The 115,343-nt window shown below is 39.8% G+C and carries 94 protein-coding genes, 3 tRNA genes and 1 riboswitch (2 of these 98 cut by a window edge); of the genes, 44 read left to right on the top strand and 53 right to left on the bottom strand.

Annotation, left to right across the window (positions count from 1 at the left end; translation table 11 throughout):
- The 15 genes from QYZ87_10080 to QYZ87_10150 form a co-directional block, all read right to left on the bottom strand.
- A protein-coding gene (locus QYZ87_10080) for a bifunctional 3,4-dihydroxy-2-butanone-4-phosphate synthase/GTP cyclohydrolase II (protein ID MDN4754857.1) crosses the window boundary here: on the bottom strand, window positions 1–848 show its 5' portion. 364 nt of this gene lie to the left of the window's left edge; 848 of the gene's 1,212 nt are visible here — the first part of the coding sequence; it begins with the start codon at window positions 846–848; its stop codon lies off the left edge, out of view.
- 19 nt (window positions 849–867) lie between these two features.
- A complete protein-coding gene (locus QYZ87_10085) occupies window positions 868–2,964 on the bottom strand; it encodes an LptF/LptG family permease (protein ID MDN4754858.1) in 2,097 nt (698 codons plus the stop codon).
- Window positions 2,965–3,535: 571 nt separating this feature from the next.
- On the bottom strand, window positions 3,536–4,270 hold the full coding sequence (locus QYZ87_10090; protein MDN4754859.1) for a hypothetical protein: 735 nt from the start codon (window positions 4,268–4,270) through the stop codon (window positions 3,536–3,538).
- 610 nt (window positions 4,271–4,880) lie between these two features.
- Complete coding sequence (locus QYZ87_10095) at window positions 4,881–5,612, bottom strand: methyltransferase (GenBank protein MDN4754860.1); 732 nt, start codon at window positions 5,610–5,612, stop codon at window positions 4,881–4,883.
- Window positions 5,609–7,162 carry a glycosyltransferase gene (locus QYZ87_10100; protein MDN4754861.1) on the bottom strand — a complete coding sequence of 518 codons (1,554 nt, stop codon included), beginning with the start codon at window positions 7,160–7,162 and terminating at the stop codon, window positions 5,609–5,611. The genes QYZ87_10095 and QYZ87_10100 overlap by 4 nt, the downstream gene beginning before the upstream one ends.
- A 2-nt stretch (window positions 7,163–7,164) precedes the next feature.
- Window positions 7,165–8,964 (bottom strand): translational GTPase TypA, encoded by a 1,800-nt coding sequence (gene typA, locus QYZ87_10105; protein ID MDN4754862.1) that lies wholly within the window; start codon window positions 8,962–8,964, stop codon window positions 7,165–7,167.
- Window positions 8,965–9,118: 154 nt separating this feature from the next.
- Window positions 9,119–10,213 carry a glycine cleavage system aminomethyltransferase GcvT gene (gcvT, locus tag QYZ87_10110; GenBank protein ID MDN4754863.1) on the bottom strand — a complete coding sequence of 365 codons (1,095 nt, stop codon included), beginning with the start codon at window positions 10,211–10,213 and terminating at the stop codon, window positions 9,119–9,121.
- A 32-nt stretch (window positions 10,214–10,245) separates the two neighbouring features.
- Window positions 10,246–11,481 (bottom strand): peptidase T, encoded by a 1,236-nt coding sequence (gene pepT, locus QYZ87_10115; protein ID MDN4754864.1) that lies wholly within the window; start codon window positions 11,479–11,481, stop codon window positions 10,246–10,248.
- A 2-nt stretch (window positions 11,482–11,483) separates the two neighbouring features.
- Entirely contained in the window at window positions 11,484–12,869 is a 1,386-nt protein-coding gene (gene glmM, locus QYZ87_10120; GenBank protein MDN4754865.1) for a phosphoglucosamine mutase, read from the bottom strand.
- Window positions 12,870–12,880: 11 nt separating this feature from the next.
- The gene (locus QYZ87_10125; protein ID MDN4754866.1) at window positions 12,881–13,471 is read right to left on the bottom strand and encodes a DUF4827 family protein; all 591 of its coding nucleotides are present in this window, start codon (window positions 13,469–13,471) and stop codon (window positions 12,881–12,883) included.
- 16 nt (window positions 13,472–13,487) lie between these two features.
- Window positions 13,488–14,885, bottom strand: a complete 1,398-nt coding sequence (gene asnS, locus QYZ87_10130; GenBank protein ID MDN4754867.1) for an asparagine--tRNA ligase — start codon at window positions 14,883–14,885, stop codon at window positions 13,488–13,490.
- Between the two features lie 34 nt (window positions 14,886–14,919).
- Window positions 14,920–16,497 carry a pseudouridine synthase gene (locus QYZ87_10135; GenBank protein MDN4754868.1) on the bottom strand — a complete coding sequence of 526 codons (1,578 nt, stop codon included), beginning with the start codon at window positions 16,495–16,497 and terminating at the stop codon, window positions 14,920–14,922.
- Window positions 16,498–16,617: 120 nt separating this feature from the next.
- Window positions 16,618–17,967 (bottom strand): adenylosuccinate lyase, encoded by a 1,350-nt coding sequence (gene purB / locus QYZ87_10140; GenBank protein ID MDN4754869.1) that lies wholly within the window; start codon window positions 17,965–17,967, stop codon window positions 16,618–16,620.
- A gap of 20 nt (window positions 17,968–17,987) precedes the next feature.
- Window positions 17,988–19,166: a PatB family C-S lyase gene (locus QYZ87_10145; GenBank protein ID MDN4754870.1), complete on the bottom strand. Its 1,179-nt coding sequence runs from the start codon at window positions 19,164–19,166 to the stop codon at window positions 17,988–17,990.
- 262 nt (window positions 19,167–19,428) lie between these two features.
- The gene (locus QYZ87_10150) at window positions 19,429–20,718 is read right to left on the bottom strand and encodes a hypothetical protein (protein MDN4754871.1); all 1,290 of its coding nucleotides are present in this window, start codon (window positions 20,716–20,718) and stop codon (window positions 19,429–19,431) included.
- Window positions 20,719–21,306: 588 nt separating this feature from the next.
- Here QYZ87_10150 and QYZ87_10155 point away from each other — a divergent pair.
- A complete protein-coding gene (locus QYZ87_10155; GenBank protein ID MDN4754872.1) occupies window positions 21,307–22,683 on the top strand; it encodes an aldehyde dehydrogenase in 1,377 nt (458 codons plus the stop codon).
- A gap of 48 nt (window positions 22,684–22,731) precedes the next feature.
- Here QYZ87_10155 and ribD read toward each other — a convergent pair whose 3' ends face one another.
- On the bottom strand, window positions 22,732–23,727 hold the full coding sequence (ribD, locus tag QYZ87_10160) for a bifunctional diaminohydroxyphosphoribosylaminopyrimidine deaminase/5-amino-6-(5-phosphoribosylamino)uracil reductase RibD (GenBank protein MDN4754873.1): 996 nt from the start codon (window positions 23,725–23,727) through the stop codon (window positions 22,732–22,734).
- A gap of 23 nt (window positions 23,728–23,750) precedes the next feature.
- Between ribD and QYZ87_10165 the strand changes: the two genes are divergently transcribed.
- Genes QYZ87_10165 through QYZ87_10175 form a run of 3 tightly spaced genes read left to right on the top strand, consistent with a single transcriptional unit; the run spans window position 23,751 to window position 25,798 of the window.
- Window positions 23,751–24,608 carry a HemK/PrmC family methyltransferase gene (locus QYZ87_10165; GenBank protein MDN4754874.1) on the top strand — a complete coding sequence of 286 codons (858 nt, stop codon included), beginning with the start codon at window positions 23,751–23,753 and terminating at the stop codon, window positions 24,606–24,608.
- Window positions 24,601–25,119 carry a regulatory protein RecX gene (locus QYZ87_10170; protein MDN4754875.1) on the top strand — a complete coding sequence of 173 codons (519 nt, stop codon included), beginning with the start codon at window positions 24,601–24,603 and terminating at the stop codon, window positions 25,117–25,119. The genes QYZ87_10165 and QYZ87_10170 overlap by 8 nt, the downstream gene beginning before the upstream one ends.
- On the top strand, window positions 25,100–25,798 hold the full coding sequence (locus tag QYZ87_10175; protein MDN4754876.1) for a phosphoribosyltransferase family protein: 699 nt from the start codon (window positions 25,100–25,102) through the stop codon (window positions 25,796–25,798). Before QYZ87_10170 ends, QYZ87_10175 begins: the two co-directional genes overlap by 20 nt.
- Here the strand turns inward: QYZ87_10175 and QYZ87_10180 are convergent.
- The 12 genes from QYZ87_10180 to QYZ87_10235 form a co-directional block, all read right to left on the bottom strand.
- Window positions 25,781–27,127, bottom strand: coding sequence for an MATE family efflux transporter (locus QYZ87_10180; protein ID MDN4754877.1), 1,347 nt, complete (start codon window positions 27,125–27,127; stop codon window positions 25,781–25,783). The two genes, QYZ87_10175 and QYZ87_10180, sit on opposite strands and share 18 nt — an antisense overlap.
- A gap of 95 nt (window positions 27,128–27,222) precedes the next feature.
- Window positions 27,223–27,296, bottom strand: a tRNA-Arg gene (locus QYZ87_10185).
- Between the two features lie 64 nt (window positions 27,297–27,360).
- Window positions 27,361–27,434, bottom strand: a tRNA-Arg gene (locus tag QYZ87_10190).
- A gap of 87 nt (window positions 27,435–27,521) precedes the next feature.
- On the bottom strand, window positions 27,522–28,379 hold the full coding sequence (gene fabD / locus QYZ87_10195; protein MDN4754878.1) for an ACP S-malonyltransferase: 858 nt from the start codon (window positions 28,377–28,379) through the stop codon (window positions 27,522–27,524).
- A 128-nt stretch (window positions 28,380–28,507) separates the two neighbouring features.
- Window positions 28,508–29,947, bottom strand: a complete 1,440-nt coding sequence (locus QYZ87_10200; GenBank protein MDN4754879.1) for an MFS transporter — start codon at window positions 29,945–29,947, stop codon at window positions 28,508–28,510.
- Window positions 29,948–30,379: 432 nt separating this feature from the next.
- A complete protein-coding gene (locus tag QYZ87_10205; GenBank protein ID MDN4754880.1) occupies window positions 30,380–30,964 on the bottom strand; it encodes a superoxide dismutase in 585 nt (194 codons plus the stop codon).
- Between the two features lie 303 nt (window positions 30,965–31,267).
- Complete coding sequence (locus QYZ87_10210) at window positions 31,268–31,867, bottom strand: thiamine phosphate synthase (GenBank protein MDN4754881.1); 600 nt, start codon at window positions 31,865–31,867, stop codon at window positions 31,268–31,270.
- An 8-nt stretch (window positions 31,868–31,875) separates the two neighbouring features.
- The gene (locus tag QYZ87_10215) at window positions 31,876–32,649 is read right to left on the bottom strand and encodes a sulfide-dependent adenosine diphosphate thiazole synthase (protein MDN4754882.1); all 774 of its coding nucleotides are present in this window, start codon (window positions 32,647–32,649) and stop codon (window positions 31,876–31,878) included.
- A gap of 36 nt (window positions 32,650–32,685) precedes the next feature.
- Window positions 32,686–34,257 (bottom strand): phosphomethylpyrimidine synthase ThiC, encoded by a 1,572-nt coding sequence (thiC, locus tag QYZ87_10220; GenBank protein MDN4754883.1) that lies wholly within the window; start codon window positions 34,255–34,257, stop codon window positions 32,686–32,688.
- 3 nt (window positions 34,258–34,260) lie between these two features.
- Window positions 34,261–34,887, bottom strand: coding sequence for a thiamine phosphate synthase (locus QYZ87_10225; GenBank protein MDN4754884.1), 627 nt, complete (start codon window positions 34,885–34,887; stop codon window positions 34,261–34,263).
- On the bottom strand, window positions 34,884–35,711 hold the full coding sequence (thiD, locus tag QYZ87_10230) for a bifunctional hydroxymethylpyrimidine kinase/phosphomethylpyrimidine kinase (GenBank protein ID MDN4754885.1): 828 nt from the start codon (window positions 35,709–35,711) through the stop codon (window positions 34,884–34,886). The genes QYZ87_10225 and thiD overlap by 4 nt, the downstream gene beginning before the upstream one ends.
- Before the next feature lie 99 nt (window positions 35,712–35,810).
- A riboswitch (TPP riboswitch) is annotated at window positions 35,811–35,910 on the bottom strand.
- A gap of 101 nt (window positions 35,911–36,011) precedes the next feature.
- Window positions 36,012–37,370 (bottom strand): TIGR00341 family protein, encoded by a 1,359-nt coding sequence (locus QYZ87_10235; GenBank protein ID MDN4754886.1) that lies wholly within the window; start codon window positions 37,368–37,370, stop codon window positions 36,012–36,014.
- Between the two features lie 862 nt (window positions 37,371–38,232).
- On the opposite strand from QYZ87_10235, the gene QYZ87_10240 reads away from it, so the two are divergent.
- From QYZ87_10240 to QYZ87_10280, 9 genes are all read left to right on the top strand, one after another.
- Entirely contained in the window at window positions 38,233–39,456 is a 1,224-nt protein-coding gene (locus tag QYZ87_10240) for an L-serine ammonia-lyase (protein ID MDN4754887.1), read from the top strand.
- A 121-nt stretch (window positions 39,457–39,577) separates the two neighbouring features.
- Window positions 39,578–41,125 carry a bifunctional phosphoribosylaminoimidazolecarboxamide formyltransferase/IMP cyclohydrolase gene (purH, locus tag QYZ87_10245; protein MDN4754888.1) on the top strand — a complete coding sequence of 516 codons (1,548 nt, stop codon included), beginning with the start codon at window positions 39,578–39,580 and terminating at the stop codon, window positions 41,123–41,125.
- A gap of 31 nt (window positions 41,126–41,156) precedes the next feature.
- Window positions 41,157–42,176 (top strand): rod shape-determining protein, encoded by a 1,020-nt coding sequence (locus QYZ87_10250; GenBank protein ID MDN4754889.1) that lies wholly within the window; start codon window positions 41,157–41,159, stop codon window positions 42,174–42,176.
- Window positions 42,177–42,194: 18 nt separating this feature from the next.
- Window positions 42,195–43,055 carry a rod shape-determining protein MreC gene (gene mreC, locus QYZ87_10255; protein MDN4754890.1) on the top strand — a complete coding sequence of 287 codons (861 nt, stop codon included), beginning with the start codon at window positions 42,195–42,197 and terminating at the stop codon, window positions 43,053–43,055.
- A gap of 6 nt (window positions 43,056–43,061) precedes the next feature.
- Window positions 43,062–43,583 carry a rod shape-determining protein MreD gene (gene mreD / locus QYZ87_10260; protein ID MDN4754891.1) on the top strand — a complete coding sequence of 174 codons (522 nt, stop codon included), beginning with the start codon at window positions 43,062–43,064 and terminating at the stop codon, window positions 43,581–43,583.
- Window positions 43,584–43,586: 3 nt separating this feature from the next.
- On the top strand, window positions 43,587–45,425 hold the full coding sequence (mrdA, locus tag QYZ87_10265; GenBank protein MDN4754892.1) for a penicillin-binding protein 2: 1,839 nt from the start codon (window positions 43,587–43,589) through the stop codon (window positions 45,423–45,425).
- Between the two features lie 23 nt (window positions 45,426–45,448).
- Window positions 45,449–46,915, top strand: coding sequence for a rod shape-determining protein RodA (gene rodA, locus QYZ87_10270; protein ID MDN4754893.1), 1,467 nt, complete (start codon window positions 45,449–45,451; stop codon window positions 46,913–46,915).
- Window positions 46,916–46,947: 32 nt separating this feature from the next.
- Window positions 46,948–47,847 carry a site-specific tyrosine recombinase XerD gene (gene xerD, locus QYZ87_10275; GenBank protein MDN4754894.1) on the top strand — a complete coding sequence of 300 codons (900 nt, stop codon included), beginning with the start codon at window positions 46,948–46,950 and terminating at the stop codon, window positions 47,845–47,847.
- Between the two features lie 238 nt (window positions 47,848–48,085).
- Window positions 48,086–48,361 carry an HU family DNA-binding protein gene (locus QYZ87_10280; GenBank protein MDN4754895.1) on the top strand — a complete coding sequence of 92 codons (276 nt, stop codon included), beginning with the start codon at window positions 48,086–48,088 and terminating at the stop codon, window positions 48,359–48,361.
- A 208-nt stretch (window positions 48,362–48,569) separates the two neighbouring features.
- Here QYZ87_10280 and QYZ87_10285 read toward each other — a convergent pair whose 3' ends face one another.
- Entirely contained in the window at window positions 48,570–48,794 is a 225-nt protein-coding gene (locus tag QYZ87_10285; protein MDN4754896.1) for a winged helix-turn-helix domain-containing protein, read from the bottom strand.
- Between the two features lie 536 nt (window positions 48,795–49,330).
- Here QYZ87_10285 and cobU point away from each other — a divergent pair.
- The 9 genes from cobU (at window position 49,331) to QYZ87_10330 (ending at window position 58,565) form a co-directional block, all read left to right on the top strand.
- Entirely contained in the window at window positions 49,331–49,846 is a 516-nt protein-coding gene (gene cobU, locus QYZ87_10290; GenBank protein ID MDN4754897.1) for a bifunctional adenosylcobinamide kinase/adenosylcobinamide-phosphate guanylyltransferase, read from the top strand.
- Between the two features lie 16 nt (window positions 49,847–49,862).
- Entirely contained in the window at window positions 49,863–50,915 is a 1,053-nt protein-coding gene (cobT, locus tag QYZ87_10295) for a nicotinate-nucleotide--dimethylbenzimidazole phosphoribosyltransferase (protein MDN4754898.1), read from the top strand.
- Between the two features lie 12 nt (window positions 50,916–50,927).
- On the top strand, window positions 50,928–51,686 hold the full coding sequence (locus QYZ87_10300) for an adenosylcobinamide-GDP ribazoletransferase (protein ID MDN4754899.1): 759 nt from the start codon (window positions 50,928–50,930) through the stop codon (window positions 51,684–51,686).
- Between the two features lie 17 nt (window positions 51,687–51,703).
- Window positions 51,704–52,234, top strand: coding sequence for an alpha-ribazole phosphatase family protein (gene cobC / locus QYZ87_10305; GenBank protein ID MDN4754900.1), 531 nt, complete (start codon window positions 51,704–51,706; stop codon window positions 52,232–52,234).
- A gap of 144 nt (window positions 52,235–52,378) precedes the next feature.
- A complete protein-coding gene (locus QYZ87_10310) occupies window positions 52,379–53,767 on the top strand; it encodes a DUF6242 domain-containing protein (protein ID MDN4754901.1) in 1,389 nt (462 codons plus the stop codon).
- A gap of 16 nt (window positions 53,768–53,783) precedes the next feature.
- Window positions 53,784–54,518, top strand: a complete 735-nt coding sequence (gene uppS / locus QYZ87_10315) for a polyprenyl diphosphate synthase (protein MDN4754902.1) — start codon at window positions 53,784–53,786, stop codon at window positions 54,516–54,518.
- 65 nt (window positions 54,519–54,583) lie between these two features.
- Entirely contained in the window at window positions 54,584–57,367 is a 2,784-nt protein-coding gene (gene bamA / locus QYZ87_10320; protein MDN4754903.1) for an outer membrane protein assembly factor BamA, read from the top strand.
- Window positions 57,368–57,403: 36 nt separating this feature from the next.
- Window positions 57,404–57,928, top strand: coding sequence for an OmpH family outer membrane protein (locus tag QYZ87_10325; protein ID MDN4754904.1), 525 nt, complete (start codon window positions 57,404–57,406; stop codon window positions 57,926–57,928).
- Window positions 57,929–58,064: 136 nt separating this feature from the next.
- A complete protein-coding gene (locus tag QYZ87_10330) occupies window positions 58,065–58,565 on the top strand; it encodes an OmpH family outer membrane protein (GenBank protein ID MDN4754905.1) in 501 nt (166 codons plus the stop codon).
- A 118-nt stretch (window positions 58,566–58,683) separates the two neighbouring features.
- On the opposite strand, the gene mnmD is transcribed toward QYZ87_10330, so the two are convergent.
- The 8 genes from mnmD to feoB form a co-directional block, all read right to left on the bottom strand.
- On the bottom strand, window positions 58,684–59,361 hold the full coding sequence (gene mnmD / locus QYZ87_10335; protein ID MDN4754906.1) for a tRNA (5-methylaminomethyl-2-thiouridine)(34)-methyltransferase MnmD: 678 nt from the start codon (window positions 59,359–59,361) through the stop codon (window positions 58,684–58,686).
- Complete coding sequence (locus QYZ87_10340; GenBank protein MDN4754907.1) at window positions 59,358–60,116, bottom strand: biotin--[acetyl-CoA-carboxylase] ligase; 759 nt, start codon at window positions 60,114–60,116, stop codon at window positions 59,358–59,360. The genes mnmD and QYZ87_10340 overlap by 4 nt, the downstream gene beginning before the upstream one ends.
- Window positions 60,113–62,587 (bottom strand): YfhO family protein, encoded by a 2,475-nt coding sequence (locus QYZ87_10345; GenBank protein ID MDN4754908.1) that lies wholly within the window; start codon window positions 62,585–62,587, stop codon window positions 60,113–60,115. The genes QYZ87_10340 and QYZ87_10345 overlap by 4 nt, the downstream gene beginning before the upstream one ends.
- Before the next feature lie 11 nt (window positions 62,588–62,598).
- Window positions 62,599–64,053, bottom strand: a complete 1,455-nt coding sequence (locus tag QYZ87_10350; GenBank protein ID MDN4754909.1) for an HD domain-containing protein — start codon at window positions 64,051–64,053, stop codon at window positions 62,599–62,601.
- A gap of 21 nt (window positions 64,054–64,074) precedes the next feature.
- Window positions 64,075–65,040 carry a glycosyltransferase family 2 protein gene (locus tag QYZ87_10355; protein ID MDN4754910.1) on the bottom strand — a complete coding sequence of 322 codons (966 nt, stop codon included), beginning with the start codon at window positions 65,038–65,040 and terminating at the stop codon, window positions 64,075–64,077.
- A complete protein-coding gene (locus QYZ87_10360) occupies window positions 65,037–65,429 on the bottom strand; it encodes a GtrA family protein (GenBank protein ID MDN4754911.1) in 393 nt (130 codons plus the stop codon). Before QYZ87_10360 ends, QYZ87_10355 begins: the two co-directional genes overlap by 4 nt.
- 314 nt (window positions 65,430–65,743) lie before the next feature.
- Window positions 65,744–65,911, bottom strand: a complete 168-nt coding sequence (locus QYZ87_10365) for a FeoB-associated Cys-rich membrane protein (protein MDN4754912.1) — start codon at window positions 65,909–65,911, stop codon at window positions 65,744–65,746.
- Window positions 65,912–65,917: 6 nt separating this feature from the next.
- Window positions 65,918–68,392, bottom strand: coding sequence for a ferrous iron transport protein B (gene feoB / locus QYZ87_10370; protein ID MDN4754913.1), 2,475 nt, complete (start codon window positions 68,390–68,392; stop codon window positions 65,918–65,920).
- 766 nt (window positions 68,393–69,158) lie between these two features.
- Between feoB and dxs the strand changes: the two genes are divergently transcribed.
- The 8 genes from dxs (at window position 69,159) to QYZ87_10410 (ending at window position 76,879) form a co-directional block, all read left to right on the top strand.
- Entirely contained in the window at window positions 69,159–71,057 is a 1,899-nt protein-coding gene (dxs, locus tag QYZ87_10375; protein ID MDN4754914.1) for a 1-deoxy-D-xylulose-5-phosphate synthase, read from the top strand.
- Between the two features lie 23 nt (window positions 71,058–71,080).
- On the top strand, window positions 71,081–72,424 hold the full coding sequence (gene trkA, locus QYZ87_10380; GenBank protein ID MDN4754915.1) for a Trk system potassium transporter TrkA: 1,344 nt from the start codon (window positions 71,081–71,083) through the stop codon (window positions 72,422–72,424).
- Window positions 72,424–73,920 carry a TrkH family potassium uptake protein gene (locus QYZ87_10385; protein ID MDN4754916.1) on the top strand — a complete coding sequence of 499 codons (1,497 nt, stop codon included), beginning with the start codon at window positions 72,424–72,426 and terminating at the stop codon, window positions 73,918–73,920. Before trkA ends, QYZ87_10385 begins: the two co-directional genes overlap by 1 nt.
- Window positions 73,921–73,932: 12 nt before the next feature.
- The gene (gene pdxH, locus QYZ87_10390; protein MDN4754917.1) at window positions 73,933–74,583 is read left to right on the top strand and encodes a pyridoxamine 5'-phosphate oxidase; all 651 of its coding nucleotides are present in this window, start codon (window positions 73,933–73,935) and stop codon (window positions 74,581–74,583) included.
- A gap of 251 nt (window positions 74,584–74,834) precedes the next feature.
- The gene (locus QYZ87_10395) at window positions 74,835–75,056 is read left to right on the top strand and encodes a DUF2795 domain-containing protein (GenBank protein MDN4754918.1); all 222 of its coding nucleotides are present in this window, start codon (window positions 74,835–74,837) and stop codon (window positions 75,054–75,056) included.
- 149 nt (window positions 75,057–75,205) lie between these two features.
- Window positions 75,206–75,289: transfer RNA gene (locus QYZ87_10400), tRNA-Leu, on the top strand.
- 85 nt (window positions 75,290–75,374) lie between these two features.
- Complete coding sequence (gene panB, locus QYZ87_10405) at window positions 75,375–76,196, top strand: 3-methyl-2-oxobutanoate hydroxymethyltransferase (GenBank protein MDN4754919.1); 822 nt, start codon at window positions 75,375–75,377, stop codon at window positions 76,194–76,196.
- A gap of 26 nt (window positions 76,197–76,222) precedes the next feature.
- Window positions 76,223–76,879: a trimeric intracellular cation channel family protein gene (locus tag QYZ87_10410; protein MDN4754920.1), complete on the top strand. Its 657-nt coding sequence runs from the start codon at window positions 76,223–76,225 to the stop codon at window positions 76,877–76,879.
- A gap of 81 nt (window positions 76,880–76,960) precedes the next feature.
- Here the strand turns inward: QYZ87_10410 and QYZ87_10415 are convergent, their stop codons facing one another.
- From QYZ87_10415 to cdd, 3 genes are read right to left on the bottom strand one after another with little or no spacing between them, the layout of a single operon-like run.
- Window positions 76,961–78,163 (bottom strand): C1 family peptidase, encoded by a 1,203-nt coding sequence (locus QYZ87_10415; protein MDN4754921.1) that lies wholly within the window; start codon window positions 78,161–78,163, stop codon window positions 76,961–76,963.
- Between the two features lie 36 nt (window positions 78,164–78,199).
- Window positions 78,200–80,005: a DNA polymerase III subunit gamma/tau gene (locus tag QYZ87_10420; GenBank protein MDN4754922.1), complete on the bottom strand. Its 1,806-nt coding sequence runs from the start codon at window positions 80,003–80,005 to the stop codon at window positions 78,200–78,202.
- 32 nt (window positions 80,006–80,037) lie between these two features.
- On the bottom strand, window positions 80,038–80,514 hold the full coding sequence (gene cdd / locus QYZ87_10425) for a cytidine deaminase (GenBank protein MDN4754923.1): 477 nt from the start codon (window positions 80,512–80,514) through the stop codon (window positions 80,038–80,040).
- A gap of 203 nt (window positions 80,515–80,717) precedes the next feature.
- Between cdd and QYZ87_10430 the strand changes: the two genes are divergently transcribed.
- Window positions 80,718–81,860 carry an IS256 family transposase gene (locus tag QYZ87_10430; GenBank protein MDN4754924.1) on the top strand — a complete coding sequence of 381 codons (1,143 nt, stop codon included), beginning with the start codon at window positions 80,718–80,720 and terminating at the stop codon, window positions 81,858–81,860.
- A 354-nt stretch (window positions 81,861–82,214) separates the two neighbouring features.
- On the opposite strand, the gene nifJ is transcribed toward QYZ87_10430, so the two are convergent.
- Both nifJ and QYZ87_10440 read right to left on the bottom strand, forming a co-directional pair.
- Entirely contained in the window at window positions 82,215–85,787 is a 3,573-nt protein-coding gene (nifJ, locus tag QYZ87_10435; GenBank protein ID MDN4754925.1) for a pyruvate:ferredoxin (flavodoxin) oxidoreductase, read from the bottom strand.
- Window positions 85,788–85,829: 42 nt separating this feature from the next.
- Window positions 85,830–87,014: an AAA family ATPase gene (locus tag QYZ87_10440; protein ID MDN4754926.1), complete on the bottom strand. Its 1,185-nt coding sequence runs from the start codon at window positions 87,012–87,014 to the stop codon at window positions 85,830–85,832.
- A 971-nt stretch (window positions 87,015–87,985) separates the two neighbouring features.
- Between QYZ87_10440 and QYZ87_10445 the strand changes: the two genes are divergently transcribed.
- From QYZ87_10445 to upp, 8 genes are all read left to right on the top strand, one after another.
- Window positions 87,986–89,356 carry a PhoH family protein gene (locus tag QYZ87_10445; protein MDN4754927.1) on the top strand — a complete coding sequence of 457 codons (1,371 nt, stop codon included), beginning with the start codon at window positions 87,986–87,988 and terminating at the stop codon, window positions 89,354–89,356.
- Window positions 89,357–89,402: 46 nt separating this feature from the next.
- Window positions 89,403–91,298, top strand: a complete 1,896-nt coding sequence (locus tag QYZ87_10450; GenBank protein ID MDN4754928.1) for a biotin/lipoyl-binding protein — start codon at window positions 89,403–89,405, stop codon at window positions 91,296–91,298.
- A gap of 99 nt (window positions 91,299–91,397) precedes the next feature.
- The gene (locus QYZ87_10455) at window positions 91,398–92,138 is read left to right on the top strand and encodes a lipopolysaccharide kinase InaA family protein (GenBank protein ID MDN4754929.1); all 741 of its coding nucleotides are present in this window, start codon (window positions 91,398–91,400) and stop codon (window positions 92,136–92,138) included.
- A 75-nt stretch (window positions 92,139–92,213) separates the two neighbouring features.
- A complete protein-coding gene (locus QYZ87_10460) occupies window positions 92,214–92,783 on the top strand; it encodes a DUF5063 domain-containing protein (protein ID MDN4754930.1) in 570 nt (189 codons plus the stop codon).
- Between the two features lie 44 nt (window positions 92,784–92,827).
- Window positions 92,828–93,538, top strand: coding sequence for a 3'-5' exonuclease (locus tag QYZ87_10465; protein ID MDN4754931.1), 711 nt, complete (start codon window positions 92,828–92,830; stop codon window positions 93,536–93,538).
- Entirely contained in the window at window positions 93,532–94,731 is a 1,200-nt protein-coding gene (locus QYZ87_10470) for a class I SAM-dependent rRNA methyltransferase (GenBank protein ID MDN4754932.1), read from the top strand. The genes QYZ87_10465 and QYZ87_10470 overlap by 7 nt, the downstream gene beginning before the upstream one ends.
- The gene (locus QYZ87_10475) at window positions 94,649–96,157 is read left to right on the top strand and encodes a transglycosylase SLT domain-containing protein (protein MDN4754933.1); all 1,509 of its coding nucleotides are present in this window, start codon (window positions 94,649–94,651) and stop codon (window positions 96,155–96,157) included. The genes QYZ87_10470 and QYZ87_10475 overlap by 83 nt, the downstream gene beginning before the upstream one ends.
- 34 nt (window positions 96,158–96,191) lie before the next feature.
- Window positions 96,192–96,848: a uracil phosphoribosyltransferase gene (upp, locus tag QYZ87_10480; protein ID MDN4754934.1), complete on the top strand. Its 657-nt coding sequence runs from the start codon at window positions 96,192–96,194 to the stop codon at window positions 96,846–96,848.
- Between the two features lie 198 nt (window positions 96,849–97,046).
- Here upp and QYZ87_10485 read toward each other — a convergent pair whose 3' ends face one another.
- The 11 genes from QYZ87_10485 to QYZ87_10535 all read right to left on the bottom strand — a co-directional run bounded on the left by QYZ87_10485 (window position 97,047) and on the right by QYZ87_10535 (window position 108,258).
- Window positions 97,047–97,601 (bottom strand): cupin domain-containing protein, encoded by a 555-nt coding sequence (locus QYZ87_10485; protein ID MDN4754935.1) that lies wholly within the window; start codon window positions 97,599–97,601, stop codon window positions 97,047–97,049.
- Between the two features lie 57 nt (window positions 97,602–97,658).
- On the bottom strand, window positions 97,659–98,666 hold the full coding sequence (locus tag QYZ87_10490; GenBank protein MDN4754936.1) for an aspartate-semialdehyde dehydrogenase: 1,008 nt from the start codon (window positions 98,664–98,666) through the stop codon (window positions 97,659–97,661).
- A 19-nt stretch (window positions 98,667–98,685) separates the two neighbouring features.
- Complete coding sequence (gene ung / locus QYZ87_10495) at window positions 98,686–99,354, bottom strand: uracil-DNA glycosylase (GenBank protein MDN4754937.1); 669 nt, start codon at window positions 99,352–99,354, stop codon at window positions 98,686–98,688.
- On the bottom strand, window positions 99,351–100,040 hold the full coding sequence (locus tag QYZ87_10500; protein MDN4754938.1) for a hypothetical protein: 690 nt from the start codon (window positions 100,038–100,040) through the stop codon (window positions 99,351–99,353). Before QYZ87_10500 ends, ung begins: the two co-directional genes overlap by 4 nt.
- A gap of 1 nt (window position 100,041) precedes the next feature.
- Window positions 100,042–101,067 (bottom strand): FAD:protein FMN transferase, encoded by a 1,026-nt coding sequence (locus tag QYZ87_10505; GenBank protein MDN4754939.1) that lies wholly within the window; start codon window positions 101,065–101,067, stop codon window positions 100,042–100,044.
- Window positions 101,057–102,016, bottom strand: a complete 960-nt coding sequence (locus QYZ87_10510) for a glycosyltransferase family 2 protein (protein ID MDN4754940.1) — start codon at window positions 102,014–102,016, stop codon at window positions 101,057–101,059. The genes QYZ87_10505 and QYZ87_10510 overlap by 11 nt, the downstream gene beginning before the upstream one ends.
- A gap of 16 nt (window positions 102,017–102,032) precedes the next feature.
- Entirely contained in the window at window positions 102,033–102,584 is a 552-nt protein-coding gene (locus QYZ87_10515) for a DUF4199 domain-containing protein (GenBank protein ID MDN4754941.1), read from the bottom strand.
- 140 nt (window positions 102,585–102,724) lie between these two features.
- Window positions 102,725–103,123, bottom strand: a complete 399-nt coding sequence (locus QYZ87_10520; GenBank protein ID MDN4754942.1) for a DUF1573 domain-containing protein — start codon at window positions 103,121–103,123, stop codon at window positions 102,725–102,727.
- A gap of 386 nt (window positions 103,124–103,509) precedes the next feature.
- Window positions 103,510–105,486 carry a M3 family metallopeptidase gene (locus QYZ87_10525; protein ID MDN4754943.1) on the bottom strand — a complete coding sequence of 659 codons (1,977 nt, stop codon included), beginning with the start codon at window positions 105,484–105,486 and terminating at the stop codon, window positions 103,510–103,512.
- 286 nt (window positions 105,487–105,772) lie between these two features.
- Window positions 105,773–106,204 (bottom strand): RpiB/LacA/LacB family sugar-phosphate isomerase, encoded by a 432-nt coding sequence (locus QYZ87_10530; GenBank protein ID MDN4754944.1) that lies wholly within the window; start codon window positions 106,202–106,204, stop codon window positions 105,773–105,775.
- Window positions 106,205–106,224: 20 nt separating this feature from the next.
- Window positions 106,225–108,258 (bottom strand): transketolase, encoded by a 2,034-nt coding sequence (locus QYZ87_10535; GenBank protein ID MDN4754945.1) that lies wholly within the window; start codon window positions 108,256–108,258, stop codon window positions 106,225–106,227.
- Window positions 108,259–109,291: 1,033 nt separating this feature from the next.
- On the opposite strand from QYZ87_10535, the gene QYZ87_10540 reads away from it, so the two are divergent.
- The 5 genes from QYZ87_10540 to QYZ87_10560 all read left to right on the top strand — a co-directional run.
- Window positions 109,292–109,921, top strand: coding sequence for a peroxiredoxin (locus tag QYZ87_10540; protein ID MDN4754946.1), 630 nt, complete (start codon window positions 109,292–109,294; stop codon window positions 109,919–109,921).
- 92 nt (window positions 109,922–110,013) lie between these two features.
- Window positions 110,014–110,574: a hypothetical protein gene (locus tag QYZ87_10545; GenBank protein ID MDN4754947.1), complete on the top strand. Its 561-nt coding sequence runs from the start codon at window positions 110,014–110,016 to the stop codon at window positions 110,572–110,574.
- A 12-nt stretch (window positions 110,575–110,586) separates the two neighbouring features.
- Complete coding sequence (locus QYZ87_10550) at window positions 110,587–111,576, top strand: GSCFA domain-containing protein (GenBank protein ID MDN4754948.1); 990 nt, start codon at window positions 110,587–110,589, stop codon at window positions 111,574–111,576.
- 4 nt (window positions 111,577–111,580) lie between these two features.
- On the top strand, window positions 111,581–114,067 hold the full coding sequence (locus tag QYZ87_10555; protein ID MDN4754949.1) for a bifunctional UDP-N-acetylmuramoyl-tripeptide:D-alanyl-D-alanine ligase/alanine racemase: 2,487 nt from the start codon (window positions 111,581–111,583) through the stop codon (window positions 114,065–114,067).
- 163 nt (window positions 114,068–114,230) lie between these two features.
- Window positions 114,231–115,343 carry the 5' portion of a tetratricopeptide repeat protein gene (locus QYZ87_10560; protein MDN4754950.1) on the top strand. Its footprint extends 240 nt past the window's final position, so 1,113 of the gene's 1,353 nt are visible here — the first part of the coding sequence; the start codon lies at window positions 114,231–114,233; the stop codon falls past the right edge of the window.

The raw sequence follows: 115,343 nt of genomic DNA on the forward strand, positions 1-115,343 counted from the left end.
TTTCGCATTGCGGTATGTAGTTGTTCCCCACATTCACAGCGATAACTAGCAAAAATATCACCTGTGGCACAACTGCTATGCATTCTTACTAAGATGGGTTCTGAGTCAGAGAGATCTCCCTTTATCAAAGCGATATGTTCTTTTCCATTGCTAGTTTGTTGAAATGGGATGACTTCGAAATCACCATAAGCAGTAGGCAGTTTAGCTCTAGTACCCATCTTAACGGTGCTCTCATATTGTAATCGATATTTGATAAGATCAGCGATGGTGATGATCTTCATATCGTACTTTTTCGCTATTTCTACCAATTGAGGCATGCGGGCCATGGTCCCATCTTCATTTATAATCTCGATAAGGCATGCAACAGGCTCAAAACCAGCTAACCGTGCTAGGTCCACTGCGGCTTCTGTATGTCCAGCTCTTCGTAGTACCCCTTTAGATCTAGCTCTTAATGGGTTGATATGACCGGGTTTCCCAAGATCTGTAGGTCTGAGTTCAGGATCCGCAAGTGCATTTATGGTAGTCGCTCTATCATACATCGAAACCCCTGTGGTTACGCCCTTACCTAGTAGATCTACCGAGATGGTGAAGGGTGTCTCATGTAAGGATGTATTTTCCTTCACCATTAATGGTAATTCAAGGGCTTCACATCGTTCCTCTACCATTGGAGCACATAATACACCCCGTCCATGACTCATCATGAAATTGACAATCTCTGGGGTTACCTTCTCTGCGGCAATGATAAAGTCACCTTCATTTTCACGATCTTCATCATCAACAACGATGACAATTTTTCCTTCTTTGAAGTCCTCTATGGCTTCTTCAATTGTATTTAACTTAAACTCCATTTTATTGTTGGTCTTAATATTACAAAGCGTTTGAAATGTTATTCTGTTTGACCCTCCAGATTTCATCCAAAATGATTTTATTCGCTTGGGAAACCTTTTTTAACTGCTCAATATACCTCTTATTTCTCAAAGCATATACAACATACACAATCAGTCCAAAGGGGAGAAAAAGCATCAGTAGGATATTACCTATTTTGCTCCTCAGTCTCATTGTCCGAGATAGGTCTCTAAGGAATGGGTAGTTGCCTAGAGCTAGCACTAAGTTGTAATCACGCGTGTTTTCAAGATTCTTGACGATCTGCTCCACGAGAGCGTTTAATTCCTCACGCTGTTCATACTGCTTATCGTTGAGAAAAAATTCCCAATAGTGCATTGTTCCCAGCTTTTCTAGATGATCTATTTTGTTATTGAGTAGTAAGATATCTTGCTCAGCTTGATCAAAGTTAGCCTCTGCCATTACAATCTCTTTATACTCAATCTTCCTGTCCGTCTTCGTCCCAAAGTATCGTTTGCTCCATGCTGCTACCACCTCAAAGTTTAATCTGGATGAGTCTTTTGTCGCTACATAGCATAGCCATAGTCCTATTGGGAATAGTACAAGATTAGGTAACCACATCCCAAACCAATTGACTAATGTGCCTTCTCTTACCATCTTCCATCCAAATGACTCAAGGATATAGAATACGATAAAAAAGAGCACTGCTGTAATGAATGGTACTCCCATACCTCCTTTTCTAATCAATGCCCCTAGAGGTGCTCCAATCAGAAAGAAGACTATGCATGCAGTTGGATAAGTGAATTTTCGCCAGTACTCAAACTCATTTTTCCTATGCAGGTTAACATTCTCGTCCATCCTCTGTACGGAAAAATAATTCTCATTCCTATCATTAGATACTATGGTACTTGCCGTCTCGTAGATAGCACTTTTTTGGGACAAACCAATGTTTGCCATTTTTTGCTCCAAGTTGTAGGCCATCTTTACCTCTTTCGGTAATTTTGAATAGCTCTCCCTTGATTGTTTTTCTTTTGGTTTAGATGGGGGAATGACTATTTTATCATTATTCGAAGTTTTTGATTCAGTTACATCAGTGTCCTTCGCCAACCCTACTTGATTCTCCTCAATAGTACTGTCGGAAACATCGGCTCTTAGTCTAGCTATTTGATCTTGCTGCGATGGTATGATATCTTTCTCATTTTCAGAGAAAAGTCTCATATACTCTGTTTGATAAACTTGCTCTCTACCTATAACAGCCAAAGAGTCAATCTCTACAGCGATAGAGTCTGTGTACTCTCTTAATTCGAATAGGTTTTTGCCCACAAATTGACTGGAAAGTATAGAAGCATCCACCATGCTGAGACTAGCATCAAATGGGATGTGTATTTCTTTGAACTTAAACTTCTCACGAAGGAAAGGCCGTTCTGCGTTATTCTCATAATAGGTGGAATTATCATCCTTTAGGTTTTGGAATGATTCCCCCTCGTATAGCTCTAGTATCAGCTCAGCCCCCTTTTTGGTTGAGTACAACTTCCCACTATCAGCCATTAATACTGTAGCGTCTTTAAAGCCATTTGTGAGGTCATAGATCATCATGCCATACATCATTTTTGCATCACGATCTTTGCGTTCTACGTAGATACTATAGTTTTCAAGGTCCTTGTAAAATACGCCCTCGGGAATCGCCAATTCGGGAGATTTATTTTTGATTGAAAAGTAATACTGCCAAAAACTTACTTGACTCTTAATCATGTAGTCATTCTGGAATATAAATAGACCAGCCGCAATACAAATCACGGTAACGAACAGTGGCTTCATGATTGTAAGCAGGGGTATTCCAGCAGCTTTCATTGCCAATAATTCGAGACGTTCGGCAAGATTACCGAATGTCATAAGCGAAGCGACAAGGATTCCCAATATAATCGCAAGTGGCATCACGGTCATTGAGGCATAGAATAAGAGCCTCATGAATGTTAGTGCATCTATACCCTTACCTATGAGGTCGCCCATAGATTGCCAGATGAGCTGAGTCACTACGACAAAAAGTGCCACTGCTGAGCTAACCAAAAGCAGTGGTAGGAAGGTCTTAATGATATATATGTATAGTTTTTTTATTCTCACTTACTTTGTTTCAATCAATTCCTCACATTTTGTAGCGACAAAGTTAATCAAAAAAGCTGTATAGGACTCATGAATATATACAGTGTTCCAAAAAGTGTAGAGGGTTTAAAAATTAATAATTTATAAAATAGTGAATAATCAAAAATCGAAGTCTAAAATTCGATCTTTTGCAGTAGCAATATAATGAAATTTTGGCTGAATGACTAGGCTTTTTGAGGAGTCGTTTGAGGAAAACTGTGTAGGCTATTTTTACTTAATTAATTTCAGAGATCTCTTTTTTAGAACGTTTCGTTTTTCTAAAATTGGTCGAGTACGGTATATGTAAACTTATACAAGTCTTGAAAAATGGGTGGCATCCAATAATGCTCTAAAAGCGTTTAGGATACTACCCTGAAATTCGCTTAAATATCTCAGAACGCACTAAAGAACAATGGGCCATGTGCAAATAGAATGAACGGTGCTATTGCTCACTCATAAGCATAAGCACCGTTCATGTTATTCCACCTCTTAGATCACTTAGAGGTAGTGGATCGGTATTTAGATACCTTCTTTCCCCATATCACTCGGACGATTATTGCTTTACTAACCTTATCCTATCCATGACATCCTCTATCCCAGTACCTTTTATAGAACATGCCATGTCCTTCTTGGAGAATCTAATGACGTCCAAAACAGTATGATTTACGTTGTTCTTTTCGTCTTTAAAGATTATAGTAATAAGATTGCCTTTTACCACATATGTCGCAGACATATTCTGGCCGTTTGACTTTGCCAAAAACATACCATTCTCGCCAAAGGTAAGCAAGGCTGTCTCCTTTATTTCGGCCAATACCAAATCTATCTTCCATGTGCCATATAGCTTTTCTATTGAAAAGTCAATAGGGTCATACTCCCTAATCCTTACTAGAGTCGCCTGTGAATCCCTTTTCTCTTCCTCATCATACCCAGTGAGAACCATTTTATTTCCATTGAAGTTAGTGACCTCACATAGCAACTCGTGCACGTCATTATCCTCATCATTCCCCTTGAAGTATATCTTTTTGCCGTCTATACGATAATTTGCAGTATGACCATAAGCATCTATTAACTTGCCCCCCTTCATAAAAGTAATCATAGATAGAGTTGATTCATTCTCTTCTATAAATGAGCTTTTATGGCCATCCACGTCTAGAGAAGTAACTTTCCAAGCTCCAAGCACAGAATGCTCGGAAAACTCATCGGGTTCCTTATTATCTTTATTACAACTTACTGAGAAAAGCATCAAAATAATAAATGATGCTATCGTTACAACATTCTTTTTCATCATTTTTCAATCTGTTTGTTAATAATTATGATACATGTATAAAAGTAATAAGAATTTCTTGATTAAGAACGTAGATACTCTTCCTTATTTAGTAAATGATGTTGTAAAACATTAATAAGATGTATTTCAAAGATGAATATAGAGAATTACTGTACAATTAGGTGGGTGTGTAGTTTTAACATTAAAAAAATCCTTTGTTTCAGAGTCGCGTACTAAACCTTTATCTAGCCGCATGAAATGGGTGAGTTTATAAATAAAAAAACTAACAGCTAAAGTGTATTGAATTATACTATAATGAGCTCTTTTTGAATAGCATATAGTGGGGGAAATTTTAGTTATATGAAAGAGAAATCGTTCTCATAAGAAAAAAAAATTTTTCATATGAGAAGAAGATCTGTTTCCTATAGGAAGAATTTCGACCATTAAATGAACCTGTGGTGTACTGAAAAAAGTTGACCTAGTTGAGGGTTATTTTACTGATTTGATTGACTCATGTGCCTGAGGATTCACTGAGTTGATTTATATTCGTGGTTTGAGTGTACTTCCTTCACTTGCAATCATACAGCTCTGTGTCCTATTATTTATAGATAATATCCGGAATAATTTTAGAGATCTACATGTCTGGAAGTATGATGAGGTATGGGCTTAGTAGTTTGGTGACTTCGGGGGTATAATCGTGTCGCCCTTTTCCATCTAGAATATCTAAATGTTCTACGACGGGGTCCACTTCATTATGCTGCCACACTGATATTATACGGTGAGTATCGGCCCCTTTATGGGGATGGATGTGTACCTGTTTTTCAGCGAAGAGAGATGCTGAATTGGCAGCTTGGATAAATCTATCTATAGCAGATGAGGCCGTGATGGTAAAGATTCGTGAGCTATCAGAGGGACTAAGCAATTTTTTGCTCTGAATGAAGAATTCTTCTGGGGGGAGAGACTGCATGTGTTTGGCGATGGTCTCCCTATCAGAATTATTGTAGTGTGTATCTGTGAAGTAAGGCGGATTACTTATGATTAATTCATAATGATTGTTGGAATCGAATCGGGTATAATCCTCCTGAAATACTGATAGTTGCTTATCCCATGGTGATAACCTAAAGTTTTCGGCAGCTTCTTCTGCTGAAAGGGTATCTATTTCAATCGCATCAATAAGAGCATAGTGATATGTCTGAGCGACCATAAGTGCAATAATACCTGTGCCAGTCCCTACGTCAAGAATACGCTGTACATTGTGAATGTCACTGTTGGCAACATAGGCACCCAGTAAGGTGCTATCTGTGCCAACTTTCAGGGCTGACTTTTCCTGTTTTACTTCAAACTGTTTGAGTCGAAAGATACTCATATCCGTTTTAATATTTCTTTGAGCTTATACCAGCCTTTAGCACATTTATTATTGGTCCTTCTGTAGTAATTTCTTAGAACTTTTCTAGCTAGCTTACTCTCTTCTGTGGGTATCGTATCTGTCTGAATAGCATATACAGGGTATGGGGAAATGCCGGTGTTGTATCTGTCGTCCCCACTACTATGAGTCCCTGATCCATCAAATCCATCATTTGAGACTAGTGGAGGATTTGAGTTAATGCTTAATCTATTATTCAGTAGTAATGATGCATGCCATCGGATCGCCCATGAGTTATTAAGACCCTTTATTTGGTGACGGAGCATACGAGTAAAGTTCATGTATCCGCCATAGTTAAAGTGCTTAATTAGATGTGGATATTCAAGCAATTGGGTAAGTAGTTTTTGTCCATCCGGCTCCCAAAGTTCCTCCCATCTATCTTTCCAAGTAGCCCATCCCCAACTGCCAGCAAAAAGAAGTGAGTGGTTGTTGGGTAAAAGCGGTGAGGTGTAGAATGTACCAGCGTGTAGATGAGCAATCTGCTTCTGATTCTTGTATTTATCGAGAGAGTCATTCATCCATCTTAGGAAGTAAGGTGATAATCTTAAGTCATCCTCAAGAACGATGACACAATCATCATGTATGTCTAATACCCTCTCAATGCCTTCTATGACATTTTTTGCCAATCCGTGGTTATATTCTTGGCACCAAAGTGTAATGTTCGGGTGCTTTTCAGCTTCTTTGATACAAATTTCTCTAACTTCATCCACCTTATTACCTCCGTCAGAGAGAATATACAGTGGTGTTTGGGGAGCCTCTGGTTGGGTCCAAAAGTCATGAAGTAGTCGTTTGGTATGTTCGGGACGATTGTAAACTAGTAGGAGTACAGGTGCTAAGTGTGTACGTTTAATAGCTCTTGATAGGCCTTCTAGATCTATCTTAGGCCTCTCTACCCAGTAGGATGATGATTTCTTGAGATTAGAGTACTCTTTGCTCATGAGAGACCTATAGATATTGTTTTTCACTCTCTTTGAGGGCTCATTTAGCGAGTTGTCGGAGAAATAACCTACTTTTAGGTCTTTACATTTAAGTCTATTGAAAAGATCATCTTTTATTCCCTGAGAATTAATAAACGGGTAGAAGATTCCTATTTCCAATAGTGCAGAGTAGGGTATGTAGATGCTATTGGAGCTTTTTTCTGGTAAAGTGATACCAATAGCCTGCTGTTCGTTAGACCAGTTGGATAGCTCTCTAATATATCCAGGCGAAAAGGGCGTGCTGAGATCCCATAAAAAAACGCCCTTGTAGCCTTCTGTGAGGGCTATTTCAAGGGCGATATTATATGCCATAGCTCTATGGATAGAGCTTGGCCTTCTGTGTAAACGAATGAAAGGGAATTGATGATCTAATCCCTTAAGTGCGTCATGAGATGAATTATTGTCAATGATAAAGAAGGTTATACCACTTTGATCATTTAGAAAAGGGGATATTACCGATTCTATGGGGTCATCTTCCTTTTCAATTACAATAATTATCAGGACCTCATTTTTCATCCTTATTTTTTCGATGCACGTCTGCGATCTAATTCACTTAGAAGAATTTTTCTGATACGCATATTTTTAGGCGTGATCTCCACCATCTCATCTTTCTTGATATACTCTAGAGCATCCTCAAGTGAGAATCGAACAGGTGGTGCTATTTGGACCTTATCATCTGATCCTGAAGCACGCATGTTGGTTAGTTTCTTACTCTTACAAACATTGACAGTTAGGTCATCTTCTCTGTTGTTTTCTCCGACCACTTGACCTTCATAGACATCCTCTTGGGGTGAAATGAAGAAGCGTCCTCTGCTCTGTAGGTTATTCAGGGCATATGCATATGCTGTACCTGTTTCAAGAGCAATGATAGACCCATTGGAGCGGCTCTCGATCTCTCCCTTCCAAGGCTCGAATGCTAAGAATCGGTGAGACATAATAGCTTCCCCACTTGAAGATGTTAGAATCTGATTATTCAGTCCAATAATACCTCTTGAGGGGATCTTGAACTTAAGGAAAGTCCTATCATTCTTCTGTTCCATCATGACCATCTCTCCTTTGCGGCGAGTAACAAGGTCTATGGCTTTGCTTGCGTTATGCTCGGGTAAGTTTATGAATAGTTCCTCTATAGGTTCGTGCTTTACTCCATCTATCTCTTTGATGATTACTTGAGGCTGTCCCACCTGTAGTTCATATCCTTCTCGTCTCATGGTCTCAATAAGAATGGAGAGGTGGAGGACACCACGCCCAAAAACATTCCATGAGTCGGCAGACTCAGTCGTTTCCACCCGAAGGGCTAAGTTTTTGTCCATTTCTTTGAGTAACCTATCGTAGATGTGGCGAGATGTTACGTACTTACCATCCTTGCCAAAGAAAGGGGAGTCGTTTATGGTGAAACGCATACTCATCGTTGGCTCGTCAATAGCAATTGTAGGAAGTGCTTCTGGTTTTTCAGTGCTTGAGATAGTTTCTCCAATCTCAAATCCTTCAAGTCCAATAACGGCACAGATGTCGCCACTGCTAACAGACTGAACCTTTCTTCTGCCTAGCCCCTCAAAGACATTCAGCTCCTTGATCCTATTTTTCTCTTGGGTTCCATCGCGTTTCATAAGGACTATTTCCTGTCCTTCCTTTAGAGTCCCACGGTGGACACGCCCCACTGCTATTCTTCCTACATAAGATGAATAGTCAAGTGATGTGATAAGCATCTGGCTAGGTCCTTCTAGTGTTTCAGGAGCGGGGATATATTCAATAATAGCATCCAGAAGGGGGGTGATATCCGTTGTTGGTTTATTCCAATCGGTAGACATCCATCCCATTTTAGCCGAACCGTACAGAGTAGGGAAGTTCAGCTGGTCTTCTGTTGCATCAAGATTATACATCAAGTCAAATACCATCTCCTGAACTTCATCAGGACGACAGTTTTCTTTATCTACCTTATTGACCACAACGATAGGTTTGAGACCCATTTCGATGGCTTTGCCTAGTACGAAGCGGGTCTGTGGCATAGGCCCTTCAAATGCATCCACTAGTAATAGGCATCCATCAGCCATATTCAAAACGCGTTCGACCTCACCTCCAAAGTCAGCGTGTCCCGGGGTGTCAATGATATTGATTTTATAATCCTTATATGTTATTGAAACATTCTTGGATAGGATCGTGATACCTCTTTCCTTTTCTAGGTCATTACTATCAAGGACTTGGGAGAGTTCCTCCTTATTATCCTTAAATAATTTCCCTGCCTGAAGCATCCGGTCTACGGTAGAAGTTTTCCCATGATCCACATGGGCTATAATAGCTATATTTCTAATGTTTTGCATTCTTTTTCCTTTCAACTATGTAATTGCGGTACAAAGGTACTTAAAAGCTATGAAAGCATTGTTTTTTTTATGTCAATGATATTAAAAAAAGAGTCATCTTGGTATTGGACACCAAGATGACTCTTATCTTATGACTTGAAATGTAAAGGAATAGTTATTTCCTAAATGGTAATTTGATCACTTCAGCTGGGATCTTTTTGTTTCTTACCTTAATAAAAATCTTGGTCCCTGGTTCTTTGAATGAAGATGGAACGTAACCAAGACCAATACCTTTACCAAGTACAGGTGATTGAGTTCCTGAAGTTACATGACCGATGACATTGTCATTCTCATCCACAATCTCGTAACCGTGGCGAGGTACACCTCTTTCGAGGAGTTCGAAGCCTACGAGGCGATTCTTAATCCCTTCTTCCTTAGTCTTGAGTAGGAGATCACGGCTAGGCATATTTTTTTTAGCATCAGTGAATTTTGTCACCCAGCCAAGTCCAGCCTCTAGTGGATTTGTGGTTTCGTCAATGTCATTACCGTAAAGGCAGAATCCCATTTCCAATCTAAGTGTATCACGAGCACCAAGACCTGCAGGCTTGATACCATATTCTTCACCTGCCTCGAATAGCTCGTCCCAAACTTTTTTGGCATCCTTTAGATCAACAAAATAAAGCTCGAAGCCACCTGCACCTGTGTAACCTGTATTAGAAATAATAACATCTAGCCCTGCAAATTTTCCTAATGCATAGTGGTAGTAAGCAATATCATCAAGATTAACATCTACTTTCTTTTGGATGGTTGCTTTGGCTTTTGGACCCTGAATAGCAAGGATGCTTACTCTTTCTGAGCGGTTTTCGAGAGTGACACCATCTTTCTCAAACTTCTTCATCCAAGCAAAGTCTTTCTCAATATTAGCTGCGTTAACGGCCAACATATACACGCCACCTTCGAACTGGTAAACAATGAAGTCGTCCACAATACCGCCTTTATCGTTAGGCATATAAGTGTACATGGCCTTGCCTACCTCTAGCTTAGCTATATCATTACTACAAATAGTCTGCATGAATGACTCTGCATTTGGCCCACTTACATAGATAGCACCCATGTGGGATACATCAAAGACCCCAACATTTTCGATAACGTTATGGTGCTCTGGATTAATGCCTTCATACTGTATAGGCATATTGTATCCAGCGAATTCAGCCATCTTAGCACCTAATCCAATATGAATGTCTGTAAAAGGAGTTTTTTTTAATTCCATAATGTTAGTTAATATTATTTTGGTTTATATATTTATTTGATATTTACTTTTGTAGAAGCGATCTTGATGATGACCTCTTTTGCTTTTACTAGCGATGGAACTGGTAGATACTCATATCTCCCATGGAAATTATGCCCTCCAGCAAAAATATTAGGACATGGAAGCCCCATAAATGAGAGCTTAGATCCATCGGTACCACCTCTAATAGGGACAATTATGGGCTTAATCCCCAGTGCCTTCATAGCGTTCTCAGCATGATCCACGATATACATTTTATGCTCTAGGATTTCACGCATATTATAGTACTGATCCTTGACCTCAGCTACACAAGTCCCTTCACCATATATCTCAGAGATACGTTTTGCTGTCTCTATGATACTACTCTTTTTTAGTTCAAAGTCTTCCTTATGATGGTCACGAAGGATATATACCAATTCAGCTTCCTCAACGGTCCCATGCATACTGATAAGGTGATAAAAACCATCATATCCATCTGTATTGTCTGGTCGGGCTGCAGGTAGGTAGCTATTGAATTCCATCGCTAAAAGCTGGGCATTAATCATCTTATCCTTAGCACTCCCAGGGTGTACATTTAAGCCTTTGAAGGTAACTTTTGCTGAAGCAGCATTGAATGTTTCATAGTTTAGCTCACCAATTTCACCACCATCTATGGTATATGCCATATCTGCTCCAAACCTTTTGACATCAAATAGGTCTGCACCTCTTCCTATCTCTTCATCAGGGGTAAAGCCAACTTTGATCTCACCATGCTTGATTTCGGGGTGGTCAATAAGGTACTGCATGGCCTCCATGATTGATGCGATCCCAGCTTTATCATCAGCAGCTAGTAGGGTATGTCCATCAGTGACAATGATTTCCTGCCCTTTATAATTCTCAAGTTCGGGAAATGTTTCAAGAGAGATACGGATATCTTCTTTTTCATCAAGGATGATATCACCACCTTCATACTGAACGAATCTGGGCTTTATATCCTTTCCAGACATATCTGGTGCGGAGTCCATATGGGAGATAAATCCAATGACGGGCTGATCGCTATAGCCATTAGCAGGCAAAGTTCCCATGAGATAGCAATGCTCGTCCAGAGAAATATCTTGTAAGCCCATCTCCTCCATCTCTTCCTTAAGGAGGTTGGCTAAATCCCATTGAATCTTAGTACTTGGAGTGGTTGTAGAACTTTCATCTGATTTAGTATCAATCGCAATGTATCTTAGAAATCTCTCTACTACAGATTCTTTATGTGCCTTCATCTTTATCTATTATTAAGAATGTTTATAATCTCGTCTGCAATAGCATCTGCATCATCCTGTGTTTCGCCCTCTGCATAAATCCGAATAATAGGTTCAGTATTGCTTTTTCGTAAGTGAACCCATCTATCAGGGAAGTCAAGTTTGACCCCATCAATAGTGCTTATATCAGCTTTGTTTTTGTATAAGGACTCCACTTGCTTTAGAAGTGCATCAACATCTATATCTGGAGTGAGCTCAGCTTTCTTCTTAACCATATAATACTTAGGGAGGTTAGAAAGCATCTGAGTAGGGGTTTGCCCTAACTTTGCCATGTGGGATAAGAAAAGTGCTATACCGACTAAAGCGTCACGACCATAGTGGGCTTTAGGGTAAATCACTCCTCCGTTACCTTCACCTCCGATGAGCGCATCAACGTCTTTCATCTGTGTTGTGACATTCACTTCTCCAACAGCAGCAGCTGTATATGCACCTCCATAACGCTGGGTGACATCTCTTAGTGCTCTAGTAGAGCTGAGATTGGATACAGTGTTACCACCCTTATGAATAGAAAGGAGATAGTCTGAGACTGCTACAAGTGTGTATTCTTCTCCAAAGGGAGAACCATCTTCACAATATATCGCTAGCCTATCGACGTCAGGATCGACAGAAAAGCCAATGCTGGCTTTTTCTTTCTTTACTAGATCCGACAGATCAGTTAGGTTTTGTGGTAGTGGTTCAGGATTATGAGCAAAAAGCCCAGTAGGTTCACAATTAACTTTATGGATTTGTTGAACACCAAGAGCTTCTAATAGCTGCGGAATAATAATCCCACCGACAGAGTTGACACAATCTATAGCTACAGAGAGGTTTGCCGCCTTTATGGCCTTTACATCAACTTCTGGCAACGCCAAAACGTCATCAATATGACGCTGTGTGTATGACTTCTGAATAACTTTTCCTAATTGATCAACCTCGCAAAAATTGAATTCTTGTTTCTGGGCTAATTCAATTACTTTATTACCTTCATCAGCATTAAGGAATTCACCAAAATGATTTAGCAGTTTCAGTGCATTCCATTGCTTGGGATTATGACTGGCTGTAATAATAATGCCACCATCAGCTTTTTCATGCACGACAGCTATTTCTGTCGTTGGTGTCGTCGCAAGATCTATGTCAATAACATCAAATCCGAGTCCTAGAAGAGTACCCGTAACTAAATGTTTTACCATTTCACCAGATAATCTGGCATCTCTTCCCACGACTATTTTACCGCTTTTAACTGGACTATTCTCCTTAATGAACATGCCGTAAGCCGCGGTGAACTGGGCAATGTTAATAGGATTCAGACCGTCATTCAAAGTCCCACCTATTGTCCCTCTTATTCCTGAGATAGATGTGATCAAGCTCATAATATATACAATTAAGGTTTTTTGTTAAAAGTCATATTATCAAAGAAGATTGCGATGCCATCATTGGTCGCAAATGTTGGTCCGTTTCTAAATGAAACAATCATCCTGACCTTACCACCTATGCCAGCGTATTCAATAGCATCCATCATCGCACTGCACAAATAGTTGCTATAGTTCTGCTCTAATATAGGCGCTTGTGGATCTTGTATTGGTTTATCAGCCCCTTTGAAATAAATAAAGGGTAGGGGGTATGGATTGTTGTTTGTATTATCAGCAGAGTTAAAATTCAGTTTAACTCGATCGCCCAGTGCAATTGCCGAAAATCGAGTTAGTATGTTTACTTTATTCTCTGTAATGATCTCTCCTTTTTTTAAAATATTGAGGTACAGACCATCTTTGATTTTTACAAATTCGTTGGGTGCTAAGGCTCTACTTGGCATATTTTTAAGGACTACAAATCCCTGCTTGTCCATAAATGCAGTGATCTCTTTATTCTCCCTCTTGATCATATCAGTATATGAGATGCGTTTCTTTTGGCATCCCATGATACTGATGATGGTGAGGATAGAAATAGCTACCCATGTGATATTAATTTTTCTCATGACTCAATCTTAATAATTAGAAGTTGGCATTATTAGGAGTACGTGGGAATGGGATGACGTCTCTGATGTTACTCATACCTGTAACAAATAATAAGAGTCTCTCAAAGCCTAGTCCGAATCCCGAGTGTGGAGCGGTACCAAATCTTCGTGTATCCATATACCAACTCATATCTTCAACTGGGACTCCCATTTCTGTACTTCTACGAACCAACTTATCATAGTCTTCTTCCCTTTGAGAGCCTCCAATAATCTCACCAATTTTAGGGAATAAAACATCCATTGCACGAACAGTCTTACCATCATCATTCTGCTTCATGTAGAAGGCCTTGATTTCTGCAGGGTAATCAGTAAGTATTACAGGTGTCTTGAAATGATTTTCCACCAAATAACGCTCATGTTCGGACGCCAAGTCCACTCCCCAATAGACAGGATATTCAAATTCGTGTCCGTTCTTAACAGCTTCTTCTAGGATCTTAATACCCTCAGTATAGGTCAGTCTAATAAAGTCTTTTGCGATGACGTGCTCTAGACGTTCGATTAAGCCTTTGTCTATCATGTTATTCAGGAACTCTAAGTCATCTCTACAGTTGTCAAGAGCCCACTTAATAAGGTACTTTATGAACTCCTCTGCTAAATCCATATTTTCCTTTATTTCGTAGAAAGCCATTTCTGGTTCGATCATCCAGAATTCTGCTAAGTGACGAGGTGTGTTAGAGTTTTCGGCTCTAAAAGTAGGACCAAATGTGTAGATTGAGCCCAGTGCCATTGCGGCTAGCTCTCCCTCAAGCTGTCCAGAAACGGTTAGGTTGGTTTTACGTCCAAAGAAGTCCTCAGAGTAATCAATGCTACCATCTTCTTTCCTTGGAGGATTATCCATATCCAGTGTGGTTACTTCAAACATTTCACCAGCACCTTCAGCATCCGATGCTGTAATTAATGGAGTATGGAAATAGTAGAATCCTCTCTCATGAAAGAAATGATGAATAGCATATGCCATATTATGACGAATACGGAATACTGCACCAAAGGTATTGGTCCTAGGGCGTAGATGTGCTATCTCACGAAGAAATTCCATACTATGTCCTTTCTTCTGAAGCGGATAGGTATTAGGGTCTGCTTCTCCGTATAGCTCTATTTCTTTACCTATAATCTCGACAGACTGTCCTTTCCCCTGTGACTCCACGAGAGTCCCAGTAATGCTGACACATGCGCCTGTAGTGATCTTTTTTAGAAGGTCATCATCAAAATTTTCATTCTCAATGACCACCTGGATGTTATGAATACATGATCCATCATTGATTGCAATAAAGCTAAGTGCTTTACTACCTCTTTTTGTTCTGACCCACCCCTTAATATTGACTTCTATTTCTGTCTGTTTTGAGATCAATAGATCTACAATTTTAGTCCTTTTCATATTTTGTAAAATTTCATTATTGCCAAAAAAATGGTTATTCAAAAGCACCCATTTTCAAGTTATCTACTTCTTCTTGGGTCAGGTATCTCCACTTTCCACGGCCCAGATTCTTTTTGGTTAGCCCTGCAAAATATACTCTATCAAGTTTGGTGACATGATAACCAAGATGCTCAAATATACGTCTTACTATTCGATTTCTACCAGAGTGGATTTCGATACCTACTTGTGTATGGTCATCCTCTACTGCATAGCTGATGGCATCCGCATGCATCTCCCCGTCTTCAAGTTCAATCCCATTAGCAATGGCTTGCATATCTTCGACAGAGACCTCCTTATCCAGCCATACATGGTAAATCTTCTTTTTCTTAAATGACGGGTGTACAAGTTTGCTGGCAAGCTCTCCATCATTAGTAAGTAGCAATACGCCTGTGGTATTCCTATCTAGACGACCTACTGGATAGATCCGCTCTTTACAAGCCTTTCTAACCAAATTAATAACTGTCAAGCGTTCTTGAGGATCATCTGTCGTGGTCACACAGTTTCTAGGCTTATTTAGGAGCACATAGACTTTATTTTCTGGCTTTATTTCTCTACCATTAATTTCTACACGATCATCAATCGTTATTTTTACTCCCATTTCAGTTACCGGTACACCATTAACGAGGACAGCTCCCGCTTTGATAAGTTCATCTGCCTCTCGACGAGAGCACACTCCAGAATTGGACAGAAACTTATTAAGTCTTATTTTCTCGTCTGCTTCAAATGGTTCCACATCATATATAGGAGCAGTACGTACTCTCTGTTGGTCACCCTTATTGTATGATGGTCTATTGTTTGGTCTTCTATTGTCGTCCCTATTACTATTTTTCTGATAGCCTCTAGACTGTTGAGGGTTACCGCCTCTACCACCTCTACCTTGAGATCCTGAGCGATCAGACTCCCAGTCTCTATTATATGGTTGGTTTCTCCTCCTATTCTGCTGATAGAGGCCTCTATTAGAGTTACTGTTCCTATCAAAGGTAGATTCCTCCCCATTCAGCTGATGAGGTCTTCTGCTTGGCTGATAATCATCTCGGCTTTGGAATTCTCTCCTATCGGATTGGTAGCCACCTCTACCAACAGGGTATCCACCTCGGTCTGAATTATTACGAGGTCTTCTCTCTTGATAGTCCGCTCTATTATCCTTATGATTATTATTGCCAAATTCATCTTGGCCCCTTTCAGGATTATTGACGTAACGACTCCTATTCGTTTCCCTTACCTGATTATACTTTTCTTTGTAGAAATTATGCTCTTCTTTGTTCCTACCATAGTCGTTATTAAATCCAGCATCACCTGGTCGGTCAAATGAAGCGTATTCATTTCTAGATAGCTTTTGGTAGTTATTACTACCATTACGGTAGTTAGACTCTTGATTATTGTTCATTTCACTAATGCGACGTCTGCGACGAGGATGTCCTTCATGACTCGCAACTTTACCGCCCTGATTTTCATCATGGCGGTTATCGCCGTTGGAAAAATCTCTGGCCTCACGGCTCGCATTATTTCCATATCCATCACGTCTACCACTCTTCTCGAGTGCATCATCTGATGGGTCTTTTTTCCATTCCATAAAACTAATTATTACTACTAAGTATAAATCTTATATTTTTTCCCTTTTGTTATTATCGTAAGATATTTTGTTATCAACAAACTTACTAAAAAGATAACAAAGAAGGGTTCGTTTATTAGCTTAATATACACCCGTGTAGTTACGTGGCGTAATTGCTTTCATTTCTTCTTTAATTTCTTGAGGCACATCGAGTTCGTCTATGAATAAATTAACCTTTTCTCGGGTTAACTTTTCATTCTTTCGAGTTAGACCTTTCAGTGCTTCGTATGGTTTAGGATAGCCCTCTCTCCGAAGAATGGTTTGCAGTGCTTCTGCAATTACAGGCAAGGCATCATCTAAATCAGATAAAATAGCCTCTTCATTCAGCAGTAGTTTGTTTATCCCTTTATTTAAACTATTAAATGCAATAACAGTGTATGAGATAGGCAAACCTATATTACGCATCACGGTACTATCTGTAAGATCACGCTGGAGCCTTGAGATAGGTAACTTATGTGCAAGATGATCACATAGTGCTATAGCCAGTCCTAAATTGCCTTCTGCATTTTCAAAGTCAATAGGATTGACTTTATGTGGCATGGCAGAAGAACCTACCTCTCCCTCTTTTATCTTCTGCTTGAAATATTCACTAGAGATATAGCTCCAGATGTCTCTGCTGAAGTCTATCAGTATAACTGAAATGCGTTTAATTGCATCTAATGTCGCCGCTAGATTATCATAATTGGAGATTTGAGTCGTATATTCCTCAAGCTCCATGCCTAAGTGTTCTTCAGCAAAGTTATGTGCAAATTCACGCCAATCAATTTCGGGGAAAGCGATGTGATGTGCGTTCATATTGCCCGTAGCTCCACCAAATTTTACACTTTGGGGGATTGCATCAAACTGCTCTAATTGTTGACGAAGTCTATATGAAAAGACTTTCATCTCTTTGCCTAAAGTGGTAGGAGATGCTGGCTGTCCATGGGTACGGGCCAACATCGGGATCTCTTTCCACTCGTTTGCTCTATCTTCAATCAATTCAATAATCTTCACAAGAAGCGGACGCCAGACATCTTGAAGACCATCGCGAAGCATCATTGGTTGTGAAGTGTTATTGATATCCTGAGAGGTTAACCCAAAGTGAACGTACTCAAGAACGGTTTCATATTTCTCGTGATTAAGTTTTTCCTTAATAAAGTACTCTACAGCTTTTACATCATGATTAGTTACTGACTCAATTTCTTTGATGCGTTCGGCATCGCTGGCAGAGAATTCTTCGTATAATGCTCTTAATTCATTTTTATTTGCTTCTTCATTGAGTACTGACAATCGGTCGGGTAATACCTCAGTTAGGGCTATAATATACTCAATCTCGACCATGACTCTGTACTTCATAAGTGCAAATTCCGAGAAGTATTGCCCCAATGAATCTACTTGTTTTCTATATCGACCATCAATAGGAGTGATGGCTGTTAGGCTACTTAGTTGCATTGCTTTTTTTATTATCTTTATTAAAGTTCATTTACCGCTTTCTCAAGCCTTTTCATGGCTTCTTTGATGACAGATCTGCTCTCTCCTACATTTAGACGCATATATTGCTCACCACCTGTGCCAAACGTAATGCCTCTATCTAGATATAGACCAGCCTTTTGGATGAAAAATTGATTAAGGTCATCAGGGTCATCAAAGCCTAATTCCTTACAATCCAAGAAGATGAGGAATGAAGCTTCAGGCATTATCATCTTAATCTTTGGGATATGCTTCTCGAGATAGTCCTTAACATAGAGTATGTTCTCTTTTACATACTCAAGACATTCTTCAAGCCATTCTCCGCATTCGCTATATGCTGCTATGATGGCATCAAAAGTGTAGCATGCTGCATGTCCTAATCCGTTAATGAACATATAGTCAAAAACTTTTGTTCTCAGTTCTTCATCGGCTATATATAGGTGCGAACCAATAACGCCAGGCATATTGAAGGCTTTAGAGGGTGCCATAAATGTAATGGTACGCTCTTTCGCTGTTTCTGAAATAGAGGGGAATGGATGATGTTGATATTCAGGGAAGGTGAGATCAGCATGGATCTCATCACTCACGATGTAAGCATTGTGTTTTTTTGCGAGTTCTGCAATACGCTTTAACTCCTCGACACTCCACACTCGTCCTCCAGGGTTATGAGGATGGCTGATGATCAACATCTTAGCTTCTGAGAGAGCTGCATCTAATCGGTCCCAATCTATCTCCATTCGATGGTCTTTGATAATCAATGGGGCTTCGATTAATTTACGGCGACTTCCATTCGTAACATTAAAGAATGGATAGTACACAGGGGGCATAATGACAATGCCATCCCCTTCGCTAGTCAGGCATTGAATTACCTTGAAAATCCCAGATACTACACCAGGAGTATAGACTAGTTCTTCAGCATTGGGCGTAAACCCATATTTTTTCTGAAACCATTTTTGGAGGGTTTCATAATATTCCTGAGGTGCCACAGTATAACCTAGGACGGGGTGTTCCAACCGTTTTTTTATTGCTTCACCAATACACGACGGAGTGGCAAAGTCCATATCTGCTATCCATAGAGGCAATATAGTATCGTAATCACTATGATGTGTACCATATCCATCGTATTTGGTACTATTTGTACCACATCTATCGATTACTTGATCGAAATCAAATTTATTCATATCGTAATAAATTGTATTAGCCAAGGCTAATATTATTATTTCAAATTGTTATTGCCAAATTTACCAAGAATATCACAATAAACATTCTTTGTGACGCTCTTAGTTGATGAACCTTTTTCGTATATAATTAGCTTTCCATGCAAATATGAGACCTGAATGGTACGGTTTTCTATGAATTGTTTATTCTCATTTGTAAAAAAGAATGGCGTGCCTATAATATTTGGCACGCCATTCTTTTTGATAATCATTTTTTAGTGGGGCTTTACGATTTAGGAATAGTTATTCTAACTGTATAGATAGCATTCTTTATCTCAGTTTCATTCGCATTTGCAAGCCTGACCTTTATGTCAAGGAAATCACCTAATTCTTTTACTTCCTCTACAACAAATTTTGGCTCTATTAAGTAGATATCTTTGTACCGTTTTTGAGCGGAATCAGGCTCTAGTACCTTTTGTTTATTTTGAGAATGAGTATATCCCCAAACTAACTCAATTTCCTCATGACCATATTTTACTGAGAATTGGAGATATTGGCTCCACTTTTCAGCATACCGATTTAATATATTCAAGTCTGCTCGTGAGCCTCGATAAAATTTGTAGAAGCTTTCAGCAAAGCCACTACCCGCTCCGATGGTAAGCTCTTTAGCCAGTTCATCTAGTGATTTAAATCCATCCAATGTGTATGCTATGGTCGCCATTTCTCCATCGAGGTTGTGTGGTAGTACCGCAACTGTCATACTAAGAGAATTTCCAACTTTCGAACAAGATTTTGGAATTAAATCGTATCGGTTTTCGTCATAGTCGAAGAGCTCTGCTACAAAGAGGCTTGGAAATTCATTAACTCCTTGCATGTAGAGGTTGATTTTTTTCTTCGGTTTAATTCTTGCCAGTAAGTACTTTTCACGAGAAAAATTAAGATTTAAATCCTTTTCAAAGTTTTGTGTTGCAAATTTTGCTTTAAAGGTGATTATACCACTATCATATTTGAAATTGGATAGTTGCAATAAATCTAGATCCTCATCTGTAAGTGTGTAAATATTTGTCCCACTAACATCTGTAGCACGAAAAGAAACATACTTAGCAAGGCTTTTGACACTAAATGAGGCATCCATCCCATTTATAAATAATGGATCTAGGTTTAATGTCATTACCTCATAAATGTCCTCAGGGCTAATCCATTGAGCATATAAGCGTCTAGCAATATCGAAATCTGAAGGTCGTTTACTATCGCCTTCATTCGGCTTGTCGTTGTCGTCCTCCTTAGGATTCTCGTTATCGCCTTCATTCGGCTTGTCGTTGTCGTCCTCCTTGGGCTTCTCGTTATCGCCTTCATTTGGTTTGTCGTTGTCATCCTCCTTAGGCTTCTCGTCATCGCCTTCATTCGGCTTGTCGTTGTCGTCCTCCTTGGGATTTTCTTTGTCGCCTTCTTTAGGCTTGTTTGAATCGTCTCGATTCTCGGTGTTATTAGGATTACTTGGGGTTTGATGTCCTGAGTGGCAAGCTGTAACGGCTATAATAGCGATACAGAAAATAATATAAACGATCTTTTTCATCAGAATAAATAAAAACTATAATTTTACTAATACCGTAAGCAAGATTTTTACGTCATATTGTCCACATCTGTAGGACAATTCGACCTATACTTGATACGTAGCTTAAATATAGAAAATACTTCTCTACATTTCAGCCTGCAAAGTTACACACGAAAAACTGATTATATACTATTGAACTTGCTCAAAAAAGGATAAAAGTGATTACCTTGATGTTAAATAACGTGTAGAAGATTAAAGGGGCTAATCCTCCTACTGGAAGCATAATTATTTCCTATGAGAAGAATACTTTTATCCTATAAGAAAAATATCTCCTTTATATGACTAAAAATTTATATCTCCTTTGCTATGTCTTCTTCTGAAAAAAGTTGACATAGTTGAGGGTGATATGTTATCAAGGTACTAATAGGTGTTGGGAGGTCTCTGCGATTAGAATAGATAGACATAAGAGAGATATAGTGCAAATTTCTTTGATGTATCAGCCTAAAAGTATCATTATGATGAACTGGGAAGATTGTATATATTTGTAATGACTACAATGTGGGACCTATTAGAACGTAGTAGGTTAATAACATCTTAGAAATTATCGGTATGGAAGATACTCTGCAACATATAATACTTAATCATATAGAAAGTCAAAGGTCTTTTTTTGCAACACAGCAGACGAAAGATATTAGCTTTCGCTTACAGCAATTACGCAAACTCAAAACGTCTGTTCTGAAAAGTAAAAGCAAGATAGAGGACGCCCTTTGGTTGGATTTGCATAAATCGCCCGAAGAGACCTATCTTACAGAGGTTAGCCTCATCATAAGTGAGTTAGACAATCATATCAAGCATCTAAAGAAATGGGCAAAGCCACAAAAGGTACACACTCCCAGCTATATGCAACCATCGTCTAGCAAAATCATTTATGAACCGCTAGGTGTCGCTCTCATTGTCGCACCTTGGAATTATCCTTTCCAGTTACTTTTTAGTTCACTTATAGGAGCTATCTCATCAGGTTGTTGTTGCGTTTTGAAGCCCTCTCCGTATAGCTCTAATACTGCAAAGGTAATGGAGGATATCATTAATGAGACTTTTGATCCGAGCTACATCACGATCGTTCAGGGAGGCCGTGAGGTAAATACCTTTTTGTTTCAGCAACGGTTTGATATAATCTTTTTTACCGGAAGTCCTTCTTTGGGAAAGGTAGTCATGAGAGCAGCTGCTGAACACCTGACACCGGTTGTGTTGGAATTAGGCGGTAAAAGTCCATGTATCGTAGATAAGGATGCCAATTTAGATATTTCGGCAAGGCGTATCACGTGGGGTAAGCTAATGAATGCGGGACAAACTTGCGTAGCACCCGATTACTTGCTAGTGCACCGTTCTGTCAAAGATGAATTGCTGATGAAGATTACCCAGTGCTTTACTGACATGTATGGGAATGATCCACGTAATAGCCGTTTTTATCCTAGAATTGTGAACGAAAAGGCTATGAATCGATTGGTGCCGTTGCTCCAGCAGGGTGATATATATACTGGTGGAGAGGTGGATGTCAAAGAGAGGTATATTGCACCAACCATAATAGATAATGTGCACCCAGAGTACGATATTATGCAGCAGGAGATCTTTGGACCGATATTACCGGTGATGACGTTTGAGGATATTGATGAAGCCATCACGTACGTCAATGCTCATGAGAAACCGCTTGCTTTTTATTACTTTGGAGAGAATAAAGAGGCGAAGAGGGTTCTCTTAGAGACTTCATCAGGTGGTGCTTGCATCAATGATACGATCATGCACATCACTAATCATAAGCTGCCATTTGGTGGAGTAGGGAATAGTGGAATGGGCAAGTATCATGGTCATGATAGTTTCTTGGCTTTTAGCAACAGGAGGTCTGTGGTGTCTACACCGACATGGATAGATGTTCCTTTGAAGTATGTACCATTCAAGCACTTTAGCCTCATTAAGAAGATTCTTTGATAATCTGAGGGTAGGGTGATTATTCAATATATACTTGTATAAGATGGCTTAGTGCTGGTAGTACTTAAGGAGTTGTTCTTGAAATTGCTCCTCATGAATTAATCTGGCATCCTCAGGTATTAAGGGTGCTGAGACTCCGTACTGAAGCTTGGTAGGGGCGATCTCTCTGCGGATTAAATCCCAGAGTCCTGCTTGTAAGAACGCTCGATGTATCGTGGCTCCGCCCTCAACCAAAAGGGTGTGAATACCATCACGGTATAGACCTTGAATGAGACTAATCAAGTCTGTATTACTCTTCATGATAATCCAATTGGGGTTCTCTAAGTATAGGCTGGGTATGGGCGTATTGACACCACTAAGAATGATAGGATGTGGGGATGGTAATCCAGGCCATAGTCTGTTGTTAAGAGAGGGTTGGTCCAAAAGGGCTGTGCGGCTGCCTATGAGGATGGCTGAGCAGTCTCCACGCAATCGATGGGTCAGGAGTTGAGAAAAAGGTGATGATAGTCGTGCGGGCGATTCAGACCGGCTAGTCCTATTATGGTCTATAAACCCATCTATGCTCTCGGCCCATTTAAGTATAATGTAGGGACGATGCTCTAGCTGGTTAGTCATAAAGACTTTAGCCACGTTACGGCATTCTTCCTCGAGCATACCGACTTCTACCTCTATACCAGCCTCACGGAGTATCTGGCAACCTTTCCCAGCCACCTTAGGGAATGGGTCGAGTGTTCCGATGACTACTTTAGAGAGCTTAAGTTTGGCTAACATCATGGCACATGAAGGAGTCAGCCCTTGATGAGCACAGGGCTCTAGAGTCACATACATGGTGCTGTGAGGGATCAGCTTTTTATCTTCAGGTCGAACACTATTGATGCAATGGACCTCTGCGTGAGCTTCTCCTCTTACTTGGTGATACCCCTCTCCGATGATTCGACGGTTGTGCACTAAGACCGCTCCTACCTTAGGATTACCCCGTGTAAGTGAGTGGTGTGCCAGGCTTGCGAGGTATATTGCTCGCTTCATGTATATATTATCCTCCATAATTTCTGTTATCTTTGTAGAGTATGAGCGAATTTCAAGTATATAAACAATCTATTTCTGAACGGCTTGCATCCTACTATACAGATGTTGAAGCTGAGCAGATGGCACGGCTCTTACTCCAAGAAGCGTATGGCATTCCGTATCCTCGATTGGTCTTCTCTGACTGCAAAGTTAGTGAAAAGTATGCAATCGTAGAGGCATGGGTGAAGCGACTGGAGGCACTAGAGCCACTTCAGTATGTGGTAGGACATACTTATTTTCATGGGATGGAGCTGTTGGTAAGAAAGGGCGTACTTATCCCCAGAGGGGAGACAGAGCAACTCTGTCAGATACTTAGGGATCGCGGGTATGTGAGTGAAGATGCCATAACCGCTGATTTATGCACAGGTAGTGCAGCGATAGCTCTATATTTAGCGACTCATGGATGTGTGGTGGAAGCGGTAGATATAAGTCCATTAGCCTTAGAGGTCGCAGGGGAGAATATTGAGAGGTTGGGCATGAAGCGTTTGGTAAATCTTAGAGCTGGTGATTTACTTTCGGAGCAATTTGAGCCTTTCTATCCTGCATATGATTTGGTTGTTAGTAATCCTCCTTATGTATTAGATAGTGAGCGAAGTGAGATAAAGCCTCATGTGCTTCAGATGGAGCCCGAGTTAGCTCTTTTTGTTCCTGATGACGATGGACTAAGATTCTATAGGGCCATCTTGGGACTCTATGGAAGTCGTTTGAAGGTTGGAGGTGTATTTGCGTTTGAGATTAATCCGCTGGTGGTTGATGAGCTTATAGAGTTATATTCAAGTGCTGGATACGATGTGAGTATCTCAGAGGATTATCTTGGACGAAAAAGATTTTTATTTGCTAAGAAAGTACGTAATGACTAAGGATGAGTTGGATAAGCTCTTGGTAAGGGCTAGTAACTATACTGCTAGATATGAGAAGTCCTCCAAGGAAGTTTCTGAAAAGCTTTATAAGTGGAGTGAAGGAGCTATCTCTCAGGATGAGCAGGAGTGGGTTATTGAGGAATTAAAAAAAGATAAATTTATTGATGAAGTTCGTTTTACCGAGCGGTTCATTAGAGATAAAATGGTTTCATATCGTAAAGGGCCTATTATGATTAGGCGAGAGCTCTTCATGAAGGGAATCCCTCAAAATCTAATTGAGGATGAGCTTTCAAAAATCGATGATGAAGAATGGGTGAATAACTTGAGGGACTATCTTATGGCTAGATTTGACAAACAGAGAAAAAAGGCGAAGAATAAGTACGACCTTAAAATGCGTTTGGGACAACTCGCTTATACTAGAGGATACCTAAGGGAGCATTCTGACCCTGTGATAGAGGAGATGATAAAGGATGTCGAGGGGCTGAATGACGATGAGTATTGGTATGATTAATGATCTTATTTCATTCTTTTTCCCGTCCTATTGCATCCATTGTGCTGAACGGCTACCTGCTGATCGAAAGCTTATATGCGAAGAATGCTTTGACCTTCTACCTAAGTATCGTGGACATGAGGCTTATTATGCTCCAGAGGAGCGAATTAATGGACTGATACCTTTTACCGAGTTACAATCTGACTTGATCTTTACAAGAACCAATACCACTAGGAAGATTATCCATAAGATAAAGTATCACAATACCCCAGATGTGGCATATCACTTATCTAGGTCATTTGCCCTTGAACATAAGAGATCTGGCCACTTTTCAGATGTTTCAGCGATCGTTCCAGTACCATTAGCACCCTATCGGATGAAAAAAAGAGGGTACAATCAATCTGAATTTATAGCGAAGGGATTAGCTGAGGTCTATGGACTTCCTATAGAAAAAGATTTCCTTAAGCGGGAGAATTCGAAGACTGGAACCCAAACTTCACGCGGAAAAGAGGAGCGATGGCGTGAGATATATGGTGCCTTTTATGTTTCTGAGGATCAAGATCTGAAGGGTAGGAGGATTTTAGTCGTTGATGATGTCTTGACAACTGGTGCTACTATAGTAAATGCTGGTAGAGCTTTATTAGGAGCTGGAGCTGAGGCTGTCTCCTTTTATACACTTGCATTAGATATTCTGCTCTAGTTTCTTAAGTACTCTCCGGTATCGATAGATGAGTAACGCTGCAAGTACGGAAAAGCCAACTGGGAAAGCACACCAAATACCTAAGACACCCCAATCAAAAACAAATCCAAATAGATAGGCGACTGAGATGGTAAGGACTATATAGCAAAAAGCAGCGGCCCATGCAGTGAACTTGACGTCTTGTAAACCTCGAAGTACATTAGAAAATAATATCTGCATCATATCGAAAAGTTGGTATGTTACCAATGGGAAAATGAGAATTGAAACAATCTCGATGACCGACTTATCTGTTGTGAAGATTTTACCAACCTCTTCTCTGAAAATAAGAAGTGTGATGACGAGTAAAATCACCATTATGAGCTGTAATATGAAGCCTGACCGGACAATCTTGCGGATTTCATCAGTTCGACGGGACTCAAAGAAGTAACCAACACGAATCATAACAGCAGCAGACATTCCATAAAACATCATGAAGCCAAGGGTGCCAGCTGTATTTACTATTTGGTGGGCAGCTAGCTCAGTACTGCCAATCCACCCGACTAGTATCACAGCAATACTAAAGGATCCAGCCTCGAATCCCATTTGGATAGCCGAGGGCGTACCTATTTGGGTTATTTTCTTCATCAGACTTCTGCTAACCTCACTTAATATAGCAGAATTATGCTCAAAAATTTTATCGAATCTTTGTGTGAAATGAACTTGCTGAATAACGATTATGAGAGTAAGTATCCTAGAGATTAGTGTGGCTATTCCCGCTCCTATAAGTCCTAGTTCTGGGAAACCCAGTTTCCCGAAAATCAGAAGATAATTCAGGAGAATATTTACCGCATTGGAGATGATAATGGCTGACATACTAACTTTCGTTTGTCCAACGCCATCTACAAACTGCTTGTACCCACTAAAAAGAATAATGGGTACGATGCTGATGAGCTGGAGGATATAGTATGGCTTGATATAGGGTAGGAGTTCTAATGGCTGTCTAAACCACTGAATCTTTATCAGAAAAAAAGTCATTACCCCTGTTAATAGTAACCCAAACAGGGTATTTGCCAGAGTACCACTCTTTAGTAACGTCTTGAGTCTTCCATCACCCTTTGCATAGGATGCAGCTACTAGAGGGGTAAGCCCATAAGTATATCCCATGGCTATCACAAAGGCAATATTGATAAAACCATTGACGAAAGATGCTGCGGCGAGTTCATGGGTGCCGTAGTGCCCAATCATGATGTTATCAATAAATCCTACTAGAATCACACCAAGCTGACCTATCATGATAGGAATCCCTAGTTTGAGGATCGCTCTAGTATGCTCATTAATTCGCAAAGTCATTATCAATCAAGAAATAAATAGGCTTAAAAAAACCATCCTAGGCTTTGGATAAAGCCGGGGATGGTCTCTTTACTGTTATTACAACAGATATATAGTGACCGTATTAGGATTCAAACCTAAAACCTTCTGATCCGTAGTCAGATGCTCTATTCAGTTGAGCTATACGGCCAATTTTGTGTCCCCAAAGGGATTTGTAAAAAATAGATGCTGACTCTATAACATCATAAAAATAGTGACCGTATTAGGATTCAAACCTAAAACCTTCTGATCCGTAGTCAGATGCTCTATTCAGTTGAGCTATACGGCCAATTACCCTCCAATTGACTTTCTGGAATGCAAAGGTAATAAAAAAAAATATTTGCTCCAAATATATTGGGGGTAAAAGTAATAAAAATTACTTTATGATACGTTTAATAAGGCCTTGAAGGACATTACCAGGTCCATATTCTGTAAACTCAGTAGCTCCATCAGCTACCATATTCCTGACAGATTGGGTCCATCGTACAGGTGAAGTAAGTTGCTTTATTAAGTTAGCTCGAATTTCTTCAGTATTGGTATGTGGTAGTGCATCTACATTTTGATAAATTGGGCAGGTTGGAGCAGAGAAGGTTACTGAGTTAATCGCTTCTTCCAACTCTATCCTAGCACTCTCCATGAATGGGCTATGGAATGCACCGCTAACGTTTAGTGGGATGGCTCTCTTAGCACCAGCCTCTTTTGCTAGCTCTATGAATTCATTCACACCTTTTACAGAGCCAGATATAACTGCTTGCCCCGGGCTATTATAGTTTGCTAGTATCACCACTTCTGGTGCTACATTAGCACAAAGTGACTCTACCAACTCATCTTCAAGACCTAGAATAGCAGCCATTGTAGATGGTGCAAGCTCACAAGCACGTTGCATGGCTTGTGCACGTCTGGAAACAAGTGTGAGGGCGTCCTCAAAACTTAAAGCTCCAGATACTGCTAATGCCGTAAACTCTCCAAGAGAATGTCCCGCCATCATGTCTGCTTTCACTCCTTCCTCACTGATGATAGCACTGATGTATGAGTGTAAAAATACGGCTGGCTGAGTGACTTTGGTCTGCTTGAGGTCTTCTTCTGTACCTTCAAATATTACCTTAGTTATGGGAAATCCAAGGATCTCATTAGCCCTATCAAATAGCTTCTTGGCTTCGTCATTTGAGTTATATAAGTCTAGGCCCATGCCTACGAATTGGGCGCCTTGTCCTGGAAAAACTGATGCTTTCATATATTGATGTAAAAATAATTATTGAATTTAATTGTCATACACAAAGATATTTTATTTTTTCTATAATACAAAAAAGAAGGGTAGTACATTATATACCACCCTTCTAATCATATTACTTAGGAGTAAAATTACTTTTGAATATTTGGTTTTTCAAGACCAAATCCCATCTTCTTGTCATAAGTCTTAAGGTAAGTACTAAGTATAAGTGCTAATACACCAAAGCTTGTGAAAATAAGCATAGAAGGGGTATAATTAAGTGCTTGTTCAGGTTCAATGCCTTTATTAGTTATGTCTAATACCTTACCAATAAGCATAGGCACAGTCATCAGACCAATATTCTGAATAAAGAAAATTGCTGAGTAAGCAGAGCCAAGTACTTTTGGGTCTATTAACTTTGGTACACTTGGCCAAAGGGCAGCTGGTACAAGAGAAAATGAGATACCAAGTAGAACTATAGCTACAATAGCAATGATATATGAACCCTGTCCTGTATCAAATGGATAGAGTGCGAATATTCCGTGACAAAGAATCATTAATATAGAACCAATGATAAGCATTGTAGCACCCTTGCCCTTTTTATCAAGAAACAGACCAAGAGGTGGTGTAATAATCATAGCTCCAATAGGAAATAAGCTAAAGATACTTGCAGCTTTTTCATTTGAAAGACCTAAGTTGCTCTCTAGCATATTGGTGGCGAATCGTTGGAAAGGGAATATAGCTGAATAATAAAGCACGCAAAGTAGTGCTACAATCCAGAAAATCTTAATCCCGAAGACTTTCTTAAGGTCTGCAAATCGGAATGGTTCTTCATCATCCTTAATCTCAAAGGATTCTTGAGTATCAAGTTTCTTATCAAGTACACCATAGATTAAGTACAAAATCAATCCAATACAGAGTAGAATGAATACAAATAAGACAGGTGCTTGAATAGCTGTTATGGCGGCCATTCCTTCTGTATTTTCGCCTAGTCTTGACATGGCCCAGTTATGAATACGTGGAGACGTTTGGAATACGGCAAATACGCCCAAGCGAGCAACAGCCATCTCAACACCCATAGCCATAGCCATCTCTTTGCCATGGAACCACTTGACTATAGCTCTCGAGACGGTCACGCCAGCCATTTCGGTTCCCATACCAAAAATGGCAAAGCCTACGCAAGATAATTTAGCAGAAGGAGGAAATCCAGATGAAAAACTTGAGAGAAGTTCGAATGGGAAAGCTCCAGCATTAAATGTTGTGCTTAAAGCATAGACTTTAATTCCTGCTCCTAAAACCATTAAGGAGCCAGAAAGAATAGCTGTAAAACGGACTCCCATCTTATCAAGGATAATACCTGCAAAGATGAGGAATAGTAAGAATACGTTGATGAAAAATTCACTCCCCGCATAGGTCCCAAAAACAGAGGAGGTCCAACCTAAGTGAATGTCTAACTGTGTTTTAAGAGGAGAAAGAACGTCCACGAACATGTACGCAAAAAGCATTGTTAATGAGATCATTAACAACACTGTCCAGCGAATCCATGCAACATCGCGAATGGTCTTACGAGGTTGTTGTGTAGTTGTAGTCATAAAGGTTATTAAAAATATTTTTTAAATTTATTTCTTAAAGAAATACAAATATAAGAATAAACCTTAGGTACACAAAAAAAATGATATAAAAACTCCCATTTCCTTTAATTGAATGGGGAACTGGGACTGTATAGATTAATAGCAGGAGTAGTGGTGAATGATATATTTGTGATTAGCATTATATATACTTATGATATCTTAGTTCCCTTTTTAATAAGACATTAATAAGTACTCTATGCAATTATTGATGTTTTTTTTTGATAGATCAATTACTATTCTCGGTTACTGCTTGCTACCTTAGTCTAGGCTTTTGAAGACTAGGATCTACTTTATTATTGGTTCTATAGCATTAAGGTAATATAAAAAAAGAGAGTGTGTCAAAAACTACTTCTGACACACTCTCTCTTTTACAATAAAATTTGATGATAGAGATTATCTACCAGCATATCTTTCGCTTACTTCCTTCCAGTTAATGATATCCCATATCTTTGCAAGGTGATCAGCACGACGGTTTTGATAATCTACATAGTAAGCGTGCTCCCATACATCAGCACCTAATAGAGGTACTAGATCCATAGTCACAGGATTTCCAGCATTCTGATGCTTTGTGATCTCTAGATTTCCATCCTTATCTGTTGTTAACCATGTCCAACCTGCACCGAATAGTCCAGCAGCTTCTTTTTCGAAGGTCTTTTTGAACTCATCAAAAGATCCGAATTTCTTCTCAATAGCCTTCATTAGATCACCAGTAGGTTCGCCACCACCATCAGGGCTGAATTGAGTGAAGTAAAGATTGTGGTTAAGAGTCTGTCCAGCATTATTGAAGATTCCACCTTCAGACTTCTTAACGATATCAACAAGTTCCATATCAGCAAACTCGGTTCCGTCGATAAGTTTATTTAGATTTGTTACATAAGCGTTCAAGTGCTTGCCATGGTGAAGCTCAATAGTTGTTTTGCTTATTACTGGCTCTAAAGCATCATTCGCATACGGTAGTTTGATTAGTTCAAATTTCATAATTTCATTTTCTTTAATTGTTGTGTTTGAATTCTTTGTTGTCTCGTCAGCTACATTTTCAATAACTGTATTGCTTTCCTTATTGTCATTAGAATTATTACATGCAGTAACGCTAAGAAGTGTTACGCTAAAAGCTAATCCTAATACTAAAGGTCTCAATTTTTTCTTCATAAATCTAATTATTTCTATTTATAAAGTTGATATTTACAATTATCATTCATCTACATTGATAACACATTGAATTGAGAATTTGTTTTTACTTCAATATGTTTTTTGATAAAAAATTTTTTTTGAACTAATATTTTAGCGAGTGTTCGATAGAAGCATTTTCCACTCATCTATATATGTTTTCCATTCTTCTGATTCAGTTCTTGCCCAGAAGTCACCAAGAATAGCAACGCCCCCAAAGGACCATTCCCTAAGACATTCTATTTTCTTTTGAGAAATACCCCCGAGAGCAAAAACCTTAGAGTCTATTATTCCAGCTTTAGAGGCATTCGTTAGGTCTTGTTCAGAAAAAGCGGAATATACACCCTTTTTAGATATGCTATTAAAGATAGGGCTAAGAAATAGGTAATCACATTCATCCTTATGATCTATCACCTCTTGAAAAGAGTGACACGATCGCGATAGAGAACCGCTAAAGTCAGATGGTGGTGTGGGGTGACGATGATTAAGGTGAAGACCTCCGATAGGAAATTCATGGGCTAGTGAGTGATGATCGTGTAACACAATGTGTGGTAAGCAATCATCCGAAAGAGAAGACAGAAAAATCCGTGCTTCATCATCACTCCATGCTGGCCGTCTAAAATGGACTCGGAAAATACCGCTTGAGATTAACTCCGAGATAATATGAACTTCCCCCGCCATAGTGACGGGGGAAGTAATAATAATAAGTTTCATCAGAAAACTTACTTCTTAAGTTTTTCGATAATCATTTCAGATACCTTCTTTCCAGACATTAGCATACCGCCAAAGATAGGGCCCATACGTGGTGTTCCAGATACAGCTGAAGAGGCCATACCGCAGACATAAAGTCCAGGATAGATCTCTTTAGTGCCAGATACAACTTCACGCTCACCTTCTACAACGTCAAGCGACCTCTCACCAATTACGTCACCTGTAGAGGTATTAAGCTTAGCACCATTTTTATTTGCGACGACTTTGCAGATTTCACTATCATGTCCTGTTCCATCGATAACGCAGCGAGCCATTATATTAAGTGGATCCACATGCATACCAGTCCGTAATACTGGAGTCCAGTTAACGACTACACCACTAACGACGTCATTCTTATAAACCACATCCTCAACAGAATAGCAGTTGAAGATATGAGCACCAGCGTGTGTTGCTTGGTAGAGTAGGGCAGCAGTGCTTTCTACAGAGTCCATAGTGAAGAGTCCATCACCATAAGCCTCATAATTAATATCAAATTCTTTGATGATTTCAAGTGCTTCTTCCTGAATAACGATCTGATTAAACATCATTGCACCTCCCCACATTCCACCGCCGGGAGCTAACTTTCTATCAAAAAGAGCAACCTTAAGCCCAGCTTTAGCTAGGTAATATGAAGCTACGATACCTGATGGTCCTCCACCTACGATGGCTACATCTAATTCCAAGCAGTCTTCTAACTTATCAAAGTAGGTGCGGATAATCCCTTGGGATATTTTTTTTTCTATCATGTTAAAAATAATTTTATATTGTTGTGAAAAAAAGTTTTATTTATCTATTTCAGTGCAATCTCCGAGCGTCTGACTGATCCTCATCGCACAAAAGTTAGGACCACACATGGTACAGAACTTACTATCCGTAGGGTTAGAAAGTTTATAATACTCTAGTGCTTTATCAGGGTCTAACGAGAGATTGAACTGATCTTTCCATCTGAATTCATATCTAGCCTTACTTAGGGCATTATCTCTAATGGTTGCGGCTGGATGTTGCTTACCTAGGTCTGCTGCGTGTGCTGCAATTTTATATGTAATGACACCAGTCCGAACATCCTCCTTGTCAGGAAGTCCTAAGTGCTCTTTCGGGGTTACATAGCAAAGCATCGCTGTACCATACCACCCTATCATTGCAGCTCCTATGGCACTAGTGATATGGTCATAGGCTGGGGCTATATCAGTTACAAGTGGTCCGAGAGTGTAGAATGGAGCTCCATGGCATTTCTCAATTTGTCTATCCATATTCTCTTTGATCTTATGCATAGGTACATGCCCAGGACCTTCAATAAAGACTTGAACATCCTTAGCCCAAGCTCTCTCTACCAATTCACCCATCGTGTCAAGTTCAGCAAATTGGGCCGCATCGTTAGCATCATGGATAGATCCAGGACGTAGTCCATCTCCTAGTGATAGGGCGACATCATATTTGCGACAAATATCACAAATGTCATCAAAATGGCTATATAGGAAGCTCTCCTCATTATGAACTCGGCACCATTTAGAGATGATACTACCGCCACGGCTTACAATTCCAGTGAGACGATCGTCCGCTAAGTGTATATTCTTAAGTCTAATACCACAGTGGATAGTGAAGTAGTCCACACCTTGCTCACACTGCTCAATAAGCGTATCTCTGAAAACCTCCCATGATAAGTCTTCAGCCTTACCATTGACCTTTTCGAATGCTTGATACATAGGCACAGTGCCTACTGGTACAGGACTATTACGAAGGATCCACTCACGGGTCTCATAAATGTTCTTACCTGTGGAGAGATCCATTACTGTATCTCCACCCCACTTACAGCTCCATACGGCTTTTTCTACTTCCTCTTCAATACTCGAACCCATTGCCGAGTTACCAATATTCGTATTAATCTTTACGAGAAAGTTGGTGCCAATGATCATTGGTTCTGTCTCTGGGTGCTTCTTATTAGCAGGGATAACAGCACGGCCTGCAGCGACTTCTTCACATACGTACTGAGGGGTAATGTAGCTCTCTATCCCTAGCTCTTGGCAGTTCATATTCTCGCGAATGGCTACATATTCCATTTCTTGAGTGATGATGCCCTTCTTCGCATAATACAATTGCGTATGCTCTCTTCCCTCTATCCATGGTTTCCTAAGTTTTGGAAGCCCTTTTTGGAGATCTATTTCGATGTTAGGGTCACTATATGGGCCACTCGTGTCATAAACGATTACAGGGGGATTCTCCCTCCTAGTACCATCCTTTAATATCGTGGGTAGCTGTGAGATTTGTCGCATCCCTACTCTTATCTCGGGGTGAATCTTACCTGAGAGGTAGATTTTCTCCGAGTTAGGATAAGTAATCTTAAAGTCTTTATTCATGGTTTATTTTGAATTAATTTGATTTATGAATTCTTTAGTCATTTCAGTCGGGTCTTTTGAATCAAGAATAGCCCCACTAATGGCGATGCCAAAAACACCAGTGGATAATATAGCTGGTATGTCCCGAAGTGTAATACCACCAATGGCTATTAACGGAATTGTTATGTCTCGCTCTTGCATCTGAGATACAAGCTGTATATATCCTTTAAGGCCAAGGATAGATGATAAGTTCTTCTTTGTAGTAGTATATCGAAATGGACCGCACCCTACATAATTAGCTCCTCTATCTGAGTGAGCTTGTATCTCATCTATGGTATTGGCAGTCCCTCCAATAATCTTATTCGGTCCTAAAAGTGATCTGGCTTCGTCTATGGGCATATCTTTCTGCCCTAAGTGTACTCCATCTGCATCAAGCTTTTCTACTAAATCAACTCTATCGTCGATGATAAGCGTCGCTTGGTACTCTGAGCATAGGCGTCGAAGGGCTGTGCCAACCTCTATGATGTGTGGCTCTTCAGCACCCTTCATTCTTAACTGAATCCATTTGCAACCACCATCTAACGCAAGTTTTGCTCCAGTGAGGTAGTCAAACTTATTATTTTGATGCGTTATGAATTGTAACCTATTCATAATTTGATGCTTTTTTGTGGGTTATAGAAGTGGTCTACCGGTCCGTGTCCCTTGAAGAGGGTAATGTCCTTTCCACTATTGATAGCTTCTGAGATGTACACCTTAGCCTGCCCGACAGCTTCGGGTAGGGATAGTCCTCGTGCAATATAAGCTGTGATAGCTGACGATAGAGTGCAGCCTGTCCCATGAGTATTAGAGGTCCTAACCTTAGTTCCGTGGAAGACTTCTTCATGACCATTATTAAGAAATAAGAAGTCCGGACAGTCATCACCCATCAAGTGCCCGCCCTTGATGAGAACAGCCTCTACTCCATATGATAAAATCTTTTTTGCGGCCTCCTTAATGCTCTTGTGTGAATCAATGACAAGACCTGCCAGTGCTTCGGCTTCGGGTATATTGGGCGTTACAAGTGCAGCCATTGGCAATAAGCTATTAATAAGGCTCTCAATAGCTTCGTCTCTGAAGAGGCTGTCGCCACTTGTGGCCACCATTACGGGGTCTACAATTATTGGCGGTATATCATCAAGTTGGGATAAAGTCTTTACGATCACTTCAATTGTAGATCTGTCATAGAGCATACCTGTCTTGATAGCTTTTGGTGGGATGTCCTCCAATACAGCCTCTAGCTGAGACTGCACTAACTGGTTTGAGATAGCTTCGACTCCAGATACACCACATGTATTTTGTGCCGTAACGGCTGTGATTACAGACATGGCATAACATCCGAGAGCCGACATCGTCTTGATATCAGCTTGTATCCCAGCCCCTCCTGAGCTGTCAGAACCAGCAATTGTAAGTGTTGGTATATATTTCGTAGTCACAATTAATCATTTTTTTTGGGGAAGAAAAATCATAATATTAGGGAGTGCGACTACTAAGATGGTATTTACCACAACCACATTTATAATAATATAACTGTGGTTAGCAGTGTGAAAAAGTTCCTACGACAGCATTACCTGCATCAGGTTCCACGGGTCTAATCTCAGCACTCTTTTTTTTTAAGAGGCACCCCTAACAATATATACTCCTCCAGATGTTTTATAAAAAACGTGATGGAGAACCATTACGATCTCCATCACAAATATAGCTACTTTAATTGTAACTCACAAATAGTTTGCCTCAGATTATTTCTTTGATTCCTTTACAATCATAATCTCAGGATCTTTAAATCTTAGCGATAACCAACTCCGGATTAGGCTCTCTCTCTCCTTACTAAGTTTTTTATTCGTGGTTAGTCTTATGTAAGGAATTGTATCAACTAATGTTGTATCAGCTCTAAATGAGTACATCTGACCAATTTGGGTCTTTTCTATTTCATTGAAGAGCTGACGGATCTCAATCGTAACAGCTTCGGCTTGGAAGTAAAACGTTTGTTGACCTTTTAATGCGAGATTTAAGGAGTCATTTCGCAACTGTAAGTATTGGGTGTAGCTCTTATCGGTGGCACTCTGCACATCCTTCAAGATTGCATGCCTGATTTCCTCCATATTTTGTCTTTCCGAGCCTTGCTTTACTACCAGTACAGTATTCTTTAGTCCATAAGCTGGTAGGACGGCTTGTAGGCGTTCAATCACATTGGACGGTATTTCTTCGCCAATGACCGAAACATTGAAGTATGTTATAGAGTCAGTCTTCTCACTATCGTACGAGAGGACGAAGGAGTTATCAAAGACCATTACTTCTTTGATGAATTTATCTTGTTGGACCTCTTGATATGTTTTTTGTACAAAACGATATGCCAGTATCACACTGGGGATAATGGTTGAAAGGACTATTATGAAGACTAAGTTGTTTAGTCGCTTTCCTCTTTTCTTATTAACATAGGTTACTCTACGATACTTTAGAGCTCTAACGACAATGAATGTAGAGAGACCTATAAATACGGTGTTGATAATAAATAAGTATGTCGCACCGAAGAAATAATTAAACTGTAGCGTTGCCAACCCATATCCAGCACTACATAGTGGAGGCATGAGGGCAGTTGCAATAGCTACACCGGGGATGACCTGACCCTTAGACCTGCTGGTGCCTGCTATAATCCCTGCTAGTCCACCAAAGAGGGCAATTAATACGTCGTATGTAGTGGGTTGTGTACGAGCCAAAATCTCACTCTGTGCGACACTAATAGGGCTGATAATGAAGTAGATAGTGGAGGTGATTACACTAATTCCGACCGCCATTCCTAAGTTCTTAACACTTCGACCAATAAGATTGAAGTCCGTGATGCCTAACCCCAGACCAATACCAATGATTGGACCCATCAGTGGGGAGATTAACATGGCACCGATTACGACGGCGGTTGAGTTCATGTTTAGTCCAATAGAAGCTATCAGGATGGCACATATTAGAATCAACATCTTAGTGCCTCTAAACTCGACATCGGCTTTAAGAGCCTTTATTGTTTCTTCTTCATCTTCTTTTTCGTGTCGTATATCAAAGAACGAAACTAAAAATTGCCAAAAACTTTGACCTGTTCTTGCCATAATCTCATTACAATAAAAAGTGAATGATTTTGAATAGATATCCGCAAAGATAGCCAAAATATGAGATTTCTCACTCACTAGGAGTGGGTTCACAGAGTAATGTGGTGAAAAATTGAAGAGCTAGTATTGTTCGTTCTCCGGAGGGTTTTTAAAATACCTGTAGAGAGAATCCACTAAGTGCATATATTTAATAGCCGATGTGGGCGAAAAAAAGATTTTAAAACATTTGAAATGAAGGTACCTTATGGTCTCTCCCTTTCTTGGTCTTTTCAACTTGATATAGATAAAAACACTTGAATTTTTACGACACTAAATAGGTTTATGATGTAATGACTGATCTAAAGCACCTAGATAATGGTATCAAAGCGTAATTGAGCCGATTCCCTTTTTGAGATAAGGGTGGGTGAAATTTTAGTTATATGAAACAGATCTTCTTCCTATAGGAAAAATATTTTTATCATATGAGAAGAAGAAAGGCTTTATATAGGACGAATTTTTACTGTCCAAATACTCCCTAAGCGTACTTTCAGTTACGTTTTAGTATCGTTGCGTTTATCCCTTGATATTAGCTTGTTATGGTTTTTAACCTCTGTCATGGTCTATCTGTTTTAAGCTTTGTTGAGAGGTTATGTTACGAATAGTTTGGTAGCTTTAGTGATCCTATGTTACTAAAAAACTTCACGCACCGCTTTATTTAACTTCAGCCCCTCAAAAGTATCATTCAAGAAGTGCTAATGAAATCATTAAAAAACGGATGGAATTCTTTCATTTTCTACAACATTTTATAACGATGTTATCGGTAAAATAATTTGTATCTTTGCTTGGGAAATTAATTGAACTGATAGAAAGCCTTCAATCATAGATGGAGACAATAAAAACAATATATAAAATAGGACATGGGCCATCGAGTAGTCATACTATGGCCCCAAGAAGAGCCGCGGAAATGTTTGCAAATAGATTTTCCAAAGAGGCTCCTAGTTCATTTAGAGTGAATCTATATGGTGCACTCGCAGCCACAGGTAAGGGACACATGACAGACGTCGCTATCTTAGACGTCCTGACACCAATGGCTCCAACCGAAATAATATGGAAACCTACAGAGGTCCACAAGTTTCACACTAATGGGATGATGTTTGAAGCTCTCAATAGTGAGGGTAATACGGTGGATTCCTGGACAGTATATAGCATTGGTGGCGGCTCCTTGGCTAATGAGGATTTTGATGAAAGTAGAAATGAGGATATCTATCCGCATAGCTCTCTAACAAAAATAATGGAGTTTTGTACAGAAAGGCGGATTAATTTCTGGGAATACATTGAGCATTTTGAAGACTCATCTCTTTGGGATTACCTCGAAGAGGTTTGGGAAGTGATGAAACAATCAATTCATAGGGGTCTAGAAGCAGATGGTATATTACCCGGAGGACTAAAGCTACGAAGAAAAGCGGGAGAGTACTTAATCAGAGCTAAGGGCTATAGTGGTAACTTGAAGTCCAGAGGACATGTTTATGCTTATGCTCTAGCTGTATCCGAAGAAAATGCCTCAGGTGGACTCGTGGTGACAGCACCAACATGTGGGTCATCAGGGGTGATGCCTGCCGTACTCTACCACCTTAAAACAGTCAGAGACTTTCCAGACAAAATGATATATAGAGCTTTGGCAACAGCTGGCTTAATAGGTAACTTAGCTCGTACTAATGCATCGATCTCTGGAGCTGAAGTAGGCTGTCAGGGTGAAGTGGGGGTGGCTTGCTCAATGGCAGCAGCTGCGTCCAATCAACTCTTTGGTGGTAGTCTTATGCAGATAGAGTATGCTGCCGAGATGGGTCTTGAGCACCACTTAGGCTTAACATGCGATCCAATATGCGGGCTTGTTCAGATCCCATGTATTGAAAGAAACGCGTTCGCTGCTGGCCGTGCATTGGACTCTAACTCGTACTCTACATTTTCCGACGGCTTTCATAGAGTCTCATTCGATCAGGTTATTGAAGTTATGAAGCAAACGGGTCATGACCTTCCAAGCTTATACAAGGAGACATCCGAAGGAGGATTAGCCACCAAATTGTCCCAGTCCGACTTCTTTTTCTAAAATGAGTCACATCAGTGGGATGAGAGTTGTGAGTGATACTACAATTTGTTTGTACTTTTAATTATATTTGCGTACACTCCAGAGTGTAAACAAAACATACTAGTAAAGATTAAGATAAAAAATGTCCGAAACAAAAATCAAGAGAGCCTTAATATCGGTATTTAATAAAGAGGGCTTAGGTGAAGTCGTCAAAAAACTTGAAGCTCATGGCGTGGAGATCATATCTACAGGGGGTACACAAGACTATATCCAAAAATTAGGAATAAAGTGTATTTCAGCAGAGGATATTACAACATACCCGTCAATTCTAGGTGGACGAGTAAAGACATTACACCCTCAGATTTTTGGTGGCATTCTATCACGTCGTGATAATCAAGAAGATCAAAAGCAGTGTGAAATGTATGGAATATCCACAATAGACTTAGTCATTGTGGATCTCTATCCATTTAGCGAAACCGTCGCGGCAGGTGGAAGTCATGAAGAAATTATCGAGAAGATAGACATTGGTGGTGTCAGCCTCATACGTGCTGCAGCAAAGAACTACCAAGATGTCGTTATTATTCCATCAAGAGCTCTATATCCAAACTTGATTGATATACTAGATAATAACGATGCTAAAACTACACTTAGCCAACGTAAGAATTTTGCAGGGGTCGCTTTTAAGCTTACTTCTGACTATGACAATGCTGTAAATAAATACTTTATATCAAATGAGGTGATGGATGATCAATTACCTCAAAATGGTATTGACATTGTGTATTCATCCTCTAAGCAGCTTAGGTATGGCGAGAATCCTCACCAAAAAGCTGTCTTCTATGGGACTGCTCTCCAAGAAAGATTTGACAAGCTCCATGGCAAAGAGCTTAGCTATAATAATATGCTGGATGTTGATGCTGCAGTGCATTTGATAGAGGAGTTTGATCAGCCAACAGCTGCCATCCTTAAGCATAACACCCCATGTGGTGTTGCTTCTGGAGATGGAATACTGGAAGCTTATGATCGTGCCCTAGCATCTGATCCGATCTCAGCGTTTGGTGGCATTATCGTCCTTAATCGTGATGTGGACTATGAGATAGCTAATAAGATTAGCGAAATTTTCTTTGAAGTATTAATCGCACCTAACTTCAGCGATGAGGCCTTGGTTAAGCTAAAAGAAAAGAAAAATAGAATCCTACTGAGAGATAAAATTGGATTTGATGCCAGTAAATTTACTTTCAGAACAATCCTTGGTGGACTTCTAGCCCAAACGAGAGATGATAGGATAGAAAAGCTAGACGATCTCAAAGCCACAAACAATACGCTTGCAACTGACCAACAGATTGATGACTTACTATTTGGAATGAAGGTGGTTAAGTACTGTAAGAGTAATGCCATTGTGCTTGTCAAGGATCGCCAAGTGCTAGGTGCTGGCTACGGACAAACATCTAGAGTTGATGCGTTAAAGCAAGCTATAGTAAAGGCAAAAGAAATGGGCTTTAGCACTGAAGGTGCTGCTCTAGCATCTGATGCTTTTTTCCCATTCTCTGACTGTGTTGAACTAGCAGCAGAAGCGGGGATCCAGAGCATCATTCAGCCAGGTGGCTCTATTCGTGACGAAGAGAGCATACAGCTGGCAAAAGAAAAGGGAATCCCAATGTATATCACAGGGATTCGCCATTTCAGACATTAAAATTGAATTCACTTTTTAGTAAAAATATAATATGGGATTATTCTCTTTCACCCAAAAACTAGCAATAGACCTTGGTACTGCTAATACAGTCATCATCAAGGATGGTAAGATCATCGTAGATGAGCCAAGTTACGTAACCATTAATCGCAAAACTGAGAAAGTTGAGTGTGTAGGGGCAGAGGCGTACAGACGTTTTGAAAAGGAAAATAACGATCTATATACTGTCAGACCTCTTAGGGATGGCGTAGTAGCAGATCTTACTGCATCAGAGCATATGATCCGTGGGCTAATACGAATGGCCAATCCGAAGAAGAAGATCTTTCCGGCTTCTCTTAAGGTAGTTGTGTGTGTCCCCTCAGGTAGTACTGATGTAGAAATACGTGCGGTACGTGATTCAGCAGAAAAAGCTGGTGCTAATGAAGTGCATCTAATCCACGAACCTATGGCTGCTGCTATTGGGATTGGTATTGATGTATTAGAGCCCACTGGGAGGATGATTGTGGATATAGGTGGTGGAACTACTGAAATTGCGGTTATTTCACTCGGTGGAATTGTATCCAACAAATCCATAAAGGTGGCTGGTGATGAATTCACGAATGAGATTGTAGAGCATATGAAGACAAAGCATTTCATTCGTATAGGTGAGAGGACTGCCGAAGAGATTAAGAAGCAAGTAGGATCAGCTCTTCCTAAATTAGATGTAGAGCCTGAGCCTTATCAAGTGATAGGACAGGATCTTGCTAGCATTCTTCCGAAAACCATAGAGGTGAATTATAATGAAATAGCCACTTGTCTTGATAAATCTTTATTGAAAATCGAGACTGCTATTGGCAATGCCTTAGATAATACAGCCCCAGAGCTTTATTCGGATATCTATGAGAATGGTATCAATTTGACAGGTGGTGGAGCTCAATTAAAGGGCCTTGCTGAAAGACTAACTGAAAAGTTTCAAATCGAGTTTATCGTTGCTGAAGATCCTCTCTATGCTGTTGCAAAGGGGACTAACATAGCTTTACAAAATAGCGATAAGTATTCGTTGCTATTCAAATAACCCTTAGCATGAGTGTAGATGGGGAGACTCATTGAATTTCTAAGGTCGAGGGCTCACCTCATGCTATTTATTTTGCTTGAGGTGATTGCTGCTGTGTTTTTATTGAGGAGCAGTGTTTATAGGAAAAGTGTTTTCTTAAGCAGTGCTAGTATCGTTGCTGGGTCATTTCAAGAAATCTCTCATATTGCAAACGAGTATATAGGTCTAAAGGATGCAAATATTGAGCTTATGAAGCGTAATGCCCAGCTTGAGATCGAATTACAGACATTGAGACACCAGCAGAGCCGCTTAATGGTTGACTCTCTATCATGGTCCAGACTATCGAATGACTCCATCCTTCGTCCTTTCCCATACCAATATAAGGTAGCAAAGGTTGTTGGAAACATATTATTTAGGAATAGCAACTATCTCACTCTTGATATCGGTACGGATCAAGGCATTGACATAGATATGGGCGTTGTATCTAATGAGGGGGTTATCGGGGTAGTCCAAGCCGTAGGAAAAGATTATGCTAAGGTAATTCCTTTGATTAATAATCAGTTTAATCTCAACTGTAAGGTTAGTGGTAGTCCCCATATTGGTACGTTATCTTGGGACGGGGGCGACATAGAGTATTCAGTGCTGACTAATCTTCCTAAGCATTCGGATTTCCAAGTTGGAGACTCCGTTATTACGAGTGGTTATTCGTCAATCTTTCCAGAAAACTTATATGTAGGACAAGTGGTGGATGAAGCTACTTCTAAGAATGATCATTTTAGGGCTTTAAAAGTAAAGTTAGGAGCTTCATTTGCTGACCTAAAGTATGTATATATCCTTCAAAACTTCGAAAGAGAAACACGAAGAGAGGTTGAGGAAAGAGGACTAGAAAAAAGAAATTAGAAAAGTATGAGGCGGGCATACATATACTTCACGATACAAGCTTTGATACTATTGCTAGTCCAAGCAACGGTAATGAATCATGTCCGTCTTTTTGGATACTTTACTCCGATACTATATCTGTATCCTTTGTTTAAGCTCCCTATACAAACACCAAGATGGGTGTCTGTTATGTTAGGCGGGGTCTTAGGTTTTGGATTGGATATACTCATGAATACGATAGGGCTGAATCTCGCCGTGGGTGCCCTTATAGGAGTGATACGGACACCTCTATTACATTCTACTATCGATGAAGAGATGCTTGAGGAGGAAAGTAGTATAATAGTGCCATCATTCGGGACATTATCCGTCGGAAAATATATGTTGTACTTACTCGTCCTAACCATTGTTCAGATCTCGTCCCTGATGCTTTTGGAGGCTTTTTCGGTAAATATATATGCTCACGTCCTACCCAATATCATTGGCTCTTCAATTGTTTCATATATTCTCTTTCTCATCTTTGATGTCTTCTTTACTAATAAGAAGCGATAAGCTATGTTGAATAGAAAGAATAGGTACTCTCTTCGAAAATATTATATTGCTATATCCTTCATACTGGTTTTAGCTATTTATATTATCAGGCTGTTCTATATACAGATTCTTTCGCCTGAATATAGACTTGCAGCAGAGGATATAGCACTACTCCAGAAAACACTCTATCCATCCAGAGGAATCATCTATGATAACGAAGGACGTTTGGTAGTGTTTAATAATTCTATGGCTGATATTCATGTTATCACTAGAGAGATTGCTGAGTTTGATACACTTGAATTATGTGGGATCCTTAATATTCAAGAAGAAGATCTCAAGCAAAGATTTGACGACATCAAAGACAAAAAAAAGAATAGAGGATATTCTCCATATACTCCACAAGTCCTTTTCTCCCAAATTACACCAGAGGAAGCTGGTCTTTTGGAAGAAAAATTATATAAATATCCAGGATTTTATGTGGTTCATAGGACAGTAAGAGATTACAACTACCATTCTGCAGGGTTAATCCTTGGTTACATGGGCGAGGTCAATAGAGCGGATATCGAAGCTGATCCCTATTATACACCTGGAGAATATACGGGGAAGAGCGGAATAGAGCTCAGCTATGAAAGATTCTTGAGAGGCAAAAAAGGAACATCCGTGATGCTTCGTGATGCGCACGGACGTATAATTGGTCAATACGACGAAGGTCAGAAAGATTTAGAACTAACTTCAGGTCATGATCTTAAGTTGGCTATTGACATGGAGCTACAAAGCTATGGTGAACGATTAATGGCAGGAAAGAGAGGGGCTATCGTGATGATAGAGCCAAAAACTGGAGAAATAAGAGCTCTGGTATCAGCTCCAAGCTACGACCCATCACTACTGGTAGGAAAGGATAGGGGGAAAAACTTCAAAGACTTAGAGCTTGATCCTCAAATGCCACTTTACAATAGAGCTATCATGGGGACATACCCACCAGGCTCGACTTTTAAGACCGCACAAGCAGCTGTTTTGCTTCAAGCTGGTGCCATCAATGAAAGTGTCACCTTTCCCTGCTATCATGGCTATCCTGTCTTAGGTGGAAGACCACGTTGTCATGGCCACCCTAGTCCTGTAGGTCTTAACATGGCAATTACTACCAGTTGTAACTCATATTTCTGCTACGGCCTGAGAGCTATGATTGACGATCGGTCCCGATATGCGACGACACAAGAAGCGTTTGATGCATGGAAAGACTACATTGTCTCTTTAGGATTTGGCTATCCACTGAAGATTGATATGCCTGGTGAGAAAAGAGGATATATTCCCAACTCCAAGGTTTACGATAAAATATATAATGGAAGATGGAATTCATCAACCATCATATCGATATCTATTGGACAGGGTGAAATACTAGCTACGCCCCTACAGATAGCTAACCTTGGTGCAATCATTGCCAATAGAGGTTACTACTACACACCGCATCTAGTTAAGGAAATCTCAAATGTTGACAAAGACAGCTTAGGGATAGAGCTACATCAGACAGGGATTGATCCACACTACTTTGATCTGATTGATAAAGGTATGAGAGGAGCCGTAACTAGCGGAACTTGTAGAGGGGCAAACATGCCAAATATAGCCGTCTGTGGTAAAACAGGAACTGCGGAAAATGTTCATGGTCGAGACCACTCATTATTTATGGGATATGCCCCACAAGAGGATCCCAAAATTGCGGTGATGGTGATTGTAGAGAACGGTGGTTTTGGTGCCACCTTCGGAGTGCCTATAGGCAGACTTATGATAGACTATTACCTTAATGGTAACCAGCTTTCTGAATCCTCTCAAGGGTACGAGACTAGGATTTTGAATGCCAAACTATAATTATCTAAGATAATAAAAGTATAATGGTCAGAAATATAGGAGAGCATAAGAAAAAAGGTTTTTTCCAAAATATAGACTTAATAACAGTCTCTATATACCTGCTTTTGATTTTTCTGGGCTGGTTGTCCGTTTATGCTGCAGGTTATGATCTAAACCCATCTACCACATCCAATCTTACTGGAAGAGCTGTTAATCAACTTGTATGGCTAGGGGTCTCTTTTGCAACTGCTATTTTTATATTGCTCATTGAATCATCATTTCTTAAGCGAATAACACCATTACTCTACGTCTTGATGATTCTGTTACTGATTGTGACCTTATTTATAGCCCCCAATATCAAAGGATCCCACTCTTGGCTGGTCATTACTAACAGTGTACACATTCAGCCAGCGGAGTTTTCAAAAGTAACGACTGCCATGATGCTTGCTTGGTGGGGTGGGAAATATGGGTATGATATTAAGAAACCGATGGACCTGATGGTCTCACTACTCATCTTTCTGCTACCATTATTAATAATTATTTTACAGTCCGAGACAGGATCCGCACTCGTATTTCTATCCTTTTTTATTGTATTATATAGAGAGGGGCTTACCAGTGCGGTACTTCTTTATGGCATTTTTCTAGCTATAATCTTTATCTTCACACTTCGCTTTACTGATATTCTCTGGGGAGTTACAGATGCTGGTCATATGATGATATTATCAATAACCTACCTAGCTACAGTCATTGCAGTAGAGCTATATGCCCACAAGTACAGGTGGACAGTACCATTCATGCTTGTTCCCTTAGTGTTATTTACTATTTTTGGAATCATATCCATCTTTACACCTATAAACTTTGCTATTCCTGCACTTATCTCAGTGGTTTTTCTAATGATTTTCCTTGCGTTCAATTCATTTACCAAACGAGATAAGAAATTGATAAGCATCACAGCTGTGATGCTTATGAGTCTAGCTTTCTCAACATCTGTAGAGTACTTTTTTGACGAAATACTACAGCCTCATCAGCAAACGCGTATCTTGGTCTCTCTTGGAATGAAAGATGATCCCTCTGGAGCTGGATATAATATCCATCAGAGTCTGATAGCTATTGGCTCAGGACAGCTGACGGGAAAAGGCTTTTTGAATGGGACTCAAACAAAATTAGCCTATGTTCCGGAGCAAGATACAGACTTTATATTTTGTACAGTTGGAGAAGAACAAGGCTTTATTGGAAGCGTTGGTCTCCTCCTTATATACCTGCTATTGCTATTAAGACTTATTCATATTGCTGAACGCCAGGAAAGTAGCTTTACCAGAATATACGGATATTCAGTAGTCTGCATCATATTTTTTCACCTTATGATCAATATCGGAATGGTTATCGGACTCCTTCCGGTCATTGGTATTCCATTACCCTTCTTTAGTTATGGAGGCTCATCGATGCTGAGCTTTAGTATATTATTATTCATCCTTTTAAGGTTGGACTCTCAAAGAGATGAAATACGCTAGATTTATTTTGTTTATATTCAAAATCATGTCTTATGATTGAAAATGAAGATGAAATACTTGAGGATTATAAGGAGTATCTAACACTCGAGCGTAATCTAGCTCCAAATAGCATTTCTAGCTACCTTAATGACATCAAACACCTGGTAGAGTATTCCGAAGAAATAGGTACTCCTTACAGGGAGATAGAGTATGAACAATTAGAGGGCTTCCTTGCATACCTAGCAGATCTAGGAATGGGCCAGCGCAGTATGCAAAGAGTGGTAAGTGGGATAAAAAGTTTTTTCCATTTTCTACTCCTTGAAGAAATCATCACAAGCAACCCTACTGAATTAATCGAAATCACAAGGGTTAGAGAAAAACTTCCGGAGGTCCTAACCGTAGAGGAAATTGATGCTATTATTAACTCCATCGATACAACTACAGATAATGGAATACGAGATAATGCTATGATAGAGCTATTATATAGTTGTGGACTACGAGTGTCAGAGCTATGTAACCTTACCTTCCAGTCAATTTTTCTACAAGAGAAATTTGTTCGCGTCATAGGGAAGGGAAATAAGGAAAGGCTGGTACCAATGTCCGATAGCTCCATCGAACGTATATATGAATATCTACCTATTAGACAGGAGATAGAAGCAAAACCAGGTTACCAGCATCATCTATTTTTGTCACGAAATAAAACAGCCATTACCCGTCAGCGAGTTTTTATGATCGTGAAAGAATTGTCAAAAAAAGCAGGGATAAAAAAAGAAATTTCGCCACATACCTTCAGACATTCATTTGCTACACATCTTTTAGAAGGAGGTGCTCATCTTCAGGCCATTCGTGATATGCTTGGACATGCGGACATATCGACCACCGAAATCTACACTCACATTGATAGAAATAAGTTGAGAGAAGAGATACTAATGTATCACCCAAGGAATAGGTGAATTAGAGGGTTTTTCGATGAAAAAAAGACTATCCCGATCGAAAAGTTGCTGTTTTGGAGCATTTTTTACGAAAAAGTACTAAAAAACTCTCTGATTTGCTTTGTATTACAATAATTTATTTTATCTTTGGGATAGAATATTGGAAGTATGATGCCGATTTGGTCTATTAACTCCAATGTAATGAATGAAACATGAGAGAGTAATATTAATTATTTTCATTTTATAAAATAAGTTATTTATGAATAAGACTGAATTAATTGCAGCAATTGCTGAAAAAGCTGACCTTACTAAGGTTCAAGCAAAAAATGCTGTAGATGCAGCTACAGAAGTGATCACAAACGAAATGAAAAAAGGTGGTCGCGTTTCTATCTTAGGATTTGGTACATTCTCAGTAGCTGAACGTGCTGCTCGTACCGGTATCAATCCTCAAACTGGTAAGAAGATTCAGATTAAGGCTCGCAAAGTAGTTAAGTTTAAAGCTGGCTCTAGCCTTGATCTCACAAAAAAGAAGTAAAAAATTGACTATTGTAGCAACACTGTAATAAGTGTACTTACGATGAGTAGATAGTAGGCGAAATACAAATAATTCACGATCCAAATAATCGCAGACTTAATTCATTGTAGGGACAGAGTATTTAAAGAGAGCATTTCCAGATAGGAAATACTCTCTTTTTTTTGCTTTCTACAACAAATAATTATCCCCCTCTTCTTCTCTATGATCCTTAGAGGATAACGAGGATAACCTTAAGATCTTTGCCCTCACCAGAAAATTCTACTTTACCCTCTCTAGCTAACCATCCTAGGGCCATGTAGATCTCATTTTGTGTCCTGATCCCAGATTCTTTCTGAATCTCCTTCACAGTCATACCTTCTTCACTCTCACTAAGTGTTTGCCAGATTATACCAGCATTTGTCCCAATCACATCAATCATTTTACTATCCTCCATTTTAATTTATTTCTATTATTAGTTTCTGTCCTTACAAATGTAAATAAAAAACGCATCTTTCTAGTTACTATTCAATTAATCATGTTGTAATATCGCATAAAAATATAACGCAGCAAAAAAATTATCAAGTTTTTTCGATTGTTGTTCTGCATACAAGAGCTGACAAAATGAAAGGAATATTTCAAAATGGGCGGATGTAGAGCTCGGATGATTTGTCTTATATGATACCGATCGTCTTGTCATATGAAAAAAATATTTTTCCTATAGGAAGCGATTATGTTTCATATAACTAAAATACTTCCCGCTAAGATCCTTGTGTTCTTCTGAATAGTCATTTCTCGTTACGTTGTGTACCGAAATCTTTTACTTCTTAGGAGAATTGCTTACAAATCTGAGCGAATGACACTCCATTTAAGATTCTCCTAGTCATATTATTTAAAAATTGATGATTGTGAAAATAATTGGAGCAAAATTGTATAGTGACATTTTGAAAGAGGAGGGGTTTTAAGTACCTTTGTTTTCTAAAAAAAATAAATATGGATGATAGTAAGATTATCTTAATTACTGGGGGAACACGTTCGGGAAAGAGTGCTTTTGCGGAGGGTATGGCCCTTCAAAAGAGTACTCATCCAGTTTATCTCGCTACTGCAATAGTTCAAGATGAAGAATTTCGAGATCGAGTAGCCAAACATCAAGCTCGTAGAGGACCAGAATGGACCAATATAGAGGAACCTCTTAATTTAAGTCAGTGTCATTATCCTGAGAGAGTGATATTGGTGGATTGTATCACGCTCTGGTGTACCAATGCCCTTTTTCACTTCGAGGAAGATATTGACAAAACCTTTGAGTATTTGAAAAATGAGCTGGATAGATTTACAGAGCAACCCTCTACGTTTATATTTGTAACCAATGAAGTCGGACTTGGAGGCATCGCTAGCAATGCTTTGATGCGAAAATTCATTGACCTCCAAGGGTGGATGAATCAGTACGTGGCATCCAAAGCCGACGAAGTCTTCATGATGGTTAGTGGTATAGGTGTGAAAATTAAATGATTAAATACATACTGATATGAAAGATTTTAAAATAGAGCGTCTGGATGATACATTTAGAAAAACCTTACTTCAGAGGCTCGATGATATTGCTAAGCCTAAAGGTTCTCTAGGTCGTTTAGAGGAAATAGCTCTAAAGGTAGGTCTGATTCAAAAAACTCTGAAACCTCATCTAAGTAATCCGCACCACATTTTATTTTCAGGAGATCACGGCGTCGAAGTCGAGCACATAAGTAAATCACCTCGCGAAGTGACTTGGCAGCAAACCCTTAACTTTATGAAGTTTGGTACAGCCATTGCATACCTCTGTAAGCAACACGGCATAAAGCTAGAAGTGGTAGACTCTGGAGTGGACTATGATTTTCCTAAGGACTCAGGTATTATCGACTATAAGGTGCGTAAAGGGACTTCCAACTACCTACATACTGCCGCTATGAGTCATGAAGAGATGGAACTGTGCATTGACAGGGGGGCAGAACGAGTACGCAAGGCACACGAAGATGGATGTAATGTGATTTCCTTTGGTGAGATGGGTATCTCTAATACGAGCTCATCCGCACTTTGGATGCATGAGTTTACAGGCGTGCCGTTGTCTGAATGTATTGGAGCTGGTAGTGGTCTTAATTCAGAGGAATTATTACATAAGTTAGATGTGCTCCAGCGTGCAGAAGATAACTATAAGGGGGATCACTCTCCAAAGGATATTTTATCATACTTTGGTGGATTCGAAATGGTGATGACGGTAGGGGCTATGCTACAAGCTGCTGAATTAAAGATGGTGATTCTAATTGATGGATTTATAATGACTGCGTGTATATTGGCGGCTTCTAAGTTAGAGCCAAATGTCTTAGAGTATGCCATATTCGGTCACAAAGGTGATGAGAAGGGGCACTCTAAAATGCTAGACTACCTAAATGTCCAACCAATACTAGACTTAGGAATGAAATTAGGTGAAGGTACTGGTGCCGTCACGGCCTATCCTATAGTAGAATCTGCGGTATTAATGATGACAGAAATGCATACTTGGAGTGGAATGGCGGAGAGTAAGAATTTGATTGAAAAATATTTTTAACTCTTTCTACTGATGAGCCAGCTTACGAATGATATATGGGCTACCTTTACCGCTCTGACACGTATCCCTTTTTGGAGAATAAAAGAGGTCCCCAAGGAACACTTTAAGCATGTTGTTGATCACTGGAGTCTTCTTGGTTGGCTTACGGGTGGGATCATGGCTGGTGTGCTCTGGCTATCAGGACAAGTTTTTCCGCTTACTGTTGCAGTTGTTATTGCTTTTATCGCAAGACTACTTATTACAGGAGCTATTCATGAAGATGGATTGATGGATCTGTGTGATGGATTGGGTGGTGGAACTACTCGAGAGAGGGTCCTAGCGATAATGAAAGACTCGCATACAGGCGCGTATGCTACTATAGGCTTTGTTTCGTACGTTGTGTTATGGGTGTCATTACTCAGTGGGATGACGTTGGAGGTAGCTGTTACGGTGGTCTTTATTGCTGATCCGCTCTCAAAATTCATGGCATCACATCTCCCGATGTTACTACCTTATGCTCGAAAAGAGGAAGATAGTAAAATGCAAGTAGAGTATCGTCGTTACCCGCCTCTTTATAAGTGGTTGCTATCAGCCTTATTTGGGCTATTACCCATTATTCTGATGCCCAAAGAGGGGCTAGGGATACTTCTGATGAGTACTATTATGCTTTTTGTGATTTATGCATTATTAAAGAAGCGTATCGCTGGATATACTGGAGATTGTATGGGGGCAACCTTTCTATTATGTGAGGTTTTTGGTTATTTTGGAGTATATTTGATGTGCGTCATATAACAATAGATGATTAGATTATGAGTAAAGAACTATGGGTCGTTCGCCATACTGCAGTAGATATGCCTAAGGGTGTTTGCTATGGCAGGACGGATGTGGGACTATTGGATACATTTGAGATGGAGTCCCAAGAGGTCGCTATTAAGCTTCAGTCCTTTGAGCCTGATGCTGTCTTTAGCAGTCCTCTCTCTAGAGCTACACGGCTAGCAAGAGCGGTCGGGTATGATCCCCAATTAGATGAAAGGCTATTGGAACAAAATTTTGGAGAATGGGAGCTAAAGTATTATGATGATATTACAGATCCTCAGTTACAAAAGTGGTATGAGAACTACGTTGATGAAGTCCCTACTGGGGGTGAATCTTTTAGAGCACAAGTAGAAAGGGTAGGGAAGTTTATTGATGAGATTCGTGCATCGGAGTTCCAAAAGATTTTAGTATTTGCTCATGGAGGTGTACAGATGGCTACAGGAGCATATTTAGGTTTGTATTCAATGAAGGATGCTCCAAAGCACTTTCAAGGTTACGGAAGTGTTATTAAATACGATATATAATTTTTGCTTTTATAACCTTAAAACCTACTAAAAAAGCGATGAGTTATGAGAAAGGGTGTAGTAACCACAGGAAAAAATGTATCTTTGTGGGATAAAATAATAGTTTGATATAGCTAAAGTGCGTATTAATTTAGGAAATAAAGAATGAAAAGCTATAAGCCAGTAATTAAATATATTGGAGGCATTATGTTCATGATGCTTCTATTTGTGTCTTGCAATGATAAAAGTCAGAATGGTGTATCGCCTCGCTATACAGAGCATACATCACCTGCTAAAGTCACTGTGAAGTTTCCAAAGTCAAGCAAGTTGTCAGAAATGGAATTTCATATTGACAATAATAAGATGAGAATCTTTAATAAGGATTATTTCCCTTACAAGAGCCAAGTTGATTCTGTATATTTGAGGATGATTGTGAGCACAAAGGCAACAGTTAAGATCCTAAATGAAACCACTAAGAAAACGATTGTTTACCTCCCAACAGACACTGGTAAAATTGACTTGACTGGAGGTCGTCTGAGAGTCTCAATTGAGGTCGAGAAAGAGCCGACCATCGTGTATGATATGCGATTGCTGACTTATAGTTATGACCCATCTCAATATACATGGGAAAAGGTGTCCTCCGAGTTACCTGTTGCAGCTATTAATAGCAAAGTGATTATGCACAAAGGGGAGAGGTATTGGATATCGGAAAACAAAAGTAGTCAACTATCTCTTTATAAGGTAACACTTAATCCACTTACTTTTAGTAAGGAAGACGGTGCTAAATTGCCGCTTGGATTCAACCCCACTTCTATATTAGTTGATAAGTATGACAACGCGTGGGGACTAGATGCGGATGGGGCCCTTTATGTGAGTGATAATCTTAAAGATTGGAATAATGTCCAATTGGGCGATGTTTGTCTCACAATGCTTCTTTCTGATGTCTCAGCTCTGTCTGAAACCAGCGAGATTTCGGCAGTGGGATTTTCTAAAGCAGATGAAAATATATATTTTACTTTCACAATTGGGAAGAATGGTATCATTAAACGTGATAAAGAGGCCTTGAGTCCTATATTTCCTGTAAGAGATGCTTTTGTGTACACCTATGAGATTGGGGGGATACAGCATTCTTATATTCTAGGAGGGGTTATGAAAGATGGGAAGCCAGCACCTACAAGTTTCTTTACCTCAGATGGTGTTAGATGGGGTAAGACTCCATATACAGGAGACAAACAAGACGTGCCAAGCAAGGGAGGATTATTTCTTAGGTCACCTATTGATCAAGGGGTATTTATAATTGGTGGACTCTATGATGGGAATCCATCTAATGTCATAAAGTCTAGCATGGATAGGGGCACGACTTGGAGCGAGTTGATTAAGAATCAAGCTCCAGGTAGTACCTTCGATGCAAGAATCAATTCATCAGGTATGATTTTGGACAAAGAGAAGGACATCGAGTTTTATATCTTTGGTGGTATCACTTCTGGTACACCAAGTACCGAGATATGGCATGGCTGGTTAGATCGATCTGCTGGTATTATCAATGATTTCTGAATGATTATTTGATTGTATGGAGGAAATGCATTCTCAACAGCTTGATATGAGTCGTATCCCGCATCATATTGCTATCATAATGGATGGTAATGGACGATGGGCAAAGGAGCAAGGGCATGATAGATATTATGGTCATGTTAATGGTGTTGAATCCGTTAGGAATATATTAAAAGAAGCCATCCGCTTAGGTGTTAAGATGATGACTTTGTACACCTTTTCCGAGGAGAATTGGCGACGTCCTAAGGATGAGGTCTCATCGTTAATGTCTCTATTGTCCGAAGTGATTCAGGATGAACTAGCAGAACTAAAGGAGGAGGGTGTGAGGTTGTTGGTCATTGGAGATACCAATGTTTTGCCAAAAGAGTCGAGGGATGCTTTAGAGCTGGCAGTTGAGGAAACAAAGGAGAATGATGCGTTTTCATTGATTTTGGCCATCAACTATTCTGGGAGGACAGAGATTTTGAGAGCTGCTAATCAGTTACAAAAAGAGGCCACTCCTATTACAGAAGAGAGCTTTAGGAGGGCACTTTATAAAGATGTTCCTGATCCAGACTTACTCATAAGGACAGGGGGGGAACAGAGGATAAGTAACTTCTTATTGTGGCAGATGGCATACACAGAATTGTATTTCACGTCTGTGTATTGGCCAGCTTTTGATGAGCTGGAGTTTCATAAGGCCATATATGATTATCAGAACAGACAAAGACGGTTTGGTATGACAGGTGATCAAATAGAGGCACTAAAGAAGTAAAATGAAGAAGGGTAGGGGAAATTGTTTAGAATAGAATTAATTCAATCATTATAATGATATCAAGGATGAAGAACCCTTTTGTAGGCTGGATAACTCGCTCTTTCTATATTGGGCTTTTGGGTGTAATGGGCTTTGCTGCTCCATTGAATACGATTAAGGCACAGGTGAACGATGCTTCTGTGAAGGACACCCCACCCGAGGTCTCTTATGCAAGACCTGTAAATAAAGTATTGGCGGGAATCGAAGTACGTGGTAATAAGAGTTATGAAGATGAGGTCATCATCAATGTCTCTGGACTTAGAGTTGGACAACGGATTGATATTCCAGGTGAGGACATCACGATGGCGCTTCAGCGTTATTTGCGTAACGGGTTCTTTAGTGAGGTGAGTATCGAAGCCACAAAGATTCAAGGTGACTCAGCGTGGATAGCGATTAATATAAAGGAACGCCCACGTCTTTCGCAACTAAATATTAATGGCGTCAAGAAGTCTGAAGCTGACAATCTAAAAAAAGGAAAGCTATTAGCACTCCAACAAGGCGTCCAAATAACCCCTAATACCATTGATCGTGCTGAATTGGAGATTAAGAAATTCTTTGATGAGAAAGGATTCAGTACAGCTTCCGTAGAAACAATTCTAACTCCAGATTCACTCAATAATTTCGTCACTGTTGATTTTAATATCAGGAAGAATACCAAGACAAAAGTAGAGCGAATCAACTTTATTGGTAATAAGAACTTATCTGATTCAGATCTTCGTAAAGCAATGAAGAAGACCAATGAGCGATTTAATCTTGCTGCTAATGGTTGGAATAGTGTATTGGAGATCTTCAGTCAGAAGAAGTTCGTCGAAGACGAATATAAAGCAGACCTCAATAAAATCATCGCAAAGTATCATGAGTATGGCTTCCGTGATGCCGAAATTGTGAGAGATACGATCTATTGGTTTAATGACAAAAGGGTCAATATAGATATAGAGATTTATGAAGGTAAGCAATACTTTATTAAGGATATTAACTTCGTTGGTAATACACGATATTCAACTGAAGATTTAAGCAGATTGCTAAACCTAAAGCCTGGAGACGTCTATGATCAAAAGAAGCTAAATGATAGGCTAACGGTTGATGAAGATGCGTTATCAAACATATATGCAAATAACGGTTATCTCTTTGCTTACATTCTTCCTATCGAGACAGAAGTAAAGGATGATTCCGTATCGTTAGATATCCGAATTACAGAAGGGAAGCCTGCTCGTATTAATAAGGTTACTATTAGAGGTAATGATCATGTGTATGAAGAGGTAGTTCGTCGTGAGCTATATACCAAGCCTGGTATGCTCTTCAATCGTGATTTTGTGATTAGATCTATTAGACAAATTGGTCAGATGGGACACTTTGATCCAGAGAAGATCAATCCAGAACTTCTTCCTAATGAGAATAATGGTACGGTAGATATAGCTTGGCAGTTAGAGCCAAAATCTAATGACCAAGTAGAGCTTTCGGTTGGGTGGAGTCAAACCGGATTGATTTTATCAGGTGGTTTGAAGTTTACTAATTTCTCTATGAGAAATCTATTCAATCCTAAGTCATATAGAGGTTACTTACCAAGAGGGGACGGACAGACATTATCATTAAGAGTTCAGACCAATGCTAGATATTATCAAAGTTATAGCATTAGTTTTATGGACCCATGGTTTGGTCGCAAACGTCCTAATATGCTTAGTCTTTCAGCCTATTATAGCCGACAAACGGATATTAATAGAAACTTCTTTAATGCCCAAACACAGAACCTTCAGATGCTAGATCCTTATGGTTATGGTGGTTATGGTGGTTATGGCGGCTACGGAGGTTATGGCGGTTATGGTATGCCTTATGGTGGTGGTTACGGTGGCTATGGCGGTTACGGCGGTTATGGTGGCTACGGGGGCTATGGATATGATTATGCTGGCTTGTATGAAAGTGCCTATGATCCAAATAAAACGCTGGATATGCTAGGCTTGGGTGTCGCTTATGGTAAGAGATTGTCATGGCCTGATGATAACTTCCAAATTCAATTAGGGCTAAACTATACCATGTATAGGATGAAGAACTGGAGCTCATATTACTATAACTTTGGTATTGAGAATGGTGTAGCAAATGATATTAATCTTAATGCAACACTAGTAAGAAGTTCTACAGATAGCCCAATCTATACACGTACAGGTTCAGAATTCACACTTAATGCTAGTAGTACTCTTCCATATTCTCTATTTGACAAAGTAGATTATTCAGATCCTAACCTTTCACCAGGAGAGAGATATAAGTTTATAGAGTATTATAAACTTAAGGGTAAGGGACAAGTCTATATTCCTCTACTGGATCCTAATACTAATAAAAGGACTCCCGTATTGATGTTCAGTGCAGAATCTGGTATCATTGGTTCCTATAATAAGAATAAACGCTCTCCATTCGGAACTTACTATATGGGAGGTGATGGAATGAGTAGCTATTATGGTTATCTCAATGAAATGATTGGACTTAGAGGGTATAAGAATGGTAGTATCTCTGGTGCTTCTGGAGCTGGAGCCTATTCATACTCTAAGATCTATATGGAGCTAAGGTACCCTATTATTTCAGAAAATAGTACTATGATTTGGGTCCATGCGTTTGCAGAAGCAGGGAATGCTTGGCAATATGTTAGAGATATGAACCCATTCCAACTTAAACGTTCTGCAGGATTAGGAGTCAGAGTATTCCTACCAATGGGACTTGGAGTTGTTGGACTTGACTGGGGATATGGATTTGATAGACCAGATGGTTCAAGCACTAAGGGGGGTAGCAATCTCCACTTTGTCCTTGGTCAGCAGTTTTAATGTAATGGTTGTTTAATCATATAAAGAAGAAAAGGTATGAAGAGAATTTTACTATTAATAGTGACAGCAATGATGTCCGTCGGTGCATTAGTAGCTCAGGAAGCAAATTATGCACTAATTGATATGCAGTATCTGATGGGGCAGATCCCTCAGTACAAATCTGCTACTGAGCAGATTGAAAAGCAAAGTGATAAATGGAGTAATGAGATTAAGAAGCTACAGGATCAAGCAAAAGATCTCTATATTCAGTATCAAAAAGATCTTCCAACGATGAATTCATCTGACCGTGTTAAGAGAGAGAATGCCATTGTGAAAGTCGAGGATCAAGCTGCTCAATTACAGCAAAAGTATTTTGGAAGAGATGGAGAGCTAATGAAGTTACAATCCAAACTTATCAAGCCCCTTCAGGACAAGATCTACGAAGCGGTAAAGCTCATTAGTCAAAGACGTGGTTACTTAATCGTTTTTGATAGAGCTTCATCTGTTGGAAGTATAATTTATGCTGATCCAGCGGCAGATATTAGCAATGAAGTTCTTGCTGTGTTAGGTTATTCCAATTAATTGAGTACATTTGCCTTAAATGTTAATATTCTTGGTAAGCTAGTAGATAAACAAACTATTATCAATGTGAGCTTACAGAGAAAAAATAGAAAATTGTTTACAAACCAATTAGGTATTTAATAACGAAAAAATTAAAATGAAGAAGATTTTACTATCACTAACCCTCCTATTTTTACCTTTCTTGGCATTCGCTCAGAGTGCACAAAAAGTTGCAGTTGTTGACACTCAGGCGATCTTAATGTCTATGCCAGAGACTAAGCAGATGCAAACTGAGTTAGATGCATTGATGAAAAAGTATGAGGATACTATTGTAGTCATGCAAGAAGAATTCCAGACCAAGTATCAAGCTTTTGTAGCTGAACAAGAGGGTATGGTAGAGAGTATTAAGCTTCGTAAGGAGCAGGAGCTTCAGGACTTAGCAAAAAGACTTGAGGATTTGAATTCTGTAGCACAGGAAGATGTTAGAAAAAAACAAACTGAGCTATTCACTCCAATCCAAAAGAAGCTAATGGATGCAATCAATAATGTAGGCAACGAAAATGGTTATGCTTACGTAATCGATAAGTCAACTATGGTGTATGTAGGTGCTAATGGTATTGACGCTACTGCACAAGTGAAAGCTAAGCTAGGCTTGTAAGCAGACTGAGACATACATATCAGTAAATATATAAAAGCACTTGTAAGGATATATATCTTTACAAGTGCTTTTTCTATATCTTATATGGTTGTGGTTGCATCTATGATGAATAGATATATCACTGTTTCTTCGCGGTGAGAATTTCTCTTTTTCCATGTGGTGGTCCAGGAGTACGGTACACTTCAAAACCAACATTCTGTAGGGTACGCCTGACTATCCCTTTTGCACAATAGGTGGATAGCCATCCCCCTTGTGAAGCACTGTTAGATAATCGTTGCAAAAATGATGGCGACCATAGCTCTGGAGTCTTTTCTGGAGCAAAAGCATCCATATAAATCACGTCATTACCTATCGGAAGAGATGACTCGGTGAGATTAGCATTTACTTTTAGCAAAGTAAAACCATCGGCTATCTTAATTTCTTTTCCCCATTCGGCATCATGGAGACGTTTCATCCAGCACCAATCATCTTCAGTAAAGTAGTCCTGAAAAAGTTCAGATATGATGTCATTCTCTATTGGATATAACTCATAAGTAATGTACCTGATGGTGTAGGGGGGCGTGTGAGCGACTTGGTGCATCAAGGTGAGCCATGCGTTTAAACCAGTACCAAAACCAATCTCCAGTAGTTGTATGGTCCCTTTATAGGGCTCTGAAAGCCGTCGTTCCAGAGCATGCTTTATGAATATATGTTCTGATTCAGTCCGTGCTCCAAAGATGGAGTGATAATGCTCGTCCATATCAGGGAGGTGAATAGTACGGCTTCCATCTTCTGTAGTTATGATCTCACGTCTCATCTAAATTGTACCTCCTTGAAGGCAAAGTGATGTGTTTCGTCACCCTCCTTGATAACTAATAGCCCATTAGGCTCAACGCCAATAATCGTTCCTTCAAATGATCTACCATTAGGTATTCTAAATGGAGCATTCTTTTCTTGGTATCGATATAAATAAGAGAGGTATTCCCGTCTGACTTGTACAGGCGACTCACTTAGCATCCTAAATCGACTCTGAAAATTCTCTACTATCTCTTTCGTCATAGAGTGGTGCCAGTCCTCATAGGTTTTTGGCTCTTTTATATCAGCTTCCAGCGTTAGCGATGTCGCTTCAGGCCTGTATGCTCCAAATTGAGTTTGAAATACATTCAGACCGATCCCAACGATGGCATACTCCCATTGATCTCCCATCCATTCATTTTCAGTTAGGATACCAGCTATTTTTCTACCATCGATAAGAATATCATTCGGCCATTTGACATAAATAGATTCCTTTGAAGGGAGTCTTTTAGCCAAAAAGTCATATAGAGACAGAGAGGATACTATGTTGAGGTCAAAAGGAGTGTAACCATCTTGATACTTCTCTGGTCTTAATAATAGGGAGAGAGAAATATTTTTCCCCGGCTCCGCTTCCCAGCTATTCCCACTCTGACCACGACCAGAAGTCTGTTCGTAAGTCGTTACATACGTGTAGGCATCCAACTTCGGGTCCTTCCGAATCAGCTCTCTTAGATAACTATTGGTAGAGTTTGTTTCCTCTAGGTGAATGTGCTTCATGCCTTTTTCTTTCTCTTATAAACAAAAAATACAATTAGAGAAATGGCAGATAAGAGCAAAATAATATTTGCTGTAAAGGCAATGGCTTCCGTAGTATGGATTGAGTCAGGGTCGAACCACATCTCGATCTCATTTTCGCCAGCTGGGACCTCTAAAGCTCGGAGGACATAATTTGCTCTCAGAAGTTTTGCTGGTTCTCCATTAATCGTTACATGCCATCCATCAGGATAATATATTTCAGAGAAAACTATTAGTCCATCATTACTATTCGAACTCCTATACGTTATTCTATCAGGTGCATAACTTGTAAGAGTTACACTTGATAGAGAGTCTTTGTGGATTTCCCCGTTTATCTCTTGACTAAATGGCGGTGCCATGATGGCAACCTCATCAAGCGGAGTATCCTTAAGAGCTAAGAACTCCTCATCACTATTCTTTACATTCTTTATTGAGGAGGCAAACCATGCATTTCCATAGATCTTGTCATCCTCAATTAATCCCATACCATTGATGCTATCAGGGACGATATAATATTTTGTGTTGAGAACCCTTAGGACATTTAGGTCATGTTGGGATAAATACCCTTCAATAAGGTCTTGATAACGTTGGAGCTTAGCTGCGTGGTATCCTCCGATCGATCTATGATTATATGAAGTAGTCGCATCGTTGAATGTATTGACCGCTAAGTTCATCACCCTAAATTCAGACTGATCCTCTAGAATTTTCTTGTCTATCGGTGTCGTTTGCTGGACCCTCATCTGCACTTGATGAGCTGGCATATACATATCGTCATTCAGGTACCTTTTATCTACGCTCCAGAGGTCTACGAAACAGACGATAATGACTAGAGGAACCACCCATTTTTGAGATATTCTCTTGTAATAAAAAAGAGTAATGATACCGCTACCCACTAGGATGATTAATATAGACCGAAGAGCATCAGCTTTTATGATAGAGGCTCTGACACTCTCTAACGCAGATATATAGATACCAAGTTCTGGAGCTTGAGTTATATACTCACCAAAAGCATTTTGCTCCATTTTACTCAATAACGAGCCCCCAGCTGTTGGTATGATCCATATCAAAAGAGCTACTCCCAGCGTGAGAGCAAGGGCAAGGATCGTTTGAGTTTTCTTCCTGACAATGATCTTTGGGTCCTTTAGAATCAGGATGAGTCCCCAAATAGCAAAGATTGGAATAATCATTTCAGCGACCACTAAGATAGAGGAAGGAGTCCTAAACTTATCATATAGAGGAAAGTGGTCAATAAAGAAGCTCGTTAGCCACATGAAGTTATGACCCCACGACAGCATGACAGTAAGAATCAATGTGCCTATAAATGCCCATTTCATAGGGCCTTTAGCCACCAGCATTCCGAAGATAGCTAGCAGCAAGACAAATGCACCTACATAGACAGGCCCTGCGGTAAAGGGTTGGTCACCCCAATATCTATTCTGTTGTGCAACGAAGTATTGACTCTGTTGGTTTCCTGCTTTTCTTATATGAGGCTCAGATAAGCCTATCTGACCAGAGGCTCCACCTTTAGCATCAGGGATGAGAAAAGTGAGCATCTCATCAATACCATAGCTCCATTGGGTAATATATTCCTTATCAAGTCCCGTGCTAGAAGTGCTCTCATTAGCCTTATTAAGAACGGTCAGCTCGCTTCCTCCACGCATCGTTTCTTTAGAGTACTTGTAGGTGTGGTATAGGTTGGTGCTATTGATAGCTATACCTACGATCCCCCCCAGAATGACGACGGCAAGAGCCTTACTAAAGTGCTTCCAATCTTTGTGCCGTGCAGCCTCGACACCCCAAGCTATGATCATTGCAAACATAAGGAATGCAAAGTAGTAGCTCATCTGTATATGATTGGAATATATCTGTAATGCCGAGAATATGCCTGTGACGACAAAGCCTAATAGATATTTTCGTCTGTGAAATGCCCATACCAATCCCGCAATAGTAGGGGGTATATAGGCTAAGGCTAATAGCTTCCAGAGATGACCCGCTTGAATTAATATTAAGAAGTATGACGAAAAAGTCCAGAGTATCGCTCCACCTATTGCCGGTAAAGGGCGGACTTTCCAGCTCCTCATAAAGATATAGAAGCCTATTAACATCATAAAGATGAGATAACTATCTCCTGGCATTAAGTCCAGAGGAGCTTCCAGTCGGTATACCTGCTGTGTCAGCTTTACCCCTTTGGTTGAGGGGTAGGAGGGAGAGATTTGGTACATCGGCATCCCTCCAAATAGACTCCCTGTCCATAGTGAGCGATGCCCCGTTTCCTCCTCATATCTTACAACATCACGACCAGTTCCAGATGCCGCTGCCCCATCAGCTTGGAAGAGTACACGACCTTCAAACGCTGCAGGGGTGAAGTAGGCGATAGAAATGATCGCGAAGAGGAGTACAGCCCCTAGAGACATAATCCAAGGTTGACGATACCAAGCCTTTTTCTTATCCATGTTATCCATTATTATTCATCTAACTTATTTACTACCTTTAATTCAGGATACTCCTTCTCAACATATTGGTACATAAATGACAGAGCAGCCTCTCTTTCATTTGGAATGATGCCATCAAGTATCGCATCCTTGATGACCTCTTTGATCAGCCCTACTTCTCGACGAGGTTTGAGATCATAAATATGCATAATATCATTACCTGATATGGGAGGTTGGAAGTTCCTAACCTTGTCTTTTTCTTCAATCTCTACCAGCTTCTCACGAACCACTTGGAAGTTATTAAGGTACTTCCGTACTTTATTTGGGTTCTTTGATGTCAAGTCAGACTCACATAGTGTCATCAAACTATCGATGTCGTCCCCTGCCTCAAATAAGAGACGACGGATAGCCGAGTCTGTAACCCCCTCATCGGCTAGCTGGGCAGGACGCATGTGTAGCTTAATAAGCTTCTCTATTAGGTGCATACGATCATCCAAGGGTAGCTTTATCCTCTTGAATATTTTTTTGATCATCTTATAACCTACATAGTCATGATTATGAAAGCTCCATCCAGCTCCGGAGGTAAATCGCTTTGTTCTCGGCTTGCCTATGTCATGAAATAGGGCTGCTAGCCTTATAGAGGTGTCGTCAGTCCTTTTTGCAGCATTATCTACAACCAATATAGAGTGATAAAAATTATTCTTATGCCCAATCCCTTCCTTAGTTTCGGCTCCTTTCAGAGCAGATATCTCTGGGAGGTATTGTTCCATAAGTCCACACTCTTCCATCAGACCTAATCCAATTGAAGGTCTAGGGCTATCAATTATTTTAATGAACTCTGTAGTGATACGTTCTATAGAGACAATAGGTGGATTCAGTCTATCAGCATTACGTCTGATCGAATCTTTTATCTCATCAGGGATCGTGAATTGGAGTTGGGATGCGAAGCGGACAGCCCTCATCATTCTTAGGGGGTCATCCGAGAACGTGGTGTCTGGATCCAGTGGAGTCCTAATCACTCCCCACTTAAGGTCATTAGCCCCATCAAAAGGATCATTAAGAGTTCCCTTATTAGGACCATTAAGTGTGATGGATAAAGCATTAATCGTAAAGTCTCTTCTGGCTTCGTCCTCCTCAAAGGTAGCCTCCTCTACTATCGGTTTACGGCTATCAGCTCTATAGCTTTCCTTTCTAGCACCTACAAATTCCAGCTCCAGATTCTTATACTTTACTTGGGCGGTTCCAAAGGACTTGAATACCACGAGCTTTGCTCTCTTCCCAAGACGTATAGCCACCTCTTTAGCCACTTTTATCCCACTGCCATTGGTGACGAAATCATAGTCCGTCGTTGCACGCCTTAAAATTAAATCTCGTACCGTTCCTCCAATGACTCTTAGCTCCTGTCCAGCTGCATCTGCAGCTTCCTCAAGAAGTAAAAGCAATTCTGAACCTAACTTTATCTCTAACTCAGTATATATATTATCTATCAAAACTATCTATCTTGCCTGTTAATCATTCCCCTCCATGTTCTTAGTCTCTGCGATGATGTACTCAGGTCGTTTCTTCACTTCGTCAAAAACCACACCCACGTATTTGCTTAGCACCCCAATGGTGATGAGTTGGATACCGCCGAAGAAAATAATCACTATCATGATAGATGACCATCCACTCTCAGGGTAAGTAAATCCAAAGATCTTTCCTAAAATAACCCAAAGGGCTAGTAATAAACCTATTAGTACGGATATGAATCCCAGTTTTATGGCTAATTTGAGTGGCTTATATGAAAAGTATTGAATAGCGTCAGTCGCTAACCTCATCATTTTACTTAAGCTATATTTTGTTTCCCCCGCTGCTCGCTCCTTTCTATGGTAGTAATATGGAGCTTGAGGAAATCCCATCCAGCTGATGATCCCTCTAATGTATTTATTATGTTCAGGTAAGTTCCTAAAGGCATCTAATACCTTTTTGTTCATGATCCTAAAGTCGCCGGCATCTAATGGTAGAGGTCGCTCAGTCATCGAATTCAGAAAACGATAAAAGAGTTTTGCTGTCCATTTCTTAAAGAGAGTCTCCCCATCTCTTTCCTCTCTCACCCCATAAACGACAGCATGTCCTTCATTCTTCATCATTCTGAACATCCCCGGGATTTCCTCAGGTGGATCCTGTAGATCGGCATCAATGACAGCCGCATAATCACTGTAGCACATCCTCATACCAGCAGTTAAGGCGGCTTGGTGTCCAAAGTTTCGGCTGAAGTGAATAACCTGTACCGTAGGGTCCTTGGCTGCTATCTCATTTAGAATCTCAGTAGTCCTATCATGACTGCCATCATTAATAAAAGTTATCTGGCCCATGATGTTATCCTCTTCTTCCATAGAGTCCAGCATTTTCCTAACTCTTGGATAGGTTAGGGGAAGAACCTCCTCTTCATTATAGCAAGGAATAATAATGGTTAAGCTCTGGGGGGTATTCATTTCTTGAAGGTGACAAACTTATTAAGAATAAAATTAGAAATATTAAAGACCAGCATCGCTACTAATTGACTCCAGATAGCTGGAATAGTAGTATAGGTTAATAATAGATGAAGCGTTAGCAGGTTAGCCAAATAACAAGGAATCCAAACTGCCATGAAAATAAAGAATTTTCTCCATGACGCTTCAGAGTCAAAGGTCCATTTACTATTCATCAAAAAGCTATTGAGCAATCCTGCAATATATCCAGCTATATTACTGATACCAGGAGATACGTCCAGCATTTCCTGTAGCACATATATTACAATGAAGGTGATGAGGGTATTGACTACCCCTACCAAACCATACTTGATCAATTGCTTAAGCAAATTATGTGTTCTATTTCCACTCATATCTTTACGCATTAATCACAAAGATAACCAACAATAACCAAATTTTGGCTATTTCATGCAGAAAACTCAGGCGTAAGGTGCTCTAATGTATTGAAGAAGGACTATATATTCTTATTTATTAAGTTTATGATGGCTCTGTATATCCCACTTTTTTCAAGAATAGCATACCGGTACAATATTTAGAAAGTAACGGTAGAATGGTTTAAAGGTATCTACGGAATATTTTGGAGGATAATTAATCGTATCAGTTTGTTGAGCAACTCACCAATGATTTAAACATTTGATAAACTCATCTATATCATCTCGGTAGACATTTACTTTTGCTCTTTACTACTACCGCAGTCTTGATTCATACTACAGCCACTACATGAAGAGCATCCTTGATCCTTCTGCTGAAATAATCGGATGATATGGCGTATCATGTAAAAGAGAACTACTAAGAGTATTACGCCTACTATTATGTATTGTACCAAGTTATCCATTTTTCTTTAGATGATTAAGTTTCCCACTTGGGTTATGATAAAGCTCATTACCCAGGCTAGTGTGATCGTATAAAGTGCTATAAATAGAGACCATTTATAGCTGCCCGACTCTTTACCAATGACTATGACCGTACTGATGCATGGAAAATAAACCAATACAAAGACTAAGAACGATATAGCCACTACAGGTGTAAATATAGGGTCCCCATTGGGGTATTTCGCTCCCATGATTTTGTCTTTCAAGCCTACATCCGTTTGGCTATCTCCTGTGTATAATACCCCCATGGTACTCACAACGACCTCCTTCGCTGCAATCCCTGTAATCAGAGAAACGCTCATTTTCCAATCAAAGCCCAATGGTTGAAAGCCTGGCTGTAGGGTATGTCCTATGCGGCCAATATATGAATACTCCTGCTGTATCATATTCTGTTGCTGTTCATAAGGAAGTGCCATAAATGCTTTCGCTTCCTCAGTAGTATTTTCAGCAATATGTTTTTCAAAGAGTTCTTCTTGCTTAGCTTCGTCCAATGAGCTGACCTGTGGGAAGTACCCTAGAGCCCATATAATAATAGAGGCAAAAAGGATGACAGATGCCATCTTCTGAAGATATTGCTTTGCCCTTTGCCACATATGCAATAGCACACTGATGACAGTCGGTATCCGATAGGGTGGAAGCTCCATTACAAAGGGGCTATCCTCTTCAGTAAAAACAAACCTTTTGAATAGCAGTGCACTAAATATAGCTACGGTAATCCCTAGGAAGTACAATGCGAAAAGCACCAATCCTGCTTGTTTTGGAAAGAAGGCTCCTGCCAAGAGTAGATAGACTGGAAGCTTAGCACTACAGCTCATAAATGGTATCACCATCATGGTGATGAGTCGATTATTACGATTCTCAATGGTACGGGTCGCCATTACGGCAGGGACATTACATCCAAAGCCCATAATCATCGGGATGAATGACCGCCCATGTAGCCCAATGAGGTGCATGAGTCTATCCATTATGAACGCAGCACGTGCCATGTAGCCAGTATCTTCGATGATGGCTAGACATAAATAAAGGATTACGATGTTAGGTAAGAAGACCAATACCCCTCCGACTCCAGCAATAATACCATCGACGAGTAGGTCCTTTAGTGGACCATCACTCATCAGATCACCTACAATATTCCCTATCCATGCCACCCCACTTTCGATCCAATCCATAGGATAGGCACCTAGTGTGAAGGTGAGCTGGAAAGCAAGGTACATGATCGCAATAAAGATGGGGAACCCCCATACTTTGTGAGTCAATATGTGGTCAATCTTTTTGTTCCTGTCATTTATTTGAGAGTAGTCTGAGGTATATGTCTCCTGAAGAGCTCCTCGAACGAATCCATATTTACCATTCGTAATGTCCGTCTGGATATCCTTATCAGTTACCTTCTCATACTCATTGATAGCATACTTGGCACGAGTGAAGAAAAAGGCTGCCTTTTCCGATTCACTTCTAAGGGCCTCTTCCACCACCTTATCTCTCTCTAAAAGCTTTATCGCGATAAAGCGAGGTCGGATATTCCTGAAGTTTTCTGGGATCAGTTGGCTATTATCTTTGATCCCATCGCTCACGAAGTTTATAGCATTCTCTAACTCTTCACGATAACGTACATCAATAATCCTCCTGACATTAGAGCGATTTTCGTACAACTTGATGATTTGAGAGAAGATCGCTTTGAGTCCTTGTCCCGTCCTACCTACAGTAGGCGTCATAGGCACACCGATTAACTTACTGAGAGCTGGGATATTGAGTGTACTGCCATTCTCTTGTAGATCATCCCACATATTTAGGGCTATAACCATCGGAATGTTAGTCTCCATGAGCTGAGTCGTCATGTACATATTCCTCTCTAGATTGGTACTATCCACCACATTGAGAATGACGTCAGGACGGTTCTCTCCGAGTAGCTGCTGGAGGATGAACTTCTCCTCTGGACTATAGGAGGAGATGGAGTATGCACCAGGAAGATCCATTAGGTCGAACGTGAATCCATCTTGTGAGTATGAAGCGGTTTTCACGCCCACCGTTACGCCACTATAGTTTCCCACGTGCTCATTAGCACCACTAGCAGCATTGAAGAGAGAGGTCTTCCCTGAATTTGGATTCCCTACAAATGCCACTTTTATTCTCTTGGAGTCCGTATTATCCACGAGTTCAGGGAAAATCTCACTCTCACTACTCATTATCTCGTACCTTGTGTCCCTAGTCTTAGAGTTGTGAGTAAGACGTTCGACCTCAATATCAGCCGCTTCACTTCTCCTTAAGGTTATATCGTAGTTAAGGATTCTGTACTCTACGGGGTCTTTGAGGGGTGCATTCTTGACGACAAGAATATCCTCACCTTCAATAAATCCCATCTCCATAAGTCGCTTCCTGAAAGCTCCTTTTGTGTGAAGTTCAACAATCCTTGCCCTTTCTCCTGTATGTAAATCGGAAAGCCTCATTTCTGCTTTTCTCCTATTAATATTTTCAACATTTTTTCGCAATAAGCAAAGATACCTCCTATCGTGGTTTAAGACATACCTATATTTAGGTATTTGTGTTCATTTCATCGTAACATTAAGGTCTTTTATTAGTGGATTACTAAAATTTAGTGTAATAGAGTAGGTGACATGAGGTGATATTAACTGGCTAAATGAAGTAGTGAGCAGTGAGGTTAGTGCTATCGATGTAGAGTAACCTTTTTCTATCAAATATTTGCATAACGAATAGGTACCAAAATGTTAGTGACCCGTTAAGAAAAGGGGGCATTTTAGGGGCTAATAATCTTACTATAGGAAAAATTTCTCCTTCTCATATCAAAAAAATATTTTTCATATGAGAAGCGTTTCTCTTTTATATAACTAAAATATCCACCTCCAATAGTCCCGAATATAAGTCCTGTGAGTGACATTTTGATACTTTCTGTTAGCCTCTTTATATCAGTGCTTTAGGATCTATCTTTTGTCTAATTATAGAGAGTGTTATGACTGTATGACCTAAAATGCTTACAAGAGTGTATTGTGTGATAGTGGACTTCTTCGTTACGCATTATTTTACTTATAAGTCTTTCTCTAATATGAAGGCTGAGCTGCTAGGTATATCTTCATAACTTTTGCAATTTGATGACATGACACTATAAATGCTCTAGATGGGATATTACTCAAGAAATCGCTACCTTTGCACACGTATGAATAGTAGTAGCTATTTGGCGAGAAGCTTAGGTAGAACATGATAAAGAATTTTGATCTTCTTGATAATATAAATAGTCCATCTGACCTTAAGAAGCTATCTGTAGAGCAGCTTCCACAGCTATGTGATGAGATACGCGAATTTATGCTGCAGGTGCTGAGTGATGTGCCTGGGCATTTAGGAGCTAATTTGGGCGTAGTGGAACTGACTGTAGCTCTTCACTATGTCTTTGATTTGCCTCATGATCAGATCGTTTGGGATGTTGGTCATCAGGCTTATATCCACAAGATTTTGACCGGTAGGAAGGGCGATTTTGCCACACTTCGTCAATGGGGCGGAATTAGTGGCTTCACGCACCCATTTGAGAGCAAGTATGATGCCTTTGTGGCTGGACATGCCTCTAATTCGATATCAGCAGCTCTAGGTATATCTGTTGCTAACCAGATGAGTGGCAAGGATAATAATGTGATAGCGGTTATTGGAGATGGTGCGATGACGGGGGGGCTAGCATTCGAGGGGCTTAATAATGCCTCTTCGCAGCCTAATAACTTACTTATTATCCTGAACGACAATCATATCTCTATTGATCCAAGTACTGGGGGACTAAGCAAATACCTCGTGAAGATAATCACGAGTAAGGAGTACAATGATCTGCGACATAAAGGGTACAAGGGACTGAAGAAGATGAAAATCATCAATGAACGCAGACGAAATAATTTACTCCGATTTAATAATAGTCTTAAGGCCCTAATTAATGACGAGACGAATCTTTTCGAAGGCTTCAGTATTCGCTATTTTGGGCCTATCGATGGGCATAATGTAGAGTCCTTAATAGAGCGTCTGGAGATCATTAAGCACTTCAAGGGGCCTAAGCTCCTTCATGTCAAGACTACGAAGGGTAAAGGATATAAACCAGCTGAAGATAGTGCTGTATTATGGCATGCTCCTGGTAAATTTGATGTGAATACGGGAGAGAGAATCACCATCAAAGAGGTCCCAGATAAGCCCCTGAAGTATCAAGAGATCTTCGGGCAAACCTTACTAGAGTTAGCGGAGAAGGATGAGAGAATTGTAGGGATTACACCAGCTATGGTGAGTGGTAGTTCCTTCGGATATATGCAGGAGAAATATCCAGAGAGGGTCTTTGATGTGGGTATAGCTGAGGCTCATGCTGTTACCTTTTCTGCTGGGCTTGCCATGAATGGTATGATTCCGTTCTGTAATATTTATTCTAGCTTTTTGCAACGAGGCTATGATCAGGTTATTCACGATGTCGCGATGCAAAAAGCACCTATTATCCTGTGTCTGGATAGATCAGGATTGGTCGGTGAGGATGGGGCTACTCATCAGGGAGCTTATGATATTGCTTACCTGAGGACTATTCCGAACCTGAAAATTATGTCCCCTATCAACGAACGTGAGCTCAGGCAGATGATGTACACCGCCTATATGCATCACGAGGAGGGTCCATTTGTGATTCGCTTCCCGAGAGGGCTAGGATCTTGCCCTCAGTGGCATGTGCCATTTAGTGAGATAGACTTAGGCAAGTCTGAAATGCTCAAAGTAGGGGATGACCTTATCTTCGTCTCTTATGGATCCGTCGGTTACACGGTTGGCAAAGCCATTGATAAATTAGTACTGAAGGGTTATAATCCAGGACATCTTAACCTCAGGTTTGTGAAGCCTTTGGATACGGAAGCTCTGGACGAAATAGCACAGCGATATAAGTATATTATTACTGTGGAGGATGGATCACTTGCGGGTGGAGTCGGAAGTGCATTGCTGGAATATTATAGTGACCAAGGAAAGCATATCGACATAACTAGGATTGGAATCCCAGATGCTTTTATTAAACATGGTCGGGTAGAGATACAGCATGCCTATGTAGGATTAGATGTTGATTCAATAGCAAATAAAGCTATAGAACTTTTGAAATAGATCAAACACACATTAAGTAGGATATGAGGATATTGATAGCAGGTGCTGGTGAAGTGGGGACTCATTTGGCAAAGTTACTCTCTCATGAGTCACATGATATTACAATAATGGATGAATCTTCGGAGAACCTTGAATTTGCATTCAATGATGGTCTGGAGATTATGACGTATGTAGGTGTTCCGACCTCATTTGAGGCACTTAAAGAAGCTGGTGCTGGATCCGCAGATCTATTTATTGCTGTAACGCCAGAGGAAAGTGCCAATATAATTGCTTGTATTCTAGCTACTAAGATGGGTGCAAAGCAGACACTCGCTCGAATAAATAATAGCGAATATCTGGAGCCTAGAAACAGAGCGTACCTTAAGGACTTAGGGGTGGATGATATGATATATCCAGAGGCTTTAGCTGCAACCCAGATTAAAGAAAGTCTGAGCCTACCGTGGTCGAAGCAGTATTGGCGATTTTTTAATGGTAAGCTAGTGCTGGTGGCGACTAGAGTTGTTAATGACTCTCCGCTGATTGGTAAGAAACTGATGGATCTTGCTGACTTATCAGAGAAGATATTCCATATCGTGGCTATAGTACGTTCTAATCACACGATCATTCCTAGAGGTAATGATATGATAGAGCGTGATGATATATTATTTGTTACGGCGATGCCTAATGACCTAAATCTCGTTAGGCAATTCAGTGGGCAAGAAGATATCAAGCTTAAGAGAATCATCATAATGGGTGGAAGTCGAATAGCTGTTAAGACAGCACAATACCTACCATCTGATATCTATGTGAAGATTATAGAGCGTGATTACGAGAAGTGTAGAAAGCTCTCCGAACTGGTGCCAGATAACGCATTGGTCATCCATGGGGACGGTAGAGACCCAGATCTATTGATAGATGAAGGGATAAAGAAGGCTCAGGCCTTCTTAGCTCTTACAAGTACATCTGAAAGTAATATGATAGCGACGATTAATGCTAAAAGATTGGGTGTGCCATTCTCTGTAGCTCAGATTGAGAACTTAGATTACTTGGAGATTGCTAATGAGATGAAGATAGGCAATCTGATTAATCGTAAACTTATAGCAGCAGCTGCTATATTTAGGTATTTACTCAATGTTGATATTTCGGATGCCAAGACCTTATCTATAGGTCAGGGAGAGGTCCTTGAGATTCATGTGAGAGAAAATTCGAAGGTGACTCATGCTATGGTAAAAGACCTTCATATCCCAGAAGGGGTCTCCTTAGGGGGATTGATGAGGGATGGACGCGTTTTACTTGTTGAGGGAACTACTATGATAGAGGCCGGAGATACAGTGATGGTTTTCACAGATAGGAGTAATGCTAGGGCTATTAATAATCTTTTCTCATAATGGCACGATCAGAATATACTGAATACGAGACACGTCGAGGGTTTAACTTTCGCTTTATTTTCTTATTATTAGGTGTGTTATGCTTCATTCAGGTAGTTTTTCTACTTTGTGCGGCATCTATTTCTAGTTATTTTCATGATACTGCACTGAAGCCATTGCTCTATACGGCATTGATTGATTCTATATTGGGATTGATCTTAATTCTTAGTAGCCGTGGGTATAAGATGTATGATACTGGGCGGAGAGAAGGGATGGTGTCTGTAACGCTTAGTTGGTTGGTAGTGGCTATATTGGGGCTACTTCCATACTATCTTGGAGGGTTTATCCCGAGCTTACCTGATGCATTCTTTGAGACCATATCAGGACTAACTACGACTGGATCTACGATTCTTAATGATATTGAATCTATGCCTAGGGGGATCCTTTTCTGGCGAAGTGTGACACAGTGGATGGGTGGTATTGGTATCATCGTCTTTATGGTTGCTATTATTCCTATACTTGGGGAGAGTGCCTCTCTTATATACGATCATGAATCTTCTGGGGTAACGCATGATCGGTTTGCTCCACGCTTTACAGTCGTAGCAAAATGGATCTCAGTGATTTATGTCTCTCTAACCGTGCTGTGTATTTTTTTACTATGGCTTGGTCCACTAGGTCTTTTTGATGCTGTATGCCATGGTCTAACGTGTATCTCGACTGGAGGATTCTCTACCTTTAATGACTCTATCGCAGGATTTAACTCCCACTACACTTACATGGTCTTGACCCTCTTCATGTTTATGGGGGCTGTTAGCTTTTCATTATCCTATTTTGCCTTAGTTCGTCGTGACCCGATGAAGATGGTTCGTGATACCGAATTTCAGTGGTTTGTTGTCGTTATAGCACTATTGACAGTAGTATCATCATTGATCTTATTTTTCACAAATCGCTATGATTCATATTTTACGGCACTAGAGTACTCTCTGGTGCAGATTGTTAGTTTGATTACGACTACAGGTTATGCGATAAGTGACTACAATACATGGGGAAGCCCATTCTGGGTCTTGGCTCTTTTTTCAATGTTTATTGCTGGTTGTTCAGGATCTACAAGTGGTGGACTGAAGATGATTCGCTTTAATATCCTGACGCGTAGCCTATTCAATGAGTTTAAGAAACGTACTCATCCTCATGCCGTGATTCCATTACGTCTAGGGGGAAGGGTGCTGAAGCCTAAGTATATCATGCAGGTGTACAACTTTTTCTTTGCTTACCTTTTTTTGATTGTAGTGGGTACATTTATCATAACATTGGAAGGGTTTAGCCTAGAAGAGGCCATCTCGGTATCCATAACCAGTATATCGAACTCTGGGCCAGGATTGGCTACATTTGGGCCAATGGCTAATATGTCTGCTTTGAGTGACTTTAGCAAGATCTATATGGGATTAATGATGGTTGTGGGGAGATTAGAGATCTTTACAGTAATGACATTATTTCATAAAAGTTTTTGGCGAAATTAAATACAGAGTACTATGGATTTGAATTTAGAAGACATTAGAAGAGAGTTTAAGGTGGGGAGTTTATCTCGTTCGGAGATGCCAGATAATCCTATCGAGAAGATGGAGGAATGGTTACAAGATGCTTTAAATTATAACGTGATAGAGCCAACTGCTATAGTGGTGACAACTGCTACCAAAGATGGTCACCCATCCTCTCGCACCCTGTTGTGTAAGGAGATCGATAATGGAAAGGTGATCTTTTATACCAATTATGAGAGCAGAAAAGGGACTCAAATAAGTGAAAATCCTTATGTCTCGGTGACATTCCTTTGGCATCAGCTAGAAAGACAAATACATGTGGAGGGTATTTGTGAGAAACTTCCTCCAGAGGAGAGTGATGCATATTTCGCTAAGCGTTCGTACACCAGTAGAGTAGGGGCAAGAATCTCTCCGCAAAGTCGTCCTATCCCTAATCGAACTTTTATTGTGACTGAGTTTGCCAAGGAAAGTCTGAAATATACAGGTACATTCCGAAAAGTACCTCGTCCTGATTCTTGGGGTGGATATCAGGTTACTCCTAACCGTATAGAATTTTGGCAGGGACGTGAGAGTCGATTACACGATCGTTTTTTATATGAACTCCAAGAGGATGGGTCATGGTCACTTCAGCGTATAGCACCTTGAGAATTTTGATTATTACCTGAAGTTAATTTATTATAGCTTTCCCCTTTTCTATATATTAATATCGGTTTTTTTAATAGTTATTGATGCTTATTATATCATTAAACAGCTGATTATTAGTAATATATGATTTAGTCACTGAGTGTTAATATAAAAGGGTTTGTAAATTTATAATTTATTGCTAAGTTTGCAGACCAACAGAATGTAAACGCTGAAGGATAATACTAAATTTTTTAGAACTTAGAAATTTTATTATGTACTGGACACTTGAATTAGCTTCAAAGCTAGATGATGCTCCATGGCCAGCAACTAAGGATGAGTTGATTGATTATGCACAGCGTACTTGTGCACCAATGGAGGTAATAGAAAATCTTCAAGAGATTGAGGATGAGGGCGAAAGCTATGAATCTATTGAGGATATTTGGTTGGATTATCCTAGCAAAGAGGATTTCTTTTTTAATGAGGAGGAATATTAATTATTAAATAGATCTAGAAGGCAAAGTAAAAAGCAGCTTTTGATTGCTAATGAAAAGCTGCTTTTTTATGACTTCATATTTGTGTAATTCATTATTTAGTGATATATTTGCAAGCACAAAATGATGAGTGGTCGTGCGTAAGCACATTAGCCCAGATGGCGGAATAGGTAGACGCGTTGGTCTCAAACACCAATAGGATAAAACCTGTACCGGTTCGATTCCGGTTCTGGGCACAATAATATAGAGTTCCTATAGAAAAGGGGTATTAGCCGTGCATAAGTGCGACTGATCCCCATTTTTGTATTACCATGAATTATTATGTCGAATTACTTAACTACTAATAAGAAAAAAATAACTGCAACTCGATTTCAGCAGATGAAAGCTGAAGGGGAGAAGATCTCAATGCTGACCTGCTACGATTATTCGATGGCTAAGCTATTAGATACTGCTGGCGTGGATGCCATATTGATTGGCGACTCTGCTAGTAATGTGATGATTGGTAATAGTACTACACTGCCTATAACATTAGACGAGATGATTTATCATGCTCGATGTGTCGTGAATGGGATTAGTTATGCTTTTGTTGTAGCTGATATGCCTTTTGGCACTGTTCACGGCGATAAGTATGTGGCTCTGGCATCTGCTATCCGAATGATCAAAGAGTCTGGTGTGGATGCTGTTAAGATAGAAGGGGGTGAGGAAGTAAGGGATTCGATAGAGCTCATAATAAATGCTGGCATTCCAGTGGTAGCACATTTGGGATTGACACCTCAGTCGGTAAATCAGCTTGGTGGTTATGGGGTACAGGCTAAAGGAGAAGCTGAAGCGGAAAAGCTAATAAAGAATGCTAAGCTATTAGAGAGTCTTGGCTGCTGTGCTCTGGTCTTAGAAAAAATACCTAGTGCATTAGCCAAGAGGGTTACCGTTGAATTGAGTATCCCTACAATTGGTATAGGTGCTGGTAACGATACTGATGGTCAGGTGTTAGTATTACAGGATATGTTGGGCATTACACAAGGCTTCAAACCAAAGTTTCTCCGTCAGTTTGCACAGGTTGGTGAGCAGATTATTAATGCAGTTAGTGATTATAATAAAGAAGTCAAGAGTGGTGGATTCCCTAATAAGGATGAGAGCTATTGATATTCATTCTCCATTGATAATTATAGATGCTTACATTAGACGATTATGTCAACTTTTGGGATTGGATTATATCGCTTGATTTTAATCTTATTCTTGACTTAATAGGTACATTCGCCTTTGCTATTTCAGGTATTCGTTTAGCATCGGGTAAGAATATAGACTTATTTGGAGCTTTTGTTATTGGACTTCTGACAGCTGTAGGTGGTGGTACGATTAGAGATCTATTGCTTGGTATTACCCCTTTCTGGTTAACGACTCCATCTTATGTCATCATTACATCACTTTGTTTGCTGATCGTAATGATTTTCCGGAAATACTTAGTGTCTCTTAATGAAACTGTATTTCTTTTTGATGCGATAGGATTAGGATTCTTTACCGTAGTTGGTATGGAGAAAGCTGTTCTTATGGGTTACCCTTTTTGGGTAGCATTAATTATGGGGGTTGTCACGGGGTCTTTTGGTGGTCTGTTACGGGATATTTGTATTAATGAAATCCCATTGGTATTTAGAAAAGATATTTATGCGATGGCTAGTGTCGTGGGCGGCTTAGTGTATGGTGCTCTTAGTTTGCTGGAGATTAACCCTATTGTCGTTGAGTCTATTTCAGTACTGACTGTGATTTCAGCTCGCCTTATAGCTGTGAGATACCATATAAGTTTGCCTATCCTGAAAGGTTACGAGTAAATGGTATTCTGATACATAAAAAGAGAAGAGGCTAAGTACTACACTTAGCCTCTTCTCTTTTATATATGCTAAAAGCTGTGATTAGATACCTAATTTCTTACGGATATCTTTTGGAATAGCATTTTTGTGTACTACGATGTTGATAGTCTTACCAGCAACAAAAGATTCACTAACGTACCAAATACCTTTGTACTCACCAGTTTCGCCCCAAGAGTTCTTCACATTGTAGAACTTCTTACCTGTTTGGTCCTTAGAAATACCAAAGATTACCATACCGTGATCATCCTGAGTTGAAAGGTCGTTGAAGCCATTTTGACGCCATTCTTGGGTAACTTCAATCTCTTTAGTTCCAGGAGTACGGATCATCTCAGCGATTATTTTATGACGATCGGATGGTGCAACGCCTACCCAACGAGCTTGGTCTGAACCACGATTAGATGAACTCTCTGTATCGATAAGAATACCAAGTCCGTCACGAGTGAATCCTTCCTCGCTAACATCTGTACCCCATGCTACAGCGTAATCGTTATTGATAGCATTGTCAATAATGGCCATCATATCTTTTAGAGGAACATTGTATGATTGTCCAAGACGCCAGTTGTCAGGAATCTCGAGGATAAACTTGTCATAGAATGGGTGGTGAGTAAAGCTTGTGATAGATACATAGTCATCAATCTTTAGTCCTAGTGCATCTCTGAAGCTTTCTGGAGTATATTTAACACCATTATAAACAAAGCTCTCAGGTGCTTTACCTAGGTATGAATCAATGATCCCATTATATCCCTCTTTCCAAGCTGGTGAAAGTGAACCACTACGGCTCATTTCTTTTAATAGAGCATTAACATAACCACTAGCTAGAGCGTGTATTTCATTGTGTACGTGCTTGTCAGTGCCATAGTTCAATCCTGTCATCTCCTCAATAGGAACAATACCATGATGTTTTACTGTGTTCAGTACATCACCAAATGAACCACCAGGGCCAAAGTTGATACTTCCGTGCCAGCGGATATATTCATCAGCCTTATCCTTGTAGTTTTGTGCGACTACGTACATAGGTGCAAGCGAAACACTCATACCACTCTCTCTTAAGGCTTCGATTTCTAAGAAACCCAGACCGCTGAATGACCAGCAAGTACTAGAGCGACCTTGATTCTGGATAGGAGTGATCTTCAACACCTTTACTGGGGTAAATTCATAAGACTCCTTTTTCTCTTGAGCTGTTGCTGTCAAGCTTAGACCTAGGAGTACTGTTGCGGTTAGCAATAGTTGTGAAAATTTCTTCATGTCTTTAATTTTAAAATAATTGGGTTAAAATATTTGTTAGTTGCTAAAGTTTAGGCCAAGATCTTCGCACATTTTTCCAACCCATGGATTGAAATCTTTGAGCGATTCATATTTTTCCTTTAGAGTCATGGGCGTTGTTTTCTGTTCGTCAGACTCTTGAATATAATCTATGTTTATTGAAATAAAGTCATTCTTTAATTTGCTACGCAAATATTCTGTGAGTTCAGGCAGGACATCATCTAATTGATCTTTTTCGACTTTGGATGTAACTGAATATCGTATACTTCCATCCTGCAATTGTACTGGGGTATTATCCTGTCGATCAAGTATTTTACTGAGTATGAGATTTTTAGAATGTGCGTATCTCCTCCATGATTCGACTAATTGCTCTTGTGTAAATGGTTCCTTTTGAAGGGCATTAGTTTTCTTCTCAATGACATCCTTTTCTTTAGTTGGTCGTTGACCTGTGCTCAGGTCAAAAGCATATTTATTTTTATTACTGTTCCCAATTACATTTTTAACGGGTTGAGGTTTATATGCTATTTTCGTGACGTGAGCGTTACTATTTTCTATCTTCTCAGCAGTTGATTCTTTAGGGGATGTTTCTTTTACCTGATTTGTGCTATTTGATACACCTGCTGATGATGCGTTGTATGGCTGGCTACTGACCGTAGTCGTATTCTTACTCTGAGGCTCTTCAATAGGTCTAGCAGGTGGTTGGTCAGTTGGAGCTGGTTTTAAATTGCTCGGAGTGACCTTCTCGCACATATTGAGTAGTGCTATCTCGAGAGATAGTCGTTTGTCACTACTATTTTTGTATTGCGTGCTGAAGTTTGTTGAGATTTTAAGAAAATCCCAAAGTAAGTATGTGGGCGTGTATTGTCCTGCTTTTATCAATCGTTCTTTAATAGAGTAGGGAACTTCAATAATGTTGAGCGTCTCTTGAGATTGGGCAAGTAGCACATTCCGAAGAAAGCCAGAGAATCCTTTCATTATGATATCTCCCTCATATCCCTTTTTGAGGAGCTTATCAATAAGGATTAGGACTTGACTATGAAACCCCTTTAGAATATAAGCGAGCAAAGAAAAATATTCGTCCTCATCAAGTAGATTTAAGTTCTGACGCACACCCTGTATGGTGATATTGCCTCCTCCAAATCCAGCAATCTGATCAAACATACTAAGGGCATCACGCATCCCACCATCGGCTGCGATACCAATCATTTGAAGAGCTTCAGGATCGGCATTAATCCCTTCTGCATCAGCAATCTTCTGAAGGTGATTAGCTATGTCAAAACTAGTAATCCTATTAAAATCATGAACCTGACAGCGACTAATAATAGTAGGAAGGACCTTGTGCTTCTCTGTAGTTGCAAGGACAAAAATAGCATGAGCTGGTGGCTCTTCTAGTGTCTTCAGGAATGCATTAAAGGCACTACTAGAGAGCATGTGTACCTCGTCAATTATATAGACTCTATACTTTCCACTTGTTGGAGCAATATAGACCTGTTCTATCAACTGGCGGATATCATTTACAGAGTTATTAGATGCCGCGTCTAGCTCTGTAATGTTATATGATCGCTGTTCATTAGCCGCTTTACAACTTTCGCATTCATTGCATGCTTCTCCATCTGGAGTGCGATTTTCGCAATTAATTGTTTTGGCGAAAATTCTAGCACACGACGTCTTACCTACACCTCTAGGACCGCAGAATAGGTACGCATGCGATAGTTTGTTCGTCAGAATAGCATTCTTTAATGTGGTTGTCAGTGCCTCTTGCCCAACAACGCTATCGAATGAACTCGGACGATATTTCCTAGCCGAAACAATAAAATCACTCATTGAATACTCTTTCCTATATTGTTATATTACGTTCACAGTGAAGATGCATCAAAATTGATGGGTAATAATTGTCTATTATCCTCAATAATTAATGTAGTGTCTGTACTAGGTAGATATACCTTGAAAGGTTGTTTAAAACGATCTGAGACTTCTAGCATTACTTGACGACAAGCACCGCATGGAGCTGTTACTTGGACGTAACGTCCGTCTTTTCGTATAGCTGTAATTGCTAAATCAGTAACTGGATCATTGGGGTATTGTGCTCCTGCATAATATAGAGTCGTCCTTTCTGCACAAATCCCAGATGGGTAGGCTGCATTTTCTTGATTCGAACCGCTAACAATTTTCCCACTAGCCAGGCGTGCCGCTGCACCTACTCGAAACTCAGAATATGGTGCATACGCATTTTTGGCTATATCCCTTGCCGCTTCGATTAATTCTAACTCATTAGGACTGAGCTCTTCAAATGCCTTCTCAATAACAGGTATTACAATGTCGTTTCTTTTCATTTTAACTCTTAATCATGAATTGCCAATAAAGATACCCATTTTATGCGAGGTTTTCTTGATTTAACACAGCCTTTTTCTTGCATTTATTATAGACTTTCTCTTTTTTTATTCTGATACTGTCCCCAAAAAGTGTGTAAGTCCCAAGAATGTTATCTTTGAAAAGTTAAAAACAAAAGATAAACAAGAAGATGAGACTTACACAAATGCAATTTAAGGAAATTCTATCAAACGTGATGACAGAGCCAAATGGAGTTGGTCGTTTAATGGAGTTAATCATCGAAATAGCGATGCAAGGGGAGAGGGAACTGTATAAAGAAGATAGTGGCGATGTGAGCAATGGATACCGCCCCCGTCGCATCTTTGCGAGTGGTAATATGCTAGAATTACGAGTACCCCGAACTCGACAGCAGGGCTTCATGCCCTTGATTTTAGGCGTTCTCAAAGATCAAGAGAAAGAGATGGGAGAACTAGCAGGTTATCTATATAGCTGCGGTAATACGATGGAGGATATCTCTGGAGTATTCGAGTGTTTGTATGGTAAACGTTATAGTACGAGTCAAATCAATCGTCTCTCCTTATCGACCCAAGAAGCAGTAGAAGAGTGGCGTCAAAGACGTCTACCGAGGACTTTAGAGGCACTTGTTATCGATGCTACATATCTTCCTGTACGGAGAGGAGAAAGTGTGAGCAAGGAGGCATTTTTTGTAGTGATGAGTTTAGATAGCGAAGGACGTCGAGACATCGTGGGTGTCTATAATAATCCAACAGAGGGAAGCGGCATCTGGGGCGAGTTTTTTGAGGATCTAAAAAGCCGAGGACTCGAAGAGGTAGGACTAATCATTTCAGACGGGTTGAATAACATTGAAGAGGTTGCACGTGAGCACTTTACAGAAGTGGAAGTCCAGCTCTGCACGGTGCATCTACAGCGAGAAATAACTCGAAAGATACGCCCTCGAGATAAGTCAGCCATCGCAAGTGATCTACAGGAGGTCTTTAGTAAAGACGGCTCAAGAAGCTCACCTTTAGATGGCCTAGAGAGCTTTAAAAACTTTGCGTTCAGATGGCGTAAGAGCTATCCTTTTCTCACAAAAATAGCTAACGGTCAGAGGATAGAGTATTACTTCACATACCTAAAATACGACGTCAGTGTTCGCAAGTACATTCATAGTACTAACTGGATAGAACGCTTCAATAGACAGGTAAAGAAAGGGGCTCGATATAAATGTGCATTACCTAGCGTAGAATCCGCTCTACACTTGATAGGTAGTATTGCAATCAATGCAAACTATCTGAAGAAAAGAATAGGAGATCTAACTCTTGGACTTAGGAAGAACAATGAAAAGTAAATAACAACAATGTGCTTTATTTTCCAACACAAAGATATCAACCTAAAAGAATACGGCAAGGCGGTGTCTCCGCGGTGCTACGACAGCCTTGCCTTAATTCTTTATTGGTCTATCTTTAATGTTTATGGAAAACAAAGCGAAAAAATATGTAGGTTTGCTTTTCAGAGACGCATTCTGCCGTACACACTTTTGGGGACACTACCTTTATTCTAGATACTACCGCTAAAAACACGTGATAAATTTGTATGTGTTATGATTAAGGTAAAAAAGTCCCCACTGACAGTAATCTATCAGTGGGGACTTTCATAAATATATTTGAACTAAATCAAATCAACAATCGTTGTCTGAATCAAATTAGTCCTCTTTCTGAGTTGCTTCAAAATCATCTGTCTCATATACAGCATTAGCAAGACGCTTGTACTTTCTGTAACGATGTTGAGCATCTTTCTTCGCTGCAGAGAATAACTCGTCAGCTTGTTTTGGGAACTGCTTGTGTAGTGAGTTATAGCGGACCTCACCTAGTAAGAAACCATAGAACTTATCCCAGTCTGGCTCTTTAGAGTCAAGTTGGAATGGATTCTTTCCAGCCTCTTCTAGACGTGGGTCATGACGCCATAATTGCCAGTAACCACACTCTACAGCATTTTTCTCTTCTTGCTGAGACTTACCCATACCTGCCTTCAGACCATGCTCAATACATGGAGAGTAAGCAATGACTAGTGATGGTCCATCGTAGTCTTCTGCCTCACGAATAGCCTTCAATGTCTGAGCATGATTTGCACCCATTGCTACCTGTGCTACATATACGTAACCGTATGAAGATGCAATTAGACCTAGGTCTTTCTTGCGAACACGCTTACCTGATGCAGCAAACTTAGCGATAGCACCTGTTGGGGTACTCTTAGAGCTCTGACCTCCTGTATTAGAATAAACCTCAGTATCAAGAACTAAGATATTGATATTCTCACCTGAAGCAAGAACGTGGTCAAGTCCACCGAAACCGATGTCATAAGCCCATCCGTCACCACCGATGATCCATTGAGATCTTTTTACGAAGAAGCTAGAAAGAGCTGCTAGTTCCTTGCCCATGTGGCTTGTCTGGTTCTTAAGTAGAGGCTTGATCTTATCAGCAAGTTCACGACTCTTATCTGAATCGTCCTTGAACTCATACCACTGCTTAAGTAGCTCAATATCGATAGGAGCTTCACCTTCACCATTGATGATATCAGCTACCAAACGACTTAGACGTTCGCGAATCTTCTGAGTTGCAAGGTACATACCTAGTCCAAATTCAGCGTTATCCTCGAATAGTGAGTTAGCCCATGCTGGACCTTGTCCCAAGTCATTAGTGGTGTATGCTGATGTTGGAGATGATGCTGAATAGATAGATGAACATCCTGTAGCATTAGCAATCATCTGACGTGTACCGAATAGCTGTGTTAGTAACTTAACGTATGGAGTCTCACCACATCCAGCACATGCACCACTAAATTCAAATAGAGGCTGAGCGAACTGAGAGTTCTTAACGTTAGATTTAACGTCTACTAGGTGAGCCTTATTGCTAACTTCCTTAACTGAGAATTCCCATAGAGGAGCTTGGTCAAGTTGAGATGAAATTTCTTTCATTTCAAGAGCCTTACCATTCTTATTACCTGGACATACGTCAGCACAGTTACCACAACCAAGACAGTCAAGTACATCTACCTGGATATGGAATTTATGACCATCCATACCCTTACCAATTGCCTTAAGAGTATGATATCCATTAGGAGCAGCCTGAACTTCCTCTTCGTTTAATAGGAATGGACGAATAGTAGCGTGTGGACAAACGTACGCACACTGGTTACACTGAATACAATTCTCAGCATACCACTCTGGAACATAAGCTGCTACACCACGCTTTTCTGATGCAGATGTACCTGCTGGCCATGTTCCATCTTCGTAGTTATTGAATGCAGATACAGGAAGAGAGTCTCCCTCGCGTGCGTTAATAACGCGTACTACATCTCTAACAAAAGCAGTGTCATCATCGTGAGAATCCACTGGATCTGGGTCTAGTGTAGCCCATTCTGGCTTAACTGGTACCTCGATGATCATTTCACCACCCTTATCAACAGCTTGGAAGTTAAGATTTACAACTTGCTCACCCTTCTTTCCATAGCTCTTCACGATGAACTTCTTCATCTGATCAACAGCTTGGTCATAAGGAATAACGCCAGAAATCTTGAAGAATGCTGACTGGAGGATAGTGTTAGTACGATTACCAAGACCAATCTCATGAGCAATCTTAGTAGCATTGATCATGTAGAACTTGATATCATTCTTAGCAAAATAGGTCTTAACGCGATTTGGAAGGTGCTCCTCAATCTGATCAATATCCCAAATAGAGTTTAATAAGAATGTACCACCCTTACGTAGCCCCTTAGTGATGTCATACAAGCGTAAGTACGCTGGTTGGTGACATGCTAGGAAGTGAGGACGGTTCACGTAATATGTAGAACGAATAGGAGAGTCTCCAAAACGTAAGTGACTACATGTAAAACCACCAGACTTCTTAGAGTCATACTGGAAGTATGCTTGGCAGTACTTGTCGGTACTTCCACCAATAATCTTAATAGAGTTCTTATTAGCACCTACAGTACCGTCAGATCCCATACCATAGAATTTACACTCGTATGCGTCAGTCTTAACCTCAGGATCAGCAGCTTGTGGTAGTGATGTGAATGTTACATCATCAACGATACCAATAGTGAAGTTATTCTTAGGCATCTTCATGCTAAGATTTTCATAAACGGCAACGATCTGTGCAGGTGTGGTATCCTTGCTTGAAAGACCATAACGTCCACCAACGATCTCAGGAGCATTTTCCTGACCGTAGTAGCATGCCTTTACATCTAAATATAGAGGCTCACCATAAGCACCTGGCTCCTTAGTTCTATCAAGTACTGCAATACGCTTAACAGTCTTAGGCATTGCACTTAGGAAGTGCTTAGCAGAGAATGGGCGATATAAGTGTACTGATAGTAATCCTACCTTCTTACCATCTTCTGCGTAGGTGTCGATTACCTCACGGATAGTCTCTGTAACAGAGCCCATAGCGATGATAACATGCTCAGCATCTTCAGCACCATAGTAATCAAATAGCTTGTACTGACGGCCAGTAACTGCATAGATCTCATCTAAGTAGCTCTGAACTACTTCAGGAACGCTCTCATAGAATGGATTAGAAGCTTCGCGAGCTTGGAAGTAAACGTCATCGTTCTGTGCAGTACCGCGAGTAACAGGAGCATCAGGACTAAGAGCACGTTTGCGGAAGTTAGTAAGAGCTTCCATATCAATCAATGGACGAAGGCTATCTTCTTCCATCAATTCTACCTTCTGTATTTCGTGAGAAGTACGGAAACCGTCAAAGAAGTGAATGAATGGGACACGAGTCTTAATAGATGCAAGGTGAGCAACTGCAGCAATGTCCATTACTTCTTGTACTGAGCCACTTGCTAGTTGAGCAAAACCAGTAGAGCGAGTGGACATAACGTCTTGGTGATCACCAAAGATAGATAGTGAGTGTGCTGCAATGGCACGAGCAGATACGTGGAATACTGTTGGAAGAAGTTCACCAGCAATCTTATACATGTTAGGGACCATGAGAAGTAGCCCTTGTGAAGCTGTGAATGTGCTTGTTAGTGCACCAGCCTGAAGAGAACCGTGAACAGCACCTGCTGCACCAGCCTCACTCTGCATCTCTTGAACCTTTACGGTTTCTCCAAAGATGTTTTGTCTTCCTTGAGCTGACCATTCATCTACCAACTCAGCCATTGTAGATGATGGGGTGATTGGATAAATCGCTGCGACTTCACTGAACATATATGCTATATGAGCAGCCGCATAGTTACCATCACACGTGATAAATTTTTTTTCTTTTTTCATTTTAAATGTAAAAGCGGTTATTTATAGGGTTTATTATTTGTTTTAATATAAAAATCCGAAGAGCCACAATGGTATCTGCTTATCCTTTCCAATCACCATATTTTCAATAATATGAATAATATCGGTGGTCGATTTTCTTCTAGGCAAGTCAGCACTTCGAAGTTTGTATTTTCCATTTACGATAAAGTCCACACCTGTGCCTTCTGGATGACTCACGGAGTATCCTGCATTCTCTAGCTGAGAAATTAAGAATACCTTACGAATCATTTCCGGAGATTGCTGGTATGGATACATTGCAGAAGCGATGTTAGTGTCATTGATGTACACTCTATCGGGTTTTTTAGGGTATTCATACCCTTCTTTGTACTCCATCCTAATGAGTTGAGCATCTGATAGGTGCTTGAGGTAGTTCATTACCGTTGCACGACTTGTTCCGATTTCGTTACTCAATAACGTTACGTTAGCTACTGCCTTAGGCTGTACAGCAATAAGGTACAGTAGTTTTCGTAGTTTATGAAGGTAGGTGGGCTCAATTTGTCTAATATATACCATATCTACCTCCAATAGAATATTAAGATTTTTCACAAGAGTCTCTCCATATAGAGTGGCATCCATGTACGGTGGGTAGTATCCCACTTTAATGTACTTCTTGAAGTCCTCTATTGGATGTATTTGCTCCAATATCTTAGAGGATATACTCACGTGATCATTTATGATTTCTTCGAGTGTATATGCCTTAAAGTTTAACTTGTGATGAAAGTTGAGATACTCTCTGAATGAAAAGCCGTGAAGATCATATACTTTCATCAGACTCTTAAGGGCTGGATAGTCACTTTCCATATTCATCACAGACGAAGCTGTGAAGATGATCTGCAGGTTAGGCATCTCATGGTAACACCTTAGGAGCTCATTCTCCCAATCAGGGTATTTAAAGATCTGGTCTAAGATGAGTAGCTTGCCACCTTGTTGGTAAAAGTTTGAAGCAAATTCGAAGAGTGTGCTTGTGGCAAAGTAGAAGTGATTGAGGTTCACATACATACAAGACTGCGTGTCATGACCATACTTTTCTCGAGCATATTCCAGCAGGAACGTTGTTTTGCCAATCCCACGAGTACCCCTAATGCATATCAAACGTGCTGTGGAATCAATTTCATCATACACAGTTCGTCTTATGGTCTCTTGAGTTTGTTCAAGTAATCGTTGATAAGCTCTTACAAATTCGTTCATATAAAAAGTATTTACAGCATCCTCCTCCCGTTAATCACAGTAGAATTCGCCGCATATGTAACACAATCTTATTCTCAAACGTTACCTAGACTAATACCTTAATAACATACCAAGGTATGATTTATCCCCTTTTTTGTGTTTGTCAGTTGTAACTAATTCGGACACAAATGTACTCAAAAATATTATGATTTGCAAACTCCGCTTTGCACAAATAGGGTGTTTTGCGGATGTGATAAATGTAAGATGTAATGAATTGAAAGGAATTAATTATTATGCTGACAAAGCGACGTCCAAAATAGCTCATAGTATAGCTATTTGTGAAGAAAAATGATGAATTATAATCACTACCCAAATGGCGTTTTTAGTATTGTATGGTGTAGATAACTATGCTGGGCAGCACCGTAAACGTTGCATTCTGATTATATGTAAGGGCGATGAGCACTTGCATTTGTTGAAGTAAAGTGATTTAAACGATTTGAAATAAAAAAGGTTTTTAAGGTGTTAAAAATCTTCCTATAGGAAAAGGAAATCCTTCTCATATCAAAAAAATATTTTTCTTATGTGAAGCATTTCTCTTTCATATAACCAAAATTTTATCTGTTTTGAGGCGTCAAAAAAAGGTTCTTGAAAATTTTTTATTGGGGAGAAACATCTTATCCTAGGTTTGTGCTTTAAAATATTCGTAGCTAATAATCCACACCATTACACGGCTAGTATTAGCCTATTTATATCGTGCTGAATTATAGGGTTATAGAAAACTTATGGGAGCTTAAATATTTATCGAGGTTTTCGCTTGCTTTTTTTCGTTTGTGCTAATAAATTAGAGTTATAACTGATAACTCGTAATGTTATTATAATATAATGCTGATAAATTCATTCAAGAAAAATAGTGATAATTAGAAACATTGGGGTATATTTGTTGTTGCTAAGATTGCGAACAGTGACTAATAAAAACTAATAATAATTAAGCTATGGCAAAGAAAAATTATGTCCTAGACACTAATGTGATTCTTCATGATCATAAGTGTATAAAGAATTTTCAGGACAATAATGTATATATACCAATAACTGTATTAGAGGAAGTTGATAAATTCAAAAAGGGTTTTGATCAGATCAACTTTAATGCTAGAGCATTTGGCAGATTGCTAGATGATAGCATTAAGGAAGCTGAAATAGATTCAGATCAGAATAAGAGTGGTGAAAATGGCGTTTCTATACAGGATAATGGCCTCCTAATCAATGCTGATGGAGGGAAAGTTTTTATCCTAACAAATGGTCAGCATCATAGCAGAGTTAATGAGACCTTCAATACTCAGATTAACGATCACCGCATACTCTCTGCAGCCCTAACGCTATCGGAGACTTCGGATCTTCCTACGATACTTGTGTCCAAAGATGTTAATCTTAGGATTAAGGCCATCTCTTTAGGTCTAAAGTCTGAGGATTATACGACTGACCAAGTGAAGAATGTAGAGGATATTTTCTCTACCAATTATCACGAGGTGGAAGTCTCTGATTCGAGCATTATTGATCGTCTATATACTTCGAAGCAAGAGGGGATACCTATTACAGAGGTGACTCTTCCATTCACACCTATGCCTAATCAGACATTTGTTCTTAAGAGTACTCAGAGTGCCGCTCTCGTGAGAATAGATAATGATATCGAAAGGATCAGAACTATTGAGAAGCGTACACTGATGGGTATCACTCCCCGCAATGCTGAGCAGACTATGGCATTTGACTTATTGATGGATCCGTCTCTATCGTTAATCGCGATTACGGGTACAGCTGGTACGGGTAAAACGCTCTTAGCATTAGCTGCTGCTCTTGCTCTCCAAGATGATTTCCAGCAGATTATTTTGGCTAGGCCTATTGTTTCGCTTGCCAATAAGGATATCGGCTTTTTACCTGGTGATTATAAGCAAAAGGTAATGCCATACATGCAGCCTTTATTTGATAATCTTAATGTGATTAAATCCCAATTTGCACCAAATTCTAGCCAAATTAGGATGATAGAGGACATGCAGCAGAATGAACAGCTTGCTATCGAAGCACTAGCATATATTAGAGGTAGGAGCTTGGCTAATGTTTTTTGTATCATAGATGAAGCACAAAATCTTACCCCTCAAGAGATAAAGACTATTATTACACGAGCTGGAGAAAATACTCGTATGATCTTTACAGGCGACGTTCATCAAATAGACTCTCCTTATTTAGATAGTCGAAGTAATGGTCTTGCATATATGATTGAGAAGATGAGAGGTCAGCAATTTTTTGGTCATGTTAATTTACTTCAGGGAGAGCGTTCTCACCTCAGTGATGTTGCTGCCAAATTGCTTTAATGCTATAAAATATAAAATATAATAATCAAAAGAAAAACGGGAATTTATGAAGAAAAAATCTGTTAAATTCAGTCTCGTATACAGAGACATGTATCAGAGCTCAGGAAAATATCAGCCTAGAGCTGACCAACTCGAAAAAATCGCTCCTGCAATCGTCGAAATGGGCTGCTTCTCAAGAGTAGAAACCAATGGTGGAGCTTTCGAGCAAGTACAACTTCTTTACGGTGAAAATCCCAACAAAGCAGTTAGAGCATTTACCAAAGCATTTAATGAGGCTGGTATCCAGACACATATGCTTGATAGAGGGTTGAATGGGCTTAGAATGTATCCAGTACCCGCTGACGTTCGTAAGCTTATGTATCGTGTCAAGAAGGCTCAGGGAGTTGATATTACTCGTATCTTCTGTGGACTAAATGATGTTCGTAATATTATTCCTTCAATTAAATATGCTAAAGAGGCTGGAATGATTCCTCAGGCGACTCTATGTATCACTCACTCACCTGTTCATACAGTAGAGTACTATACTGATGTCGCTACTCAGTTAATTGAGGCGGGTGCTCCTGAGATCTGCCTTAAAGATATGGCTGGTATTGGACGTCCTGCTACTCTTGGTAAAATTGTCAAGAATATAAAAACTAAATTCCCTGATGTTATTATAGAGTATCACGGTCACACTGGTCCAGGCTTTTCTGTAGCATCTATGCTAGAGGTATGTCGTGCTGGTGCAGATTATGTGGATTGTGCTGTAGAGCCTCTATCATGGGGTAAGATTCACCCCGATGTAATTACAATTCAAGCCATGCTTAGGGATGCTGGTTTTGATGTCCCTGACATTAACTTGAATGCCTATATGAAGGTTCGTTCGATGACTCAAGACTTCCTTGATGACTTCTTAGGGTATTTCACTAATGATAATAACTTTAAGATGACCTCTCTCCTAGTAGGTTGTGGCTTACCAGGAGGAATGATGGGTTCTATGATGGCGGATCTAAAGGGTGTTCACTCTGGAATTAATATGTTCCATAAGCAAAATGGCACTCCTGAATTGTCTATTGATGATTTGATGGTTAAGCTATTCTTAGAGGTAGAGTATGTATGGCCAAAGCTAGGATATCCACCATTGGTAACACCGTTCAGCCAGTACGTCAAGAATGTGGCTCTTATGAATGTATTCAATATGGAGCGTGGCGAAGGCAGATGGCAAGCCATTGACCCAAATACATGGGATATGATACTAGGTAAGGCTGGTCATCTTCCAGGTAAGTTGGATCCAGAAATTATTGAACTTGCGAAAGAGAAGGGACTTGAATTCTCTGAAACTAATCCACAGGATAACTATCCAGATGCACTTGATGATTTCAAGAAGATTATGGATGAAGAAGGCTGGGATTATGGTCAGGATAATGAAGAGCTATTCGAATTGGCTATGCACGAACGTCAGTATAGAGACTACAAGAGTGGCGTAGCAAAGCAGAGATTTGAAGAGGATTTAGCTAAGATTAAGGCTGAAAAGGACGCTAAAGCTGGATACACTCCTGAGATGGTGAAGGAGATGGAGCAGATTAATCTTGAAAATATCCAGGCTAAGAAACGTGCTAACCTGAATCCTATTACCGCTCCTATCAGTGGTCAGGTATTCTGGGATGTTGACTTCGAGGATCGTTCGGCAGTACCTGCTATCGGTACTTCATATCACGCAGGGGATAAGCTATGCTTTGTACAAAGTCCTGTGTCATATAGTATGGACGTACTCGTTGGGGTCTCTGGGCGTATTCGTGAGATCGTCGCTGAGCAAGGTGCTCAAGTCAAGAAAGGTGATGTTATTGCCTATATGGATGAAGTAACTGATTATTTACCTGAAAAGGAAGAAAAGAATGCTCGTATCTCTCGCATAGAGGGAAGTGAGTATAAGTCTAAAAAACAGCTAAATAAAAAGAAGTGATCATAGTTGATTAAATAGTATTTGAGCCCAATCCGTTTATTTTTTGTAAATGGATTGGGCTCTATTTTTGTACTCCAATTAGTTTTTACACCTATTGAATTGAAGCGGGTCATAAAAATCAATCCTAAGTTTAAGTCACTTCTGCCATATTTAGAGACTCTTGACGAGAATTTTGCTCAATCTGGCACAACGATTTATAAGGATAGAAATGAGGTGAAAGTAATGGATTGGAATGGTTGCTTGATTAATGTCAAAAAATATACCATCCCAAATGTTATCAATAGGGTAGTATATACGACTCTTAGAAAGCCGAAAGCAGTACGAGCATATCATTATGCTGATATCCTTAGAGAGAATGGAATTGCTACTCCTGAGCCTATTGGATACCGTCTTGAGAAAAAGGGGCTTAATCTTGGATATAGTTATTTGGTGACTGTACATTTACCATCTCAGAATATGCTCTATGAGTTTGGTGAAGGTGGTATAGAGGGTAGGGAAGATATTATTAAAGGATTAGGGGCATTTGCTGGGAAGTTACACGATGCAGGTATTTTACATTTGGATTTTTCTCCAGGTAATGTCTTATACAAGCGAAATGATGAGGGGGAGATAGAGTTTAACTTAGTAGATATTAATAGGTTATCATTCGGTCCAGTAAGTATTAGGAAAGGATGTGCCAGCTTCGAACGATTATGGGGTGGGGATGACTTTTTAGATCTTTTATCTGAAAGTTATGCTGAAGCAAGAGGGGAGAAAAATGTAGAAATGGTAAAAAAATGGATTCATAACTATCATCGAAGATATTGGAGCCATAGATCGCCATGGGTTATAAAGAAGTAGTAAAAGGGTTTGATGGTGAGTTTATAATACGAAGGTACTTTCGATATAAATTTCGACCATTATGGACATAAAAATATGGATAAGTCTAAAGATCAGCGATCATCAGTGATAATGCAACCAGGGGTACTTGATTTTATTAAGTATGCTGCTGCATACTGTGCTCTTGTGGAGCCTCAAACTACTCCATATTGGAGTAGAGATACTATTAATGAATGTCGTAAACTTTTGGGATGGGTTTATGCTACAGGGCTTTCGTTACCAGACTTATCCCTTGACCCTTTTTTGCAATTAGAGCGAATGGTGAAGGAGTCTGAATATGACCTCGTACGGAATCGTATTCAGCATACTCTCGGGGAGCATGATCTTTTCCTAAATGCTCAGATGGAGGAGATGAAGTATTCGGATGTGCCCGTCAGTGTCAGTACTTCAGAAATATTAGCTGATATATATCAAGAACTAGCTGATACAGTATGGATTTTTAGGGGGCAAATAGAACGAAATATGCACCAAGCCATTGCCGAAATTAGGTATTCTCTTGAGCATGAACTAGGGAGCTTACTATTGGCAGCGACCAGACAGTTACATGATCTTCATATTGACCCATTTTTTGAGGTAGCTAATGACAATGATGAATTTTTAGGATAAGTCTATTGACTATAACCTAAGGTTCCTAAAATAATAGACTAATAATGGACAAAAAATTATTAGACATAACAAAGGATGAATTAAACAAGATGGATGTGGAGGAGCTTAACCTCCCAGTTGTTATAATTGATGAAACAAGTTCCTTTGAAGATGTCAGTGAGGCTTGCGACAAATTACTGGAAGGGCCCAAGATTCTTGGTTTTGATACCGAGACAAAGCCTTGCTTCAGAAAAGGAGAACATCGTAAGGTCGCACTTCTTCAGCTATCCAGCCAAAATATCGTCGTATTAGTCAGATTAATAAAAATAGAGGATAAGTCTATACTGGAACCGCTTATAAAGATTCTTAAGAATAAACGGATTGCCAAAGTAGGGATCGCTATTGGTGATGATGTTCGTGGCTTATACAATAGTTATGAGATCATTACTAATAAGTTTTTAGATCTTAGAGTATTGGCTAAAGCTTCAGGAATCGGAGCTCTTTCGCTTACCAAGATATATGGGCTATTATTTGGAAAGCGAATATCAAAGTCGCAGCAACTATCTGATTGGGAAAGACCTCAATTTACTGAAGCTCAGATACGTTATGCTGGGCTTGATGCCTATTCTGGTCTGTGCATATATATGAAATTAAAAAGTAATGCCAAGAAGGATATGTATCAGCACTTTCAGAAACCTGAACCTCCAAAGAAGAAGAAAAGAAGGCGCTATAAGAATAATCTAGCACAGAATTCAGAACGAAATACTAAATGTTGAAAACTGTCACTCTTAAAAAAGATCGCAAACAGTCACTCGATCGCAGACATCCATGGATTTTTTCTCGTGGACTAGAGGATACGTCTGGAATCAATGGTGGTGATCTTATTGATGTAATTGATCATAAAGGCACGTTTATGGCAAGGGGATACTATGAGCAAGATAGTATCGCAGTGCGTATTCTTACATTCAATAAGGATGAGCAGATCAACCCAGCTTTTTGGGAACAAAGGGTACGTCAGGCTTTTGTTTTTCGACAGGCCATTGGCTTAACTAAGCCAAGAGAGGCCTACAGGCTAGTTAATAGCGAAGGAGATGGACTACCGGGGCTGATTATCGATGTCTTTTCTGATGTGATCGTCATTGATGCATACACTAAGGCGATTCACTACCATATTAATGAGATATTATCCGTCTTGCTTACTCTCTACCAAGATGATGTTAAAGCTATTTATTATAAGGCTCCTGAATCATTAATAAACGATATTGATGTCGCATCTCGATTGGAGCAAGTGTTATGGGGCGATTATGAAGATATTGAAAATGTCATAGCTCTAGAGAATGGGGTTTCTTTCTATCCAGAGATTCTAAGTGGTCAAAAGAATACCTATACGCTAGATCAGCGGAATAATAGGCTGCATTTAAGACATCATGCTCAAGGGCGAACCGTTCTTAGTGCCTTTTCTCATTATGGAGGTTTTTCTTTGGCAGCTCTATATGGCGATGCCAAAGAGGTAGTCTCCTTAGACTCGTCATCGAAAGCTATAAACATTCTGGAGCGGAATATTCGGATTAATTTTGGAGACAGTCAGAGAGCACTGCGTCATACTTCTGTAGTGGAGGATCCATTTAGATATCTTCAAGAGATGCCTCATGGTGCTTTTGATATGATTATTTTAGATCCTCCTGCATTTGCTAAGCGAAGAGAGGTTCTTAGGAATGCTCTACAAGGTTATCGAAAACTTAACTCTGAAGCTATTAGAAAAATAGCTCCTCATGGTCTAATATATACGTTTTCTAATTCACAAGTTGTAAATGCTGATCTATTTAGGCAAAACATCTTTACCAGTGCCCTAATGGCAGGTCGTGAGGTGAAAGTGCTTGATCAGTTTGGACAAGCATACGACCATCCGATTAGCATTTATCACCCTGAAGGAGAGTATCTCAAAGGATTATTATTGTACGTTGAATAAGTATAAGCAGGATATGAATTATTTCAAGGCTATATCTCTATCACTCCTAATGATCCTCTTTTTTGCTCAATGTAGCAGTTGCGAAAGAGGATCAAAGAATGATAAGCATTCGACCTCAACGTATAGAGAGTGGGAGAGTATCTTGCAGAGCGATACTTTGAAGGTGGGCACAATGACATCTCCGACTGATTTTTATATCATGAGAGATCAGAGCTTTGGCTTTGAGTATCAAAAGATCTCAGATTTCACTACGAAGCATGGTTTAACTCTCGATGTTAAGATCTCATACAGCATTGATTCACTACTCTCATGGTTGAGAGAGGGGCAGATTGATCTTTGCATAACACCATTACCTCAGACTAAAACGAATCAGACAGAGTATTTATTTGCTGGGCTATCGAACATGAGTTCTCTAGTCTTAGTACAGAGGAAGTCTGAACACATGGTGTCCTATATTGCTGACTTAGCAGGCAAGTCGGTTTACGCCGAAAGTAATAGTGCTGCCGAACTTAGATTAAAACAAATCCAACAAGAGATTGGGCGAAATATAAATGTGATTACCAGTGATACGCTCATGAGCGAAGATCTCTTAGTCCTCATGAATAGTATAGATTCGATTCAATATGTGGTTTCGGATAAGAGGAGTGCAAGGGTTATTTCGCATTATTACCCTAAGCTGAATAGCTCGCTATCATTAAGTGCCCCTGTCAAGCATGGTTGGGTCGTTAATAATAAGAATAATAGCTTGAAAGAGGCTCTCGACGATTTCTTTTGTACCTCAAAAAAGAAGAAGCATTATGAGGAACTTCTAAAAGAAGATAGTCATTTGCAACGTTTTTTCAAGAGCGAACAAGGATACACTAGCTACAGGCCGATGAAAAATGGTGAGATCTCTCCATACGATTCAATATTTCAGAAAGAGGCCCTACGTCTGGGATGGCATTGGACATACTTAGCAGCTATAGCTTTTCACGAATCAACCTTTAGAAGTGATATTGTCGCTTGGAGTGGAGCTCGAGGTCTTATGGGTATTATGCCTTCTACTGGAGCTGCTTATGGAGCTAATCGTAAGCAGTTGCTGGATCCCAATGTCTCAGTTAGAGTAGCGGTCGATTGCTTGCTAGAGTACGGAAGTAAATACAAGACACTTCCGAACGAACTGGACCAAATCTGCTTTACTTTAGCGTCATATAATGCTGGAAGTGGACATATTTTGGATGCCATTCGTTTGGCAAATAAGTACAATGCTCCTGTGGATAGGTGGTATGGAGGAATAAGAGAATACGTTATTCTCAAAAGTAATCCCAACTATTATAATGATCCAGTGGTTAGATTTGGTTACATGAGGGGACGAGAGACTGCAGATTATGTGGATAATATCATAGAACGTCAAGAGTACTATAAATCAATAGCAAAAGTAAAATAGAATAATATATTAAATCAGCGAAGTTTCATTAATTATGAAAGTAATAAATTTATTAGAGGAATGCTCTGTACTTAATAGGTACGTAGCAGAGTTACGTGATGTAAAAATACAGCAGGATAGACTCCGTTTTAAGAGAAATATTGAACGGATCGGCGAAATCATGGCTTACGAAATTAGTAAAACCTTTGAATACGAGCCATGTGAGATTCAAACGCCTCTTGCTATGTCTGAAGATCTGCTGGATCAGGATAAGGTCGTTATTGCAACGATCTTGAGAGCTGGATTACCATTACATCATGGCTTTTCAAATAATCTAGACCGTGCGGATAATGCATTCGTCACAGCTTATCGTAGATACAAGGATCGCTTGGATTTTGAAGTGATGATAGAGTATCTTTCTAGTCCTAGCTTGGATAACAAAACCCTTATTATCACTGATCCAATGTTGGCTACAGGTAGCTCTATGGAGCTTGCATATCGTGCTCTTATAACTAAAGGAAAGCCAAAGAAAGTACATTTTGCATCCGTTATTGCAAGTGTTGATGCGATTGATTACCTACAGAAAGTGATGCCAGAAGATAGTACATTATGGGTTGTTGCCATAGATCCTGTGATTGATGAACATTCCTATATCATTCCAGGATTAGGAGATGCAGGAGATTTAGCTTTTGGAGAGAAGCTGGATAATTAATACGTTCTTAATACTAGCTTATTATGAGGCAGGCACGTTAGCACTAAGCACTCTTACTTTGATCATTTTTGGGTCATTCTGAGACTTAACTAATGATAGGAGGGATAAGCCTCTTGCATAGTATTGCTGGTATAAAGCTAAAGGCAGTTGGAGTATTTCTCCAACTGCCTTTACTTTTATTTATATCATAATCACACTTTAGTGGTCATGTTCATGACCCTCTTCCATTGTTACATGAATGGTGCCTTTAGGATGCTCAGTAGGGCCATATATACTATAAAGCTTTAATGGCTTATCTCCTATGTTTTTGATGTTATGCCATTTACCTTTCGGGATGAACACAACTTCATCAGCGTGTATCTCTTGACGGAAACTTTGATCATCTTCTGTATCTCCCATAATGACTAATCCTTTTCCACTTTCGATACGGATGAACTGCTCGATATTCGTATGAATCTCGTGTCCTATCTCACCATCTACAGGGATACTCATCAGAGTCATCTGAATATTATCTCCTGTCCATACAGTGGTTCGGAAGTTGTCGTTCTTCATGGTGTACTTCTCAATGTCGAAAAGGCTGATCTCTCCACCTTTATCACTAAAGTCAAAGATGGTCTCGTCATCATCAACATCTGTCATTGTCTCAACCCTATTGTGAGCTTCTTTTTGAGTCTCTTTTTTTTCTTCTGGAGAGCAAGCAAATAATATTACAGCTATCGCTACGAAAAAGGTGTTTAATGTTTTCTTCATCATTTTCTAAGTTATTAGTTGTTTATATTATACACGTACTACTTCAGTATCAAATATAGTTTATTTAAATCTATTAGCCAAGAGATATTCCGCTATTTGTATCGCATTTAATGCGGCACCTTTTCGGATTTGGTCACTCACGCACCAGAAAGTAAGTCCGTTATCATTTGTTAGATCTTTTCTTATTCGTCCAACATATACAGGGTCTTTCCCAGAAAGGAATAGAGGCATAGGATATTCCTGCTTTTGTGGCATATCCATAAGAACGACTCCTGGAGCACTCGCAAATGCTTCCTTAGCTCGATCCACAGATATAGGCTCTTCAGTCTCCACCCATATCGCTTCAGAGTGGGCTCTTAGGACGGGAACTCTTACACATGTCGCACTCACCGGGAAGTCAGCCTCCATGATTTTACGAGTTTCATTAATCATCTTTAGCTCTTCCTTGGTGTATCCGTTCTCTGTGAATTGATCTACTTGTGGAATAAGGTTAAATAAAAGCTGATAGGCAAACTTCTCAACCGTTAGATCGTCACCTCTTGCAAATTCCTTGGTCTGTTCTAGCAGCTCCTCAATTCCAGACTGTCCAGCACCGCTAGCACTTTGGTAAGTAGCCACATGTACTTTGGTGATGGGGGATAGCTGGTGAATAGCGTTTAAGGCAACCAACATCTGTATTGTAGTACAGTTAGGATTCGCGATAATATTCCTAGGAGTACTTAATGCTCTGGATGCGTTCACTTCTGTAACAATAAGAGGAACCTCAGGATCAAGTCTGAATGCACTGGAATTATCAATCATTATAGCTCCATACTTTGTGATCGTTTCTGCAAATGCTTCTGATGTGCTACCACCAGCAGATGTAAACACGAGGTCAATATCCTTGAATGTATCCCCCTCCTCCAGTAGTTCCACGGTGATTGCTTCACCCTTAACAGTATAGGTCCTTCCTACACTTCTCTTAGAGCCAAATAGTCGTAAATGATCGTAGGGAAAGTTTCTCTCCTCTAGTAATTTAATTAGTTCTTGTCCAACGGCACCCGAGGCACCAACTATTGCAATATTCATCATGATAATTCTTTAAAGTTTATTTAATCCATTCTATTGGTTTTATCCCATTAGACATCAGATAGTAATTAGTCTGAGAAAATGGTTTTGAACCAAAGAAGCCTCTGTGAGCAGATAGAGGTGAGGGGTGGGGGGCTTTCAAAATAAGATGTTTGCTCGGATCTATCAAATGAGCCTTATTCTGTGCGAACCTTCCCCATAGAATGAATACGATATGCTCTCGCTTTTCACTCAATAATTGAATCACCCTATCTGTGAATCGATACCACCCAAAATGCTCGTGAGAGTTCGCTCTTCCAGACTCTACAGTGAGCGTAGCATTGATTAAGAGCACGCCCTGCTTTGCCCAGTCAGTTAGATCTCCATGCAGTGGGATGGGTTGTGAGAGGTCTGTATGAGCCTCTTTATATATATTTTGTAAGGACGGTGGGTTGGGAATCCCATTAGGTACAGAGAAACTGAGTCCCATCGCTTGTCCTGCTTCATGATATGGGTCTTGACCTAGTATTACTACTTTGACTCGATCAAAAGGAGTTAGGTTAAACGCATTAAAAATCAATGATGAGGGCGGATATACGATAGTTTGTTTGTAAGCCTGACGCACCTTATTTGTGATATCTATAAAATATGGTTTGTCAAACTCCTCTTGTAGTATTTCTTCCCAACTTGGGTCTATCTTTACCTTCATAACTCTAGGAGATATTCTTTAAGGTTCAGAGCTATAATGTACCCTCTGTCTTTTTCTGATAATGAAGACAAAGCTTCTGTCGCTATGTGCATCAGAGCAGGTCTAAGTTTGCTCACTTCAGCTAAGCGATTAACACAGTTATTTAGAGCTGTGAGAAAAGTAAAATCACTTTTCGTCAAGTCATTTCCAATTGTGGTCAATAGCTTATTAATGGTCTCTACTGAGACACTTTCTTTATTGGCTAACTGGTTAAGTAGTAAATACGGAATGATAGAAGCTGGATGCTCTTCCGGTAGATTTAATTGAAAGATCTCTAACACGAGCTTTTCGGCCTGTGCGATATTGCGGAACTGTACGATTACCAATTGCTCCGCGATCTCTCTAGTAGGACACTCCTTGCATAGCGAAAGTGCTTTGGCATGTGTAAGTTCACTCGTAGGATATATGAGGACAGATAGTATTTTCATCTCGCGGACATCTTTCTGCCACATAATATCAGATAGAGAGCTATCATGAGGTAGATCCTTAGCAATCTCTCTTAGATGCATCAGACTGACCCCAAAGTTAATGCCATAGTCTAGCCCGAGATCTCTTTGTTGTTGAGAGATCTCTCCATCCATATAGTGCTGAAATCTTTTTCTTAATTGATTCAGAAGATCATGCCATTTGCCATCATTTTCTATCATATCACTCGTTCTCTAATTCAATAATCTGAATTCCTTTTTCGTATGTTTTATATTCCCCTGTTTCTGGATCGGAATAAATTAAGCAGACACTTAATTGGGGTTGTTTATCTAATATCTTCTTGCTGGCTTCTAATCCCATGGCCATAAAGGCAGTAGCCCAAGCATCAGCCTCCATACTAGTTGGAGCGATGACGGTCGCACTCAATATATCTTGGTGTGCAGGATAGCCGGTGAGTACATTAATGGTATGTGCTACTTTTTTACCATCTACAACTTTGAAGTTACGGTAGTCTCCACTAGAGGCCACCCCAACTTTGTCACAAAGAGAAATGGCAAAAATAATGTCATTCACCATAGAGGTGCTGTCCGGAATAGGCTTATTGATACCTATTTTCCAGCATTCTCCTTTAGGATTAACGCCATTGGCTACTATTTCTCCACCTATCTCTACTAAGTAATTGGTTACCCCGTGACGTTCAAGTTCTTTTGCCACCAAGTCTGTGATGTAACCCTTGGAGAGCGATGAGGGATTTAAGGAAAGTCGATCGTCCTCCTTTTTTAGCCTTTTATGCTCTCTATCTACAATAAGTTTTTTATAACCTACATAATTGAGCGTGCTATCAATCTCCTCTTGTGAAGCTGTTCGGGTTACCCCTTTCTTTGTGCCAAATCCCCAGAGATCAAAAAGTGGAGCACCAGTTATATCGTAGAGCCCATTAGTTTGTTCGCTAACCTCTATTGCCTTTGATATTACATCATCTAGCATAGGATGTAGCTCATCGGTCTCATTTCGATTAAATTTTGCGACTAATGAAGTTGAGTCAAAGGGATTGAGGATAGCATTGAAGGAGTCAAAGACAGAGTCTATTTCTGCTGTCAGTGCTCGCTCGTGCTGGTACGTTAAGTGGTATGTTGTATGAAAACGTGTGCTACTCTCTTTGATGTACGCTGTATTATTGGTTTTCTTACATCCCCCAAGGCACAAAGCAAAGGAGATGAGAGTGATGTAGATAAGTCTAGATTTCATCTTTTATAATGTAATGATTTCTGTTTTTAGCCTGCCTAGAGATGAGTTCTCCCAAGAAACCTGCCAGAAACATCTGAACGCCCAAAATGATACTAAGGATACACAGGTAAAAGTAAGGCAAGTCAGTAATAAGACGTGCTGGTACTCCCTGCTGTAGTGCTACAAACTTATAGATGATGATATATAAGAGTGCTATAAATCCTATGAAGAACATCACGCTACCCCATAGTCCAAAAAAGTGCATCGGTTTACGACCAAAGCGATCTGTGAACCATAAGACAAGTAAGTCTAGGTAACCATTCACAAAACGACTCATCCCAAACTTCGTTTTCCCATATTTTCTAGCTTGGTGATGGACAGGTAGCTCTGTAATCTTTTCATATCCAGCCATCTTAGCCATGTAGGGGAGGAACCGATGCATGTCATTATAGACCTCAATATTCTTTACCACTTCGCCTCTGTAGCTCTTTAACCCACAATTGAAGTCGTGTAGTTTGATCCCCGAGAAACGACGAACAGTCGCATTAAACAGTTTGGTTGGAATCGTTTTAGACAGAGGGTCATATCGTTTTCTTTTCCACCCGCTCACTAAATCATACCCTTCTACCGTAATCATTCGGTAAAGTTCTGGTATCTCATCTGGTGAATCCTGAAGATCAGCATCCATCGTGATGACTACATCACCACAAGAATTCTGAAACCCGATCTGAAGTGCAGGTGACTTCCCATAGTTTTTCGAGAAGCGAAAGGCTCTGACATGCTCATCAGTCCTTGATATATCAGTTATGACGGACCAAGACTGATCACGACTACCATCATCCACGAATATAATCTCGTAGCTTATATTCATCTTCTGGATAACATCTGTGATCCAGGAATGCAATTCCCTCAATGATTTATCCTCGTTATATAGAGGAATCAGTACCGTTAGTGCAACTTTCTGACACATTTCCAAATGACATGTATTACTTATTGGTTCGCTTGATAAAGATACCAACAATATAGATATATATCACACCAAAAAAGAGAGCTGAAACAATAGTCTGAATGGTTACAGATCGAGGGGTCAGATTTCGAATAGAATCCATCATTTCATCCCCATTAGGTGTGTCAGCTAATATATTTTCTAGCGTGATTATATTTTCCTCCATCATATTCAAAAAATAGATATCATTGAATAGGATAGTGAATGCAACAAAAAACACAATGGCTGCAACGATGAGTGAAAATAGATAGCTCCATGAGAGGTATCCAACGGCTTGTGTATATCTTATTTGACCACCCAATTGATTGTCTCTAAATTGATTCCCAAGTATTACTAAATAAATCGGAACAGCTATAAATGCACCTAAAAAAAGCAGAGAAGATATTATCCCAAATTTATATAGAAGCATACTAACAGCCTGTAAAGCAAATAGCCCACCTAATTTAAGGCCATTCTGCATCGCCAGAGTCATATATTTTGCAAGCACACTTTTATAAGGTTGAGGATCAGGGTTCGGTTTATTATTGTCCATTATGTAATTTAGTTTATCATTAATTTAATCATTAAGCCCCCTCAAGCAAATGATTTCTTGCATGAGAGGGCTTAGTATCTTTTTACCTTTTTCGAGTAAAAGAATAATTACCCGTAAATAGTATCATTCAAATAAGGGATTTAGTCAACAACTTCACCCTTAATGGTCAATACTAGAGGGCCTTCTTTGCCATTGCTATAAACCGAGATAGTCTTTACGAAAGGGTAAACACGACCTTTAGGGTTATAAGTAACAGTGACTTGTCCAGTTTTTCCAGGAGCAATTGGCTCACGACTAAAACTTGGAGTAGTACAACCACAAGATGACATTACTCTCGTAATTACTAATGGAGCACTTCCTGCATTTTTCACTTCAAAAATGTAGGATACATTGCCATCACTTTCCTTAATTGTACCAAAATCATGTTCTGTAACCTCTGCCTCAATCTTTGCCTGCTTTCCATTTTGAGCATAAGCCTCATTATTTATAGCAAAAAGGCTAAGCATCAAAGTTAGGGTTACCATTAAAATCTTTTTCATATTACTATGTTCTTAAAGTTTCTTTCTTTAATCAAATTATCTGTATGTCTATACATTTGATTACTAAATCATCATTTGGTTTAAACACCAATGCGGACTTAATAAGAAAGCCAACACGCCACAAATGTACGACAATTCATTTGAATACTAAAATAATGACATTAACTATCGCTGTATTTTAGTATGCTTTGACGATAAGTTTCATTGAATTACAATTATTTAAACTTATTTGACCGTGTGCTTGGTATCAGTCTGCCATATAAGTTTGGGCATTCTGAGATCGTCTCGTACCTAGTACGTATCCTGTAACCCTCACCTAAGTTCCATGTATCTCATCCATCACAGAGGCATACTGAAGGGGGGTTCAAAAATCCAGAAAGTTATTCTTAGCTAATCAATCCAGAGCGTCTCTTGAGTGCATCAATGGATGCAGGACGCCCTTTAAAATTCTTATATAGTATCTCAGGGTCTTCGGAATCACCGCGTTCTAGGATCTCATTCTTGAATCGTAGGGATGTCTCATGATCAGTTAATCCATGAGAAAGAAATTCCTCAAAAGCATCGGCCTCAAGGATTTCACTCCACTTGTACCCATAGTAGCCTGCTGCATACCCTCCACTAAAGATGTGAGAGAAGGCGGTGCTGATACTTGTACCTTCTACTCTTGGTAACATCTCGACTTCTTTTAGTGTCTCTGTTTCAAACAGTTCAAGATCTTGTGTTAATTGAGCAGGGTTCTGGCTATGCCACTTCATATCAAGGTACCCAAATCCAAGCTGGCGTATGCAAGCGTAGCCTTCCAAAAATAGCCTATTGCGATTAATGGATTCTAAAAGTTCGTCTGGAATGGTTGCTCCAGTTTGATAATGCTTAGCAAAGCTCCTAAGGAATTCAGGTTGTCTAGCCCAGTTTTCATTAAAGTGGGAGGGTAGTTCCACAAAGTCATGTACTACATTCGTGCCACTTAATGAAGAGTAGGGGACTTGTGTTAGCAGCCCATGCAAGCCATGTCCAAATTCATGGAATAGCGTAGTAACCTCATCGAAGGTTAGTAGTGATGGCGTGTCAGAGGTCGCAGGAGTGAAGTTCATCACTAGGCTAATGACAGGACGAACATCCCCATATGCTTCCACATAGTTAGTCATCCACGCTCCAGAGCGTTTCCCCTTTCTTGGGTGAAAATCACATAGTAATATGCCTATATGTTCGTCCTTAGAAGTCACAGTATAGACCTTCACATCTTCTCTGTATGGATAGTACTTGACTGTCTCTGCGATTTTCAAGTCGTATAGATTAGAGGCAAGGTCGAACATGGCACGCACCACACTTGAAAGTTCAAAATAAGGTCGTGTCTGCTCTTCATCATACTGAAGGTGCTCTTGGCGATAAAGTTCACACAGATAGCTCCAGTCCCAAGCTTTGAAATCCTTTTGATGAGCTGTTACCTCTCCTATTTCTTTCATAGCCAATGGATAGTAAGCATCGCGAAGCTCATCAAGCATATTGATGACCGTTTCTGGCCTTTTTGCCATTTTTCCACTTAATATATATTCTTCATAACTATTGTATCCCAATAGAGTGGCTATCTTATATCGAAGTTCTGCTATTTCATATACCAATGCCTTATTACAAGTTGGCTTAGAGCCATCCATACAGAGGGCACCTCTATCTCTGAAAATCTTTTCTCGCATGGATCGGTCATCGCAGTACTTAAGTATAGCACTATATGAAGGCATACTGAAGTCGAATAGCCATCCTTCCTTACCCTCTTCTTCAGCTTTCTTTTTGGCTGTTTCCATGGCCGATTTTGGTAAGCGTTTCAGAGCATTCTTATCGGTGATTAGTAGGGAGTATTCATTTTGCTCTTTAAGAACATTTTGGCCAAAGTTTAGTGTCGCCATGCTTAGCTTCTTCCTAAGTTCCTTTAGCTCCTTTCGTTTTTGTTCCTCTAAGTATGCTCCACGTCTTTCGTAGCCCTCGTATGTTCGGAAAAGCAATCGCTTGTCTATATCCGAAAGCTCTGACTGATTAGCCTCATATACATCCTTTACACGAGCTGCAAGTATTGGGTCCATGGATACTTCATTACTCAAGTCTGTTAATAGTCCCATTAACTCTTGAGATAGCTCCATCATCTCATCATTTGCATCGCAGCTAAGGAGGTTGAAGAATATAGCCGTAGCGATATCAAAATTCTTCCCTGATGTCTCAAGTGCTAGGATGGTATTTTCAAATGTTGGTGATTGATCTAACGTTCTAATTTTTTCTATTTCCTCTCTGTATGCTTCTGCTTCTTTGCGTACATTGTTCGCAAGATGTTGCGGGGACCGCTCTTTAAAGTCTGGAAATATAATCTTAGTCATAACTCTTTTCATTAATTATTTACCTACAATTCCTTCTTGTAGTACGAAAACAAATATACATTTTTGTATGCAGTAAAGGTCCGATTTAGGATTCATTAATTAAGCTTATTGCCTAAATACCGTCGACGGCATTCCGCTTTTCTTCTTTGGACTTGGTTATATGGTCTAATATGCATACTTATTATCCTAGAAGTCAGTACTTTTTAATATATTAATGACAAAATAGAGGGCATGCCAAAACATACCCTCTATTATATAATAATTCATTTAGAGCTTTCGCTCAAGATCAAATCTTTTCAACGCGACGTTGGTGACGACCGCCTTCAAACTCTGTAGTGAAAAACTTACGTAGAATAGCTTCACCCTCATCATCCGAAAGAAAACGCCCAGGTAGGCTAAGTATATTAGCATTATTATGAAGGCGTGCTAATTCAGCAATTTCTTCACACCAACTAATGGCTGCTCTGACGTTCTTATGTTTGTTAAGTGCCATTGAGATCCCATTAGCCGAACCACAAACAGCAACGCCCCACTGAAGGTCACCCTTATCGATGGCATCACCAAGTTTGTGAGCAAAGTCAGGATAATCCACGCTATCCTCACTATGCGTACCAAAGTCAATGAGTTCGACCTCTGGCATCCATTCCTTGAGAACTTTTTTCACATGTTCCTTCATTGGAAAGCCTGCATGGTCACTTGCTAATCCTATTTTTTTTATTTCCATATTCGTAGTATTAATTATTTCCCTAGTAATTCTAATACTTGCTTCATAACATTCTCAGCCGTAAAACCAAGTTTTTCGTCTAAGACCTTATAAGGAGCTGAGAATCCAAAGCTTTCAAGCCCCCAGATCTTACCATTTTGAGGAGGGATAAGACCTACAAGGTTAACTGGCAATCCAGCTGTTAGCCCAAAACGAGGTACATCCGTTGGCAATACCTCTTCTTGGTATTCTTTACTTTGTTGACGGAACACCCCTTCACTTGGCACAGAGACGATATTAGCTTTAATACCCTTTTCCTTTAATAGCTGAGCACCAGCTACCAAGGTTGAAACTTCTGACCCTGAAGCCACAAGGACTACATCAGGTTGATCTACTTGACATACGATATAGCCACCCTTAGTCGCTCGTTGACTGTTGCTGTAGTTGTTATTAGGTAGGTCATCTATATTCTGACGACTTAAGATTAAAGCTGTTGGGGTTTGCTTATTCTCCATAGCCATTTGCCAAGCTACTGTTCCTTCGTGAACATCGGCAGGTCTTAGCACTAGCATGGAAGGGTTTCCAGAGTGATTGTGAAGCTTCTCCATTAATCTGATCTGAGCTTCCTGCTCTACTGGCTCATGGGTAGGGCCGTCCTCTCCTACACGGAAAGCATCATGTGTCCATACAAAACGGACAGGTACTTCCATGAGGGCAGCGATACGTACCGCTGGCTTCATATAATCAGAGAAAACGAAGAATGTACCGCAAGCCACATGAAGTCCTCCATGTAACGCGATACCGATACATACGGTAGCCATCGTCAATTCTGAAACCCCAGGCTGTAGGAAACCTCCAGTGAAGTCGTACTTAGTGATGGTCTTTGTCTTTTTTAGGAAGCCGTCAGTCTTGTCGGAATTAGATAGGTCAGCACTACTCACAATCATGTTAGGTACATTTTCAGCCAGGTAGCCTAAGACTGTAGCCGATGATGCACGAGTAGCACTATTGGCTTTCTGTTCAATCTTATCCCATTCAAGGTGGCTTGTATCTAGAGCTATCCACTTCTTTAATTCAGTAGCCTTGTCAGGATTCTCATGGCTCCAGGTCTCAAGCCCTTTCTTCCACTCATTATACTTAGATACGTTCACAGCCTTTCGATCATCATAAAGCTTCTGGACATCATCAAAGATAACAAATGGATTCTCTGGATTACCGCCAAGTGCCTCAATGGTCATAGATGCAGACCCTCCAGCAGCTGTTAGTGGCTGTCCGTGAGTGCTGACGAGATCCTCAAAGCTCTCACCCTCATTTCCTAAAGCTCCCTTACCCATAGTGGTATTGCCGATGATAAGAGCAGGCTTGCCCTTTAGTGCTATAGCCTTATCTAATGCTTCACGGATCTGATCATGGTCATTACCGTTAATTTCGAAGACTTCCCAGCCCCATGCTTCGTACTTCATTCGTACGTTCTCGCTAGTGACCTCTTCGACCCTCGTTGAGAGTTGGACTGCATTAGAGTCATAAAACATGACTAGGTTATCAAGTCCGAGGTGACCCGCTAAGCGTCCAGCCCCTTGGGAGATCTCCTCTTGGATACCACCGTCAGAAATGAAAGCAAATATCCTCTGACGCATTATTTCTTCACCGAAGTGAGCTGCCATCTTCTTTGCTGCAATGGCGGCACCTACTGCCATAGTATGCCCTAGCCCTAGAGGTCCTGATGTGTTTTCTACGCCGCGATGTACATCCAGTTCAGGGTGTCCTGGAGTACAGCTACCCCATTGGCGGAAGTTCATAAGATCGTCCATGGTATAACGACCAGTCATAGCAAGTACACCATATAACATTGGAGACATGTGACCAGGATCCATGAAAAAGCGGTCGCGAGCAATCCATTCGGGTTCCTCTGGACTATATTCGAGGTACTCGGAGAATAAGATGTGTGCAAAGTCAGCACCGCCCATGGCACCACCTGGGTGACCAGATTTAGCCCGCTCCACCATTGATAGAGCTAAAATACGAAGGTTGTCAGCAGCCCTTAAGCTTAGAGAGTTATTGTTCGTCATCATTAGTAGTTATATTATGAATTTCATATTTCTCTTTCCACAAAGATACCCAAAAAGGTAGAGATTGTCCTCTGAGATAAAGCATAAGAAACCATAGAATTATAGTTCCTCGCTTTTTCTGAAACTTCGTACGTCATGTTTTTTGAAGAATATGCAGAAATCGGGGAATTCTATTTTTACTTGTGAGCTAACTTTGGCGTCACTCTCCTCAAACCTTTATCACGCGACAAATATGGGTTGTAAATTACTTATATACATTGATATATAGTATGTAGCAAAGATACGCAAGTCTGGGGAGAATTTAGTTATATGAAAGAAAAACGCTTCTCATAGGAAATAATTATTTTTCATATGAGAAGGAGAAACGTTTCCTATAGGAAGAAATTATACTGCTTTTAATAGAAAAAAGCAGAAGCTCTTAGATATTTGATATACGAAATGTATTATACTGAATAGTATTTCCATATAATATAAATTGTGTGTGGATAAAATGATTGACCTTTTCATTTAATCAGATTTGATTAAATATTATTTTTCAGCATAATAAAAATCATATTTGCTTTTTCATCTTTAAATATTTTCGACATCAATGAAATTATGGTCATTGGCACTATAAGTCCGTGCTATATACAAAAAATTGAAGTTTCATACGTTTTTCTAGGTGGATATCTAATCCTGTAGCTAGTACTACAAGTGTATAAGCAATAATTATCATCCAATTTTTTTGTTTTTGCTAACAAAATAATGTCACATTTTAGGGAGAATGATTTTTATCACCTCTAAGCTCTTGTTCAAGTTTAGTTCGTTGCTCTTTTTCTTCTTTTTCATCGTTGAGAATTGCAGTATGGACCTTATTAATGATGATATAACAAGAAAATTCCAGGGCTAAAGAATACTATTTGAGCAAAGAAAATAATATTTCTATTCTGGTGAACATAATTCGAACTCGATTGTTTTACAAAAAGAGTAAGGATGATCGTGTCATCAGCTTCATAAATATTGAATTATTTGTAACTTAAAAAATATAAAAATTATGTACACATTAGTTGGTAAAAAAGCCCCAGGCTTCAGCGCTACAGCCGTGAAAGGTAGCGAAATAATTGAAAATTTCACACTTGAGCAGTTTAAGGGTAAGAAGTATGTGGTGTTATTCTTCTATCCTATGGACTTTACATTTGTGTGTCCTACAGAGTTGCACGCATTCCAAGATAAGATAGATGAGTTTGAAAAGCGTGATGTCCAATTGATTGGGTGCTCTGTGGACTCTCAATTTTCACACTTTGCGTGGTTGTCTCAGGACAGAAAAGAAGGTGGTATCAAGGGTGTGAAATATCCTATCCTTGCTGACTTTTCAAAGACCATTTCACAAAACTATGGAGTCTTAGCTGGTGAGGAGGATATTGATGAAGAGGGTAACCTTACCTATGAGGGGGATCCTGTCGCTTATCGTGGTTTGTTTTTGATTGATAAGGAAGGAATCGTACGTCATATGGTGATTAATGATCTTCCTCTTGGTAGAAATATCGACGAAGCAATACGTATGGTGGATGCCCTTCAGCACTATGAGCAGTTTGGAGAGGTATGTCCAGCCAACTGGGTAGATGGTAAGGATGCTATTAAGGAAAGTCACGAAAGTGTATCTGATTACCTAGCAAATCACTAAAAATCATCTGAAAAATAGGTATCTTAGTGCATCGAGTGTCCCCTGTGGCATTCGATGCACTTTTTATTTAATAATTGTTTTATAGTATTAGAATGCGAGATAATATTTATTCGGCATCAAATATTGATGATAATGAAGAGTGGGGTGATGATGAGCTGACGGCGATCGATCTATCGGCAGCTTTTTTATTGGAGCGTGCTGACTGGACTACGTTTTACAATCAGAAGGGTTATGAGGGTCAATATCCATATTTACTATATGCTCACGATGATGCTGATGTCTTGAATGACAGACTGATGGCAGAGGTTAATAGAGCACAGGTACTTAAGGGACAGAATAAACTACAAGTGGATTTATTTACAAAGTTCATCGAGAATCAGAATGGTGATATAGTGGGTATGTCATGGCTTTGTGTGAATGGACTTAGATCTATTGCCACAGATTTGAAAGAAGACCTTATTTGGCTGTTCTCATCAGGCACCTCAGATTATCTTAGTCATTCTTACAGCACCCATGGAGTGGTGGTTGACATTGAGTGGTTTGATGATTGGGCTGAGATACCTCAAGCCTCACTTTTTGATGATAAAAAACCACCTAAAGGCAACTTGGATAAAGCTGATTGTATTAAATTTGCAACCTTGATTCCTAGATAATTTTTTTTTGACATGTTTTCTTACCACCTAGAGATTCCAAAGCATCACACTTTGTACGACAGAAAGGATAAGATGGTGCTATGGGGTTCTTGTTTTGCTCAGGAGCTGATGCGGTCTCTTTATGAGGATCTATTCGATGTTAAAGGATCCCCATTTGGTATCATGTACAACCCGCTCTCTATGGCGTCTGGTGTTCATAGGGTGCTTCATGAAGATATCCCATGTGAAGATGAACTCTTTTTTCATCTCAATGAGTGGCACAGCTTTATGCATCATAGCAACTTTTCTAACGCTAATAAAGATCTAGCACTCAGGGGAATGGTCCAGTCCTATAGGGAAACGTGTGACTCTCTTAAAGATACATCATTACTAGTCCTCACGTTTGGTACGGCATTTGTTTATGAACACTTGAAGACAGGAGCTGTTGTGAATAATTGCCATAAACTGCCAAATGATGATTATTTTAGTCGAAGACGGCTTAAGGTCAAGGAGATTGTGGACATTTGGACACCAATCATATCAGATCTAAGAAGACTTAATTCTCAGCTGGAAGTGCTTTTCACCGTTAGTCCAATATGTCACTACCGTGATGGAGCTCATGATAATAGGTTGAGCAAAGCCATTCTGCACCTAGCCATTGATGAACTTTGTAAATTGCCTGCTGTCCATTACTTTCCATCGTATGAGATAATGCAGGATGAGCTGAGAGAATATAGATTTTATAAAGATGATTTCGCTCATCCCAATGATCTAGCTATTAGTTATATCATAAATAGATTCTATAATGCGTACATCGACGAAGAGGGTGAGGCTGTTCTTTCGAAAGAGTGGCACTCAATTCGAGGAATGCTTCGGCACAAGCCATTGACTACCCATCTGCCAACTATCCGAGGGTACTATGAATCTATACAGGAGAGATTAATCCATTTTAGTGAAAAGATGTCCCATCCATACTTGGAAGAGCAACTTGAATATATAAATAAAAAGTTAGAAGAATTATAAAGCTATGAGTATGTATAGCTTAGCAGAAATTGCAGCAGCGATTGGGGTTGATGGTGTCAATTCTGATCGAAAAATAGATGTCTTACTTACGGATAGTCGGTCATTAAGTTTTCCGGCTCAGACTCTTTTCTTTGCTCTCGTGACAGAAAAAGGGAATGGTCATAATTATGTCTATGATTTACTTGCAAAAGGAGTGCGGTCTTTTGTGGTATCTCAACCGATAGAGGAGGGGTGGCTGAAGGACTATCCAGATGCCATATTTATTAGGGTTGGTGATACGCTGAAGGCCTTACATCAGGTGGCAACATGGAAACGAAATCAATTGCATATCCCAGTCATCGGAATCACTGGCAGCAACGGGAAGACAATTCTTAAGGAATTACTCTATCAGCTCTTAAGTAGCGAGTATAGAGTAGGGCGGTCTCCAAAGAGTTATAACTCATCTATAGGCGTACCTCTTTCACTCTGGAGCATAGATGATAGAGATGAGTTAGCTATTATAGAGGCGGGCATATCACGACCAATGGAGATGACAGCATTGGAACAGATGATACAGCCTGATTGGGGGATTTTGACACATTTAGGAGAGGCACATCAGGAGAACTTTGATAGCATCAAATGTAAGCTAAAAGAGAAACTCAAACTTTTCGAAAGGTGTGATAAAATATTCGCCCCCTACGATGACCCTTTGATTAGAGAAGAGTTAGAGGCCTCTTCGCTCGTGGGTAAAACATTGTTTTGGAGTAAGGTTGATAAAGATGTCCCACTATTTATCTCATCCGTGAAGTATCATTCACATTTTACGGAGGTCTCTATGATGCTGAAGGGGCAGGATATGGTGGTTGAGTTGCCTTTTTTGGATGAAGGGACACTACAATGTTGTTACTTAGCCATATTGGTGTTAAGTGAGCTGGACCACGATTTGTCTATAGATGTGGGACTGTATAAGAAACTTACTCCGATCTCAATGAGGCTAGAAGTCGTTGAGGGGATGGATAATACTTTACTCATCAATGATACCTATAGCTCAGATTATGATTCTCTGAGGATTGCCTTGGACTTTATGAATCGGCGTAATAGTGATGATGATCCTACAGCACTGATCTTATCCGATATGCTAGAAAGCTCTAGAAATCCAGAGGAATTGTATGTGCGTGTGGCAGAATTGGTTAATCAGTATTTGATTGATAAGATAATTTTGGTCGGACCCAAATTAGATCATTTTCAATCTCTTTTTCACGCCAATGAAGTGCTTAGCTACATGGATGAAGCTGAGCTGACAGAGCATATCCTCCTACCGAAACTGAAAGATCATATCATTCTATTAAAAGGTGCTAGAGTTGCTAAGTTTGAGAATATCATAGAGCGTCTTAAGCAACGGACCCATCAAACGATCCTGAATGTCAATCTTTCGAGGTTAACTCATAACCTAAATCAGCATAAGGCCTTTTTACCTAAGGGCACGAAGGTGATCTGTATGATTAAGGCTGATGGTTATGGGTTAGGTGCCTATGAGGTGGCCAAGACACTTCAGCGGAATGAAGTGGACTACCTAGCTGTAGCTGTAGTAGATGAAGGTATTCATTTACGCGAAAGAGGAATCCATACGCCAATCATAGTCATGAATCCTGAGATCTCATCCTTTGAACAGCTAATAAAGCATGAGCTACAGCCAGAGATCTATAGCCTCTCTCTATTAAAAAGCTTCGTGAATAAGGCTAGGGATATGAACAGTCACGCACTGCCTATACACCTTAAGTGGGATACTGGGATGCATCGACTGGGGATGAAAGCTAGTGATATACCAGAGTTATTAGAATTACTGAAGAATGAGGATACTGTGAGAGTCGCCTCTATTTTCACTCACCTTGCTGCTGCTGATGACCCGAATGAGGACGAATTCACTTGGGGGCAATTGCACCAATTGGATTATATTCACGGGAAGTTAGCTGAGGGACTAGGCTATTCATTTTTGAAGCATGCCCTAAATACAGCTGGCATCCTTCGTTTCTCCAACTATTCGTCAGATATGGCTAGAATAGGTATAGGGCTCTATGGATTTTCACCAATTGCTAATGAAGATTATGGCCTGGAGCCTGTGGCTGAGCTGAAGACTGTTATTTTGCAAATACAGGATGTACCTGCAGGTGATACGGTTGGATATGGGAGGCATGGAAAGGTTGACCGTCCTTCAAGGATTGGAATTATTCCGATTGGTTATGCTGATGGTATCTCGCGACTACTAGGAAATGGTCATGCCCACTTCAAATTAGCTGATGGGTCTTTGGCCCCAACGATAGGAAATATCTGTATGGATACTATCATGATAGATATTACAGATGCCCCTAGTGTGGAAGAAGGCTCATCGGTTACGATTTTCGGATTTGATTTGTCGTTAATCCATTTGTCAGATGCTAGTTCTACGATTCCGTATGAGACATTAGCCCGACTGTCAAATAGAATCGTTAGGCGTTATTATTCAGAATCCTAGAGTAGATAGACATATCTTTTTTTAATTAAGTCACTTTAACTTTGGCTATTTGGGTAGCTATATTCATTTATGTAACTTTGGTATAGTAGTTATATTATCGTAGCGATGAGCGAAAAAATGATTGAATCTTTCGTGATCACTACGAATTTGGAAGGAAATAAAAATGATAAGGTACATTAAAGAGAAGTTTGAAATTGGGGATCATATTTCCATTTATTCTTGTGAAAGAGAGATTCGTGGTGTCATTGAGATTATTGACGATAATTTTATCGTCTTAAGGAGTGAAGATGACAATATCATTGGGATCAAGATTGATTCCATTACTGGCTTTTCAAGTAAACCTATTGAGATAACTCCTAGAGATCTTAAGTGGGAGAAAGATACAAATAAATACCAGCGTCAGGGAGGTCGTAACGCATGGAGGAGGGGTAAGCTGTCCACTCCTCCATATTCTGAACCTTATAAAAGTGATGCCCTTCTGGAACAAGAGAAAGAGGTTTACCATGAGATCTCAAGCATTAAGGAGGAGATTAAATCCATTGTAGAGACATTTATACAGGACGACCCCAGTACAGCTGACATCTTGATACCTCCGATGGGAGTCATTGTGGAGCTAAGAAATACTTTTCAATTTGGCTTTATAGACGATAACCTTGAAGGTGTAAGATATTTTTTCAATAAAAATGATATCATAGACCCCAACCTTAAAAATGTCGAGGGCGAAATGATAGAGGTGGTCTATCAAAAAGGTAAAAATCATAAGGGACCTGCTGCAAAGAATATTCATAAATCTGATACGATTGGTGGTTTGCTTCAGCTCATGATAACTCATTTGGACTTTGGTTCATATAGTGATGCTTTTGCTATAATGGAGAATATTAAGGTCTCTAACGATGGTAATTATTACTTGGATAAAATCTCTCTTTTGATGGGTGAGATTTTAGAGAAGGCAAAGTCTATAGGATATGAGGTAAATAAAGGTAAGAATTCGTTATACTCTGAAGCCAGAAGACGTTTGCAAAATAAGGACTATGACTCTGCCCTTGATATTTATCATGAGTGTCTTAATCTTGGCTTTCGTAAGGAGAATTGTATCAAAGATATCTTGCAGATATATGTGACAACATATGCCCAGAAGCAAAGCGAGTATGAGAGAAATATCATTAAGGAAAAGGCTCTCGATTTTCTGAATGAGCATATTGATTCCCTACCAGATGAGCAAAGCACTTACTTTACAATTGAGAATGCCTATTTTGCTCTTGGTGAGTATGAAAAG

The organism is Porphyromonadaceae bacterium W3.11, assembly GCA_030434245.1.
GTDB lineage: Bacteria > Bacteroidota > Bacteroidia > Bacteroidales > Porphyromonadaceae > Porphyromonas_A.

What these genes read in the sequence shown, in the direction of transcription:
- QYZ87_10090 (MDN4754859.1), bottom strand. Translation starts at nt 4,270, where the DNA reads ATGATGAAAAAGAATGTTGTAACGATAGCATCATTTATTATTTTGATG.
- QYZ87_10095 (MDN4754860.1), bottom strand. Translation starts at nt 5,612, where the DNA reads ATGAGTATCTTTCGACTCAAACAGTTTGAAGTAAAACAGGAAAAGTCA.
- QYZ87_10100 (MDN4754861.1), bottom strand. Translation starts at nt 7,162, where the DNA reads ATGAAAAATGAGGTCCTGATAATTATTGTAATTGAAAAGGAAGATGAC.
- typA (MDN4754862.1), bottom strand. Translation starts at nt 8,964, where the DNA reads ATGCAAAACATTAGAAATATAGCTATTATAGCCCATGTGGATCATGGG.
- gcvT (MDN4754863.1), bottom strand. Translation starts at nt 10,213, where the DNA reads ATGGAATTAAAAAAAACTCCTTTTACAGACATTCATATTGGATTAGGT.
- pepT (MDN4754864.1), bottom strand. Translation starts at nt 11,481, where the DNA reads ATGAAGGCACATAAAGAATCTGTAGTAGAGAGATTTCTAAGATACATT.
- glmM (MDN4754865.1), bottom strand. Translation starts at nt 12,869, where the DNA reads ATGAGCTTGATCACATCTATCTCAGGAATAAGAGGGACAATAGGTGGG.
- QYZ87_10125 (MDN4754866.1), bottom strand. Translation starts at nt 13,471, where the DNA reads ATGAGAAAAATTAATATCACATGGGTAGCTATTTCTATCCTCACCATC.
- asnS (MDN4754867.1), bottom strand. Translation starts at nt 14,885, where the DNA reads ATGAAAAGGACTAAAATTGTAGATCTATTGATCTCAAAACAGACAGAA.
- QYZ87_10135 (MDN4754868.1), bottom strand. Translation starts at nt 16,497, where the DNA reads ATGGAATGGAAAAAAGACCCATCAGATGATGCACTCGAGAAGAGTGGT.
- purB (MDN4754869.1), bottom strand. Translation starts at nt 17,967, where the DNA reads ATGCAACTAAGTAGCCTAACAGCCATCACTCCTATTGATGGTCGATAT.
- QYZ87_10145 (MDN4754870.1), bottom strand. Translation starts at nt 19,166, where the DNA reads ATGAATAAATTTGATTTCGATCAAGTAATCGATAGATGTGGTACAAAT.
- QYZ87_10150 (MDN4754871.1), bottom strand. Translation starts at nt 20,718, where the DNA reads ATGAAAAAGATCGTTTATATTATTTTCTGTATCGCTATTATAGCCGTT.
- QYZ87_10155 (MDN4754872.1), top strand. Translation starts at nt 21,307, where the DNA reads ATGGAAGATACTCTGCAACATATAATACTTAATCATATAGAAAGTCAA.
- ribD (MDN4754873.1), bottom strand. Translation starts at nt 23,727, where the DNA reads ATGGAGGATAATATATACATGAAGCGAGCAATATACCTCGCAAGCCTG.
- QYZ87_10165 (MDN4754874.1), top strand. Translation starts at nt 23,751, where the DNA reads ATGAGCGAATTTCAAGTATATAAACAATCTATTTCTGAACGGCTTGCA.
- QYZ87_10170 (MDN4754875.1), top strand. Translation starts at nt 24,601, where the DNA reads ATGACTAAGGATGAGTTGGATAAGCTCTTGGTAAGGGCTAGTAACTAT.
- QYZ87_10175 (MDN4754876.1), top strand. Translation starts at nt 25,100, where the DNA reads ATGAGTATTGGTATGATTAATGATCTTATTTCATTCTTTTTCCCGTCC.
- QYZ87_10180 (MDN4754877.1), bottom strand. Translation starts at nt 27,127, where the DNA reads ATGACTTTGCGAATTAATGAGCATACTAGAGCGATCCTCAAACTAGGG.
- fabD (MDN4754878.1), bottom strand. Translation starts at nt 28,379, where the DNA reads ATGAAAGCATCAGTTTTTCCAGGACAAGGCGCCCAATTCGTAGGCATG.
- QYZ87_10200 (MDN4754879.1), bottom strand. Translation starts at nt 29,947, where the DNA reads ATGACTACAACTACACAACAACCTCGTAAGACCATTCGCGATGTTGCA.
- QYZ87_10205 (MDN4754880.1), bottom strand. Translation starts at nt 30,964, where the DNA reads ATGAAATTTGAACTAATCAAACTACCGTATGCGAATGATGCTTTAGAG.
- QYZ87_10210 (MDN4754881.1), bottom strand. Translation starts at nt 31,867, where the DNA reads ATGAAACTTATTATTATTACTTCCCCCGTCACTATGGCGGGGGAAGTT.
- QYZ87_10215 (MDN4754882.1), bottom strand. Translation starts at nt 32,649, where the DNA reads ATGATAGAAAAAAAAATATCCCAAGGGATTATCCGCACCTACTTTGAT.
- thiC (MDN4754883.1), bottom strand. Translation starts at nt 34,257, where the DNA reads ATGAATAAAGACTTTAAGATTACTTATCCTAACTCGGAGAAAATCTAC.
- QYZ87_10225 (MDN4754884.1), bottom strand. Translation starts at nt 34,887, where the DNA reads ATGAATAGGTTACAATTCATAACGCATCAAAATAATAAGTTTGACTAC.
- QYZ87_10235 (MDN4754886.1), bottom strand. Translation starts at nt 37,370, where the DNA reads ATGGCAAGAACAGGTCAAAGTTTTTGGCAATTTTTAGTTTCGTTCTTT.
- QYZ87_10240 (MDN4754887.1), top strand. Translation starts at nt 38,233, where the DNA reads ATGGAGACAATAAAAACAATATATAAAATAGGACATGGGCCATCGAGT.
- purH (MDN4754888.1), top strand. Translation starts at nt 39,578, where the DNA reads ATGTCCGAAACAAAAATCAAGAGAGCCTTAATATCGGTATTTAATAAA.
- QYZ87_10250 (MDN4754889.1), top strand. Translation starts at nt 41,157, where the DNA reads ATGGGATTATTCTCTTTCACCCAAAAACTAGCAATAGACCTTGGTACT.
- mreC (MDN4754890.1), top strand. Translation starts at nt 42,195, where the DNA reads ATGGGGAGACTCATTGAATTTCTAAGGTCGAGGGCTCACCTCATGCTA.
- mreD (MDN4754891.1), top strand. Translation starts at nt 43,062, where the DNA reads ATGAGGCGGGCATACATATACTTCACGATACAAGCTTTGATACTATTG.
- mrdA (MDN4754892.1), top strand. Translation starts at nt 43,587, where the DNA reads ATGTTGAATAGAAAGAATAGGTACTCTCTTCGAAAATATTATATTGCT.
- rodA (MDN4754893.1), top strand. Translation starts at nt 45,449, where the DNA reads ATGGTCAGAAATATAGGAGAGCATAAGAAAAAAGGTTTTTTCCAAAAT.
- xerD (MDN4754894.1), top strand. Translation starts at nt 46,948, where the DNA reads ATGATTGAAAATGAAGATGAAATACTTGAGGATTATAAGGAGTATCTA.
- QYZ87_10280 (MDN4754895.1), top strand. Translation starts at nt 48,086, where the DNA reads ATGAATAAGACTGAATTAATTGCAGCAATTGCTGAAAAAGCTGACCTT.
- QYZ87_10285 (MDN4754896.1), bottom strand. Translation starts at nt 48,794, where the DNA reads ATGGAGGATAGTAAAATGATTGATGTGATTGGGACAAATGCTGGTATA.
- cobU (MDN4754897.1), top strand. Translation starts at nt 49,331, where the DNA reads ATGGATGATAGTAAGATTATCTTAATTACTGGGGGAACACGTTCGGGA.
- cobT (MDN4754898.1), top strand. Translation starts at nt 49,863, where the DNA reads ATGAAAGATTTTAAAATAGAGCGTCTGGATGATACATTTAGAAAAACC.
- QYZ87_10300 (MDN4754899.1), top strand. Translation starts at nt 50,928, where the DNA reads ATGAGCCAGCTTACGAATGATATATGGGCTACCTTTACCGCTCTGACA.
- cobC (MDN4754900.1), top strand. Translation starts at nt 51,704, where the DNA reads ATGAGTAAAGAACTATGGGTCGTTCGCCATACTGCAGTAGATATGCCT.
- QYZ87_10310 (MDN4754901.1), top strand. Translation starts at nt 52,379, where the DNA reads ATGAAAAGCTATAAGCCAGTAATTAAATATATTGGAGGCATTATGTTC.
- uppS (MDN4754902.1), top strand. Translation starts at nt 53,784, where the DNA reads ATGGAGGAAATGCATTCTCAACAGCTTGATATGAGTCGTATCCCGCAT.
- bamA (MDN4754903.1), top strand. Translation starts at nt 54,584, where the DNA reads ATGAAGAACCCTTTTGTAGGCTGGATAACTCGCTCTTTCTATATTGGG.
- QYZ87_10325 (MDN4754904.1), top strand. Translation starts at nt 57,404, where the DNA reads ATGAAGAGAATTTTACTATTAATAGTGACAGCAATGATGTCCGTCGGT.
- QYZ87_10330 (MDN4754905.1), top strand. Translation starts at nt 58,065, where the DNA reads ATGAAGAAGATTTTACTATCACTAACCCTCCTATTTTTACCTTTCTTG.
- mnmD (MDN4754906.1), bottom strand. Translation starts at nt 59,361, where the DNA reads ATGAGACGTGAGATCATAACTACAGAAGATGGAAGCCGTACTATTCAC.
- QYZ87_10340 (MDN4754907.1), bottom strand. Translation starts at nt 60,116, where the DNA reads ATGAAGCACATTCACCTAGAGGAAACAAACTCTACCAATAGTTATCTA.
- QYZ87_10345 (MDN4754908.1), bottom strand. Translation starts at nt 62,587, where the DNA reads ATGGATAAGAAAAAGGCTTGGTATCGTCAACCTTGGATTATGTCTCTA.
- QYZ87_10355 (MDN4754910.1), bottom strand. Translation starts at nt 65,040, where the DNA reads ATGAATACCCCCCAGAGCTTAACCATTATTATTCCTTGCTATAATGAA.
- QYZ87_10360 (MDN4754911.1), bottom strand. Translation starts at nt 65,429, where the DNA reads ATGAGTGGAAATAGAACACATAATTTGCTTAAGCAATTGATCAAGTAT.
- QYZ87_10365 (MDN4754912.1), bottom strand. Translation starts at nt 65,911, where the DNA reads ATGGATAACTTGGTACAATACATAATAGTAGGCGTAATACTCTTAGTA.
- feoB (MDN4754913.1), bottom strand. Translation starts at nt 68,392, where the DNA reads ATGAGGCTTTCCGATTTACATACAGGAGAAAGGGCAAGGATTGTTGAA.
- dxs (MDN4754914.1), top strand. Translation starts at nt 69,159, where the DNA reads ATGATAAAGAATTTTGATCTTCTTGATAATATAAATAGTCCATCTGAC.
- trkA (MDN4754915.1), top strand. Translation starts at nt 71,081, where the DNA reads ATGAGGATATTGATAGCAGGTGCTGGTGAAGTGGGGACTCATTTGGCA.
- QYZ87_10385 (MDN4754916.1), top strand. Translation starts at nt 72,424, where the DNA reads ATGGCACGATCAGAATATACTGAATACGAGACACGTCGAGGGTTTAAC.
- pdxH (MDN4754917.1), top strand. Translation starts at nt 73,933, where the DNA reads ATGGATTTGAATTTAGAAGACATTAGAAGAGAGTTTAAGGTGGGGAGT.
- QYZ87_10395 (MDN4754918.1), top strand. Translation starts at nt 74,835, where the DNA reads ATGTACTGGACACTTGAATTAGCTTCAAAGCTAGATGATGCTCCATGG.
- panB (MDN4754919.1), top strand. Translation starts at nt 75,375, where the DNA reads ATGTCGAATTACTTAACTACTAATAAGAAAAAAATAACTGCAACTCGA.
- QYZ87_10410 (MDN4754920.1), top strand. Translation starts at nt 76,223, where the DNA reads ATGCTTACATTAGACGATTATGTCAACTTTTGGGATTGGATTATATCG.
- QYZ87_10415 (MDN4754921.1), bottom strand. Translation starts at nt 78,163, where the DNA reads ATGAAGAAATTTTCACAACTATTGCTAACCGCAACAGTACTCCTAGGT.
- QYZ87_10420 (MDN4754922.1), bottom strand. Translation starts at nt 80,005, where the DNA reads ATGAGTGATTTTATTGTTTCGGCTAGGAAATATCGTCCGAGTTCATTC.
- cdd (MDN4754923.1), bottom strand. Translation starts at nt 80,514, where the DNA reads ATGAAAAGAAACGACATTGTAATACCTGTTATTGAGAAGGCATTTGAA.
- QYZ87_10430 (MDN4754924.1), top strand. Translation starts at nt 80,718, where the DNA reads ATGCAATTTAAGGAAATTCTATCAAACGTGATGACAGAGCCAAATGGA.
- nifJ (MDN4754925.1), bottom strand. Translation starts at nt 85,787, where the DNA reads ATGAAAAAAGAAAAAAAATTTATCACGTGTGATGGTAACTATGCGGCT.
- QYZ87_10440 (MDN4754926.1), bottom strand. Translation starts at nt 87,014, where the DNA reads ATGAACGAATTTGTAAGAGCTTATCAACGATTACTTGAACAAACTCAA.
- QYZ87_10445 (MDN4754927.1), top strand. Translation starts at nt 87,986, where the DNA reads ATGGCAAAGAAAAATTATGTCCTAGACACTAATGTGATTCTTCATGAT.
- QYZ87_10450 (MDN4754928.1), top strand. Translation starts at nt 89,403, where the DNA reads ATGAAGAAAAAATCTGTTAAATTCAGTCTCGTATACAGAGACATGTAT.
- QYZ87_10460 (MDN4754930.1), top strand. Translation starts at nt 92,214, where the DNA reads ATGGATAAGTCTAAAGATCAGCGATCATCAGTGATAATGCAACCAGGG.
- QYZ87_10465 (MDN4754931.1), top strand. Translation starts at nt 92,828, where the DNA reads ATGGACAAAAAATTATTAGACATAACAAAGGATGAATTAAACAAGATG.
- QYZ87_10470 (MDN4754932.1), top strand. Translation starts at nt 93,532, where the DNA reads ATGTTGAAAACTGTCACTCTTAAAAAAGATCGCAAACAGTCACTCGAT.
- upp (MDN4754934.1), top strand. Translation starts at nt 96,192, where the DNA reads ATGAAAGTAATAAATTTATTAGAGGAATGCTCTGTACTTAATAGGTAC.
- QYZ87_10485 (MDN4754935.1), bottom strand. Translation starts at nt 97,601, where the DNA reads ATGATGAAGAAAACATTAAACACCTTTTTCGTAGCGATAGCTGTAATA.
- QYZ87_10490 (MDN4754936.1), bottom strand. Translation starts at nt 98,666, where the DNA reads ATGAATATTGCAATAGTTGGTGCCTCGGGTGCCGTTGGACAAGAACTA.
- ung (MDN4754937.1), bottom strand. Translation starts at nt 99,354, where the DNA reads ATGAAGGTAAAGATAGACCCAAGTTGGGAAGAAATACTACAAGAGGAG.
- QYZ87_10500 (MDN4754938.1), bottom strand. Translation starts at nt 100,040, where the DNA reads ATGATAGAAAATGATGGCAAATGGCATGATCTTCTGAATCAATTAAGA.
- QYZ87_10505 (MDN4754939.1), bottom strand. Translation starts at nt 101,067, where the DNA reads ATGAAATCTAGACTTATCTACATCACTCTCATCTCCTTTGCTTTGTGC.
- QYZ87_10510 (MDN4754940.1), bottom strand. Translation starts at nt 102,016, where the DNA reads ATGTGTCAGAAAGTTGCACTAACGGTACTGATTCCTCTATATAACGAG.
- QYZ87_10515 (MDN4754941.1), bottom strand. Translation starts at nt 102,584, where the DNA reads ATGGACAATAATAAACCGAACCCTGATCCTCAACCTTATAAAAGTGTG.
- QYZ87_10520 (MDN4754942.1), bottom strand. Translation starts at nt 103,123, where the DNA reads ATGAAAAAGATTTTAATGGTAACCCTAACTTTGATGCTTAGCCTTTTT.
- QYZ87_10525 (MDN4754943.1), bottom strand. Translation starts at nt 105,486, where the DNA reads ATGACTAAGATTATATTTCCAGACTTTAAAGAGCGGTCCCCGCAACAT.
- QYZ87_10535 (MDN4754945.1), bottom strand. Translation starts at nt 108,258, where the DNA reads ATGACGAACAATAACTCTCTAAGCTTAAGGGCTGCTGACAACCTTCGT.
- QYZ87_10540 (MDN4754946.1), top strand. Translation starts at nt 109,292, where the DNA reads ATGTACACATTAGTTGGTAAAAAAGCCCCAGGCTTCAGCGCTACAGCC.
- QYZ87_10545 (MDN4754947.1), top strand. Translation starts at nt 110,014, where the DNA reads ATGCGAGATAATATTTATTCGGCATCAAATATTGATGATAATGAAGAG.
- QYZ87_10550 (MDN4754948.1), top strand. Translation starts at nt 110,587, where the DNA reads ATGTTTTCTTACCACCTAGAGATTCCAAAGCATCACACTTTGTACGAC.
- QYZ87_10555 (MDN4754949.1), top strand. Translation starts at nt 111,581, where the DNA reads ATGAGTATGTATAGCTTAGCAGAAATTGCAGCAGCGATTGGGGTTGAT.